The following is a 110,851-nucleotide window of genomic DNA, read 5'->3' as shown; positions in this document are numbered from 1 at the left end:
AGAGCGACTTCAAGTCGCCGAGCGCCTTGAGCGTCTGACAGAGCAGAAGTTCAAGGCAGGTCAAGCTACGGGCTTTGACATTGAACGCACGCGTTCCGAGGTCATCGCCCTCCGGGTGGAGCAAGAGCAGTTGCGACGCGTACGCGGCGAAGCAACGCATGCCTTGGATGTGCTCGTTGGCCGGATTCCGGGGGCGCTTGGCAGCGGTCCTGCGCTTGCCTCTCTCACCATGCCCGATTGGACTCCCAGAAGCGTGCCAGGCGAATTGCTGCAGCAGCGCCCCGACGTCAGAGCCGCGCAGGCGCGTCTTGCAGCGGCGACGGCGCGATGGAACGCAGCAGAAGGCGAGCGGCTCCCCAAACTTGTGCTCGATTTGAGTGGTGGGCGCCAACGCTTCGAGAACAACGGAACACGTGTGGCAGGGAACATTTTCTCTCTGGGCTTGGGTGTGACGCTTCCGATCTTTGACGGTGGAGCAATACAAGCGGGAATCGACGAGGGCTCAGCACGCAGTCGCGGCGCACAGGCTGACCTGGAACGCACGGTTTTGCTTGCGCTTCAGGATGTGGAGAACGCTTATCTGGGCTGGCAGACCCAGCGGACTTCTCTGCAGCATCAGGTCGATGGTCTTGTCGTCGCTGATCGACTCCTTGACCGCAGTCGACGCCTCTTTGAGGCGGGACAGGTGGATGCGACCGTTGTTGCAGAAGCGGAGCGTGGCACCTTGTCCCAGCGAGCGGCTCTGGTCCGTGCTCGCGCCGACGCAGCCGTGCAATGGGGTGTTCTCGCTAAAGCGCTTTCTGGTTCGCCAGAGCATGTGAATCTGCAATCTTCACCCTGAGTCCTTGAGTTGGAAGAACGCAGCATGGCAGCGAGTTTTAAATACTGAATAGATCGACGATTAGTAGGGGACGCATGGAAATTCGACATCTACGTTGTTTTATGGCGCTCGCCGAGGAACTTCACTTCGCTCGCGCCGCTGCGAAACTGCATATTGAGCAGTCCCCACTGTCTCGCACGATCAAAGAACTCGAAGAGGAGTTAGGAGCACAGCTCTTTATTCGGAACACGAGAAGCACGCGTTTGACACGAGCTGGGTTGATGCTCATGGAGCACGCACCTCGGGTGTTCGCATCCTTGCAACAGGCGCGGGACTGCGTGAAGGCAGCAAAAAATGGCTTTCATGGACAACTCCGCGTCGCCTTGTCAGACGGCGCAACACTACTGTGCTTACCAGCCCTATTGGCGTTGTGTCGCGAGGAGGAGCCCGAGGTTGAGATTCGCTTTTTTGAGGTGCCACTATCCCAACAAATCAAAGGATTGCACGACGACCTGTATGACGTCGGCTTTGCACAGTCCGACGACGTAGGTGATGGAATCGTCGCACTTCCCGCGTGGACTGACACGCTTATGGTGGCGCTGCCAGCTCGGCATCCGTTGCTGGCTCTTAAGCGAATTCCATTGGATGAACTGCTGCGCTACCCGCTAGTGCTATCTGATCCTCAAGTGTGCGAGGGCCACGCCAAGCACATTGAGCGAGTACTTAGCCGGGCTGAAATGCAGCCTCTAGTTGCCGAGCGGGTTACCACTTTCGACCTGATGATGGCGTTGGTATCTGCCGGTTTTGCACTCGGACTTACAGGGGCTGCACACATTGCAGCCTCCCGAGAGCCAGGAGTCGTGGCGAGGCCGCTTTCGACACGCGTACCACCTTTGACGACCTATCTACTCAGACTTGAAGGCGATCCGTTTGACGAGCTTGCGCGCTTCATTCAGCGAGTACAGGCCATCGAATTGCCAGAGTTTCTCAGGTCAACAAAAAGCCGAAATCCCGATCTTCCGGAGGAATTGATGCCATGAGACTCGCCATCACGCTCGTCGCTGCAATGCTAGTCGCATGCGGTCAATCTGATAAACCGCACAAAGCCACTAGTGCAGAAAAGAAAACCCCGACAGTAGAAGAGCTGGTGGCAGACCCGGAACAGCTCAAGAAGTTGCGCCAGCAATGCAAGACGGATCGGCCTACTTTGGGCGAACTGCTTTGCAACCGGGTAGCGGAGGCAACACGTAAGCGGTTCTACGGTGACGGAAAAACGCCATACACACCGCCCAAAGAATCCCCCAAATTCTGAAATTCAGCAATTCAGCAATTCAGCAATTCAGCAATTCAGCAATTCAGCAATTCAGCAATTCGCTAGTCTGCCTGAATCTTCTGTTCGGCACGCTGATATTCGCCGGCGCTTACGGAGTCACTCCCTGGCTAGACACAGCGCGAATTCATTCTTTCTTATCGACCTTTCTGCCCCAAACGGTCTTTGACCGGCACTAAGCCAGCACCGATCCTGACGCCTGCGGCACATTTCTAAGCCGCGTTTCCCAAGGGAATCAGCGTAGGAGAGATTGGAGGCGGGGCTATGCAAGGTACGAATGTGCTGTTCGGTCAGATAGCCGTGGTATTCGGCATCGTGATCGCGGGTGTGTGGGGCGCCACACAATGGACGGCAGCAGCCCTTGGCTATCAGGTACGCCTTGGCTCCCCCTGGTTTGATTTCCTCGGCACACCGATCTACCTCCCGTGGAAGCTGTTTGAGTGGTGGTTCTTCTTCGATGCCTACGCGCCACGCGTTTTCGACACGGGCGGTGCCATAGCGGGTGGCAGTGGCTTGCTGGCGGTGGTGGTCGCAGTCTGCATGTCGATCTGGCGCTCTCGTCAATCACGCCTAGTCACGACCTATGGCTCGGCACGCTGGGCAAGTACGGAGGACATTCGCAAAGCCGGCCTTACGCAGCCGATCGGCGTGTTCCTCGGTCAGCACGATGGCAAGTACCTTCGGCATGAAGGCCCGGAACACATCCTCACTTTCGCGCCCACGCGCTCAGGCAAAGGCGTCGGCCTTGTGGTGCCGACGCTGCTTTCTTGGCCTGCATCCGCCGTAGTCCACGACATCAAGGGCGAGAATTGGCAGATCACCGCAGGTTGGCGCTCACGCTACTCACACTGCCTGCTGTTCAATCCGACCGATGCGAAGTCGGCGGCCTACAACCCGCTGCTAGAAGTTCGGCGCGGCGCACATGAAGTGCGTGACGTACAGAACATAGCCGACATTCTGGTCGATCCAGAAGGCGCGCTTGAGAAGCGCAACCATTGGGAGAAGACTTCGCACGCGCTGCTGGTCGGGGCCATCCTGCATGTGCTCTACGCGGGCGAGGACAAGACGCTGCGCGGCGTCGCCAATTTCCTCTCCGATCCGGCCAGCCCCTTCGAGCTGACCTTGCACCGGATGATGACCACACAGCACCTCGTGAACGTGGAAGGTGGTGGCCCGCATCCAGTCGTCGCTTCGGCGGCGCGCGAAGTGCTCAACAAGTCGGACAACGAGCGTTCCGGCGTGTTGAGCACCGCCATGTCGTTCCTGGGCCTCTACCGCGACCCCACGGTGGCCGAAGTCACCTCGCGCTGCGACTGGCGTATCGCCGACCTGATCGCGTCCGAGCATCCGGTGTCGCTTTATCTGGTAGTGCCACCTTCGGATATTTCGCGGACGAAACCGCTCATTCGCCTGATCCTCAACCAGATCGGCCGACGGCTCACCGAATCGCTCGACGGCAGCGACGGCATCGAACGCCGCCACAAGCTGCTGCTGATGCTCGATGAGTTCCCGGCGCTGGGCCGCCTGGACTTCTTCGAGACGGCGCTTGCCTTCATGGCGGGCTACGGAATCCGCAGTTTTCTTATCGCCCAATCGCTCAACCAGATCGACAAAGCCTACGGCCAGAACCATTCGATTCTGGATAACTGCCATGTCCGCGTGACGTTCGCCACCAACGATGAACGCACTGCGAAACGGATCTCCGAAACGCTTGGCACCGCTACCGAACTGCGCGCGCAGCGCAACTATGCCGGGCACAGATTGGCACCGTGGCTGGGGCACCTCATGGTGTCGCGGCAGGAGACGGCCCGCCCGCTACTGACGCCCGGTGAAGTGATGCAGCTTCCGACTGAGGAAGCTGTGGTGATGGTGTCCAGCGTGGCACCGATCAAGGCCAAGAAGCTGCGCTACTACGCCGACGCGAATTTCAAGAACCGCGTTTTACCGCCGCCTGTGCTCGCGGCCGGGCAATACGCGGACGCGCCACCGGCCCGGCCCGACGACTGGAGCGGCCTATCGATCCCAGCCGTGTCAACGGTCCGGGCTGCGGGCCTGTCCGGCGATGGCACAGGCACCGCCGATGACGGCGGCCCACGCCGACAGCCGGAGCTATCCGAAGTCAGCGAATACAGCCCCGAACCGCTGCTCGCCGGCCATGACCTGACTCTGCTCGATGACGACGACGACCTGCCGCTGCCGCTTCCCGGCCAGCTCGACCCGGCCATGCAGCGCACGGCCCGGCTGGCTTCCCTCGACCCCAACGACGGAATCGACTTATGAGCCAATACCGCCTCAATCTGTTCATTCAGCCCGAGCACGCCAAGCGTCTCGAAGAACTGGCCGCCAAGAAAGGCGTGTCCAAGTCGTCCATTGTCGCGGCGGCGCTCGCGTCGTGGCTATCGCCCGATGCTGGCGACCAGCGCGAGGCGGCCATCGCCAAGCGGCTCGATCGCCTGTCGCGGCAGGCCGAGCGCATGGAGCGCGACCAGAACATCCAGATCGAAACACTGGCGCTGTTCATCCGCTACTTCCTGACCGTCAGCACCCCGATTCCCGAAGCCCATCAGGACGCAGCTCGCGCCCAAGGCAAAGCGCGTTTCGAGCAATTCGTGGAGCGGCTCGGCCGCCACCTGCTGCGTGGCCGCAGCCTGGTGCGCGACGTTGTGGAAGAACTGCACCCAGACCCGGCGCGAATGGATGACGCGGAGGCACTGGCTGAAGCGCAGGAGCGTGCCTCATGAGCGCCATTCCGCAAACCCCGCCCGAACTCTCATCCGCCGCAACCTCTCTGGATCGCCGTATCCAGATGCTGCGCACGGCAATGGGGCCAGTCATCGCCGCTGCGCTGGCCGACCCCGACGTGGTGGAAATCATGCTCAACCCCGACCGCACCCTATGGGTGGATCGGTTGTCATCGGGCCGCATGCCGCTGGGCGTGGAGCTGTCCCAAGACGATGGCGAACGCATCATCCGGCTGGTGGCTGCGCACGTCGGCGCAGAGGTGCATCGCGGGCGGCCGCTGCTGACCGCCGAGCTGCCCGAAACCGGCGAGCGGTTCGAGGGCATCTTGCCGCCCGCAGCGCCCGGCCCAGCCTTCGCGCTGCGCAAGCGCGCCGTGAGCATCATCGGGCTGGATCGCTATGTGGCCGACGGCATCTTGACCACAGGCCAGGCCGAGTTCCTGCGCCGCGCCGTGCGTGAGCGCCAGAACATCCTGATCGCCGGGGCGACGAGCAGCGGCAAAACCACACTCGCCAATGCCTTGCTTGCGGAGATCGCCGCCACGGGCGACCGCGTGCTTGTGCTCGAAGACACCATCGAGCTGCAATGCGCAGCCCGCGACCATGTGCCGCTGCGCACCCGCGCTGGCGTCGTGTCTATGACCGAGCTGGTGCGGGCCACGATGCGCCTGCGCCCCGACCGCGTGATCGTCGGCGAGGTACGCGGCGGCGAAGCCCTGGACTTGGTTAAGGTGTGGGGCACCGGCCACCCCGGCGGCATCGCCACCATCCACGCCGGTTCCGCGCTGGGCGCGCTGCTGCGCCTCGAACAGTTGATTCTTGAAGTGGCGGTGAACCCACCGCGTGCGCTGATCGCCGAGGCGGTCAACGTCGTGATCCACATCGCCGGGCGTGGCCGCAAGCGCCGCGTCGAAAGCATCGCCCGTGTCGTCGGTTTCGACGGCACCGGCTATCGCCTGGCGGACGCGCTGGAAACACCGTTTCCCGAGCTGATGCCGGTTCCTCTCGCAGCCGATGCCGCTGCGCCTTCCTCGTCCCTTGACCTACCTGGAGAACTGCCATGACGCAGATGCACGTTCACGCTTTCCGTAATTCCGTAAATCCGGTTTCAACCATCGCACGCCTGCGGCGGCTGGCCGGCCCCGCGCACCACGGCCTGCTGCTGGCCGCAGTCATGCTGATGACGGCGGGCACGGCGAAGGCATCCGGCTCCTCGATGCCGTGGGAAGGCCCGCTGCAATCCATTCTGGAGTCGATTCAGGGGCCGGTGGCACGCATCGTCGCGGTCATCATCATCATCGCCACGGGCCTCGCGCTCGCCTTCGGCGACACGTCGGGCGGCTTTCGCAAGCTGATCCAGATCGTGTTCGGTTTGAGCATCGCGTTCGCCGCGTCCTCGTTCTTCCTGTCGTTCTTCAGCTTCTCCGGCGGGGCTGTCGTATGAGTGGCCCGGATAGCTTCGCGGCCGGCTTCGAGGTGCCGCTACATCGCTCGCTGACCGAGCCGCTCTTGATGGGCGGCGCACCGCGCACGGTGGCGATTGCCAACGGCACGCTAGCCGCTGCCGTCGGGCTGGGCCTGCAACTCTGGATTCCTGGCGTAGTGCTCTGGATCGTCGGTCACTCGCTGGCCGTGTGGGGCGCGAGGGTCGATCCGCAGTTCATGCAGGTCTTCGCCCGGCACATCAAGCACAAGCCGCTGCTGGACGTGTAGGAGACGCCGCCATGCTTAACCTTGCCGAATACCGCCAGCGGCCCGCCTTGCTGGCCGACTGGCTTCCCTGGGCTGGGCTGATCGCGCCGGGCGTGGTGCTGAACAAGGATGGCTCGTTTCAGCGCACGGCGCGCTTTCGCGGGCCTGATCTGGACAGCGCCACGCAGGGCGAATTGATCGCCACGACGGCACGGCTAAACAACGCGTTGCGCCGGCTGGGTTCGGGCTGGGCGCTGTTCGTGGAAGCCGAGCGCCAGTCGGCCGCGGACTATCCGCATTCCGACTTTCCCGAACCGCTGTCCTGGCTGGTGGACGAAGAACGCCGCGCTGCCTTTGAGGAATCGGGGAACCACTACGAAAGCAGCTATCACCTGACGCTAGCCTATCTGCCGCCGGAGGAATCCCGCGCTCGTGCAGCCAAGCTGCTCTACGAGCACGCGCCGGGCGATGGTGTGGACTGGCGCGGTCGGCTTGACGCCTTCCTGGCAGAAACGGATCGGGTTTTCGACCTGCTCGATGGCGTGATGCCAGAAATCGTCTGGTTGGACGATGCCGCGACGCTGACTTATCTTCACGCCACGGTGTCCACGCGGCGCTACCGGCTGGCCGTGCCCGAGGTGCCTTTCCACCTCGACGCACTGCTGGCCGATTCCGCCCTAGTCGGCGGCCTTGCGCCCATGCTGGGTGACCAGCATCTGCGCGTGGTGTCGGTGCGGGGCTTTCCGACCTCGACCTGGCCGGGCCTGCTGGACGACCTCAATCGCCTGGGCTTTGCCTATCGCTGGAGTACCCGGTTTCTCTGCCTCGATAAAGCCGAGGCGGAAAAGGAGCTGGGCCGCCTGCGTCGCCAGTGGTTTGCGAAACGGAAGAATGTCATTGCGCTACTGCGCGAAACCATCTTCCAGCAGGAATCGCCGCTGGTGGACACGGATGCCAGCAACAAGGCGGCCGACGCGGATGCCGCCTTGCAAGAGCTTGGCAGCGATCAAGTCGCCTTCGGCTACCTCACCGCCACGGTGACGGTGTTCGATGACGACCCTGCCGTAGCCGACGAAAAGCTGCGCATGGTGGAACGTGTCATCCAAGGACGTGGCTTCGTCACCATCCCCGAAACCTTAAATGCAGTCGATGCGTGGCTGTCGTCCATACCAGGCAATGCCTATGCCAACGTGCGCCAGCCCATCGTCTCGACGCTGAATCTGGCGCACATGATGCCGGTGTCCGCCGTGTGGGCTGGGCCGGAGAAAAACGCCCATCTCGACGGCCCGCCGCTGATCGTCACGCGCACGGATGGCGCGACGCCGTTCCGGCTGGTGACGCACATCGGCGACGTGGGGCATACGCTGGTCGCGGGGCCGACGGGCATGGGAAAATCTGTCCTGCTGGCGATGCTCGCCTTGCAGTTCCGCCGCTATGGCGGCTCGCGCATCTTCGCCTTCGACATGGGGCGATCCATGCGGGCGACGGTGCTGGGCCTGGGCGGCGAACACTACGACCTCGGCGCGGACGGCGCCATTGCCTTTCAGCCCTTGGCCCGTATCGACAGCGAAGGCTATCGCACCTGGGCCGCCGAGTGGATCGAAGGCCGCCTGCTGCATGAAGGCGTGACCGTCGGCCCCGACGAGAAAGCCGCCATTTGGTCGGCGCTCGGCAGCCTCGCTGGTGCGCCGGTGGAGCAGCGCACGATGACCGGGCTTTCGGTGCTGCTGCAATCGAACGCGCTGCGGCAGGCATTGTCGCCGTATGTGCTGGGCGGCGCGCACGGCAAGCTACTGGATGCCGACCGCGACCGGCTCGGCAGCGGCGACGTGCAGGGCTTTGAGATGGAAGAGCTAATGCACAGCCCCGCCGCCGTGCAAGCGGTGCTGCGCTACTTGTTCGCCCGCTTCGATGCACGTTTCGACGGTGCTCCCACGCTGCTGATTCTCGATGAAGCCTGGCTATTCCTTGATGAACCGTCCTTCGCGGCACGCATCCGGCAATGGTTGAAAACTCTGCGCAAGAAAAACGTGTCGGTGATCTTCGCCACGCAGTCGCTTGCCGACATCAAGGATTCGACCATCGCGCCCGCGATCATCGAAAGCTGCGCGAGCCGGATTTTCTTGCCCAACCCGCAGGCGACCGAGCCGCAGATTCGCACGGTCTACGAGGGCTTTGGCCTCAACAGTCGGCAAATCGAAATCGTCGCCACCGCGCAGCCCAAGCGCGACTACTACTACCAATCGCGCCTGGGCAATCGTCTGTTCGACCTCGACCTGGGGCCAGCCGCGCTCGCCTTCTCGGGCGCATCCACACCGCAAGACCAACGCGACATTGACCGAGTGCTGACGCAGGCCGGCGCTCCCGGCTTCGCCGGTGCGTGGCTACGCCATCGCGGCCTCGATTGGGCCGCCGACCTGCTGCCGTCCTCGCCGTCGGCGGCTTCTTTCCTCGCTACTCAACCCCTGGAGATTTCGCCATGAAGACCCGTGTACTTTCCGTTTCGCTCGCCGCCGCGCTGGCCGGCTCGCTGATGCTCGCTCAGCCAGCGGCGGCGCTCACTTTCGTTGATCCCGTCAACTTGGTGCAGAACACGCTGACTGCCATCCGCACGCTGGAGCAGATCAACAACCAGATCAACCAGCTCCAGAACGAAGCGCAGATGTTGATGAACCAGGCGCGCAACCTGGCGAATCTCGACTTCAACATCGTCAACCGGCTGCGCTCGACGCTCGCCACGACTGAACGCCTGATTGCCGAGGCGCAAGGGCTGGCCTACGACGTGCAGAGCATGGATGCCACGTTCTCGCGCCTGTACCCGGAGCAGTACGCCGCCACCATCAGCGGCGACCGCATGGCACAGGACGCACGCGAACGCTGGAAGAACACGCTCGACGGCCTGCACACCGCGATGCGGATGCAGGCGCAGGTGTCGCAGAACCTGACGCAAGACGAAAGCGCGCTGGCCGACCTCGTGAGCCAAAGCCAATCGGCCACGGGTGCGCTGCAAGCGATGCAGGCAACGAACCAGCTTCTCGCCTTGCAGGCCAAGCAGTCCATCCAGGCCCAGCAGCTCCAGATCACACAAGACAGGGCGGCCTCGCTGGAGCTGGCGCGGCAGGCAGCGGCCACCGAGCGCGCCCGCGAAGTGCGGCGGCGCTTCCTGGGCACCGGCACGCCGTACACACCGCAGTCCGTCAACTTCTACAACAACTGACGGGAGGCGGCCATGCGATGCGTTCCTGTCCTGCTGGCCGTGCTGCTGACCGCATGCGGCCAGCAGCCGGCTGAAGACCTGACCGCCACCTTGGCCGCCGATCCCGTGCGGCTCAAGGCGCTGCGCGCCCAATGCGCAGCCGACCGGCAAACCGCAGGCGAAGACACCTGTCGCGCCGCTGCCGAAGCCTTCCGGCGGCGCTTCTTCACCGGCCAGACTGGGCCGGACGAATACCGGACGCTGGCAGAACTGCCGCCGATTCCGGCGAGTTTCGACACGCCAACCGACGACGCGCCGGAAGGTGATGCGTCGCTCGCCGCTGCGGAGGACACGCCATGAACGACGTAACGATCATCGACAGATTCCTCGATACCTTCTCGCGCTACATCGACTCCGGTTTCGGTCTGCTGCAAGGCGAAGTCGCGTTCCTGACGGCCACTCTCATTGTCATCGACATGACCATTGCCGGTCTGTATTGGGCCATGAGCCATGCGACCGGCCAGGGCGAGGACGTGATCGCCAAGCTGCTGCGCAAGGTGCTTTACGTCGGTGCCTTCGCCTACATCATCGGTAACTTCAATTGGCTGTCGAGCATCGTGTTCCGCTCGTTCGCCGGGCTAGGCATCACCGCCACTGGCTCGGCCATAACGATGGAGAACTTCTTGCAGCCGGGTCGGCTTGCCAAGACCGGCATCGACGCCGCTGCGCCGATCCTCGACCAGATCGGTGACATGGCCGGCTTCCCCGAAGTGTTCGTGAACCTCGACCCCATCGTGGTGCTGTTCATCGCTTGGCTGGTGGTGATCCTCTGTTTCTTCGTGCTCGCGGTTCAGCTTTTCATCACGTTGATCGAGTTCAAGCTGACCACGCTTGCCGGCTTCGTCTTGATCCCGTTTGCGCTCTGGAACAAAACCTCGTTCCTCGCGGAAAAGGTGCTCGGCAATGTGGTTTCGTCAGGCATCAAGGTCTTGGTGCTGGCGGTAATCGTCGGCATCGGCTCGGGCCTGTTCGCGGAGTTCCAGGTTCATCCCGACGAGCCTTCCATCGACCATGCGCTTGTCGTGATGCTGGCTTCGCTTGCCTTGCTGGCGCTGGGCATCTTCGGCCCCGGCATCGCCACGGGCCTTGTGTCCGGTGCGCCGCAGCTCGGCGCGGGTGCGATGGCGGGCGCTGCCGTCGGCGCGGTAGGCACGGGTGTTGCCATCGGTGCCGCCGCGACCGGCGTGGGCGGTGCCGTCATGGCGGGCGCACGCATGGCCCCGGCCGCCGCAAAGCTGGCCGGGAGCGGCGCACGCGCCGCCACGTCGGCGGCCAGCAGCGCCAAGTCCGCATTCCAGGCCGGTTCCGCCGCTGCGGGCGGCGGGGCTAAAGGCGCGGCTGCGGGCCTCGGCAATGTCGCCAAGACCGGCGCGCAAGCGGCAGGCCGCCGAGCTGCATCGGGCGCTTCCGCTGCCGGTCAGAAGGTGGCCGACTCCTTCCGGGCAGGATGGAACGGTGCGGATGTCGGCGCTGCCGGTTCCGGCCAGGCCGCCGCAGGCGAAGGCGCAGCCAGCGCGCCGAAGCAAGAGCAACCCGCCTGGGCAAAGCGGATGCACCGCCGCCAGCAGATCACCCATGCCGCAACCACCGCAGCCCACACGCTGCGCAGTGGCGACGGCGGCGGCTCAGGGCAAGGCCCAAGCCTGCGCCCCGATGCGTGACCCGATACCTGACCACCAAGGAGAACCCTATGCGATTCAAACGCCCGCAGGTGCGCTATGCCGACACGCCGCAGCCTGCCACCCCGTACCAATCCGCCGCGCAGGTGTGGGACGAGCGCATCGGCTCGGCCCGCGTCCAGGCCAAGAACTGGCGTTTTATGGCCTTCGGCTGCCTCACGCTTGCGCTGCTGATGGCCGGTGGCCTGGTGTGGCGCTCGGCGCAGTCCATCGTCACCCCTTACGTCATCGAGGTCGATCAGTCGGGGCAGGTGCGCGCCGTCGGCGAAGCCGCCACGCCGTACCGGCCCGCCGATGCGCAGATCGCGCACCACCTGGCGCGCTTCGTGACGCTGGTGCGCTCGCTGTCTATCGATCCCATCGTGGTGCGGCAAAACTGGCTGGACGCCTACGACTACACCACCGACAAAGGCGCGGCGGTGCTCAACGACTACGCCAGCAAGAACGATCCTTTCGCCCGTGTTGGCCGCGAGTCGGTGACGGTGCAGATCACCAGCGTGGTACGCGCCAGCGATGCCTCGTTCAACGTCCGTTGGACGGAGCAACGGTTCATCAACGGTGCCCCCGCCGGGACCGAGCGATGGAACGCGGTGCTTTCCACCGTCCTGCAAACCCCGCGCACCGAACAGCGCCTGCGCAAGAACCCGCTGGGTATCTACGTCAACGGCCTGTCGTGGAGCCGCGAACTGGATTCTTCTGAAGGAGCCAAGCCATGAACCTGTCTTTCCGCTTATACGCTTTCGCGCTGACCGTGGTGGCCCTGTCGGGCTGCGCTTCGCAGGGCAAGCCGCCTCCGTCCATTTCGCTCGATGAGCCGGTGCAGGCACAGCCGCTGCCGGAGCCGCCTGCTCCAGTGGAAGTCGTCGCCATGCCCGAGCCGCTGGCGCTGCCAGCGCAGTTGAAGCCGCTGCACGAGTTGGACGCGGCCCCGGCTAAGCCGGAGCCGGCCGATGAGAAGGTGCGCGTTTCCCGTGCCAATGCCGAGGCGCGCATCGCGCCCACGCGCGAGGGCTACGTCAATGCGATTCAGGTGTGGCCCTTCACCGATGGTGCGCTCTACCAAGTCTATGCCGCGCCGGGACGCGTGACCGTGGTTTCCTTGCAGCCGGGCGAGGAACTAGTGACGGTCGCAGCCGGCGATACCGTGCGCTGGATCGTCGGTGACACGTCCAGCGGCAGCGGCGACGCGATGCGTATCAATGTGCTGGTCAAGCCCATCCGCTCAGGCCTCAAGACGAATTTGGTCATCACCACCAGTCGCAGAACATACCTGCTGGAACTGACCTCGACGGAAAAGGCATGGATGGCGTCGGTGTCCTGGGACTACCCAAAAGACCGGATGTTGGCCTTGCAGCGCCAGTCGCAGGCGGCTAGCGCCGCCGCACCGGTCGATACCGGACTGTCGCTGGAGAAGATCCGCTTCCGATATTCCGTCTCAGGCAGCAATCCGCCGTGGAAGCCGCTGCGCGCCTTCGACGATGGCGAGAAGGTCTATATCCAGTTCCCGCCGGGAATCGCCCAAGGCGAGCTGCCACCGCTGTTCGTCATCGGCGCGCAGGGCGACGGACAACTGGTGAATTACCGTTTTCGCTCGCCTTACTACATCGTGGATCGGCTGTTCGGCGCGGCCGAACTGCGCCTGGGCGGCGACAAGGGTGACGTGGTGCGTATCGAACGCACGGATGGCTTGGCGCGGAGGAACTGACCATGAGCCAGGACGACACTCCCGACCTCGCCACGCCGCATGCGGGCAAGGTGGCACCCGAGGCAGTTGCGCTGCGCGCCCAACCGCGCCCGGTCACGCGCCTGAACCGGCGCACGCTGGCCATCCTCGTCGGCGGTCTCTCGGTCGCTGTGCTCGGCGCGCTGATGTGGTCGCTGCAACCGCAGCGGCGCGGTGCAGGCGAGCAGACCGAGCTTTACAACGTCGATCGCGTCTCGAAGTCCGAAGGGTTGGACGCGCTGCCGGCGGACTACTCGAAGCTGCCGCCCCCCTTGGCGGCATCCGTGCCGGAGTTGGGGCCGCCGCTGCCAGGCGATCTTGGCCCGGCCATTGTGAAGTCGCAGCAGCCGGTGACGGCCGCCTACGCGGCCCCCGGCAACGACCCCAACGACGCGTTGCGCAAGGAAGCCGAAGCAGCAGCGGCATCGGCGGTGTTCTTCCGCTCTGGTTCGCAGAAGGCCGCGCCGGTGGCGCAGACACAGGTAGCCGCTGCGCCGGGCTTCACCGCCAATGCGGCCTTCGACCCGCTGGCGGCCGGGCCTGCGTCGACGGCGGCCCAGCCCGCCGACCCGACCGCCGTGCAGAACCGGCAAGACCAGAAAGAGGCATTCCAGAAAGCCGGAACCACGGAAGCCCGTGATTCCGGCAACCTGACGCTGCCGGCGTCGCCGTATCAGGTCATGGCCGGAACGGTGGTCGCCGGGGCGCTGGTGACGGGCATCAAGTCGGACTTGCCGGGCGATGTGATCGCCACAGTGACGGAGCCGGTCTATGACACGGCTACCGGCAAGTTCCTGCTGATCCCGCAGGGGTCACGCATCCTGGGCAAATACAACAGCCAGGTCAGCTACGGGCAGAGCCGCGTGCAAGTGGTGTGGAACCGGATCATCCTGCCCGACACGTCTTCGCTCAAGCTCGACAACTTGGCCGGCACCGATCCGGCCGGCTACGCCGGCTTGGAAGATGATGTGGATTGGCATTGGGATCGCGTCTTTGCCGGTGCGGCACTGACGACGCTACTGGGCATCGGTGCCGAACTGGCTGCGCCGGAGAACCGGCAGGACGGTGATCGCGTCATCATCGCCGGCCGCGATAGCGCCCAGGACAGCATCAATCAGGTCGGTCAGGAGATGACCCGGCGCAACCTCAACATCCAGCCCACCTTGACGGAGCGCCCCGGCTTGCCGGTTCGCATCATCGTCAACCGCGATCTGGTGCTGCGGCCGTACCAGCCACTTTTCTTCAACAGGGGGACTTCGCGATGACGACGCGCAAGCTACGGCTCGGGCCGCTGCCGAAAACGGAATCCACGAAGCTGACTTTTGCTTGCCCGGCCAGCCTGAAAGCCGACCTCGACCGCTACGCTACGCTGCACGCGCAGACCTACGGCGAGGCGGTCGATGCCACGGTGCTAATTCCGCACATGCTAGAAGCCTTCATGGTCGGAGATCGGGGATTCAGGAAGGGAGGCGCGGGCAAGGCCGCGCCGCCGAAGCCAAGCTGATGATGCCGGTTTCCGCTGGCGGCCATCCCTCAAACGCGCAGCCCAAGGCTGCGCGTTCTTCATTCTGGAGGACGGCGACCGATTGGGCTATGAAGACCAAACGCGGCTACCGCCTGCAGGCAACCGCCCCCGATGCAGCACGCTCGGGCTTTCTACCGCGAAGCTCCTATGTGGCTCCCAGCCCACAACGCCACAGCCCCGCAAGGCGGCCCGAAGTAGAGCCAAACCCGCACCCCATATAGACTTCCGGCCATCAGGCTGATTTCAACAATCGCTTGACTGCGGACATTTTTTATTGCTGCGCTGCGCTCCAGGCGTCCAGTTCTTCCTTCGTTTCGAACGACACAACTACTACAGCATCATGATCAGGGCGTTGCGGCTGTCGCACCATCTGAAAAGGCGGCTCAAAGGTCATATAGTAAATAGGCTGTTCCCGGCGTGCCACCCACTCAGCTTGTTTCCGTTCTGCCAGTTCACAGGCCTCATCATACGTGTCAGCCTGAGCCAGCCATGTCGGCCTATCCCACGCCCCGCCGTTCAGACAGTACACGTGAAATTTCTCGTTATGGGTGACGCAGTAAGGATGATCCCACCAGGCATCGAGCTGGGCCTTGCTGCGCTTCTCGTTAGGCGTAATGTCGAAATTCTTCGGAAGTGTAGGGTTGTTCGGGATCTGGTTAGGCATCATGCGCCTCCTGTTCATACACGCCACGGGGAAGCGCCCGCATGTCATCAGTAATGACAAAAAGCGATTCTGAAATCGTGTTGCCTGTTGGGCGCCCGTCCCCGCAAATTACCACGGCATCATTGCCTGGGTAGCGAGCCGACTCAATGACGGCGAATTCTATGCCATCTGCACGGCGAAACCAGTACAGGCTTTCACCTTCCGGTGATGTTTCAATAGTCTTGCGGAAAAACGTTCCTTCCAGTGTTTCGGGGATGTAAGGCATAAACACTCCTTGTGTACGAAAAAGACCACAAGTTGTTACCCCTGCGGCCTGATCGGGCGAATGCTGCCATTAAGACGGTTAATCGCCCTTGTAAGGTGAGGCAACAAAATGGATTCTAACGCTGTAGCTAACATTCCAGTAGGAATAATTATCCCCGCGAACGCGGATCTAAAACTGATCATCTTTGACTTTCCCAGCATCCGTCCGCTGGGCCAGCAGCAGCAAACACGGGTTCAGCAAGGCGATACACTGTACCGGGTACTGTAAACCCCTGTCCTGCCTATGTCGGTCAGCAGGACTGGAGGCGTGAAGTTCACGTGCTGTGGCCATATACAGACTGGTCTTCCCATGACTCACTGTCATGTTCAAGGGGGCCGGTGATCCATTGTGCGGTGCGTGAAGCTCGGGAGCGAAAAGCCCATGTTTCGTCAGGGCCGATAGTGACGTTTTCCTCCGTCAATGAGGCGTTTTCTGGCATTACAGGTAACTTGCGGGTATCACGATCACCGCTTCCCAGCCAGTGTTCTACTTGCGCCTGGGTCTGAAACAAAAAAGCATGCATATGGCAGGCTGTACCGTCATTGATACCGTACATCCGAAGTCCATCATCAAACTCAGCTATAAAAATATTGTGTGACATACATTAACCTCATGGAATTCGCTTTTTCAGGGGCGAATCCTGGTGCCTTAATTAAAGGGTAAAAAGGTAAACGCTCACCAATGGTACAATATAAAAAACCAATAACGTCATCCACGAACCTTTTTTGAGGCCGTAGATGATTTTAAACGTAGTATCTCTAAACTCGTACAAAATGGAGCATCAAAATAATGAAAATAAACATGGGTAGTCTGAAAAGCGCTGCACCGCTCTTTGTTCTTATTGGCTTGATGATCGCGTTTTCGGCCTATGTGAAATCATGGGCATTGTTATACACGTTGCTGGCGTCATCAGTCATGCTCACAGTCATGATATCGTTGCCATTTCTTGTCTCGCCTTTACAGCATTCAAAATTCATAGTCCTGCGAATTTTACGTTTACTGGTTATTACGCTCTGGGCGGTTGGCCTTGTCGGCGTACTCTTTTCAGTTGTGGAACGCCTTGTATGGGTTAATGCTGACAGCTATCCGTCATGGCTGGCGAAGGAACTGGATTCCCCGACCATCACGGATGGTGAAACTTTTATTAAAGCTACAGAGTCTTTTGAGAAGACCTGCGGTAAAAATAAAGGTTCTCTCAGCGTTGTCGCAAGGCATAACGGCATGTTTATGCGCTGCGATGATAGCGTCTCTTTCGACACCTGGTGGAAGGGGGTTTACCAACTTAAAACACCTGAGACTCGATGATGCATTTCTTTAGTGCAGCAACAGAATGGCCGTATTGTGGTTAAGACATTTTCGACGATATCAGCTACTCCACTGTGGCGGGAAAAGATTCCCCTCTCAGCCACCGGGTACGCAATCTTAGTGGCTCCACTATACCGGGTACAGTTTCCACTTCAGCCTCATCGTGCTATCAGGGCCGTTCACCCTTCACGAACCACTTTATCGGGTATATCTTCCTTCCCGTGACATCACGCCATCCGGGGCGGAGGCAGTAACGGGCTCCACTATACCGGGTAAAACTTGCCAACCAGTGCCGCCACATTTCCGGTGCCTGGTTCGCAAGGGGCCTTATCCACTATACCGGGTATGGATCACATTTTCGTGGCTCCACTGTACCGGGTATAGTTCACATTTTGGTTGAAAAACACACAGAATCGTCAGGGTAAGGCTGAAGAGAAAGGGCTGCATCGGAGTTTTAGGGCTGACATTACCCGGTGTAGTGGAGATCCACTGTACCGGGTAAAAACAGAGCGGAAAGGAGAAGAATATCCACTATTCCGGGTAATGCAGCCACCCACGCGGCAGGCAGCTGCATTATCCGGCATCTATCATGGCTTCATGTTTCTTTTCAGAATATTCAGTACATAATCGCCGTTTTCTTTGTCTATGGAGTATTCCAGAAAACCGATCTCTTTAAGCTGGCCCAGCGCCTTTTTAACTGTGGCATTCTGGTTGCCAAGATGTGAGGACAGTTGCAGGCGTTCACGCAGCCGGTCAAATCCGATACGGTAAAAGGTGCTCGGTAACTCAGCCAGATACAGATACAGGGCCTGTGCGGACTCCTTACGGGCCAGTTTCTGCAACGTCTTCAGGTAGAGTCGGGTTTTACCGTCGACGCGATACAGCGTATTGAGCTTCGAATTTGGCTTGATGACGATTTTCCCGGTGGAACTGTCGTAGTACGTGGATTCCACGAGGTGCATGTTTATCGTTATCTGATCGTCTGTACCGGGTATTTTCTTAATGAACGAGATACTGGTTCGGGCAATACGCGTCAATGAAGCATCAAAACGCTCTTTCAATTGCCTATCAATGCGCTTAGTGTCAAAACCGCAGAACTTAGCAAACTCCGGGAAATTCAGCTCCAGCTGACCTTCCGAGTCGAGCGGACGGTTAGACAATGCATAAACGATCCCACACCATGATTTGAAGTCAGAGTCCATGTCGAGGCGCGGGCCATAAATTTGGATCTGGCTGTAGCCTTCACCCTCGACAATGGATAGTCTCGAAAGGGGTTCGGTGGCATCGATGCGGTGACTCTTCCGGCCACCCTTATCCGTGGATTTCAGTGTTGGCACAAACACACCCAGACGGAGTAAAACTTTCGGCTGAATGGTCTGTCTTAGCGTGGGAAGCAGTTGGATAACTTCCCCGGAATCTTTTAGGGACTCTTCAATGACAAGAGATAACTTGTTGTTATTACTAGACATATAGAAAGATCCGTTTTGTGCATAAGATCTACATCCTACCCGGTATAGTGTATCGAATCCACCCGGTATAGTGGATTATGCACCCTGTATAGTGGATGGATTACCCGACATAGTGTATTTCGCCCCCTGTACAGTGGATGGCGATCCGCTGAGAGCCCCGATATTACTGGCCTGCGAGGATCGTTATTCCTTTTTGATCTGCTATTGATCCTATATTGATCTTTATTATTATTCTATCCTGTTGATAACTATGCACAGAGACGTCATGAAGCATTACGATCGAAATGTGAGTAAATTCCGATCCGTTCTAAGAACCGCACTAGCACACTTCTTCCCTTGTAGAAAAAGTTACTTTTTTGACGCAAGCGGCTACAGAGTTATGAGGAGAGAGAGCGGAGAAAATGCAGGAAATGGCGTCACGAAAAAAAGCCGCCAGAGTGACTGACGGCTTTTTATGGTTACTTCAGCTCATCAATTTGGATCATAAACTCAGCGGCTCCGGTCTTGCCGTTCTCTGATGGATAAACCGGCATGAGAAGATTATCACCCATACCCATGTCGATATTAACATTTACAGACTCCCCAGGAGCTGCCTCCGCTCCATTAAACACTATCCCGAAGTTGGCATCCTTACGTACTGAGAGGGTCGCGTTCTGTAAGCCTTTGGCTATTTCACCGTTAGTCTTGCGGAGCATGTTTGTAGACAGATAGGCAAGTGGCACGTTATCAGAGGTTTTGAGCGCCGACTTTACTGCAAGGGTTCGAAGGTTATGCAGCTGTACCAAGTTATTCGGGAGATAACTGAACTTCTGTGTGTAAGTTTTTGTGTTGGACTGGCTGTCCGACACTGTCACACTGAGAGCATAGTTTTCAGAGGGCTCGAAATTCGGGAATATGCGCGGATATTCCGGCGAGTATATGTCTTTACCAGCAGGTGACCAACTGAGTTCAACATTGTCTGATGTCGGTCCGCCAGTTAGCTGGAGACGAGTAATGCGAGGTGTGGTCAGGTTATCGCTCAGTGCAATGCGCAGATTTTCCAGACCATAGACGACGGTGTCATCCTTTACCGGCTTCCCTTCGAAGGTAATAGCAACCGTTGGGGGTGTGGCATCGAGAGCTATCACGCCATAGGTTTTGTTTGTCTGGTTACCGAAACGATCCTGAATATTCACTTCAACGTTGTATTGCCCTTCAGACTGCCGGGAAAGGTCATACTCAATCGTGTAGTTACCCGCGTTTCTGGACTTTTCGACTCCCACAGGCGTCATGCGCTGTTTGGAGTTCTTATCGGTAAGATAGAATCCGAGGAGTCTGAATCCGTCGAACCAATCATTATCTCTGTTGAGATGAGCTTCAACAGTCAGTATCTTAGATGTCGGGCTGTAGGTGATCTCACCAATTTCTGGGACGATTTGATTGTTCCAGCGTGTCATAACCCACTGCTCGGAACGAAGAATAGGGTTCGCGACACTGCGTACATAATAAAGTGTACGGTTATAACCCTGAGTCCCTACCGCCATATCAAAATTCTCAGGAGCTTCGCAACTTGTCTGGCCAACCGGAATGCGGCAGGTTAGGCGTCCCCCAACTTCCTGCTCAAACGGTCTGGCTTCTACATTAAATCTTGCCCGGACGATTTTAATCGGCAATCTGGAAGACAGAACTGTCTCGAAGTCCTTCGACTTATACCAGGTGCCATTGCTATCCTGAAAATCCTCCCAGGTGCCAGTAAAAGCAGGCGTCTTGTTTGCGTTCGGGTTGAGCGTCATCGTGTAGGTCGGGAAGTATCCTGCCCACTGTCCAAAGTTGGCCATACGAGCCATATCCCCATTGAAGGCACCAAATGGCAGCGTCATTTCGACATAGCTGTAGGTGGCATCAGAAGCGATTTCTTTTGCAGCCGAATAAAGGTTAATAAATTCCAGTCCACCCTCTGCATATGCCCGGTAGTTAGATCTCGGGATTTTATACACCAGCCTGATAGGGTTTTCGTTAACCACCATACCGGCTTTATAGGCCGGGTAGTTTTTCACGCCGGGAACGACGCTGGTTGCATCATTTGGATCATGAACAGCGAAAAGGGATATCTCACCAATTGTATTATCAAACCGAAATTTTTGGGTCGGTAACGTGCGGATATTCCCGGCGGTGTCGTAAATTTTGGCTTTTGCCTGAAATTCTTCGTCAAGGTTGCTATCAGGGATGCCCGGTTGCTTCACACTTGCGAAGGTGTAGGGCAGGTACATCGTCTTGTCACCGACGTTGTATTTCATTGGCGTTGAGCTGAAAAGGGTTCCATTAGCGCGATAGATTTCAAATATGCCTTTATCTATTCCAACCGCATCAGCGATGCCCGTTGATAAAAAGCTGTATTGCGCCACAGCTTCAAGACCTAATTTAAATACCGCTCCAGTTCCAGTGCCCAGTGATGTGGTTGCTGTAAGGGCATTTGCAGCCGGAGGTGTGGTGTCTATTGTCCAGTTGTAGTTATACGTAGCTACCACTGACTGATTCAGATCCAAAATGTTGACCTGGACGATCAGTTTTCCTTCCCCGAGAGCGGGTAAAGTTACTTTCTTCCCGTAAAATTCACTGCCGTCGGCTGCTTTTAGCCGATCAGCCACACCGGTACGGGTAGTGGTGGTATTGTACAACTGCGCCCCGGTTTCCCGGGTCACTTTAACGTTTACAAAGCGATCCAATCCAGAAATAAGCGTCAGCGTTACGGTAGAAGCCGGATTGAGTAGCATCCGGGTTGAAGGCGCGTGTACTTCAATGCCATTGGTATCTGTAAAGCTGGATTCATAAATCTGAGCTGTTACCGGAACTGAGACGCCGAGCAAAACCATAGCCAAAGTTATAGTCTGATATTTCATTCAGTATTCCCCTATTGTTTTGTCGTTATTTTAAACGATTCACCTCCGGCACTTTTTCGTTAAGCAGAGTATTTCTGGGCCGTTAATCAGCGGATATTGTCACTTTCGCTGGCCTGGCAAAAGGCGCACAAACGGGCGTTGTTTTACTGAATAATTACACCTCTTATCACCCGGGTGATGAAAACGTTTCGGGTAAAATTTCCTGGCCAACCAGGAGAACATAAATGAAATTTTACAGAGGTCCGTTGATCGCCGCCGTCTATGCGGCACTGCTGTTCCCACTTTGCGGCCAGGCTCAGCTGTACAACTATTCGTACACCGACACACGTGGTACGAAAGTGAATGCTGAACCCTCCAGAGCGTATCTCAACCCAGGTAGCGCAATTACGCTGAACTTGATATCTGGTCTCGACCGCTACGAGCGCGTTACCGTGACACGATCATCAGATAATGTGCAGATGTTCCAGAGTGTCACCGGCCTGGTGACAGTGGCCGACAGGATCACTGCCGCTGATGGTAGTGAGTACTACGGCAAATCCATGGCACTGCCGGTACTGGGCGAGGGGACTTTTGCCCTTAAATCCGAAACCCTCGACAATAAGTCGAATGTCGTGGCCACAACCAGCTACTCCTTCAGCATTGATACCCGCGTATCTTCCCCGCAACAGATGATGCAGATTCCTACGTGCTGACTGCCATAGCAATGGATGAAGCCGGAAACAGCACCACAAAGAGCAGCCGGTTCCGCTACGTACCGAACAACCTGATTGAATTTAATACCATCAAGACGCTGGCTGTGGGCATGGGGCTGAAGACATCAGATAACCAGCCACTGGCGTATCTGCGGACCAACAGCATCCGGAAGAAAGATGGTTCGCTGATCACAGGAGTGCAGACCGGCACGCTGACGGTCCGTAAAGATGCGGCCTTTGCGGTCAGTATGAATGGGGCGACTGTCATTCCCGGAGATTCGAAAGACATCACAATAGACTTCGGTCAAGGGGATGGCATCCTGATCCCGATCTTCCCGGCCACCAGCGGCAAAGTTGGCGAATCCCGCTTCATGATCGAGCTGCCGCAAATCCAATAAACACCACAGAACCGGCCCCGTCATACGGGGCCTTTTCATGGTGTCTTAACGTAGCCAGAAAGAAACGGAACAGGCTGATTTAGTCGAATGTCAGAGATTGCTGAGAAAACGTTTATCACGCATTTCGCTCCACTGGAGAGAATTTGCTATCGCGCTCCCCGGGTGCAGGGTCTCACGCCCGATCGCCATCAAATTCAAATGCAGCTCCAATTTTTGCGTCTTGGCGTCACCTGGTTACCACCCGCACTCGCCATGGCAGAACTGGAACACCTTCTTAAGGGGTATGACGCCGACCACTGTCGGCTACTGGAAAACGTCCTGGATACAGCCCACCGGCATTACCTGGAGTCCTGTGGACCGCTAAAGAGAGAAGGGGGCCGCGTCGGGAACCGCATATCAGGCACCCGCCACGACGAAGCACATTTGTGTGTACGGTTTATGTCAACACGCTATGAATTGGCCACTGAGCTTTGTGCCGCTTATGTGTGCAGCAGGTATGCTTATGGGTGATCGTACCGGTTACTTCTTGTCTTCCAACGAGGCCAAGCGGCTAATTTCTTTCATACCGAGACGAGCGGCCACGCCCATGGCGGAGGCTTCGAGTTCGGCCTTGCCGTGTGAGACGATTTTGTCCATGGATTCCTGCATCAACTGGGTGCTGAAGGCCAGATTAACCGGCAGGTTGGCGATTGCGCCGGACAGAGACTGATATACTTCTTCAAGCTCGCGCTTTCCTGCCTTGCCTTTTGCCACCAGCAAAGCCAGTGCTTTCAGCTTTTCATTCACTTTCGCCATCTCGCGCTCAGAGGCTTCCCGGATCTGACGCTCATAACGTTCGCGTGTCGACTCAATATAGCCAATCTCCGGCTGGCGCTCATAGTCGCCGCGAATCAAACTGTTAATGGTACACGGCACGCCGTCACTCATTCCGAACGATGTGATCATTGAGGCCCACTGAGCCGGAGACAGACTGACTTTCAGAAGTGGGGAACGGCGTCTGCCTTCCGCCAGCCGATGACGGATCACTCCATCGCGCTCAACCTGCTCTGATTCACTGAAGGTCAGCGTAATCACCTCTTTATGAATGAGGTCGGAGGCATACAAGCGCTGCCCCGTCGTTGTCGTGCGGCTTACCGATACCTGCCCGTATGCCGTGTGACGGGTGATCACCTCTTCCATCTCGTTTTCTGTTACCGTCGGTATTACTGTGTTTTCCATTGTCATGCCCTGAATCGAATTAATGTTGACAGCGTCTGGCGTAATACCGATGTGAGACCGGACTGCCTGGGAACTTTACCCGTATCACTCGCTAAATTGGACGCCCGCTGACCGGAGTAACTCTCTGACATCGTCTGCCAGGAAATACGTTTCTGTTGTGTTGCCCGGGCCATCAAAGAAACAGGTCTCGGGCAACTGAATTGCCTGCGACTGCTGCTGTATCTGTTCCCGGGACTCGTTACTTTCGACGATAGCATCGGCAATGACTTCTGTTGCCCAATCGCGATCAAAGCCAGGCATCGTATGGAGTGATGCCACCATGTCGCTGGGTAAGGCATCGATATAGTCCAGAGCCGCCTGAGCTACCGAAATCAGTTCTTTCATGGTTGTCACCTTACTGTTGTGCTCATTCACCGCGCTTAACTCGCGTGAGCCGATTCTTTACGTTTATTGATAAGAAACTCTTCACCGCACGTTCCGCATTTCAAAATGTATTCTGCGTGCCTGAGTTGCTTTAAGGACATTGCTTTGCAAACGGGGCAGGCAAGGTGTTCTGAAAGCCGACGCATCAGTTGATTAATTTCAGAGCATTGTTCTGGCGTTAACTTGTGGCGGGTTTCCCACTTATAGGTCGCTTCCCGCACGACACGAGCCACGATATTTTTACCCTTCATCACTCTTGTCCTCCGGTGCAGCCAGCCATCTTACTCACTTCCGTGCGCATGTCAGCGAATAATGACCAGGTCAGGACCAAAACTGAATCCATCGCCCATCCGGTCGGAATGCTTCGATACATACGATTTCCCGTACTTCTCCAGGTCTTGCAGGCTTGATTTTGCCAGATTCCATGAATACTCATGCCCCCAGATTTCCCCATCCCGATCAGCAAATCTTGCGGGTTTATAGTTGTCCTTGAGCAGAGCATAGACACGTTCGAGAGTTGGTAATTCTGGACTGGTCTTAACGTTAGATGCGTCAGCGTTCGTCATTATTATGTACTCATTCGAGTTGATGGATAGGGAAGGTTGCACGCGAACTGTGGCGCTCCCCGTTTTACTGATAACCTGTCGGTGCTCATGCACTACGAAATTAGAATGATTGAAGGCACGTCACGCTTCCCGAAAACCTTTTCCCGTTCCGGCGTTTAGGAAGCGAGTATTCGCCGTCAAACCGGTAGATGCCGACCTTAGAGCAGGGTCCTCCGTCTTTAACCAATTCCCAGATGAAATCGGCACGGTCACTGAAATAGCCAGGACCTTCGTCAAAGGATGAAAATTCACTATGCACAACACACAGATCGCCGTGCTGACCGTTGATAAAAACGAAGTGACCTTTATGCTTTTCGCCTGGCTTCGCATCGAGGTGTCCAAACGTTTGATACATTACGGAGGCTTGATGTTCTGCCCCTGTCTTTCCAAGTAATTCACGCATCTCACTCCCCCTTTGCAGTTGCGACCATTGCACGGTAAACATCTGCAAGACGCTGGCTCATTAATCGAGACATTTTTCCAGTGGCCGAAGTTATCTGCTTCCGGCCTGCAATTAGCTGTTCCATCGTGGGAACTACCGGGACGCGGGTCATACCTTCCACTTCTCCTGCGCCAGTAGTGGTAACTTGATCAACATACTGCTCAACCTGATGCTGCTCTTCGTCGGTCCTCCATTATGATTTCTTCAATCAGACGTCTTACAACCCAGTTACTTAGGTTGCTTTGTGACGGAAGGCGCTTATACCTTCCGCCTCGGCCATTTCGTTGCCCGCGCTGAGCATTCCAGCGTCGAAGTACGCCATCGTTAATTTTCGGTGGTAGTGTGGCAACATCGCCCATCTGCCTGACTCCTGTCCTGAATTATTTCACTCGGGGCCAAAATACCGCTGTGTTGTTTGCCAGGTTACACCCCTGGCACCAACAGGGACGGGCTGTTATAAGAAAAGCGGTCTACTGGAGCATCTTCAAATCCGTGGTTCGGCGCATCTGGTGTCAGAACAAGGCCGTCATGTGCCGCGTGAATATGCAGCAGTGAATCACTGCCCGTGTCGATGTGCAGCGTCGGTACACCCCGATCGATCTCAAAAATGAGGCCGAAACAAGTCGTGCCGGATTCATTCACCACTTCACACTGAATGTTTTTCTCTTCTAACAACACCTTCACCTGATAGGACTGACAGTCTTCTTCTGGCAGCTGGGTTTCACCCAGTTGCCAGTCCTGTAACGTCCGGATAATCTCTGAAGGCGTTGCCTGCGATTCCGGCGTCAGAAGCGCATACACCTGCTGGCGGAACTGCTGGCTCAACTCCTCCATCAGGGGATTGTCCTCGCCATCGAAATGTTCTTCCCAGCCATCAGGATCAGCGTGCATCCAAACGTTATGCGTCAGAGACGGTAGTGAGTCGTCAGGGTGTACGATGAGATATGGGGAGCTTTCTTTTGTTTCCAGATAGCGGACAGGCTGGCCATCCAGCAAAGCTTCATCAACTGCCGTACCATCGGTTTCCGGCAATGCGATTTCCGTGACATTGCCGCCGCAATGCTCTGCCACAACACGCCCCAGATCCTCCATCAGTGCGCGATGTTTTTCTGGAGAATCCAGCTCGCCCAATAATTCCGGTTTTACCAGTAATGCAGTAATAATTGTTGCCAGTTCACGAGTTGAAATTAATTTAGCCATGATAGTCATCCTTTCATCTGATGTGTTAATTCTAACAGTTTCGGTTTGCTGGCTAATAACCCGGCGTGAAGTTTTTTAAAAATATATTCGCCCTTTAAACAAAGAGCGAACAATGGAATTAAAAAAGGACAAATTTGTAATTAATGAATCAGGAGGCTGCTTTAACTAATAAGCCAGGGCGACCGTTGGTATACCTGTCAGGCGGCGAAATACCGAATTCATGATTCAGGGAGTCAGTTGAAAGGACCATGCCGCCGTGAGCAGCCTGGACGTGCAGAACTGAAGGATCAGTGTCACCCGCGTTTACATGGACCGAGGGAACACCATTTTCAATTAACAACGTCAGGGCCATTACCAGGCGTGATTCCACATCCTGTACTGCCAGCTGGGCATGACCGCCGAGCGCCATAGTAACGATAAACTCTGCTGAAGACCCGGGCTGTTCGTCGTCGAGGTTGCAGTAATCACGCATTCGTACCACCTGCGAGGGAAGATTAGCATGGTTGGTTTGTGTCTGAAGGAGCATCCGCTGGAGGGCGTAGCGGCGAACTGAGCACTCTTTATGCGTCGGCAATTCATCAGGGCTTTCTTCGTCGCTGCCTTTGATATGGTCAAGCCAGCCATCTCGGGCATGGTGACGCCAGACATTATCGGTGAGGGAGTGCATGTCCGCGCCGGGAGATACGACGAGATAAGGGGTTACATCCGGAGAGGTCAGATAATCGGCCTGGCTTGATTCATCGCGATCCACCGGCATGATCACACCGTCAATCTCTCCTCCGCAATGTTTCGCCACCAGCTCAGCGATATCCTGCATAAATGCTTTATGCGACTCCGGTGTTTTTAATTCATTCATTAATGTGGGTTGCACCAGTAATCCACAGACAATTTCCGCAAGCTCGGCAGGTAATAGACATTTTGGCATGGTTGGTTCTCCTCTTTTTTGAATGAGAACACTCTAACATTCCGGCTTATTTTCCAAATAAGTTGAAGGCATTTATTTTTTTAAAAATTCATATCCAAACTATAATTAAAATAGTCCATTTTAATCTCAGAAAAGTAACTTTTCTAAAGGCTTATCGGGAGGGCATTAACGAGTGTTTCGTAATCACATTTGTGCCAGTTGAAAGCCGGTGTGCATGACCATTGTTTCGTGACCTTAAACCCAGGAATCGTCGAGCGTCTGGGAGAAAGGCTGCGACACCTTCGGTTAAGATGGGTCTTGTGAGTGGGGAAGGGACGCTACAGCCGGAAGACAAACTGAATCTGCCATTTCAGCCCGCGAGTATCCCGACCCTGTGCCACCGTTTTATAGCTAACATTTCTCCTTTACTGTAGCATTCTGCCGTTTCGCCATCCTCTCGGAACTTCGGTATACCGCGAGCGGAATATTTGCCAGTCATATGGCCCTTACTGGTAACCGGAAAAAAGCTTCATGAAGGCGGATAGGAAGTTCCTTAGACGCATATGGTGTTTTTAAATTAACACATAAGCATTGCTACTCATAAGGATGTAAAATAACCATGCCCATTAAGGATGTAATTAAGACCTCATTGGTTTTTTTTTGGTATTTGTAAACAGACAATTCCGAAAATATTTCTCAGTAAAATTGAATCCTGCATATATAAACTGCCTTTAGCAGTGCTGCAAAATTATTTTTAAAAATCTTTCATTCAGGTTATTAGCCAGCGAGACCAATCTGTCATGATTACTTCAGACCAAACCTGAGGAATCAAAAATGGATAAATACTTTGACCAGAGCGGAATTGAAATCGACAACGCTAAGATTCAGTGTATTGATTCAGTAAAAGGCACCGGGGAATATATTTATCGGGTCACTTGCAATAAATGCAAAGGCCGTGGTGAGCGTAAACACTTTTATAGGAGCCGCTGCATGGCATGTAATGGTACGGGCTATAGCCTGGTCACAACCCGTACATGTTACACCCTTTCCGCGTTATATCGCACATACCCGGAAGCGGCACGCAAGATTTCAGCAGCTCAGGCAGTAGTGCGTCAGCGTGCTGTACAATCAAAGACTTCCGCGTTCAATCTGTGGTGTAAGAGCAATCAGGAACTGGTTGACGCCATCACACAGCAAGACGGGGAGAACAGCTTTCTGAACAGTCTGAAATCGACGTTATCACGGAAATATCCATTAAGTGATAAACAACTAACGGTCGCAGCCAGAATTCTCGGGATTTAATAAATCAGCTTCAGGCTTTTATAATTCTTATTTAATTTTACTCATTCCATTACGGAGGAAGATATGATCCATTCATTTAAAGACAGACGGCTGGAAAGCTTTTTCCGTAATGGAAAGTCCACAGCAGGTATTCCTGCTGATCTGTTAAATGCGATTTCATGCAGACTGAAAACGTTAAATAATGTAAAAAACGAACGCGAATTGTTATCAAGTAGTTTGCGTTACGAACGCTTAAGGATGACCGCAAACCGGTACTCTTCCATTCGAGTTAATTCAAAATATCGGTTATTCTTTGTGTGGAATGATGGCGTACATAACGTTCACCTGTCGGCGCATGATTATAAATCGCTAATCCATTAAGGTAAAAAATGAAACTTTTCGGTATTTTATCCAGGGATGCAGGCACGGATGCGATGTTTTATATTCAGACCAGCACTAAACAACAGGCAAGCTTCATATTTGATGCCCTTGTCCCCCGGCTGAATGCGCATTGCCAACTGATCGACCCACTGAATGAAACAATTATACCTTCACTAAGCCGGACGACACTTTCTTTACAGCCCTGGTCCCAGAATACCCAGACACGGACGAGTGAGCTGAAGATGACGACGCACGGTCTGACTCTCTCCGGGGCAGTGATGGTGGAACACTCCCGGCAGATCGTCGACTTCTGCGATAACCTGGGCCTGCGCCTCGATGCACCCACCGGGAAACCCAGCTGGACAGAACTGATCAATGCTGACCTTGAGCAGCTTAATTCCCCGCGTTTGTTCCCCGTCCTTACCCAATCTGGCACGGAAGGACAGTTTCAGATCTATGTCCCGGCACCGGCTGTCATTGACGCCGACGTAGTCATTGCAAGCGTGATCGGCGAGTGTTTTAGCGGCGTTACCCCGTACTGCGTGAACGGCACTCCATATCCGCTGACTGAAAAGCCGCTGATCCGGATGGAGGCACACGTTAGTGACATGCATACACGGGTTTTTGAGCTGACATTCGTCAGTTATAACCTGGCCCTTACTGCGACGGTATATGACAACAATCTGCGCCAGGTTCTGATGCTGTGTGAAGATTTTGGTGTCACCCTTCAGGGGCGAGCGGGTGCATCCTGTCATGCCTACATGCGTAACGAATACCGGCGGCTTGCACATGTAGGTGTTTGCTCACGCTCCGGGGCTGAAGACGATGTCCGCGCTTACAGCTCATATAAAGAGGAAACCCTGATCCGGCAGCTGCTGAATCAGGCGACGGCGGACAGCACATTGATCCCGGCGCGACACGGCCAGCAATTTAACGGTGTGCTGATGAATGCCACCCCGTCATCAGCAACCACCGGATTTATCTACCTGTCACAGGAATTCCCGCAAGGCCAGTTTATGATGACGGCGGAAGTGGTGAATGCCAGCAGCACGCCACGGGGGATCAGTTACATCGAAACGGTGGACGGTTACCGTTTTATTGTGACTGCATACGACACGAGAGCGATGAATTCCCTGACCGAATTTCTTGAAGTTAACGAGACCTATTTTACCCCATACCGCTGGGCGTAGCGCCAGCGCACCGGACAGCCAGGGAGGGCATCCGGAAAAGGTGATTTCACGCCATCAACAGAGCGCGAAACTCGCAGAAAAACAGACTGGCCCTATTTTAATACCCGATCACCGAAGCCAATTGCCTTCCGGGCAGAATGCCTGAGTATACCGGGTCTTAGCGACGTGGGATCAGGGCAGCCGGGAAAAGTAACTTTTGAAAAATTAGACGTGGTCAGTCGGCATGGTGTATTAAATTTCAAATCCTCTGGTTATATTCCTTCTTATAAACAATCCTCCTAATTTTTAAAGCTATCAATCACATCATCAACTATTCGGAAAAATTTTGCCGCAGGTTATTAGCCGTCGAGCGCGTCCTGGTATAATTGCCACATACCAACAGGAGACATCATGAATAAATTAGATATCATTTCCAGTCAGCTTAATTTCATTTCCCTTCTTAATGCTGTCGGTTATTCCGTATCTGATGTTGTATTTAAACGTCACGGTGCATCAACCGACTTTAATGCAGGTTTCTGGACGTTTGTCGCGGAGCAGAAAGATCGCTATATCGAAGTGTCGTGCAGCCTGTCACATCCTACCGCAGAAGGCACGCAGCATATCGATGTGCGCATTGATATGTTTGAAGACCCGATTGATGATGAGATCTCCCGGACTTTAGACACCAACACCTATGCCACGAATTATAAATATATTGAGCGAGTGCCGTTTACTGAATCCGTCAAAAGAGAATTTACCACCAGCCTTGGTGATATTATTTCAGAATAGTGCCAGCTTAATTCACGGCATGGATGCCTGAGATTTTCTTCAAAATATTCTCTTCCGGGTTATTAGGTTTTGAACCCAACCTGGTATTATATATCTACAGGCAATGCCAACAAATAATGAAGCGTCGGAGGCGATATGAGCATTCAGGAATTCGATTTTACCACCTGTGATTTATTTTCCATTCTGGACTCTCTGAATTATTCCCGCGAGGATATTAATGGTCTTACTCCGGCTATTTTCCGGGACGGCGAATTATCGAGAGTCTCTCTCTCTGTCGTCCAGTCTACCCGCTCGGCGGAAATCACGATCAGCCAGCGCGTGAGCACCGCCACAGGTCTCCGCTGCTATGTGCTGTTGATTGCGCAGCATGAAGACCGCATCCACAGTGAAGCCCTCAGCCAAGATGCTGAGGCGCAGTATCAGGTGAATCGCTTTATCCGCAAGATGGCTGAAGTCACGGATGCCAGCACCAAATCGATCAAGAAATGCTCTCAGATGATGAAAAAAATCATAAAGGAGCACCAGTTTAAAGCCAATCCTTCTTTCGGCCAGAGTTTCATCAAGGGTTGATTGAGTCTTGCCCCGGACGCCGGGGCAACGCTGAATAAACCCCTAACCAGCCGGGAGGCGCAGATGCCTGAAAAAAACTTCATTGTCAAAATTGTATGCCGGAATGGCGAGTATGAGCATTCCAGCGTGAAGCTTGTCGCCAGCGATACTGAGGCAAACGCCAGCCAGACGGCATTACTGAATGAGTGTCGCGACGAGGTCGAAGCACTGAGTTTTGAAGACGGCGGAGTGTATGATCTTGGCGGGGAATTCTTCTATCAAGTGAAGAGCTGCCAACAGCTGCCACCGGAGGATGCGGAGATCCTACTTCGTTACCTGTGAACCCGTGGACGGTTGCGTCAGCCGCCGTCCGTTGTAACGCGATCTTGCCTGCCCAGCCCGAGGGTTATGTGGTAATTTCCCGGCAACAGAATGATTCGAAATTAAGGTTATCAGTATGAAAAGTAAATTTGCTGAGCTGCCGGTGAAAAACGGGAAATCCGGTAACTGGACGCTGGACTCCTTTGTGATTACGCCAGAAAAAGCGCAGACCCTGAAGCTTCGCGCCGAATATACAAAGGATCAGGATGAATATATCCCGGCAGGCGTCTACCGGCGTTTGTCCTGTGATAACGAAGTGGTGATGTCCAATACGCCGATGGAGATCCGTACCTGTGAAGCTTTCATTGAGCGAGCAACTGGACGCATCCTGATTAACGGACTGGGGCTGGGAATGGTGCTGCACGCCATTCTTCAGAAGCCTGACGTGACCCACGTGACCGTCATTGAGAAGTCTCAGGATGTGATGAACCTGGTTTCCAAAGCATTTGCTCACGATCCCCGCGTTGAAATTATCCTTGCGGATGCTCTGAAATACTGCCCACCGGCAGGCGTTACCTTCAATGTGTGCTGGCATGATATCTGGCCAGATTTTTCGAGATCAAATCTTGATGAAATGGAAGCGCTCGAACGCAAATATCTCCACCTGTGCGACTGGCAGGACTCGTGGGGTAAAGAGCAGTGTGAAGCTGCCCTGATTCGTTTCGCGGCGCTGGAATCGTCACTGGAGTCCCTGATGCAGAAAGGGAAGTGACCTGCTTCACCGTCTTCCTGCGCCCACTTACGTTGAACTGAATCCATTTTAAGGATGACTGATGAAGAGTTGCTTTTCTAATTTACCTGTTAAAGATGGAACATCCGGTGCCTGGACACTGGACAGCTTCGAAATCTCCAAAGATAAGGCGGTTAGCCTTTTCCTCCGTGCCGCTACGGAGGATATCGACGCGGTTTTACAGCCCGGTAACTATCGCCGCCTTTCAAATGGCAGAAATGTGGTGATGACCAATTTGCCATACGAAATCCAACTCTGTCAGGAGTTCATAAAGCGAGCGACAGGGCACGTCCTGATCAACGGACTGGGGCTGGGGATGGTGCTGCACGCCATTCTTCAGAAGCCGGAAGTTAACAACGTGACTGTCATTGAGAAGTCGCAGGATGTGATTAACCTAGTTGCCGAGGCCTTTGCCCACGATCCCCGTGTTGAAATCATCCATGCGGATGCTCTGGAATACTGCCCACCGGCAGGCGTTACTTACGATGTGTGCTGGCACGACGTCTGGGCGGGATTATCGAGTTCAAATCTCGATGAAATGGAAGCACTCGAACGCAAATATCTCCACCTGTGCGACTGGCAGGACTCGTGGGGTAAAGAGCAGTGTGAAGCCGCCCTGGTCCGTTTTTCAAGGATGGCTGATGAGCAACCTTAACAGCGATTTGATTGCGCGGATCTATGCCGCGTCAGACACCCCGTTAACGAACGAAGAGCTGTATCGCGAGGTACAACGCGAAACGGGGATGTCGGATGCAGAACTACAGAAAATGAAGGCGTTCGGCTCGGACAAAATGCGAACCAGCGGCGTCAAGCATCAGGTTCGCTGGTATCAGCAGACGCTGCGGCAGGCCGGGGTGATCGAGCGTGTCCCGGAAAAGCGGGGCGTCTGGCGCTATGCCTTCAAAAATGACAAGAAGCTGCATGAGTCCTGGGACAAACTGTGCGTCGTTGGCTTCTCAACTTCGCTCGGGGCATCGGTCTTCGGGAATGCGTACGCGTTCTTCAGCAACATCAATGAGCAAATCCATCTCTGCCTTACGTCGCCCCCGTTCCTGCTGCGTAATGCCCGAAATTACGGGCACGGCGGCGGACGCGGTGAGCAGGCGTATATTGACTGGCTGCTGCGGATTCTTGAGCCTATCGTGAAGCAGCTCGTGCCGGGGGGCAGCGTGGCGCTCAATGTGACGCAGGACAGCTTTAATCCAGGCAGGCCATCGCGCTCTCTGTATCTGGAAAGACTGACACTGGCGCTGTGCGATAAGCTGGGTCTTGAGCTGATGGACAGACTGAACTGGGTGAACCGAGCGAAACCCCCGTCGCCGACTCACTGGGCGTGTAAACAGCGTGTTCAGCTCTGTTCGTCTTACGAGCCGGTGCTGTGGTTTACTAATGACGCGCAAAAGGTTCGTTCGAACAACATGCGCGTTCTCCAGCCTCATTCAGAGCAGCATCAGAAATTGCAGGCGTCCGGCGGCGAAAACCGCACTACATTTTACGGGGATGGCGCTTACCAGCTTAAAAATGGCGCCTTCGGCAATAAGACAGAAGGGACTATCTCCAAAAATACGCTTATGTTTGGCAATGCCTGCCCGGATACGCGGCTCTGCCATCGCATCGCCCGCGAACTGGGGTTTCCGCTGCACGGTGCAACGTCACCCACTCGACTCGCCGCATTCCTGATCGAGTTCCTCACCAGGCCTGGTGATCTGGTAGTTGAGCCATTTGCCGGTCTGCACAAAGTACCGGTTGCCGCTGAGCGGCTCGGCAGACGTTGGTATGCAACGGACAAAATAATGGAATGGCTCGGGATCTCGCGCAGCCTGTTTACAGAAATGCCGGGATACCAGAGCAGCCCGATACTCGATGACCTGGTTGCCCTTTACCGTGATGAACTGCGGGAAGGGGGATGAGCTGGGCGGTTTAGCCTGGCCAGCAGCCGGAAGTGACGCCAGCGGGGATGTCCTGCGGCGACGGCGCTGACAGAAAATGATTCAGCAACATACCGGCGTAATGGCCACCAGGATTCTTCTCCCGGATGCCTTAAAAACGACGGCGACAATTTTAATCACTGAAGGGAGTGTGAGCATGAAGAATTTGACTGAACAGGTTTCCCCCATTGAACTGCAAAAGGGCGACCGTGTTGAAGCGTACGGCGCATTAATGGAAGTGATGCACATCGTTGAATCCGGCTGTGATGTCCCCGGCGGCGTCCGCGTTGCCGCCTGCGTCTCGCGGGTTATCGGTGACACCACCGGTACTATTCCGCGTGGATGGCTGGAAACGCCCGAACAAATGTCGGAACGGGGGGCAACCTGGGCCGCAGAGCTTCCGGCTGGGCTGTACTGGAACATTCAGGGCAATGCCCATGCCAGAGTCAGCCGGGTGACGAACTGACGTTATGAGAAAGGTGAAAATATTGCCAGTAGTCACCCATATGGTATAATTGACATACCAAATGGGAGGGTCGGTTATGACTATGAAAGTTTTTTCTCCAGATTTATCCAAAATGAACCCGCACGGCTTATGGCAGGTGGTGGGTCTGGATAATGACGGCATTGCGCTGATGGACAAAATTAGCCACGGACTGGAAGGTAAAGTCGCTCATTCCATTTCTGAATGGGCGAACATCACGCCGTCGGAACTGCGCAAAATGTCCGGCATTCCGAACACCACCTTCAATCGCAGCGTAAAAGCCCGTTTCACTGCGGATCAGAGCGAACGTCTGGTGCGTATTATTCGCGTCATTGAACGGGCTGTAGAGCTGTTCGAAGGCGACAAAGAGGCAGCACAGAAATGGATGAACGAGCCAAACCGTGGCTTGAGCTGGAAGACTCCGGCAGATGTTGTCTCTTCGGAAACCGGCGCACTCGAAGTGATGCGCCTGATCACCCGTATTGAACACGGAGTCTATTCGTGATCCTGTATCGGATGACCAAGACCCGCTATATTACGACTGCATGGTCGGGATTAGGTGCGAAAGAAGCGGGAGGCCGCTGGAACAGTGTCGGCACAGCACTTGTCTATCTGTCCGAGACGGCCTCTCTGACCATGCTGGAGACGCTGGTGCATATCAATGCCCCGCAGCTTCTGGACGCTTACACGCTGCTGAGCATTGATGTCCCGGATGACCAGATCCAGGCCTTTGACTTGAACCTGCTGCCGCCGGGCTGGGCAAGTGAAGATGCGCCCGCAGAACTTGCCCTGTATGGCGATAACTGGGCTGAAAGTGGCTCTTCTGTTGCCCTGCGTATTCCCAGTGCATTATCTCCGGTGGAGTTTAACTACCTTTTAAATCCGGCTCATCCGGCGATTTTTGATCTGATGAAAACCGTCCAGAAAATTCCTTACCAGTACGACACACGGCTGAAATAGTTTCAGGTTTATATAACCTCCTGGATTGAGATGATAAATGATGACAAGCGAAAAAATCTTTAAAATCAGTGTATCGCTCGTTGTGTTATTTTCTTTCGTTTACTGGGGGCTTGATCCCGAATTTATCTGTAAATTTGCCAGTGACCCATCCAGTACCTGTGATTATTCTGAGCGTATTCCATTGCTTAACTTTATTTCTTCAGTATGGGCATTGATGCTGACTGTGACTCTGGCTGGCATTCTCGTTAAGTGGGTCAGAAAAAATTAGCCGCAGCTTTTGAACCGGGACAGGCTCTTCATAACGTCTTGTGTTCCGTCTGGTATTGCAACCGGGGCAGAGAGTATTTTACTTCAGATAATAACCTGAATATTTGAAATATACTTTTATACCAGACGATGCAGGTTCGTTGCGTACTTAATTCCGAATATGTCAAATGTGAAATGAATTGCAATCGGATAATGTGATTTTGCTGTTTCCAGATTTGTTCTCTTCCTGTTTTATTCCTCTATTTTTAAAAATTTCGCTTTGTACTTATTAGCCAGTGAACCGACTTTGCTAAAATATCCCTACAGCAACCCAACTGACGGTCGAGGTTAATAGTATGGAATCCGAACAGCTCATCACTAAAATTACTCAGACACTGAAACGCCCCGACGGCTCTGAAGTGCGTATTGTGGTGCAGCAGTCATTTGGCTTAGGCCTCACGCCTTCGCTGGGTGTGTATGTCCTGCGTCGCCCGACCACTGTCGACAACTGGCAGTTGTGCAAAAACACACCGCACAAGGACTGGCGCACCATGTCGGTGGATGAATACCAGAAACACGGGCGTTCTGAAATGCTGCGGTACGTCTCCATCGGCGAAATCCTTCGCCTAAGCGCCGCGATTGGCAAACCGATGAGCTACGTTGATACCTGTCCGGGTTTACAGGGCTGATGGTGTATTTTACCCGTAGCAGAACTGACAAATTTAAAAATTGCAGACGGAGAAAAATGATGATTAACAAACAGGGCAACGCTGTAAATCTCCCGGACTTAAGCCGACTGTATATTATCTCAGGCCGCATGATGTTTGATGATGAGGAAGAAGTGATGCTGGTTGAAGCCGACTCCTCCGGTGAAGCAGAAGCGGCATTCCGGCGACATATCGCCGACAGAGAGGCACACATTGAAAAGGCACTTGTCATTTCGTCGGCGTCCCTTCAATCACTGTTACCAGACCGGATCATTGTTTCCGCCCTGACACATACCTTATAACTGAATCTTTCCCATTTAATAAATGCCGCCCTTGTGGCGGTTTTTTATTTTTTCCGCATAATTACTTAATGCCGTCCTCTAAATAATGGCTGGATTAATAAATATGGCGCCTGTCTTCTCTATAAAAACTTCGAAAATATTTCATTTCGGGTTATTAGGTGCGGGTATCTGTTTTGATATTATCTATTCACAGACAGCAATCACACTTAATTAAATAAGGAGTTATGCAATGGCAAATAATTACACTCAGGCATCCTTCACAATTCTCTGTTCACAGGAACAGGCTCAGATGGCTCTGGACGCGATTGCGTATGTTACGGACACGGATGTGTCGGAAGGTGATCACCTGCTGTCTAAACCTGCTTCAGAGTGTTCCCTCACTGAACTGCTGGTCCTGGGTATTATTCAGAACCACCCGGAGTGCGATCCGTTTGAGCCGACTTTTGGTCAGCCGGAGTCACCAGAAGACAATTACGAGCTGGAACTCAAAGCGGAAATCACCGGTAGCGGTCTGGCAATCAGCCATGATGAAAGCATTAACCTCGACCACGCAATCGCGGTAACAACTGCCGTGTTGTCGGTGTTTAACCTGCCTGAAATGGTCACAATCAATGCCGCTTTCGTCTGCGACCGACCACGCGAAAACGAGTTCGGCGGTGCGACAATCGTGGTGACTAAAGATACACACCACTATGAGGAAGGCTTTAATTTTTCCCGCCTGATGAACGAAGCCCATGATGCCGGTGTTCAGTATGCGTTGGTGAAAGTGAACCAGTATAACCACGAAAACACATACACAGAATGCTATCTGATGAGCTGCAAAGCGTCTGAATCGCCTTATGACGTTGCACGCCACCGCCTGGCCTCGGACGAGAGTACTTCTGACGATCCTGATGAGGATGGAGTCATCATTCTCAGCGAAGAAGACAACACCAGCATGGCGCTTCACAGCGTCACCGAACTGACGCCCGTCGTGTACGACAGCCTGAGCAAATTGCTGCCTTCGCTGGACGTATTGTGCCCCGTGACTGCCTGATAACCCTAGATTGCCACCGGGACAGCCGGTGGCATGGAGAGCTGAAATGTTCAATAAACTTTTGATTGCGTCCGCTAGCTGCATCAATGAATTTGCGAGTGAAGTCCCGCAAAGCGTCTTCTTTTCCATTGATACATCGCTGGCTCAGCGTATCCGTGAACTGGCGGCATACGTGAAAGAGAATGATTTGTACGTTGCAGAGTTTTTCTTCTATGACTGCCTCTGGTCCGAAACATCGGAAGAGGACATTGAGGAACTCATGGCGAAGGCTGCATTTATTGAAAGTGACAGTAACGGGCAGGAAACCATGCTCCGGGACGTCATGCCGTCCTCTCGCACGGAAACAACTTCCATCCGGGTCATGAAAGAATCATTTCAACTGACGGCTGTACCCCGCCATTGCGGTGATGACATGATGCTCAATACCCCCAGAATTCCGTTGGCAGAGCTGGAATCAAATACGACGGTTTTAATTACCCAGCAGTATTCGTGAGAGCGTGGTAAAGATAATATATTTATTGCCGCGTAATTCTATTTATTCAGTGCTATTTAGTTAAATTGGCATAATTCCAATTTAACTAAATTTATCTTCACATATTGCACTGAAGATATTAGATGGGTTTAATAAATAACGCGATAATGCAGCGAAAGCCAAAATTCAGGAAATAATATGTATATCGAAATAAAAGAAACATTCCTTGAATTACCCTCAGAAATTCAATTTTCTGAGGCGGCTAACGCTGCCATTCTGACGCAGGATAAATGGGGCGATGTCTGGCAAACACTGAAGACCGATGCGGATCTGAATTATACCGATGCCGGTGAGCCGGTCAGTCTCGCATCGCGCGTGACGACGGCAACCAGTGCCATTTATCATGCGATTACCGAAGGCTGGACCATGTGCGTCGGCTACAGCGGCGGGAAAGACTCCCACTCGCTACTGCACCTGTTCCTCATGGCCCTGATCCGTGCCGTACGGAACGGGTCGAACGTCAGCCAGCACCACTTCATTCAGATCTCCAACACCCTGATTGAAAACCCTGAGATGCATCATCAGTCCACGCAGGTTCTCAGCCAGCTCCGAGCCTTTATTGCCGAACAGCAACTGCCCGTGACCGTCCTGGTGGCCCACCCGTCCATGACCCAGAGCTGGGTCGGACGCATTCTGACCGGGCGCGGACTTCCGACCTGGACAAATTCCAATACGCGTCAATGCTCTACAGATCTCAAACGCTCTCCACTGCGCCAGGCCAAAGCCCGTTATTTAAAAAATGCACCAGCTTCCGTCCGCAACAAAGTGTGCCTGATGCTGGGTTCCCGCGATGATGAGAGCGCCCGTCGGGCAGGCAACATCCTCAGAATGGGCGGGCAGTCGGACAGCGTCTCGCTCACGGAGCTCGGCGGCGAACTGTACCCGGTGAAAGAGTGGCGGACACAGGATATCTGGTCATTTCTGATGGCCTGTGGTTCGCTGGCGCGATTTCCGCTGCCAAGCTTTTTGCCGGACAACTTCAGCCTCGCCACGCTTTACAAAGACGCGACCGGGGAATGTATCTGGACGCCGGAGAAATACACGGCCCGGTCTTCTGCCTGCGGCGCTCGCTATGGATGCTCGCTATGCTGCGCCGTCGGCATTGACCACTCGATGGAAACCTTACTCCGCACTGATCCTGAGAAGTACGGCTACCAGGCTGGTCTAAACCGCCTTCAGCGTTTCCTGACCAAAATCCAGTACGACTGGAGCCTTCGGGATTATATCGGCCGCAAAGTGTTTGAGGGCGGGTATGTGCGTCTTCAGCCCAATGTTTTCTCGTCGTCCCTGACCGAACGACTGTTCCATATCTGTTGCAGCCTCGATTACGTGGAGGCCCAGCGGGCCGCAGCGGTGCGGGAAAAGTTACTTTCTGGCGAGGTCGAAGATACGGCGCATAACCGCCGCATGGCGGAGCCGCAGTTTCGACTGGTGCAGGAAGCCAACGTGCTGCATATCGACTTTCTCTGGTCACTGCATTGCTTTAACCCGCGACCATTTCGCGCCATCGAACTTTACCGCCAGGTGTGGGAAGGGGGGGCACTGGATCTGCTCGACGATGAGCCAGCTATGCAACCCGTACCCCGCACGCCGATGCCAGCACCACGCTGGATGAAGTTGCCGGAAGGCCGTATCGGGACGTCATTTGACGGGCTGTCTGATCCGTCTGCCGAAATGGCCTATTTTGACGGTCGGGAGGATGACCGTGCTTCCCGCAGCCTGCTGAGCAGCGGGGAAAGCCTGAACATCGTTGCATTCGAAGAAGAGGATGAGCTGACGGTCGATGAAGACACTGCGTCCTGGATTATCTGGCATGAATATGACGGATTACGCCAGCGTGTGTCTGACGGTGAGTTTACCCCCGTGGCGGCGGCACAGTACCTGCTTAGATACGGCGCCGTCCGAATTTCCCGGGGGAAAGGTGCGGTGTACCACCGCCTCGCTCAACGCGGGCAGGCCTTTTCACGTCTTGGCATTAACGACCAGACGCCGCTGCCGTCCCTGCTCGTCAGCCACCGTTTCAAGATCCTGACCGACTGCGATTACCGCCTGCTCGTTGCCCGTAAACTGCGGGGGCAGCGGCAGAAACTGCGCTTCTGGTGCTGTGTTGCGGCCTGTGTGGCGCTGCACACCCACAACCGAACGCCTCTTGGGGCATGGATCACGACGCAACTGGAGAACGAACGCCAGCAACATCTGGCCCGGACGGGTGACGAACTGAAAGCCGGTCTGCTCGACGCTGTACTGACTCTCTGTAACCTGCGGATTAAGCCTCAATCAATGCAACCGGAGGAACGGTTGTATTACCGGGCTGTCAGAAAACGCTTTCTGACGACGTTAGCCAGGTGTATTTCCCAGGAGTACGACGAAACCTTACGGGAGGTTATTTGGGCGCTGAGGATGCTGTCCGGTCCCCAGTCTTCGAAAAAGACGGGATTCCGGCATGTGGATGATTGCCGGGAGAGTACTGCGGCACTGTTAAGGCCTCTGCTGAATCGTCTGGTCCGCCTGCTGGCGTGAGGCAATTAGCACAATCAGACAGACCTAAAAAAGCGTGAAAATAGCCCCGTTAACGGAAAAATAGATGAAATGTGTGTGGTGTAATGCTCGCAGGGGTGAAGTCCGTTACGGTGCGGGTTTGAAAAGTAACTTTTTTCATCAGACTAACAACATCCATTTTAAAACTATTAGGGACTGATATATGACCGATAAAGAGGATAAAAAAAGGAACTTAAGGAAGATAAGGGGCATTTCAATCAACTGGGAATTTAATAAGCCCACTGGTAAGGAACACCTGCTATTAATTATTGCCATAGTGGCATGTATTTTCCCTAGTCAGATTTTTTTCAATTCCTCTCTATGGAGCGGCTTCCTGTATTTAATTTGTGTTGCGGGTAGTTATGCATACCTGGCTATACCTCATTTTAAACATCGTAAGGAAATCTGGAAGGGATGGCTTGACCAGTCGCTGAAAGAGTACCAGCCGCTTGATCTGCAAGCTTGGGAGGTTTTTAAGGCCCGCGTTAGTGAGGAAGGCATGACTTATGTTGCTTTTGAATCATGGATGAATACTGAGGCTAGTGCTTTATATAAAGAACCCAAACAAGAATGGTCATTTGTCGACAAAACACCGGTCGGAGAAAATGATCAGTCAGAACCTGTTCAACAGATTTCAGTAAGTAATAAAAAAGAATAGATAATTTTAATCGAAAACCGTCCTGAAAACAGGGCTAATTATCCAGAGGATTGCACTATGACTATTCAAGAAAAAAATACCGTTTTCATTTTTAATGCCTGCCACGCTGACAAGGCCACTGCCTCCAGCGCCAATGCACTTTACAGCCTGGAAGTTGAATATCCGATGACCCTGAATGATTTGTCATTGCTGTGTGAGTCTGTCGCGAAAGCGTTGGATGCACCTGGTTGCGTGAAATATGAAATTACGACCGAGCCGGTAGTGGAAGCGGATGAAGATTAATTCGGGGTGTGTACACCACGTTTTCAGGAAGGGATGTAGAGTCCCGCGACCGTGTAACGACTGTCGTTTCCAGGGATGGGCGAATAAAGATGGATAGGCTTCTCAATGTGTGAACCATGTGTGAAAGGAGAAACCACAGTGAAGACACGTGGAATGCTTTTTAAAGATGAAATGGTCAGGGCAATTCTGGCAAACCAGAAAACACAGACGCGGCGGATTATAGAGCCTCAGTACAGTTCACCTGAATGGTCGGTAAGGCCTGCGCAAACACCGCGACATCGTGGGCATACGCATGACTGGTGGCTTCCAACAGGAACTCAGCCAAATTCGGCGCTTCGCGCCTGTCCGTACGGTGTAGTTGGCGACCGTATTACTGTACGTGAAGCGTTTTCCTTGCTCGGGAATGAAGATGCGTGCGCGGTGGACTGGAATGACAACATTGTGATGGACAGATCTGAAGCAGCCCGCATTTACCGTGCGAGCTGTGAACAGCGTTCGGGGGATTATGGGCTGTGGTCGATCCCTGATGAGGCCGACTGGAAGCCCCGTACAGAAAATATGAAGTTCGAAGGTGCGTGGACACCTTCTATCCATATGCCTCGCTGGGCCAGCCGTATAGTACTGGAAATCACCGATTTGCGAGTAGAGCGGTTAAACAGCATCAGCGAAGAGGATGCGAAAGCTGAAGGAGCCCCAACCGAATGTTGTGTTATTGGCGATAAGCATTTTCTTGGCTTCCGCAGCCTTTGGAAAGACACCTATGGAGAAGACAGTTGGCAGGCCAACCCGTGGGTGTGGGTAATCAATTTTGAGCGCATTGCTGGGGAAGTCGCATGAATAATGAGGTGAGTTCGCTGGGTACGGAAAAACCCGAAGGTCCTTTTGTTCTTCTGACGTTAGTCGGTGATGGTTTTATCTTCGATGAGCGGCACGAGATTATCAGGATAAATGGAAGACCAAAGCAGGTCGGAGTAAAGCGAAATTATTTTGAATCTGATCTGGGGGAAGGGAAGGCGAAATACTGGACAGTGGATATTAATGAGGCCCATGTATTCCCCACTCTGGATGCCGCGACCGAACAGCTATGTAAATTAAGCCGACCACACCTGATTAAAATCCGAAAACTAATTCAGGAAATTTAATAAAAAACCGTCTTAATATGGTTGGGAGGTCCGGTGAAAGTTCTAAATAACAAAGGCTCAGTAATCGAATTACCCAATTTTTCAGAACTCCTCCCGAAGGTTAAATCTGATGATGGGCGATTTTCAAAGCCCAAAAATAAAATATCCAAAGAGCAACGAGCCGAACTGCGTTTGAAATTTGGTGGTCGGTGTGCCTATTGCGGCTGTACTCTGCCGGAAAAAGGCTGGCATGCCGATCATGTTGAACCGGTGAGGCGGGATTTTGAAATGGTCAGAGCCCCCGCTGGAAGTCGAGTGACACACCAGGCTCGAAGTACCGGTAAGGTCATGCATCCTGAACTGCATGCAATCGAAAATCTTTTTCCGGCTTGCGCCCCCTGCAATCTCTTTAAAGGTGCATTGAGTGTTGAAGGAATGCGGAAAGAAATAAGCCGCCAGGTAGAACGCGCCAGGGCATACAGCGTCAACTTCAGGACCGCAGAGCGATTTGGATTAATTGAAGTCACGGAGAAGCCGATTGTCTTCTGGTTCGAAATGTATCAAGCGACACCGAAATAATTGAAACCATAATAAACGAGGATAATGACGATGTTTTTACACCTGGTACCTAAAATCCTGCATCCGATGGGAAATCTCTGCACGCTGGATTCCGTGAGCGTCACGGAACTGTCGCTTCACCTGACAGGAAATGACCTGGTTGCGATGCGCCCTTATCCGAACAAGCAATACCTGGTGGGTATGCTGAAGGGTCGCAAGGCATTGAATGGATTTCTGGTCAAAATTCCCCGAGCGTTAGAAGAGTTTACGATGGTCTCCGTCTGGAATATTGAAGGATACGGCAAAATAACGCACACCCTGAAGACCTTTGTCGAAGATACGGAATATGACCTGGTTTCCCATGACGTGCTGCTGGCGCAAGGGAGCTACCGGGCACAGGCGTCTGAAGAGTATCGTGTTCACCCTGTCTATAAAAACATTGCGCCGGTACACATCGAACCGAAGATGGAGTCCCTGCTGTCGACCGAACCCAATTTAGAGAACGATGTCTGTGAAACCTATTCGTGGGGGATGCTGGTGCGTACGCGGGAAGAGGGGTTTAAGGCAATGACGATGCCATCAGCCCGTCTCAGGGAGTCTGAGGCACTGCGGGGGGATCGCCAGCCACAACCGGAGCAGGCCATTGTTATTAGCGGGTGAGTGGCGATCAGCCTGATGTCGTTGCACAGGCTGACAGACTCTCAATGGATATACCGGGGAAGTTGATTTTCCAACCTGTAGGTTATTCGGTTCGTACCCCGATTCGGTATAATTAGTTAAATCATAGTTAGTTTATTATGTGTAAGGACATAAACATGGATGAATATCTGGCGCTGGACAAGGCACTCATCGAAGTTCTAACCCCGGTTCCTAAGCCGTTCGCGACATTATTTGCCGGAGAAATCAAAGCAGAGTGTCACAGGATTGCCGCTAGGGAAAGCAATCCGCAACCATTGCGGATTCTTGACCGCCGTTTGCAATCGCTAATTAAGGACGGTCGCATTTCTTATACAACCGGAAAAGGTTGGCTTAAATGTGGTGGCACCGTATAACGGTATTTTCAATACAAAAAATTGGAAAGAATCATGACCAGCAATCGCTCCCGTGAAATAAAAACACCGCCTGTGCATATTATTGCGGATTACGTTCTTCGCTTCATGAAGAACAATAAAGAAGCAAAATTGTACGAAGCAATGAGCCGTCTTGAAAGTAAAATCAAACTCTTTGTTGCTGACGGCCATGATGAGCAGCATATCCGGACACAGTTAAATCAGGCCACACAATGTCATACCAAAGAAACACTGAAACGGGCCTGTGAACGGATTTGTATTTAACCTCATGTTATACATTCTGCGAGTGGTAGGCTGGCCTTTGACATCGTAGCCAGATTCTACCACTGAAAGAGGGACGCAATTTTAATGAAATTTATCCTGTTGTTTTTCATTTTAGTCATTCTGATCTGGGGGTTTACAGGTCTGGCTTTTAAAGAAGCCATTATATTTACGTCCGTCGGACTGAGCATTTCGGTTGTGGCTTTGTCTGCTCTCCTTGTGGTAGTTCTGACATTTGTAATGGCTGCAATGTATGCAACTCAGGAACTGGGTGCGCTGGGAAAAATGATTATCGCTCAGGTTGTACTGACCGGATTATGGAACCTGGCTTTTTCTATTATCCCGGACGGAAAGTTACTTTCTTTTTTCGGCGTAAATATCTGGCAATCCGGCTCATACCTGGTTTACTTCATGGCAGTGTTGATAGCTGTTTTCGCGACGTTCGTCGCGTTCCAGAAGCAGCAGTATTTTTTACCTGATGCACCATAAGCCTTCCGATATGGAAGGTTTTTTCCTTCAGTGCTGAGTTTATTTATAGCGGGTCTGTCTTTACACCTTTTTAAACTAAATTCTGTCCTATCTAATTTATCTATTTTTTTTTTTTGCTCTTTGGGTTATTAGCCGGGAGAGTCGGTTTGTTATATTGGGTTTACACCAACCGAGGGCAAAAAAATGCAGATTAATAAAGTCATGTCTTTTCTTGATATTCTTTCTAGCTGGCTTGAAGACAATATTAATATGGAGTCTGAGCTGGTCTTCGATAATGATGTAGACAATACCACCTCAGAAGCCCTGTATCCCGCAGTGGAAAAAGCTAACGCGGTATTGAGCAAACTTGCATCTCTGTCGTCTGATACGATTCAGGCGACGCGTCAGCGTTTACAGGACGCTGTCGAAGGCAATGGGGAGGTTTCTCCTGCTGACGTCAAAGAGCTGCTCTTGGCAACCAAGCATTTGATGCTAGCGCCGGATTGCGGAGAATAATCAGATGAGCAGATTAACATTCGAGATTTCAGGGGTAAAAAAACTGCTTAAAGAAATCCAGTCAGCGGATCAATTCCTTGCAACCGTTGATCAGCTTTTTGAGCCAACAAATTATCCGGGGGGGGTGCCTCTTAACGAAGCTGGTAAGACGGAAAAAGAAGCTTGCCTGGCAGGGGAAGTTTTCTGGCCATCGCCAAAGCATATGGTTCAGACCCGTCTGACCCCTCAGATTACTCTGGTAAAAGGCCATGGCGTCTGTCTGATTACCAATGCTTCTCTGGATGGAAGTCCTGTCTCCCGAGATACAGCTATCTATGCCCGTGGAATGAATCCGTCGCTTGATGAAGATTGGAATTATGAGTCTGATCAGATTATGGGAGGAGATGATAGTACAGTTACAGTACCGCTTGAGTGGTTTGAACTCGCAATCGAAAAGAAACTTAAGGCTTTTAGTCTCAAAGTATCCCCTACAAAAATAACGCTGGTGAATGGATAAACGAGTCACAGGCTGTATCGGTCTAACATGGTCTGTCCCTGATCTTTCAGCCAGCCGAACAGACCCACCTTAAAAGGAGTATTATGGCTGACACAAAGCGACCTATTTCCCCGCTTACACAGGCCCAAATCTATGTGTTGCATCGTCTGGCAAGCGGAACGCAGTATGAGATCTGCGGTGAATTTCGTCGGGCCCGGGAATGCCGGATGTATAGGGGGGCATCGGATGATGTGCGATGCCGTAGCACCCCGGTCCTCTTTCGGCTTGGGTTGGTTGAGCTGGCCAATCCGTCCCAGCGGCCTTTACCGGGAAGTTATTATCAGGTCAAGCTGAGCGCCACTGGGAGTGATCTCCTGAGGTCCATCGAACGCGACTAAATTTTTCAATTGGAACCGTTTTTCTCTCTGATATCAGGACGGGATGACCACAGGTACCTCGAAAAGAACCTCGCCATTGCCAACCCTGAGGCGCTATTTTTTTCTGGTCAAAATAGGCCCGTTAGCGAAAAAAAAACGGTATCTGATGTGGTGTAATGCTGTTGTCATTTCACCCCAGAAGGATAGCTACTGATGAAATTGTTTTATAGCAAACCAGTTCGCTTTATCGTCATTATCTGTGTATTTCTCCTCGGCGTTGATAACTTGAGCGATATGTTCGCCGATGTTTCCCGATCTGTATTCTACGGCGGTCTCGCTGCTCTCCTTGCAATTGCCGTCGTCATTGCCCGAGTTGGTTACACCAAAAATGCGGACAAGGCCAGCCAGGCGCAGTAACTTTTACTCAGCCACCTTTCGGTGGCTTTTTTTTCATAAGGACTGACTCATGCACAACATTGAAATTTCTACCGTCGCCATTTTCAGCGCCCAGTTTAAAAACATCGAAGACGCCGAGAATGCCGGGGCCCTATATTCAGTCGACATCGAATATCCGATGACGCTGAATGACCTGTCGCTGCTGTGTGAATCCGTAGCAAAAGCCGTTGGTGTCCCTAATGGAGTAAAGTACCAGTTTGTCACTCAGCCGCAACCGGAAGAAAGTGATTATTAACGCTTATGGCGACTGGCTGAACAGGAGAAGAACATTGCCCCATGTTGATCACACCCGGACGCTCCGGGTCCAGCTGTACGATGCCAGCCGCTTTCATGATGGCGCGACGGCGGAACAAGCTGGCGAACTGCATACTGTCGCATTCAGTAAACCCGCGATTACCGATGATATTCAGAAAATTGTGGATACCACTGCCGAGGTGCTCGGTAGACGCTACAGCGTTAACGTATTCTCAAACTGAGCGCCGGAGAAGGAGGTGTCCAGGTGACCTCCTTCTACCTTTTTTTAAATCAAAGACCGTCAAATTTAATTCCCCTGTCAGACGTCATCGGCACACTTAAAATAAAACCCGTCCTTTTCCCGGTTGCCATTTTCACTTTTCAGATATTCGTCAAAATATTTCACCACGGGTTATTTGGGCCAGAGGCCGTATTGATATAATGAGTTCACATTTCTGAAAGGAGTTTTAGATGAATAAGTCTCTGGTCAGCTTTGCGGAATTATCCGGCGATGCTATTAATCTTGCGCGACAGTCGGTTATCGAGATGGAAATGACCGCTGCCCGGGAAAAGATTGGAAAGGCTCGTTCGTTATTCCGCTCAGGTATTCATCGTGCTGTTAATGGCTATCCGCTGATTCAGTCGGCGGCTAACCAGATGAGCGTCATTAAACGACTCCAGAGCGACACAGAATATCTCGATGCCTGTATTACTGAGAATCTTTGTATGTTCTCGACAGAGGGTTATCTGTACCTGTTTATGCAACGCCGCTTCATTAATGAACCCGTGTCTGAAGGCCGGGAACTGAACAATATTTCCATTTAAAGGTGACATTATGAAACCATTTGGACTTGCCGGAAAACCGCAGCCTGAGCCCTGTGGCTGCTGCTGGTACTACCCGGAGGATTGCCGTTATGCTGCTGCGAAACCGCTTTACCGCCGCAGCCAGCGTAAGGCTGAGCGTCAGCGTCAGCGTGCGACTATTACCCGCACACTGGCCGAATCACGATAGCCGTAAGGACTGCTCATGCCTGGGCTGACAGTACCCTGTTACCTGGCGGCATTATCCGCTGTGAGTGATTATGATTAAATACGTCACCACGTCGACTTCCCCGATATCACCGGAGCAAAGATGAAACTCAGTCAGTTGGAGGCGGGGATGACCGTTTGGTCACTCTTCCGAACCAAAATGGGCAATACCACCATTAAGACAGTAACTCTTCATTCTGTCGTTATTCAGGAGGTTTACGATAACCACGTTATCGCCAGCTGGAACCGCAATGCGCCGCGTCGGTTCGGGGAAACGGCGATAAGTAGCTGGAAAAAAGATAAGCCGCTACTCATCCGCGACCGTTCCGGAAGTGCCCGTTTGGCGACGCGGGAAGAAAAATCCCGAATATTGGAATCAAAATAGCGCCCGTCCATCTTATCGGTTTGGCCCGTTCCGTTCTCAGCGTATTCCGGTGATGGCAGTTTCCCCCCCCCACTTAACTGTAGGGAAACAAAACAGCTCATTGCATCCCACCTTCCTGCTGTCATTTCCCTCTTTAATCCCGTTTTTTTCGAGCCCTTAACCCGCAAACTAGCTCCCGTTCACCGGGTATGATCAGCGTGTCTGTGACCATTAATTTTCAGAGTGAGGAGAGGGTACATGAACCAAACTGAATCGGACCCGTCCGGATATACCGCAACAACGGTCGATGAAGAACGCATGGCCATCAGGGAACTGATCGGCGAAGTGGTCGGCCGCTACCGTAGACAGGTACCGCCTGATCGCGTCCAGAAAGCTACTTTTGAGGTGAATGGCGGGCTGCTCATGGGGCTTTTGCTTGCTCTGCTGATGCTGGTATGTATTATCCAGCGTGTGGCAACTGGCGACCGACTGATGAGCTTTACCGGAGAGCCTGACGTCCGGGATATTCAGTTTACCCTGATGCTGGTCATGGAGCTCGCACTTGGCATTGTTGTCTGGTTCCTGATTGCGACGGGGGACTATTCGCGTCCCTGGCTCTATCGTCTTACTCCGGCAAAACCCGTCTGGCTTTTTGATGAAGTGGAGGACTCCGATTTGGTGCTGCTTTCCAGCAATCCCTTTATCAAACGCTGGCTTCACGAGGAACTAACGAAAATCAGGCGACTGACGTATACCCGCCTCGATGAGAAACTGGAGAAAATCGCCCATTACCCGGATAGCCTAATGCACAGTTGTGTTCGTGCTCACCGTTTGTCACTGATCGCGGGTTCGAAGACTGACTGATTACAGCCGGAAAGAAGCGGGGGACCGGACGGGCTGGCGGCGTTGAGTGTAGAGATTTGCATCCGTCTGTTTCGTCAGCGATTACGTCAGCCGTCCGCTGTTACGGCCTGCGAGGCAGCAAAACCTGAAATACTTACTTATTAAATATTTAGGCGGTCGACCTGTTCGTTTGAAGGGGGCTGGGTGGTATAATGGCTTCGGTGCTGGAGGCTTTTGCCCCAGCCAGCAGAATCACTGTTTGACTGTGGTAAAAAGCAGAAAGCCCCGAGTAATTTTTTCAAATTAACCCGAGGCCCCTGATGCTAGTCACATTAAAGGTTAGCCTCTTACCTGCAAAAATGCAAGGAGAAGAAGCCATGTGTTAACACCAAGCTGTAATGTCCCCTTTGAACCATTCTAAAATGTCCCCAGACAATTCTCTGGGGGATTTTTCATGATCAAAGAGACTGTTACGATGAGTCATAAGGAACTCGACCGACTTCACATTATTCAGGAGTCACTTAATCGCCATATTACTCAGGAACAAGCTGCGGCACGCATTGGCATTTCTATTCGGCAGGTTAAACGTCTGGTGCAACGGTATAGAAATGAAGGGCCTTCTGGTCTAGTTTCCCGCCGACGTGGAAAGCGTCCCAATAATTCCTTTTCTACCGAATTCAGAGCAACAGTAATTTCACTCCTCAAAGGCCGCTACGCTGATTTTGGACCTACGCTTGCGTGCGAAAAATTGCGCGAGATACACGGCTTGTGTTTATCCATTGAAACTCTCAGGAAGTGGATGGTAGAGGAGGGCATATGGCGCGAACGTCGTCGTAAGTTTGCCCGAATTTATCAGCGCCGGATGCGGCGCCCATCCTACGGTGAACTCATCCAGATTGATGGCTCGCCTCATGACTGGTTTGAAGGTCGGGGCCCCAAATGCACACTGATAGTCTTTATCGATGATGCTACCAGCGCTCTGATGGCGCTACGATTCGCTCCTGCAGAAACAACCCGGGCTTACATGGAAACCCTCCGGGGTTACCTTAATGATCATGGCGTACCACTGGCTCTCTATTCTGACAGACACAGTATATTCAGAGTAAATAACCCGGAGCGGGAAGGAGAGTTGACTCAGTTCACACGTGCGATAAAGACACTGGGCATCGAGCCAATCCATGCCAACAGCCCGCAGGCAAAAGGGCGGGTAGAGCGTGCCAATCAGACACTGCAGGACAGGCTGGTCAAAGAAATGCGGCTTCAGGGTATCAGTGATATTGAAACAGCAAACGCATGGTTGCCGACCTTTATTGAAGCCTATAACAACCGGTTTGCTACGCCGCCTCGTATTGCTGATAACGCCCATCTTGATGTACACCATTCTGAAGAGGAACTGGGTTATATCTTCAGCCTCCAGGCGAAGCGCGTTCTCTCCAAAAATCTCACTTTCCAGTACAAAAGCAGTGCGTTTCAGATTCGCAGTGAAGGCCGGGGATATCGACTTCGGCATTCGGTTGTCACGGTATGCGAAAGCTTTAACGGTGAAATTAAGGTTCTGTATGATGGGAAAGCGTTGGGATGGGAAAAATATGTTGATGGCCCGGAGCCTATACCACTGGATGATGAAAAAAGTGTCCATGAACGTGTGGATAATGCCCGTTTTGATTTACGCTCAAAATTCTACGTAAAACCTAAAGCTGACCATCCTTGGCTCACGCGCCGCACGCAAAGTAATCAGCAAGTGAAGCCCCCTAAATTACCCAGAAAGAAGGCTGATCCCGATAAAATGGACTGAAACCAGGCGTTATTCAGTTGAGTGCATATCCAGTCATAGGATAGATTCTTACGTAGCGTTTCTGGCGTGCATTTTCGGGTGGTTTGTTACTGTTTTTAACGGGGACACGTCAGAAACGCGCTCAGGCCGTCTGAGCGGTACGCGTAATGCGGCGTTATGGTAAATAGCCTATGCTAATGTCCGCTAAGAGCGAGATATAGTCATTCGCACCCTGAGAATTACACTTTAAGTGATTCAGGGTATGCGCTTACTGGTTACGAATATTGAGCGAGAATCACGTGATGATCGCCGCTTTTCTTTCGAGCCAGTGGGTGCTCCACGTTCGCTAACGAATACTCAGGGCATGCAGATAAACTGCTGGCTATATTTCTTTCGAAGAGCGTGGAATGCATACCAATCCCCGATAAAAAGGAGTTGGTGATGACTGCGACTAATCAATTTGCTGCGCACGTTGGTCTGGACTGGGCAGATAAAAAGCACGATGTCTGTGTTCAGTTTAAAAACGGTGAACGCACATTCCATGTGATTGAACATACGCCGGAAGCACTTGATGTCTGGCTTACCGAGTTACACCAGAAGGTAAAAGGCAGGATCGCTATCGCCGTTGAGCTGAAGAAAGGTCCCGTGGTGTATGCTCTTCAGAAATATCCATTTATCACCGTTTTCCCCGTCCACGCTTTGTCCCTGGCTCGTTACCGGCAGGCCTTCTCGCCCAGCGGCGCTAAAGATGACCCGCAGGATGCCGAGCTGGCATTAGAGTTAATGCTGCGTTATCCCCAAAAGATAAAAGCCATTGAACCCGACAATGCGGATATCCGGTTACTCCAGCAACTGGTTGAGCAGCGCCGTCAGCTGGTTGAAGATAAACGCCGTTTTGTGAACCGGATAATCAACACACTTAAACAGTATTATCCTCAGCCACTGGAGTGGTTCTCACATCGGGGTAGCTTACTATTGTGTGAGCTGATTATCCGGTGGCCCAGTCTGCAACAACTGAAACGAGCGAGGCGCGACACGATCCGCAACTTTCTGAATGCCAAAGGTGGCCGCGCAATGGCTCTTACCGAGCAACGTGTTGCGAGTATTGATAACGCGATCCCATTGACTACAGACCCGAGCGTTATAGAGGCTAATGCTTTGATGGCAACAGCACTGGCGACACAAATTAAAGTCGTGAGTGAAATCATCAAAACCTATGACGAACGAATCGAAGCGTTGTTTGACACATTGCCAGATGCGGAGCTGTTCAAATCACTTCCGGGCATGGGGCCGTGTATGGGCCCACGAATGCTTGCTGCACTTGGTGATAACCGTGACCGGTTTAACAGCGCTGAAGAAATTCAAAACTACGCAGGTATTGCACCGGTGACAGAACGAAGTGGCCAGAAATCCTGGGTTCACTGGCGATGGCAGTGTGCCAAGTTCGTCAGGCAAACCTTTGTTGAATGGGCTGCCAAGACGGTTAATTCATCATACTGGGCCAGACTGTATTATCAGGGCCTCAGAGAGAAGGGCAAATCTCATCAGTCTGCGATCCGGGCACTGGCGTTCAAATGGATAAGGATCATTTACCGCTGCTGGAAGGCCAGAACCCAGTACGATGAAGCAAAATATTTGCTGGCTCTCGAAGCGCGCCACTCGCCCTTACTGAAGCCATAAAAAGCTTGTCGAATGTCTCAGGGCGTGAAGCGGACATTGCAGACTGCCCAGTAGAAAAAGTGCTATCAGAATTATCTAAAGGAAGATCGTATTTACCATGTCTCATTCTAACTGTTTAATAAATTACAAAAATTAAAATTTCCATTTAATATCATCGCGTTAAGCAAGAGAATTAAACCTCTCATTTAATTTATGATTCTTATTTAATTCATGAGTTGGTGTAAAAATAGGTTGCCGCACTATAGAAAGACACATATTTAAACCCAGCAGGAAATCATATTTGAAAGTAATGTGTTTAAGGGGCTGCGTAACAAGAACAGCAAGTAAACACATAGTAATAACAGTTACCATTCCCATTTCGCAAGTGGCCATATCAGAGGTGAACTAATGCCTGCTGCAATTTTAAGAATTAAGGTTATCCTAATAATTCTTTTGTATGATTAAGATCATCGATAAATTTACTAAGGACTCATTAATGAAATTGCGACTCTGGAATCTATTACCCCATGATTACGCTCCTTTTTTTCGTATTCTTCACATCATTGTGGCATTTCTAATATTATCACAAATTATTAACTCTAATCTGACAGAGACCGAAGCAATTGGTGAACATAGTCTTGAAGGAGTTATAACCTGGATGCACATTATTTCAGGGTTAGGACTGATTATTTGTGGTTTTATTATGTTAAGTTGGATGCTTACTCAAAGAGGTTTTACTTATTATTTTTCATGGGTAGGGCTTGACTTTAGTGGTATTAAGCAAGATATAAAAACGTTGACTAGTTTCCGACTGCCCGATGCACATTCGGGAGGTATTGCCAGTACAATCCAAGGATTTGGAGTTCTAGCATTGCTAATTGTAGCACTTTCAGGTGGCCTATGGTTCTTGTTGAATACCATGCAGTCAAATCTGGCTGAAACAGTAATCCACTGGCATAAGTTCTTTACTACTTTCATTGAGGTCTATTTTTATGCACATGGTGCAATGGGAGTTTTGCATATTTTAATTGAAAAATATAAAAGCCGCTCAGTTAACCTAAGTGACTAATCTGTTGTGAGATAATATTACTTCAAGTTGAAGAAAACCCTAAAAATAAAATTTAGTTTACTAGAAGATGAAACAGCACTTGCAGAGACTTTTTAATTAAATTTAATAAAAACGAAAAAATATTCATGGCGAAATGATTGTTTAATTATCTATCATGGATAGAAATGTGAGTTAGTCGTCCTATTTTAGGAAGTTAATAATGACTAAAACAAAAGGGTTACCTCGTCCGCTGACGCACTACGCTTGGCTTTCCATTGCCACGGCTATTGCCACTATCGGACTCAAAGGTGTGGCGTGGAAAATGACCGGTTCGGTCGGTCTGCTATCTGATGCCATCGAATCCGTAGTTAACCTCGCAGGAGCCCTAATGGCGCTCTGGATGCTGACCTTGGCTGCGCTTCCGGTCGATGAGAACCATGCATATGGGCACGGCAAAGCCGAATATTTCTCGAGTGCTTTCGAAGGATTTCTGATCCTATTGGCGGCAGCCAGTATCGCCTATACCGCAGTTGAGCGGATGTTAACTCCACAGCCGCTTGAGGAGATTGGTCTCGGATTACTGGTTTCAACAGTCGCATCAATCCTTAATTTTGTGACGGCTCGCATTTTGTTAAGGGCTGGCAGGCAGCACAACTCTATCACTCTTGAGGCAGATGCTCATCACCTGCTGACCGATGTCTGGACGTCGGTCGGTGTCATTTTTGGTGTCGGACTGGTTTATCTGACCGGCTGGTTTTGGGTCGATCCGATCGTTGCATTGCTGGTCGCAGCCAACATCGTTTGGACTGGTTATCAGCTTATGAGTCGTTCAGCTGCAGGTCTGATGGACGTATCGCTACCCACGGAAGAACTCAAAAAAATCGAGTCACTGCTGGCAGGATATCGTGAACAGGGGCTTGATTTCCATGCACTACGTACACGCCAGGCTGGCGGGCGGGCGTTTATGACAATGCACATCCTAGTTCCTGGGCGATGGACTGTTCAATATGGGCACGACTGGGCCGAGCGTATAGAGAATGATATCCGCACCGCACTGCCTTTTATCCATATCACCACTCATGTGGAACCGTTGGAAGATCCCGCGTCAATGAACGACCAAACGCTCGACATTTCTGATCACTAAACTAACCACATGTCGCTGGTCGGGCAGGGTAACAAACCTCGCTCTACAAAAATTTCAGGTATTCTCTATAATTCTGAGGGTACTTGATGTGACCTGCGCCCAATTGTTGGGCACGCAATATTTTTAAAAAGTCCGCTTCTGGCACAAAGCGGACAGTGATCACCGTTCTTACGACTACTTTCTGACTTACTTCGTGACTTGCCCTAAGCATGTTGTAGTGCGATACTTGTAATGACATTTGTAATTACAAGGGGTGTAAGACATGGGTAGCATTAACCTACGTATTGACGATGAACTTAAAGCGCGTTCTTACGCCGCGCTTGAAAAAATGGGCGTAACTCCTTCTGAAGCGCTTCGTCTCATGCTCGAGTATATCGCTGACAATGAACGCTTGCCGTTCAAACAGACACTCCTGAGTGATGAAGATGCTGAACTTGTGGAGATAGTGAAAGAACGACTTCGTAATCCTAAGCCAGTACGTGTGACGCTGGATGAACTCTGATGGCGTATTTTCTGGATTTTGACGAGCGGGCACTAAAGGAATGGCGAAAGCTGGGCTCGACGGTACGTGAACAGTTGAAAAAGAAGCTGGTTGAAGTACTTGAGTCACCCCGGATTGAAGCAAACAAGCTCCGTGGTATGCCTGATTGTTACAAGATTAAGCTCCGGTCTTCAGGCTATCGCCTTGTATACCAGGTTATAGACGAGAAAGTTGTCGTTTTCGTGATTTCTGTTGGGAAAAGAGAACGCTCGGAAGTATATAGCGAGGCGGTCAAACGCATTCTCTGAACCAAAGCATGACATCTCTGTTTCGCACCGATGGTGACACTTCTGCTTTGCGTTGACAGGAGAAGAAGCCATGAAACTGCCGAACCAACCCGTTGTTTTGTGCGTATTGATAGTATGTCTTACGCTGTTGATATTCACCTGGCTTACGCGCAATTCGCTCTGCGAACTGCGGCTGAAAGACTGTACGCGGGAAGTGTCGGCTGTGATGGACTACGAATCCGGTAAGTAGCTGAAAGAGGGGGGGTAACCCCCCTCGATTCAGATGTGGCCAGCAAGCCAATAGCACCTTTAGAAAAGGGTTTCTCCGGTCGGGGAAACCCTTTTTTCCTTCCGTTCGGTGGCAGACCGCCACTCAATTACCCAAGGCATTCAACAGTCTCAGTGGAATACCGTCGGATTAAAATTCTCCCCAGAACGGCTGCGGCTCGCACTGGGTACCTCCTCCTGCGTCCTGTTTAATTCTCAACGCCTCAATTTTTCGAGGACCCGCCGCAATTTCCGAACCTGGCTGGTCGTGGAGAGAGTACTGGTTTGTGGATGACATGCACTGGTCTTCTCATTGGGCTGTAGCTCATAGGACATAGCCAGTGCGGTCAGTGCTTCTTCAGCATCCAGCAGAGCTTTAATGGCCGTCTGGCGCATCTCTGCACGGCGTTCAATTATGGTCATGTTTGTCCTTGCTGCATCCGGTAAAATGACGCCGGGTATTCAGTCTTTCACGTTTTTCAGAATGGCCTGGCGGCAGGCATTCCAGATCGTCTGGGCATTCGCATCGCAGTCCACGAACCCGCCGCATTCCTGATAGATGACCTGGTAGACGCTGTCTGGGATCTTCTCCGGTACAACCGGGGAAAAGATGCTGACGGATGCCTTTCCTTCGGCGGCGTCACAGACGGCGTCCAGATGATTCGCCATCCATTCGGTTAAATTCAGATCCTCCTGAATTGCCTGCGCCTTATAGCGTTCTTTTCTTGTTACAGTGGCACGCATCTGAATTTGTACGCTCGCAGGCTCTTCGCCCTTCATCGCATTCTGAAGTGCAGATTTGGGCTGTTTCATCTTCGTTTTCATTTTCAATCGCACTATTTGGAAAGCGGCTTGTCTTCAGTGGGCTGAACCGGGGCTGTCTCCCCCGGCGTAACCAGCACACCAGCTTCACTCAGCACATGTCTCCACTGCTCATCCCGGTAGGCCGTTGCGGCGTCGGCAGAATCAAAGCATTGGTCGCAGGGCGGACAATTTACGGTAACCAGGCTCACTACCGGCTTAACGTAGTACGCTCTTCCCCGTGGATAATCTTTTCCACAAGGGGCATAGAGCTCCTCGTCCCCACCAACACGGCGGAGGTGGAATTCTGGTTGCTGGCTGGCCTGCTCGGACAGCTTCACGGATGCCGTCTGCCAAGCTGCGATAGCCCGGGTCATGTCGCTTTCATGCCTGGCAAGATCTGCATCCCGGCGAGCCAGTAGGTGCGCGATAATATTGGCTTCATCGTAATTGATGACCGCCATTAGTTGACGGGTCGCTTCATCCCAGTCCTGTACTGCGGAGCCATCCAGTGGATTAGCGAGGTGCGCCTGGTATGTCGTACGGTAATTTGCGGCAGCACCTTCCAGCTGGTGCAGTTTTTCATCCGATAGTTGTTCGGTCATTGCACAGTTCCTTTTAGATGCAGGCTCAACGCTTGCATTAAAATTCATGCCGTCTGTTTGGCTGCGGCTTTACGCTGGGCGGCGATATGGGCGGCAATCTGCTTTTTGAGGCGCTTATAGTCAGCCCTGAAGCGTGCCACGTCATCGATCTCAATCATGTACCCGCAGCTGTAACCGGCATGCCCAAACGCATCGTCATCTTCGTAGTTTGGACAGTGATCGCTTTCCCAACCCGCTGCATCCAGCAATTCATCAATAGCGACGAGGTGTGCCCTGGGCGCATTCTCAATGATGAAGTAGAGCGAGCGACCCCAGAAGTGGCTGCGGGTACCTTCGATAACAGCAGTGTCGTTCGTGGTCTGGCGGGAAAGTTTCATTGGATACTCCTTTGCCCGGAGCCGCCGGGGCGGGGGTGTGATGTTCACACCTTGTGTTTGCAGTATGCGGTCCTTTTCAGGCAACCGGGAAAGTAACTTTTCGCTGCTGCTGGTGGACTGTCGCCTATTGCTCGCCAGCCTTTTTCTTTAGATAGTTTACGTCTGACTCATCACATACCTGATCCATATGACGCTGAATCCATGCCGAGATAGTCAGGCCATTACGCTTCGCCTCACGGACATAGCGTGATTTTTTCTCCGGGGTCATACGCATCTGGACCAGTGCCGTTGCTTTGTCGGCCTCATCTTTTTTCGCGTTATCGTTGCCCTTCATATGGATCGCGTTAACGTGCTTTTCATTGTTATCGGTCATAGTGTTCTCGGTCAAACAGAGCCGCGTAGTGCGGCTCCCAGGGGGAGAGTGCAGCCGTGTCATGTCGCTGTTGAAACCGTCGGGTCAGGGGCCAGTCCTGTGGCGAGGTTTACGGAAACGTTCTGCACGTTAGAATGAATTGTCTGGTCAGGCTGTTGGTCTGTATTATGGACGACGGTGTCTGATGGATTGTCAGCCATTCGAACAAGATCACCGGCCATAACTTCGTGCCGATGATCAAGCATGACTACGCCAGTCCGTGCCTGGGCACGGGGTGTGCCGTTAGCGCTGCGGATGAATGCACTTCGAAATCCCGTCACGGTACGAACAGTACCCTTGTCCAGGACCCGCTGGCCCGACTCCAGAGTCTCAGCTGCGGCCGCATGAAATTCCGCCACGGCAGCAGCAAACCACTTTTCGAAACGGGGAGCAATGGTCTTCACGGCAAGCGAGGTACAGGAATAGACCTGTTCAACCTGCTTAGAACCGTTTTTATCGGTAAAGGCGATAATGCCGATTCGGCCACAGTTAACGGTGTAGAAGGTTGGTCTGAAGCCGTTGGTGAGGAGTGATTTAACAGCTGAGAAGAAAGCGGATTTAAGCATCGGTTTCATGGGGTTATCCTGTATGCCCGGAAACGCCGGGGCGTGCGGCCAGAGTGCCGCTGTGTGATTAAATATACAGAATCAGAGTTGTTTTGTCAATACAAAACAACGGGTGCTTTTTCCACCTGATAGCTGTATTTATTTTTTAAATCAGACTGTTAAAGTTGTAATGCGCAGTGCAGCAGCGGGCTGAGTCAGCCCACCGAGATCACCGCCGTTGTGGCTAACTCCTGCCCACGCCCGGTCAGCCGTACGCGATAGAAACAGCTCTGTTCTAACCCACTTTTCAGAGTGAACTCAATCAGGCCCAGCCGGAAGAGGGGCGGCAGACTGGGGGCATTAACCGGAAAATATCCCAGCGTACTGAGGCAATCTGGACGCTGCTCCATCCCTTTCTTTCCGTTGCCCTGCATCAGGTAGCGGGTTCCGGTATTCAGCCGACGCAGAGTATAAATTTGGGCGTTAGTCAGCGTCATGATCATCGCCCTCTTCAGTGGAAGAGCTGACCGGCTGTTTCCAGCCGCAGTGACAGTCCTGTAGCGTTCCATCCCCCCCTTCAAGGTACGCCAGGCACTCGGGGCAATACAGCTTCATTACCACGGGACCACCTCGACATGTTCACCCAGCCAGGCCAGCTTCTCGCGAAGCAGTTCGGCGGCATTCATCTGGTCTTCGGCCCAGAATGGAGCGAGTCCCATAAATTCGCACCAGTACGCCAGACCGGATTTTCCGTCGTCCCGGTAAGTCCAGACCGCCTGGCCGTGACCCACGCCGGAGTCGACGGTTACATACAGCCCGGGCATGCATTCACAGGGCTCCTCGCAGTCGCAGGTGCCACTCTGGACCACGCGTACTCGTCTCAGCTTCACTGCGGTACGCAGGCGCAGGAGCTCCTCCAGCGCATCAGCGTCGAATTTCGTCGTGCTGACAAGGGTGTTTGCACTGGTTTTACGCAGCGCCTGAATACGGGTGCGAAGCGCATCGTTGCTGATAGTAGCCTTAATCATCATTATTCCCCCATCTCACCCAGCTGCTTGCGGATTGAAACGCTTTCCGCACGGAGTTCATCTTGTTTTGCCAGCAGGAAACGTTTTACAAGCGCCATCGCGTCCAGAAATTCAGTGGGCTCACATTCAACCCGTTCGCACACGCTCTGAACGGCTTCCGTCACCAGCGGCATTACGTCCAGCGCTGTCTGCATTTCCGAAATCACAGAGGAGTTGCCTGCGTAACGGGTTGCCAGTGACAGAGTCTCTTTGCTCATGGATCGCTCCTTATGCCGAGACCGGACGGACAAACAAGTCATGCGCCCCATCTGCCAGCGGCTCGCAGTAATCACCGAAACCGTCTGGCACAATGCTGCCATCGGCCACGATGCAGGAAGCCACCGGTTTCTGTGCCCGGTACGCTGCCAGTTCGGCTGCGTCGACTTTCGCGCCATCGGTCAGGTCAAAATGCAGATCGTCATACGCAGAGCCGTTCAGCTCTTCTTCCAGACTGATAGCCGCATTCAAGGTAGCCAGCGCATCAGCGACGTCACGTGAGTTGATTTTTGCGTCGCGCAGCTCTAGCTCAAAGGCCAGTTGCAGGCGGCGTACAGCGACGATGTGGGACTTATGCTGGGACAGACGAATGAGGGTGTCGATATCGTGGGTCATGATGCTTACCTTATGCCCGGAAACGCCGGGGCGTTGGTGCGGATGCCGCGCCATGGGATTACTATGATCTTCTGAACTTCTATTGTCAATACAATAGAAAACAACGTTTTGAGGATTTTTTATACAGGACGGATGCTGCGGTAAATTCAGTTGCACACAGTCATTAGCCCCTGCATTTACAGAAGATGGAGGCGGTTTAATCCAGGAGCTGACATCTTGATATGGACGCCAGCCGTCACAGCATGATTCTGCCCGGGGACACCGCGCCGAGTGTGACCTCCCGCAGACGGAAGAAGAGCGGGGGAGAATGTGCCCCTTCTCCCTGCGGTGGTCGCTGGGTTCAATATAGGATTGAAATTCCCCGCTTATCGACCAGATGTGGCATGCGAACAGGGTAGAATACTATTCCGGATTCACGAATTATCAGCGCCAGCCGGTGACCCGCTGACGTACCCGCTGCAACCTGTGCCGAAGGTGTCGACATGATTAAAAAGGAATGTATGAAAGAACGTACACAATCCCCGGGTGAGTCGTTTGCTCACGCTGAGTTTATGGAGAAAGTCTTTACCAACTTACGGATGTTTTGTGACGCCGAATACCGACGGTTAGCCACAGGTGAGAAAGAAACCCAACAGTCGCAACCGGAAAAGACCATACATTCGCATTATCTCGTGTAAGACCCATGCCGCCGTATCCTTTCCCGATGGCCGGGCAGATTTAGCCTGGCCCGATTTTAATTCCCTCATTCTACCTGCCCCGCGTTGAGATGTTCGACAGTGATCCCGGTTATTCTTTTATAGCGATAGATAGATTGCCATTCCATATTTTGGAAAAGTAACTTTAGATGCCTTGTGACGCCGCAGTTCCCCTCTTACTCATCTTCCCTTCAGCGCATGTAACACCTTTCATGCTGACGGTTCTGCATTATTGTGGGTTCTTGCAGACGGAAAAGTAACTTTTTCGATAAATTCCGGCTTTTTGGTACCCGATTTCACACTAAAGTTAAATTTGGCCTCCTTAGCGAAAAATTAAAACGGACGGATCACGTACTATTACCACGGGAAAAAAAGTTACTTTTTTTTTCGCCTCAGGTTATTAGGAAATGAATCGAACCTGGTATTGTTGTGTTGTAGCGAACAACCACCCTAAACGAAAATTTAAAAGGAAGGCCACAATGTCCACTATCGAAAATGATGTAAAAACCGCTAACAACGATATCAGCCTGCGCACTTACCTGGAGCGTTCCGGTAACGGCGCACGCAAAAGCAATGGTCTGGTCATCAACCCGGCAGTGGTCGAAGAGGAAGAAGGTTTTAACACCCGTACCGCTGGCATGGGAGAAAGCTACTACTCCTTACCCCACGTGGTAGCCCACCTGAACAGTCTTAAAGAGTCCTATAAGTCTGAGCCTTTAAGCGTACCAGCTATCGTCGTGCAGGTTCTGAATGGTCGTCCTGTTCTGCGTCAGGGGGCATGTCGTATCCGCGCCGCCGCTATGGCAAACATCGAGCTGGCAGAGGAAGGGCGTGAACTGATTTCGTTAATTCGCTGCGAGGAGTTTCGCGGTAGCCGCGCCAGTGCCGAACAGTTTACGCTGGACGGTAACTCTAATCTGGCTCTGTCTGTCGTGGCTGAGGCGCTCTCCATCAAACGGATGGTCGAAGATGCTGAAGAACCTAAAACGTTCGCAGAACTGGCCAAGCGTCGCGGTAAAACAGAACAGCACCTGCGTCAGATGGTTCGCGTCCTGGACCTGCCTGAAGCCCTCCAGGTTATGCTGGTGACAGGGGAAGTGAGCATGTATGTCGCGCTGGATGAATATCTCTACAGCGGCGATAAGGCCGTGAATAATATCACCAAAGCCATCGACGTCTATGGCAAGGCTACGGCCAAAACCCTTAAATTCGTCAAAGCTGGCAACATTGATGCAGCCATGCAGCCGAAAGCGCCGGTCGTGCAGGAAACGAACGCAAACACCCCTGAAACCACCGTGACGGAACAAACATCCGTCGAAGGTACTACGGATGAGACCACCCCGCCGCAGCTGGTGGACGGGAATGTTGGGACCAACCCGGAGCCAACTCCGGAAAACACCCCGGAGCCGAAGGCGAAAGATCCGATCAAAACGCCAGAGCCTAAAACTGTATCGGTCTCCAGCGTACTCAACAAAAAGACCGTGACGACGATTGCGGACACGGCAATCCCGCTTTTTTCGCGTATTGCGGAAGAAGCAGAACAACGTGCCGCTAAGAACCTCAGCGACGATACGTACACCTTAGTGCTGACCAATGATGAGATGAATGCCATCTGTGAAGCCCACGGCAATCTCACGCAGTACCTGCGTAAGCATGCCGAAAAGCAGCAACAGGGCCAGGCATGATTTTCTGACCGACCCTCCACCCGGTAGGGTCGGTTACCACCACAGGTCAAGGAGAAACAGGGTAATGAAGAATATCGCGATCAACGTCAGCACGAAGGCACCATTGCAGACAGTTAAGGACCCTGTGACCCGGGTCAGCATTCAGTGTACGGCGAAGGATGAGAAGGGCGAAGACGTGGAAGTGAATATTCTCGATCTGGAGCAGCACCACACCACCAACGAAATTAAAGTGACTTTTGGCGGCTCCCCCTCCCAGGCGCTGACCATGCTCAGCCGGGTGATGGACGTGCTGCAACAGCAGGCGGACGCAGAGCTGCAACTGAATTCTTACGCTCGTTTGCAGTAAACGTAAAAGGTGAATGATCCGTTTTAATAAGTACCTGCAAACCCCATGGATACCGATTTGACGAATGGCACACCCATTTATAAATCTTAACCGCCACTGAACAGGCAATAAACAGAGTTATTGTGAACTTACATCCGAGGGAAAATAGGTGGCTACCAGCTTTTAGGATGGTGATATTCAAATAACTGCAAAATTACGAATTAGCAAGCGTATTGTAGGGAATACATAATGGTAGAATAAGATATGGTTTTAATAATTTACAACGCTTAAATCCACATTCGTCCATATTTAATATTTATGGGAATTTAAAAATATATTCAGTGTAGGTTATTAGCTAGCAGGTCGAATTTTATATAATACCAAAAAACAGGAGGTATTATGAAAACCAGTCTGGCTTACGCATCTAATTGTTCCGACGCTCTCTATTCCTTTATTTACAAGGCACTGCAACAACGCTCAGGTGCCGAAAATGAAAGTCTCTATCAGCAGGCTATTTCAGCGTGCCGTACTCCGAAGCAAAAAAAGAAAATGGCCGGTTACTACGCCGGTCCGTGGCAGATGCTGTTTAACGCCTGGTGTTACAACCGCCTACCCAACATTGCCGTACTGCCCGTGTTGGCACAGCAGTGCTTATCCTTTTTGCAGTGCGAAGAACTGATCGCCGACTGGCACTAATCACATTATGTCCTGCTGGTGGATGCTGGCAGGTCTGGAGTACCTTTAAATGTACAGATATGACAGGAACCGGCAGTCGTTCAACCTGGTCAATGCGCTTCAGCCGGTCTATCGCAACAACGGTGGCGGTTTGTTTGAGTTCGACCGCAGGAAGCAACATGAAACGGCTGATCTCATCTTCGAGGCACTGACGTTTTCCCAGGCGCCCGAACTGGAGCTGGCGAAATTTGTCCGTCTTAAATCTGTGCGCCGAATTGCACAGTTTGACGACGGTGAAGTGCGCTATGGCGTTCACGTTGAACTGGCCGACGCTGTTGATAATAATTCCTTCAGAATTTTCAAAGATGATAATACAGGTGGATTTGATTTTTATTTATTTTCTACTTCAAATAATGAAGCAGAGCTTGTCCGCTTTAATCTGGATGTCTGTGGTATTCATTTACAGGACATTTTTGAACGGTCAACCGGCTTGTGTCTGTCGTACTGAATTATTTATTAAATATTTCACTTCAGGTTATTAGCCACGAAACCGGTTGTGGAATAATAATAAAAAACGACGAGGTGAAATATGAAAAATCTTAATATTCAGATTAACGACATCGCAGCAATTAACACACTTGGTGGATCAATGCTGGCGGATATCATCGCCACCCAATATAAAGTAATTGGTGATAACAAAGACACTGCGGAAATGCCTATGCCGTGTATTGCTTACGGGCAGACCCCTGCAAATATCGACCCAGGCGTCTTCATCAACCGTGTGTACTGCTTGGACAGTCAATCGCTAAGTGCCAGCCTGCGTTACGAGCTGTTTAACGGACTTGCGAACCAGGCGTTTACCTTCTTCTGCCAGTCGGGCTGGTACGGTGCATTCCGGGTGGTGTCTTTCCGTGATAACGGACCTGCCGGACTCCTTAATATCGGCATTGTCCATGAGAAGGTGTTAAACGAATTTTGCGCCGATTTTCCCCGGGCTAATGTCAGCGAAACCGGCTTTAACTGCGGCATGACATTTGACCAGATCCGGATGTTTATTTCAGACCGGGCCTATCAGATGCCGCTCTACAACAACCAAGATCACTTCGTTAAACTCGCGAAACGCCTTGTGGCCTGACACCCAGTGCCAGGCTCAGGCCTGGCCATTATGAAGGAAATGCCCATGAGCGGATTTTTCAGCAACGAATCACCGTTATCACTGGCTCAAGCCCGCGCCGTTGCCGCCGGTTACCAGAACGTCTTTATCGAAAACCTCCAGCCAGCAGGCCATTTCCAGATTGCCATCCGTAATCATCGCGACCACGATCGCCAGCTGATCTGGCGTAACTGGAATTATGAACCCGATGCCTATGATGCGCTCAATAGCCACCTGCAAAGCCACGGACTGAAGGCCAGCTGATCAGCACAAGAACCCGGTAACTCCGGGTTTCTTTTTATGGACTCAGCTGTCAGTGCTGGCAAACGGGGAAGGGAGTCTGGGTCTGCCCGGGGCCCACAGCTGGTGGTATAAGTCTGACCCGCATGCAGATGGTTTCGCCCGGTGCCGAGATGGCGCCGGGGAACTGAAAAGGTATCTTGCATCCGGAAAGAAATCGTCGTGACCTCCCGACCTGCGTGTAGATATGCCTGGCGGATGCCTGCGGTGTGTCGTCTGTAACTGAACTGAGCCATCTTAATTCGCGATCGAGAGAAAAGGGACGTGCTAGCAAAAATTAAGCGCGAGGGACTTTGATATAAATACTCAGACAATTAACGATGACTCACAGGATTTCACTGGTGCTTATGATTCTCCATATTGTTTTAACCCTCTATGTGGTTGTATGTCTTTTCTGCTGTCTATTTTTGAGAGCCCGTAATAAAAAGGCACTTTGCCATTCCCAGACCGAAGGGCGTCGGTATACGCAGGATAGTAAGAGAGGGGGGATTGCCGACGGAAATGGTTCCTTCTTTACCCCCGATACCTCAGGCGGTGATGGTGGATGTGGGGGTGGTGGTGACGCTGGTGGCGGATGTGGGGGTGGTGGTGATTGATGCTGTTCGCAGGCGTCCGCTGGTGGGGAGCTATCGACATTGGTAATTTTGACGGTTTTTTTCGTAAAGGTTGCGGCCGTGGGCTCTGGCTGGTGGGGCGTGAAGTCAGAGAATCTAAATTAAATCCGTCGTGCAGAAAAGTACCTTTTCTGAATCTGTCAGACGCATCCGGAAAGAAAATATCTCTCGGGGCAGCAAAGGCACGCCGGAGGTGATTTGCAGATTCAAGCGGGAAAGTCTATTTTTCATGCACCGAACCTATTTGGGCTGGGACGGAACCTGGTATAATGGACACATACAAAGGAGGGCATTATGAATACTTTTCTTTACGTACTGGTAGGCTGGATTGTCGTGCTGTATCTGGTTAATAAAGTGCGCGAAAAACGCAGCAAAGCGAAAGCGGTTAAAATCCTGGTGAAACGCAATGGCGTTTATCAAGAAGTGGATGCCGTAATGTTGCCCAAATACCAAGGCAGCGATGTGAGTACAGTTAAGACAGGCAATGAATCAGCCTCGCAATGGTTGAATAAAGAGGATGATATTACTGAACCGGAGTACTACAGTGGCGCTTCATTATTGAAGGCAACGAGAGATTTTGAAGCTCAACAAATGGAACAAAAATTCTAGCTACACTAGCCAGTTTTCACGACTAGGAACTGTTAGTTGAACCCTATTCATTCAGATTTAATAGGGTTGGACGGGAGGAGTTTAATAATGACAACGGCCAACGTAACCACCACTACTATCTACCGCTCCGATGATATTGTGCCTTTTCGTCGGCCACAGGGCGTTCTGGATAATCGTTATATGCCGCAGGCTTATGCTCTGGTACGGAACTGGGCCAGCAAACCAGCGGAGTACGGTTCTGGTGTTCTGGCAACCTACAGACAGGCGGTAGTTAATCTTGCGTATCAGGTTAAAGGGACTCGTGTGATTTTAATTCTGGTTCCCATTGAATGTGAGCCGGTTGGCGTAATCATGACTGACACAGTCTTATGGCCGTCGCTACCCATTGGGGAGGTCATGCAAATTATGCAGGAAGCATGGCAAAATATTCCGGTGTTGAATCCATAAAAAAGCCCCGCATAAATTAGCAGGGCTTTTTTTTACTTTGTCGAACCGAATATTTTACCCGGTAGATTCCGAAGAAAGCGCAAAAGGTTATAGGTAATACGCTGCTCCAATCGCATAGTTGTTTTGTATCTGGTGGTAACGTTGTGGATATGGTCCAGATCAGTATAAAGGCCAGGAGGCTTTCTCTTTAACTTCAGCTCCCCACGGATATAACTTACTGCCTCAGGCTTGAATACAGTTAACTGGCGCCGCTCAGTGACTTTCCGAACAAAATCACCCATACCCATGCAAAGCCAGTCTGGCTTCTCACCTTCAAACTTGCAGGGCCCGTTAATGATGACAACATTGATACACTCCAGTTCGCTGGCGCGTAATGTAGACTGAATGGCCTTGATGTGACCGTAGTTTTGCCTGAACGGGTTTTGTAACTTTAGTGTCCCTGACGATTTCCATTTTCGCCAGTGGCTTTCATCCAGCTTCCCATAGAGCTTTCCAGCATAGTTCTTCTGCTCGATGACGTAGAGCCCATGAGAGGCGATAAGGACGTGATCAATCTGCGTGGTGCCAGTGGCACTAACCGGCAGAGTTAAATCGCTCAGAAGGCCTTCTGCATCATCAGGAAGGTACGCTTCAATTTGCTTGGCCGTCCTGCGTTCAGCAATGGCTGACGATACGAATCCCATCAAGCAATAAAGCACAATGAGTACCAGGGCAATAATACTTATTGCTATCACCCGCCACGCCATCAGGATCACGTCCATCTTATTTCACCGTCGGATAGCTGGTGGCCTGAACAGAATCAAGTAACCGGGAGGTTGTGCCCGCCAGCGTTTCGATGTTGGTTGACAGGCTCATTAACATACCGAGCGCGGAGCGAAGCGATCGTTGCGGCTCGTTGTACGTTTTGAATGTAGTGGTCGAATACATTTGAGACAGACGCGAACGGACCTCGACTGGTGTCAGGTCACCGTCGATGAGACCGTACTGGATTGCTTGCTGCGTTGTCCATACCCGGCCGGAATACAGAGCGACAGCATTTGCCTCCGGGCGGCTAATTAGTTTGTTACCCCGGCCTTGCTCAACGTCCGAAATAAATTTTTCATGCATGGAATCCAGGATTTGCTTCTGCATAAAATCCCGGGTGGCCTCGGAAAGCGGATGATAAGGGTCGAGTGCAGCTTTAAATTCCCCTGCTGTGAGCGGCTCATTTTTAACACCGACCGTATCCATGACGCGGGACAGGTTCCAGTGATCCATTCGTATGCCGATCGAGCCGGTCAGAGCGCTGCTATCTGCATAAATGGCGTCAGCAGGGGACACGGCGTAGTAGCACGCTGAAGCACAAATGCCTTTGACGCTAACGATAATAGGCTTATAGCTGGTTTCCATATCGGCAATGAAACGGCCACTCCCGGCGGAGAGGACCTCCAGGGTATTGCGTTTCGATTGTTCGGCATTGATATCGTCCTGCGAGCGTGAAGCACTGGTATCACCCGTATTACGGGTCTTGCTTGCGGATTCCGCATGTGAAATACGTTCAATCTTCTGCTGGTGGCTTCGAAGTGCATTAATCTGGCGATAAATAATAATCGCGTCTGAAGGTCCGCCACCACCTGACTCCGCCTCGATAATGACAGCTTTGGCATGCGGGTTGTTGTACGCTTTTGCCAGTGCTGCGGCTATCACAGAACCGTCACCGGCCTCTGACCCGGTGCCCATTTCTCCCGATATGCGCACGACGGCAATATGATCCATTCGTCCTTCTGATTCCTGATACTTATCGTAAATATTAAAGGCCGAAACCCCTGCTGCTGCTAATGCCAGAAGGGAAATAACCACTTTTGAGGTGGTATGGATTCGGAACATCTTATAAAAACGGTCAGCGTTCTCATCAAGCGATTCTTTGATATTGGCAGGTGACTTCTTATTTTTACGGTTAAACATCTGACCACCTTATTACATAAGTTTTTGAAAGTTAGACCACAAGCGGTTGAGTGCAATTCCCAATATCAGCAATGCGACAGGGGGGAACAGTTGAGCGATATTGTTAAAAAGAGACATATTAGGCATTGAGAGGTAAACAAAGGTTAATGCACCAATTATCCAGAAGGCTCTGAACCAGATCCTGTAAAACTGAACGGTTACATTACCGAAAACGTAACGTTTTAATTTCCATTGATACATGCCGTCAGCGAGCATAGCAATTAAGTAAGGTGAAAACACAATCAGCCAGCCGAGTATCAGATTCCAGCGGAAAATGGACTGATAAATGAGCAAGGGGAGATTCTTTGCCACAGTGTAGTTTACCGATGACATCTTCTCTGCAACGTAATTCAGCCCACGCGCAGGTTTCGTCGTTTCCGGGATCAGTATCGTATTCAGATATTCGATCAGCTTATAGTCATTAATCAGAGTCGACAAAGTAGCTTCACTATTTGCAATAACCGACAACCACCGGTCATTAGAAATGAGGCTACGACTGGCGTTCACCTCCTGAGTGATTTGTTGCTTTAGATCGTCAGTATTCTGGAAGCCCAGACTATAAATAAGATAAAGCATCATCCCTAAAAAAAGCAGTCCTCTGATGAATACTGCCCGTGCAGAATTATCCGCAGCCATTTGCGTCCCTCCACTCCCTGAATAAGTCTAATCGGTCGCCATGGTCACGGTAGTGGCTTCGCCAGATTGTTGGCACACCCAGCAACCAGTGGTATTGCTGCGGGATTATGTGGTTGATCAGGCTGAACTCAGCCAGTTCCTTATGCTCCGGACTTTTCCAATGAATTTGACCGGGTTCAGGAACATAGACACAGGCTTTTTCCTTTGCAGCCTGACGGCTAAACTCAACAAAATTAATCCCCCAGGGCGTCCAGTGTCGGTATCTCCCGGTGATCCCTGTATTAAATACCGGGAGCGTTAGCATGGTGTCTGCGTAGGTTGAGATGACCTTTTTGCACACACAAGGGCTATCAATTTGCTCCCGGTCGAGGTGTGTTAATAGTGCCCGGTCCATAATGTGGTTGAACATATTGGCATACAGCCCGGTCGGGTCGGGCAGGCGGTCAATCGCCGAGATTAGTTTAAATTTGATACGAGAGAGAAACGCCGAGTCTTCTATGGTAAGAATGTGACTTAATGTGGTTTCAGGGTGAATGAGTGGCTTATTGCGTTGTACTTGTTTAAACGTGACGCTGTCAGGCAGCGTAATAAACGCCGATGCAGCACTCGTAAAATTGACAAAATAGGGAAGTAAATAACTCCCCAGCATTTTTGAATTTTTATCAACAAGGCGGCGGCGCTCTTCAGAATTGTCGAATGTAATGCGAAAACCAATAAATTTTCGCTGTCCGTCTTCGCTCGTAAGAAGAGACTGAACCCATTCATCACAAGGTCCCTGAGCTACGGACCAGTAACTTGTTTCATGGTCACCGTATTCATTGCTGGTGGACAGTTCCCCTTGGAGCAGAAAAAGCTCGGAAAGGATAATAGCCAGCGCTGATAAAGACTCAGCATCGTTGTCATGGCAAAATTGCCCCACAGATTTCAAAGCACCTTTTTCAATCCCTGCCAGACGGTCACGAACATCCTGCGAATCGGCAAACTTCAGGCCTAATGACTGCATACGCCGTTTAACAAGCGAACGGCTTTTACTGACTTTCAGAGATGAACTGAAAATTTGATTTTGTGTCAGAGTAATTTGCTCGTCCATCAATGCAATTTCCTTAGATGTTTATTTAAATAGTCTAAACCCACATTCTGACGCAAAGTTACTTTTCCGGCTGGTTTCAGGAACATCTCCAATAATGTTGTATTGGGTCTCATCGAGTTTTCACTTACGGCAATCGGGATCTGCCCGACGACTTTACGACCATCCTGAAGTCTGGCCACAATATGAAATTTTGGAACCTGGCCTAAAAGCTCTTTCGGAATACTTTCTTCCAGCGTTGTTTGCTTTCTTTCTGATATCGAACCAGAGAAGTTATTATGCGGCAAAGTGGTTTCTGATCCTGTCGTATACGTGACCATATTTGTACTAATTGGACTTTTACCAAAGTTTTCTACAACCAGCGTTTGCGTTGGGGTGTCGTTTACCCGCAGGCTAATGTAATTGTTACACAGACCCGTAATACGATTTGCAGTCTCAACGTTTGCTGCTGCAATAAAATCGGAAATGGTTTGCGTGCAAATAAACAATGCAATTTGTGCGGCACGACCCTGAGCGAGTAAGTTTATCATTGAATTGTTGATTGCGGAGTGTGCTTCGTCGACGAAAATACTGATCCTTGAATGTGAGGACATATCACCATCATCAGAGTTATAGCGACTACCCGCGCAGGACGTCAGGTCTGACATTATCAACTGCGAAATAGCCCGGGCGGATTCCGGGTTGGAAAGACCATCGAGCGAGATATAGAGAACACCTCCGGTACTGAATATTCCATCTGAAGTGACTATTTCACGCGAAGTGAGTGAATTAGGTGACGGCGAAAGCAATTCATTCAGTGGTTGTTCGGTCAGACGACTGAACAGCGGCATAATACCCGCTGTCATTTTTGACATGTGCTCAGGATCAGACAAAGAATAATCTACTAACCGGCCGACGGTATCAATCCAATCAATGGGCTCGGCACCTTCATAATTCAAGAAGTGGGCAGAAAACCATTCAACAAGGCGCTTAAAGCGGACTTGTAGAGTATCATTCGAAGAATATTTCACCTTTTCCATCCATACATCGGGCCCGTAGTGCCGTGCATAACAGCATTCCAGAACTTTTACGGTGAGGTTCAGGATTGCCATGTGGCTTTTCATGTTTTTATGAATGAGATATATCGACGGTTTTTTATCCGTGTAAGACAGACCGGTGATCACAGTTGAAACGAGAGCCTCGGCATATTGTACGAATGGGTTAACTTCCCCGGGAACCGAAACCAGACTAAGAAGGCGTGAGGTGAGGTCCGAAACATTGGTATAAGCGTTGCAGACATCAATACACACTGAAGAAGAAGGCTGGGCAGGGTGAAACTTATAAAATGGCAACCCAAGTTCCGCCGCTTCATCCATAAGTGACTGCCGCCAATCTGCGTCGTTCTTTGGATCAATAACCACAATGACGTGGCCTAAATGCAGCATACTGATGCTCAATAACCGCTGAAGGACTGTTTTACCGGTACCGACGTTTCCGGTAATGAGGGTATGGCCGAACCAGTTATCTTCGGTAACAAAAATTGGCGCCCGTTTATCAACAGCAAAAATGGCGTTACTGCCACCCATGGATCTGGCCATCGCCTCAAAATGCCGCGCTATGGGGTTTAGGGCAAATGGCAGGGCTATCTCTCTTTTATCGCTTGAGAGATTGGCAATTTGATACGCGCGATCTGCATGCTCGGGACCCCATTCAAAGCCGTTACAGAAGTAGGTTTTTCTGTCCGGTACCTGACGGTTGGATTTTTTATACTCTTGTACCAGCTGGCGGTACTTTCGCTCGTTAGAGAAAAAGTTACTTTTGTTGATCGACCTGAGCGATTTAAGGCTAATAAACATAATCTGGCGCTGAAACACGCGCCAGTGCGCCATCAAATAAGGGTATGCCGTTTTACAGCGGTACAAACAAACCAAAAGCATGAAGGCAGCGGTATACAAAATGATGGGGGCAATATTCAACCCATCTGATCGAAACCCCATAAACAGCATTATTATGGCGCAAATTAAAAGTACTGAGGCACTTCTGTACTCCAATATCGGCCTGTAAAAGTTTTCCTGGGCGTGCAGGTTGGTCCTTTTTGATTTTGCCATTATAGATTCCCTACATCTTTAAGTGTGTTAATGATTAACTCAATATCGACCTTTGCCCGGTCGGATGCGGCTACCAGAGTTGGCATGTTGAATGCGAAACATTTTGTATTGACTATGGCGCCGGAGGTGACCTGGTATTGAGGAAGCTGGTTAAAAAGCTCAGGCGCATTTAACTGCGTCCCGTATTTTTCAACACATGACTGGGTCAGAAAAAAGGTGTTCTGGGTCAAAACCATGAATCGGTTTTTCCGCTTTCTTTTAAACGACCCAGATAACTTAGTCAGAATGTGGTGAAGCATTGTGGCAATTTCGACGTATTCAAGTTCTGTAACTTCACCGCCACTTAGCAGGGTAAAATCTTCCAGTGTCTCCTTTTCTTCTGCACCAGGTTGGTCAACGGCAATAGGAGCCTGAACTGTGGCAGAGTTGGATCGATTAAAGGCTTCTTTCACTGGAGTCGTGACCGGCGGATTTTCATGCTTCTTCTCTGCTTGAGTGTTTACCGCAAACAGACGAGCCAGGGCCGGAGATAGATGGTTCGCTTTCTCCCCGGCGGGTTCCGATTTTATAGGGTCCTGTGATGACACAGGACTTGTTAAAATTACTTCTTTCCCGGTTGTATTGGGAGCTGGTGGCTCTCTGGTATCCTCAGGATCATTCAATTTACCGGGCGCAACGACCTGGTCTGTTTCATCATGGAATTCGGCGACATCGCTATTTTTCGCCTCAGGCTGGGGGGGTTCAACCACAGAGTTGTCGGCGACTATAAAGTCAGAATATGCCTCACTATCGCTATCTAGGGTTTCTTCCAGCAGGTGGCCATATTGCTCATACTCAGAAGCAGTGACGGTCTCCGGTTCGGAGTGGGCGTTAATCTGTTCAGCTACCGAATTGGCCTCTACAGCCTGGGGGGTATTCAGTCGCGCCGGAGGGAGATCAAGCGGTGTTTGTGGGGGCGAAACCGCTTCGTTTAATGATGGACTTTCAGGGATATCCAACGGCTGGTACATTGACGTATCAAAAAGCGACTTCAGCGTAGAAGTGGTTCGGGGTTCCGAGGTGCTCACCTGAATACCAGCACAGTTATCCCCCAGTTGTATCAGGCGTAGATTGTTTACGTCACGGACTATCCACATACCATCCAGTGATCCATCACGGTACGTCAGCTGGAAAAAGGGCCCATCACAAAATGCCGCCTCATCAATACCAGGGATTAACGCAATAGCAGCATCGAGATTAAGGTAAGGTACGGAATCAATATTAATGACTGCGTTGTGGGGCAGTGGGGCGCTCAGAAGCATTTCATGCAGCTGCTCGACCAGACGCATCTGACTCTGCTCTTCATGTTCCTCTACCCGTTCCTTTTCATCCAAGCCGCCTGTTCCGGCTGTATCTGTTGGCGTAGTAACCTGCGGATCAATAATATCGGTTGCTTTATCCGTGCCAGCCGCCTCCACACTTTCTGTGATGGCTTCAGTATTTTCACTGCTTTTACCGTTGACACTGTCGGCATCAGGGCCGTTCACGAGTTTGAGTCCGTATTGTGGAGTATCTTCAATGGCGTCGCTTACGGTGTCCGTTACTCTGGTAACAGACTCACGACCCGGGACCGGCCTTCTGTATTCTGTTACAGTTTTCTGTTCATCAATATAGATGAAATCTTTATTTGCATTAACGCTGAAGAGGCCCGGAACAGAATCCGGGATTTTATATGAGTCAAAAATTAACCCGATCCAGCGAAGTTTCAGGAGATTATAAAATTCCAGCTTACCGATACCGTTTCGGAAGATGCTGGCTATTTCATTTTCCGAGTATGTCCCGGGAATAAAATAATGAACCACACGCTCATCATCGTAAGGCTCAACATAACCCCGTTGAACCAGCGACTCTACTAGTACAGTTTTACCTGCATCCCCCTGTGGGAAGTTGAACTTGTGGGCCGCAAAATCACTAAGTACAAAGTCGAGGAAGGCGTTTTCATTGAGGTAAACTTCACCGTTTACAATAATGATGTGCATGGGTTTGGATTTATAGTTATTAATATTAATACTGGTGAAGTTATGCTTAATGGTACCTATTGCTCTTGCCGCAGCATCATTCGACCGCAGACCCATTATCGGGTCCCTCAATACATTAAGGTCAGTTCCCGTTGAATAATAATCTGAGGTTCTTACACATTTGGACAGAAAGTCATTGCCATCGTTATAGACATTCAGTGCCGTAACCATTTTTGCATAGACGCGCTCCTTTTTGACACGGTCGAGGAATGACATACAGACCGGATCTAATATTCTCTCAAGGAAAACGCTTGACCATATATTATGTTGGTTATGAATGCGTTTTCGCCAATGTATTTCATATTCGACAACATTGTTTTCACGTGCCCAGTCAAGCAGGCTTTGCGAGCTTGGCGCCCATGTTAAAGTTTCATTCAGATTCAGACTTACTATATCGAGGTCATATACCTTTCCGGCATCATGCACAAGGCCACAGATAAAAGCGGCATAGAGATATACTTTTCGGCGAATGACTTCTTCATCCTGATACCCAATTGGGCGCAATTCAGAATGATTGGCATTTTTTAAAGAAATCATTGCAACTTCCAGGCTATGTGACAACAATCCGCCAATACCATTATGGTGGTGGTTTTCTGAAGCAGGAAGTAAATGAATCCAACGGATGTATTCAATCAATGGTTTTAAAACCAGATTGGTGAAGGTAAAGGCATCCTCACGGATGTCTCCATCACTTATTGCCAGCATCATAGAGATTGAGTGCAGTTTATCTCTGTAAAGAGAAAGAATAGACTGCTCATTAAACGTTTGTATCCCAGCTGGCCGAGTTGGGTACTCAATGAATTTCAGGACTTCAAGATTCGGGTGATCCGGTACAGTGTATTTCTGATCCCCTATAATCTGAGCAAATGGTGAAAGACTCGAAACATCCTTCATCATTAACTCAGCCACATCATTCTCCCTACTGGAGAAGATGCCTAAAACTCTTTGTATACTTAGGAATAGCGCCCTGAAATTCATCAAATAATCCTTATTGGCGTTTACCAGATAGTTCCGCAGCAATATATGCCTGCACGCTTTTGTACTGTTTTACCTTTTCGATAAACTCATCAGGACTGTAAGAACCTTTTACACGGCGCGACACGTTAAGTGTTTTTTTGACCCGTTCGATATACATGTTGAGACTTCGGATAATATTGTGCGCCATTACGTTGTAATCGCTAACCGGCAGCTGACCCAGAGAGTTGAATTTATACATCTGGGTCAGAAGGTTGTTCATTTCAAAGATGTGCTTATAAAATCGCATCGTGTTCTGGTTGTTGAAGTTTAACTGGACAGATTCAAATCTGAACGGAGAAAACTCAGTTGATGAGAAGAATGGATCACTTTCATCAACCTTAATAGTGGCGATGTGGGCCTCCAGATTCTGCTTCATCAAATTGTTTTCGTCGTGCAATTCATTAAACCAGTCCTGAATTGCCTGCACCAATTCAGGGTGTTTTACCGCATTAACCGTCCTGAATAATGATGAAATAGCAATGCTAACATCATTAAAGCCTCTTATTACGGAACGATTCCGTGCCGTAAGAAATCGGTTAAAGTCTGGCGTGCCTGGAGTAATAGTTACTGTTGCCATGCCGTAATGTTCATTTTTACTTTGCGTGGCTCTTCGGCTATCTTCAGGAGTCTGAGAGGAGCGGGCATTTACATCAGGTGTCTTCTGCTTGCTTTCATTAATTGTTACGTCGGTCATTGTGCCACCTCTGATTTTGAGTATTTACGGATTTTGCGTCCCAGTTCGATATACGCAGTATGATAGAACTCAAGTAATTCTCTGTAGGGTTCTAGTACTCCCTCCGTTTTTTCGATCATTTCATATTCCCAGAAGGCATGATTAACAAAGCAGCTTTTCGAATATTTTCCGCTTTTCATCGCAGAAATCCGTTTCGACATATGACTGGGAGACCTGGTTTTAAACGGGCTGAACTTATGCCAGGTGATTGTAACTTTTTTGGCATTACCGATTAATTCAATTTTCGGCGCATACGAACCCAGATACTCACGCTTTAGCGTATTGTTAGGCCGGGGTAAATTAATCTCCAGATGATTCCGTTCTTTCCACTCGATCCAGTAATTTGTGCAAAGGTCTTCAGCTGCCTCCCGCAGAACCTCGATTTGTGAACGCATCAAACTGCGTGATAATTCTAGTGACTTTATTAGTTTCGAATTAGACATGTGACCTCCTGATGTGAAATCACTATACCGAAGTGGTTTTTATTTTTTTTTCACAAACAGGACTTTTTTCCGTGATTTTTATCGAGAATTTTGAGGTGGGGCTTCGGAGGCGTGAGGAATACAGATAGTGCGCAGCTCCAGATGAACACGGGAACGGCTGAGATGGGCGCATTTAAGCGCGGCAGAAAAGTAACTTTTTCTGCCATGGGTATTTTGAGACCGTGATCTGAAAAGTGCTGTTTTACTTACTAAGTTATACATATATCTAGTGCCACTTTTTAAACAAAAGTGACCCTATGTTTTTTGCGCATAGTGCCACTTTTAAAAAAAGTGACCCTATGTCTTGGCTACATAGGGTCACTTTTCACAAAGAAGTGACCCTATGTCGAGGCTTCATAGGACCACTTTTCGGCAAGAAGTGACCCTATGTAGTAGTCATGTTAATCAATCGGAAAAATATTCATCCTGAATCGCTTTTTTCGCTAATGTTATTGCCGCTTAATGCCGATAACGATTCGGGCTTTGCTATTTTTTTAAGCGATTAAAATTTCGTTAGCAAGCGCAGGGTTTTTTGATAAAATTCTGGTTAGTTTGGTCAAAAAGTGTTACAAGTAAGGCCAATGGATGAATGGTTAGTTTTAAGACTCAAATAGGCAGTATTAAAATTCCAAAAGTTACTTTTCATCATTCAAAAACCAAACTTTAATTTCATGTAGAAGATTAGTACAATTGTATTGACGCAAGGACAATCCGCACATGTCAGAATCAGATAACATAACGCGTAACCTACTCGGTAAACTATTACGTACCGAGATTTCGATTATTCGTAGTTACCGTGCATTCCTAATGTTATTGCCTATTCACGGATCTTCTATGTATCAAACAGGGTCTCCACTCCTGCAACGCCGTCTATTTGGAACCGGGTTTGGGGCAATGGCTGATAATGCATTCGAAGTTGAAACACGTCCCGGAAGTTTCCTCGTTCCACGTTCTTTAGGTAAAGAGATCTCGTGGGATAAATTTTTTATGGCCGTTGTTGATGGTGACACTAACGTTATCCGTGAATATGACAGTGACGATACTGACTTCGGCATTTACAATGCAGGGGAAAAAGTTACTTTGTTGAATGGGCAGGAAGATTGTTATAATCCGAGCAAAATTCAGCAGTTACGCTCCAAGTGTGTAGACATACAAAATGATTATTTTATGCAGATCTTCTTTATGTCAATGCTTGCACCTGAGTTTGTCAGTATATTTTTTGGATTAAAGCCTGCTACCGTAGATGCAATAAAAGATGTTGGTGTGTCATCACTCAAAGCAATTAACGATGTCGTTCTATTCCCACGAATAATTGCCTTTACACCGGGGTTGGGGGATGATAGTGCAACATTAAAATCTAAGGTGTTTGCCTGGGCATACGAATTATCTGCCGACATTCGTTTGGGTAAAGTTAGTGACGACTTAATGGAACTATTGCGTTACGACACTATGTTTACATGCCACCGTCAGGATGTGTTCAACTCTTTGGCAAATAAAGTGCTCTTGAAGGATTAATAAAAATGGCTAAAGTCGATCAAACTAAAGCTAACATGTTGTTGAGCGCTACAAAAACGATGTCACTTGGTGCGAATAAAAACTCAATAAGAATTCTTTATGGAAGCCATGTTGCAGAAAATATTGATTTCAGATCGGAACCTCAACAAAACGTTAAAAAAGGTATTCGAGGGTGGAGTCGTCGTTCGGATAACCGCAGAGCATTTTCTGCGGTTATTGATGTCGCGGTAAATTACTTCGGTTTTGATCCTATTCATCCGGAATCCAGCTTCCGCAATATTGACTTCAACCGAATCATGAGCGTGCTGCATAACCTTGGGTATTTCGTCTGCGCCCCTGAGGTCAATAAAATCATTGAGATCCTCACGTCAATGAAAGAAATAGAGGAACTCGAAACTTGTGCGAAATGCAAGCGGCCTTACATTGTCCCGTATACCAATGATACTCATTGCCCTCGGTGCAGATTGTCGTCAACGGTCTCTGCAATAGCGAGATATTCTCAGGAGGAGTTAGATTAGCTATTACTTTATGTGAGTGGTTTTAAGCTGAGACCAAAAATCTAAAGACTGCGTCGTCTTTATCTATTAAATCTTTGGCTTGCATACCGTTACACATGGTTCCTCATGTTGCTGTTTATTTTCAGACGGCTTCCGTTCTGACGTATCTAAAACATACTGTGTTAAATATTACTACCATCCGTATTTTTTTGTCTGCTCTATCCTTCCAACGTTCATTTTCTGTAAGTATAACTAACATGAATTGCCATTCTTTGATTCATTACGGTCTTTGAAAAGTCCAGATTTTATGATGCGCCTGCCAATTTCGTTTCTTATAGGTATTCAATTAAGTATAAATTCCCTTATGCGTTAACCAGCAAAGTACGGGGATCGTTCATAATCTGGATAGTGTTGTCTGAATGACAACGCGAATTTGCATTACTGTACCGTCATATAATTAATCCATTTCTCTCTTACAGACCATGTCTTTACCGGGACACTGTGTTGAACTGTCGTTTTTGGGGCTTTGTCGGCGTCACATTTCTGGTTTTTTAACGCATGAAATCTACTCCGTTATCGAACTCCCGGTGATTTTTTTTATGCCATCATACCTCTATTCCATGAGGAGATCGGTGAATGACTCGATTAACGTTACTGCCTTCAAAGATGTTAGTGCTGATGTCTTTGTTTATAACTGGCGTCCATGCAAATGAAGACCAGACCCTTATCAAAGACACCCCATTTGTGTCAGGACAAGCCTTTAAGAAAGGTTTTTTCTGGTATGACGACCCAGCCCGGAAAACTGAGGAAGAAATTAATGAGACTACGCCTCCTGTTGCATCTTCGTCCCAGCCAGTACAAGAAGAAAAGATTGATCTTAATTCAAAGTGGCTAAAGGACAATATGCCCCGGCTTTTGACTCAGGCAATGGATAATCCGACCCCTGAAAACTTATCGAGGTTTTATACAGCGCAACGTTTAATGTTGGATATCGGTACGCGATTTTCGGATAAGTCGAAAGATTATTTTCTTAAAAATCCAATGATGTCTGAAAAACGAAGACAGCCGGTTGAGAAGGTTGCCTTGGATGCACATCGTACGGTTGTGGAAAAAAACCAGCAGACGGTAATGAAAGATATTTTCACAAGATCCGGGCTCTTTTTCTTTTTCCAGAGTACCTGTGAGTTCTGCCACGAAGAAAGTCAAATCCTCCAGTTTATGCAGAATTACTATTCGGTCGACATTCTCCCTGTCAGCATGGATGGCAGACCATTACAAAATGGGTTGTTCCAGGATTTCTCTGTCCCTAATGCGCAGATTATTGATCAATTCAAAATCCGCGAAGTGCCAACTATTTTCCTTGTGTCGAAAGACGGGTCATCAGCGCAACGAATTAGCGAAGGTATGATCACTGCTGAGGAGCTCAAGAATACTATTATTCTGGCTGCAAAGGGCATGAACCTGATTGATGATGCCTCATTCCAATCCACGTTAGATATTAAGCGCCAATATACCATTGGTGAGGATGGCGTAATTACAGTGAATAAATCAGAAATGGAATCTGACCCGTTCTTATTGCAACGAATAATGGACCAGAAGTTGGAAGGGTACGATATGCCTACAGCGGACCCTGTGAACTACTTGAATGTTGGTGGCAGTTTAGGAGGCCCATATGCGCGCTAACCTCCATGTTTGTGCAAAAAAGTTACTTTTGTCGTTAGCCGTTTGCACGGCGATGATTGCACCAAATGCCGGTGCCGATAACGCCATGCGTAATATTTTTAATGGAATGATGACGACAACCAGCCCGGCCAGTTTTGAAACGGCCACCCGTACCGGTGTGGTTGGCGGCTCTTTTTCCTACCGCACAACAAACGTGAATACCAATTTAGTTTCAATGTCTTTCCCCAAAGCTTCCGTCGGCTGTAACGGCATCGATGTTTTCCTCGGTTCATTCAGTATGATTAACGGAGATCAGTTGGTGCAGGTTGCTCGCGGTATCGCGCAGGGGGCCGCGATTTATGCATTTAATGTCGCGGTATCGGCAATCTGTGCTGACTGTGCTGCGACTATTAATGATATCCAGAACAAATTGCAGGCGTTGAACAAATTTGCCAAAGATTCCTGCAACGCTACTTACTCGTTTCTTTCTGAAAATGTTGGACCACCCAGCCAGTATGCGAATGCGGTCAGTTCCGGCCCAGCTTCAATGCTTGGTACTCTTAATGGATTGTTGCCTGATTTCGGTTCATCAATGACCAAGTCGCCAGAAACTGTGACCTCCCAGGTAAAAGCAAAAGACCCTGAAGAGTTTGCTGAAAAATTCAGTGGAAACCTTTTCTATATGTCATTTATGGACATCGATAAAGGTTCTATGAATATCGGTGGCGTGACTGAATTATCTGGCTACAAACTCGCAGAGCAGCTGATGTCGCTTGTCGGCACTGTGATTATCAACTGGGATGCTAAAGGTGAAAAAGCGGGGATGGAAGTTCGTCCATCGACGATGACGGTATCGGATTTCATCATGGGTCCTCCGGCTGGTGGCTCCATAAAAATGCTCAAATGTTCGCCTGTACCCGATCCTGCTTCAGCGAGAAAGTCGCAATGCCTGGTTATGTCTGAAGTGATGGATGGTGGTTTCAAAGGACTGAAGGATACGATTTCAGACCTCCTAATTCAGGTTCAAACAAAGGCAATCAGCGATGTCAGGATCTCTGATGATGAATTACGCATTATTTCTTATATCGGCATCCCAACAATTCTTGATTCTCTTCAGACTTTTGATGTCCCTGAAGGCTATGCCTATATCCAGGATATCAGTGCAATAGCGGCCACCAGCCTTGTCATTAACATGCTTCGGCAAGTTGAAGCAAAGATCAGCGCTATGAATATCCCCAGTGAATCACTTTCCGGACGGCGGCAGGACCTGACTCGGTTATCTGAAAACCTTAGCAATCAGGTAAAAGCAGCTTACGAGCTCACCCGTAGCCAGGTAGGTAACAGCTCTGATGTCATTTCAGCATGGGATGATCGCCGATTAAAGAGGAAGGCGTTCATGGAAAGTCTTCGTGGCACAGGTAACTGAGGTCTGATATGGATTACAACATCTATACAGTAGGTGATATCGAGTTCGTGTGGTCCGCCCTTAACGGGATTGCCCTGATTTTCTCACAATATACCGGTGTAAAAGCATTTCTCACCACGGCAGCGGTGCTGGCTGGAGCCAGCCTGTTTTATAAAACATGGCTTTGGCTGTTGAACCCGACAAAAGCAGAGGTGCCGATATTTTCATGGATTCTTGGGCTGATTCTTTTTTCGATGGCAATAGTACGCGTGGATGTGACTATTGAATCGGTTAAGTCTGGTGAAGTGAGAAATGTCGATGGTATTCCTGTTTTTATCGCGGCGATGGGAACTGTAACCACTAACCTTAGCCAGGGCCTACTCAAAGACTATAAAACGGCGTTTGATCCGCTGGCGCCGATCGACTTTGCCGCAACCACGCTTGATGATGACATTACTCTTGGCCCGATGATTCGCTTCGTTAAATTCTTACAATGGGGCGGGGACAGCCAGGGGTATTGTTCAGCGTTCCCCGAACCAGTTAGCGGATTAGGTGCGATGAACGTGTGTGCGACAGTGCAATCACTGGCCTATAACTGCCTCAAGGGAACACAAAACTCAAGCGCGAAAATCGCTGGGAAAGAAACCATTTTTAACGATATTTTCTCTTCAAATGTCGCGGAAAGCATGGAACGCATTAATCAGGCGATGAAAGGTTCGCTGAAGAACGCATCTGCTAACATCGTGGGTGTGAATAGTTCAAAGTCAGCGACTTGTGAAGAGGTCTGGTCGACCGTTAAACAGGTAACGAGCACCCCGGAGGCTCGACAGACGATTGCTTTGATTGGGCAAACAAACGGTATTCTTACCCCAGAAGAGGCGGGCGGTGCCGCATCCGGATCGAGCTTCACGGATGTAATGGCGTCGGCGAACGGCATGTATGGCAAGGCGATTGGCGCTTATGACGCGACGCTTTCTTTGTTCATCATGAATGAGCTACGTAATGGTGCCAGTAAATACAAAACCCCACTTGGTCTGGCCTCGGATATGCAACTGTTTGAGGCATCATTAAAACGTACGAATACCATGGCATCTCAGGGGCAGCTCTGGCTGCAATTATCTGGTGCGGCAATTGCGTTTCTTGAAATGTTTGCGTACATGGTTGCTCCGTTTGCATTGCTCATGCTGCTTGCACTCGGCGGAAACGGTGTTGCCGCAGCGGCAAAATATCTTCAGTTGATTCTCTTCGTTAATATGTGGCCGATTACTGCGGTGATGGTCAATGCCTACGTGAAGAAGGTGGCAACAGCGGATCTTGATACATGGAGCACACTGAATAGTCAGAGTAACGCGGTGACTTGGATGGGCTTACCAGGGCTTGCCGAAACATATAGTTCTTACTTATCAGTTGCATCAGCGCTCTATGCTCTTATCCCAGTCCTGACGCTGTTCCTGATGACGCAATCCATTCATCCAATGATGAATGCGATGAAAGGAGTTACGCCACCCGCACCTGTGGACTCCAGCCACCTCACGCCGAAAGTGTGGGATGCGCCAAATAGCGGAAAATCATCATTTGGGGATGTTAATCGTACAGCACTGACAAGCACCGGGCAGGGGTTCAGCGGTGGCGGGGCCATGGACTCCAGTAACTTCCGACTCGGTACGTGGAATGCAGGTTCAAGTATCGCGTCAAGCCAGGGACAAGGGGCGGCAATGACCTCATCAGTCATGAGTGCAGCAAGTAATTCATTCCAGCAGGCCTACAATCAGATGAGTGAAGTTGGTCGTTCGGGGCAATCGGGCCAGCAATTTTCCTCGAATCTGCAAAACTTGAAATCATATACAGACCAGGCCGGTGCAAACGTCGCTAATAGCGTAGGGGCGAAGCACGGAATTAATTCGCAGCAATTAGCTGGTGTGGTGTCAAACCTTCTCCTCAATGGAAGTTTGGGACTTGGTGGCGAGGAAAAACTTGGAAAAGGGGGGGCTGGGGGCATAGGTCAGAAAGTGATGGATTCACTAGGTCTGAAAGCATCGGGTACCGTTGGTTCAGGGATCTCAAAATCGAATTCAGGCAGTGATAGCCTCTTAACTGATTTGAATAAAGCTATTACGACTCAATTGTCAGAAAACTCAGGACTTTCTGAACAAATGAGTAAAGCGGCTTCTCAGGTAAACAGTGATCAGTTTGCACAGACCAATGCATTCAAAGAAGCTGCATCAAAAATGAACCAGGCAACACAGACAATGGCCGAAAATCTGTCGACGTCACTTTCAACGAACGCCAGCGCTAATACCGGCATGACACTCGACTCAAGACAGTCTGTCAACCTAGACAGATTCTCCGATTCTATTCGTAATAAAAACTTCAGCGATGATGATGTGCGTAATTTTGCACGGAAAAATGGTCTTGATGAGAATGCGTTTATGGATAAATTCAATTCTTACAATGACACATTTAAGGCCAGCACTCAGTTGGGATCACAACTCCAGCGAACTGATGCGCTGGTGGCAACGACACGCGACTTTAGTGAGCAAAAAATTGCGATTGATACTGCCAGGGGTGAAACGGCTGAGAGCAATAAGCAGGATCTGCGTGAGACCTCCAGCCTGCTTAAAGGGCTGGTTGCTGACTTCGGCGGTAACGCTCAACAGATGCTGCCAATTACCAATCAACTTGACCGAATCACTGGTGATGCATCGGGTATTAATACCATTGCACAGGCGCAGGAGCGCACACCAGACCATGTAGATACCTCCGGCGTAATGAGTGCCGATCGTGTTGCTGACGTAGGGCAAGGTCTGGATGCTCAGGCGAAAGCTGGATTGGCACAGAACCAGCAGAATGCTAATCAACATATTGGCGGACAAACCGAATCAGGTGTTACGCCGTACAATGTGGGCTCGGTCAGTAAAGAAGATATTCAGGGCATTCATAAAGGTAATGTAGCTAACTCCTATAGCGAAGAAAACCAAAGTGTTCTCTCGTCGTTGGATAAGAATACCCCTGTAGTGACTAATGAGACCGTGGGAAGAATTCAGGGGGCTGGGCAGGACGTTAAGAACGCCAACCAAACTTTCGACCAGCTTCAAACTGGTATAGGCGGCAAGCATGCTACTTCAGGCATGGGTAATACCAGCGAAAAACTGAATTCTATGTACGGAGATAGCCAGATACGCGGGATATCAAACAACCTCCCGAATTATTTTGACAGGGTTGCAAATGACCCAACCAAAAAGCCGGATGACAAACGGGCGGAGCTGGCCGCACAAGCCGTGTTTACCTATGGGGCCAGTACAATGGCAACCGGCGCTGAGAAAGAACAACTGAAAGCGGATACTCAAAGCCTCCTCACCGAGCTGGGTCACTACAACGTTAGCTGGGGGATGAATGATCTCCAGAGTATCCATGAAGGTTTCAACATGCACAACAAGGCTTCAGGCTCTCTTGATTCAGCAATAAGGGCGAATCTTGGTGAAGGCGGCTCTGGCGGCGGGATCGTTGGCCAACGAACCCAAACCACGATTGATACCCTTGCTGGTAATAAAATTGAGTCCAATACAGAACGTAGTGTGATTGGCAGTACGCTTTTATCGGGCCAGGAGAGTGTTGCCAGAGGGCTTGACGTTATCGGAGCAAAACCCGTAAACGACATGCTCTCAGGTATTGGGGTCCTGACTACGCCCGCATCTTTGGCAAACGATGCAACGAATCCGGTAAATATGCCGAGTTCGTTATTGGGCAAGGTTGGCAACCACCTGCAAATGTCAGATGGTCTGAGCGCGGTGACCAGCCGTTATAAGGATATGGGAAGTGATGGGATCAAGACGTATGAGAGTGCATCACAAAACTCAGAGCGTGCGATTCGTCAGCAACTGACCGATGATCCACGCTTCGGGTCGGATAAAGCAGATGCGTTCGTTAACTTTATGAAGTCAGACCTTAACAATACAAACGAACCGTATCAGTCGAGAATAGAGAGAGCTGAAAACTGGCTGAATGATAATAAGAAGTAGGAGTGAATACTGACTGATAAAAGCCGTGCTCTTTTTGGGCACGGCTTTTTTATGCCTGCATCCGGGGAAAATAACTATTCACGGCAGTGCTATTCAAGGTAAACCACGAATCTGAGAAAAGTACACCGGCTAACTGAGCATTGGATAAGGTTTGTTCAGTTTTAAAACAATGGTCAAACAGGATACTATCTTAATCACGATTCAAATTCTCTTTCCAAATCCAGTTCACTCGCCACCCTAAGAAACGTGAATGCTTACTGGCCTAAATTAAAGTTGAGGAAAAAGTTACTTTTCTGATCGACTGATGCAGTGTTTTTGGTAGATGGCGAATCATGGTTTTTTTTGACGGAGTGTGTGGAAAAGTTACTTTTTTAATAAAAACGGGCCATCAGTAGGTTATATCTGGCTATCAGATCCGTTATGTCCTTTTCTTTAACCCCCGTGTAATAATCCGTACGGATCAGGTGCGGATATTCTGGCGGAAACAGGGTCGTATCGTCATCAAGGCAGATAAAGGCTTTTACCTGGTGCCTGGCCACGAATTCTTCACATTCAGCTGCACGTACCCCTATTCCCCCCGAGGGTAGACACAGGGATGGGGTTGCGCCAATTACCCGGTCTCTGTACGGCGAGCGGAAAAGTGACTTTAGGTAGGTAATACTCCCGCATTCTCTCCATGAACTTGATATAACGATGAACATTGAAGGACTTGCATCAAGTAACTTCTCAATCAAATACATCCGTTCGAAAGATTCATTCTGACATTTGTGGATTACACCATCAAAATCCAGGAAAAGAACAATATGGATTAATGGCAGAGGTCCCCATAAGCCAGCTGTTGATTCATCCTGAGGCAAGATCCCGTCCAAGTCTTTATTTCTAAGCTTCTGTGGAGAACAGCGTATCTTGCACAGGAATTCGTATATTGATTGGAGCATACCTAACCTCTTTCACGGGACAGTTTCACTCGCTCAGTGATGAATTGTTCACAGCCACGTAAAACAACTAAACAATAAATTGGAGAGTAGGGGGGTAATTTACTCCGGAACATTTTTTACAATATGTCCGTTGTACTGGGTCTTTGGTTGCGTCCACTGATATAACTCGTCCATGCCATTCCGGCCCTGAATCCGGCGATTGTATTTGACCATGAAGTTAAAGATATACCTCGCCCGGACCTTAGGGGTTTTGCTGTTGTAATCGGCAATCCCTTCAAATACATTACCATTTCGGTCTACAATTTTCCGGTAAAGCCACCAGGTACCTACCCAGAAACTGGCACAGGCGTCATAGGCCAATACCCGCCAGGTAACAGACGGAAAGTGGCCACGTATTTCCGGCAGATTGGACGAATTGATCTGCATAGGTCCAATATCATAAGTGCCATTTTTATTCCGGCTGAACGTTCCCACTTTTCCGCCTTCATTATCAAAAAGCGTAAAGACCAATTCTGCATCAATCCCGAAAAAGCGGGAGGCATCGGTAATGCACTGTGTGTAGACTTCAACAGGAACGGGAATAGGTTTCACATCATCTGCTGGTGGTATAAACACGAGATAATCTCCACTGGAATTACATACTGGATATTCTCCCACATCGCGGGCTAAAAATTTTTACTATAGGGAGGGAATTTTGTCCCTTAAGCGAATTTGGAGGATTTTTTCGCATGATAGTATTAATGCTCCATTAAAGGAGCTGAAATGAATAAGACTATCAAGGCATCATTCTTATTACTGGCATCTTGTACGGCCTTTAGCATGAATGCCCAGACAGTGAAAACTGACGTGCTTCCTGATGCAGCACTGAAGAAATTAAAAGAAGTTGGGCTGTCCATCGAGCATATTGAACCATCCCCAGTAAAAGATATTTATACCGTGATTTCAAGAGAAGGCGTGAGTTACGTCAGCAAAGATGGTGATTACATTTTTACCGGGAGCTTGTTTCATGTTAACGGCAAAGATGTGGAGAATACAACGGAACAGGCGATACTGAAAGGCGTCAGGGAGTTTGCTGCTAAAACAAAATCCATAGAATATAAGTCGGCGAATGAAAAATATCGCCTGGCGGTGTTTACTGATATAACCTGCGGGTATTGCCAGAAACTACATCATGATCTTCAATCCTATCTCGATGCCGGGATCTCAATAAAATTCCTCACTTTTCCGCGTGCAGGCCTGAACTCCGTGGTCGCGGGGAATATGGCAAAAATCTGGTGTGCGGCCAAACCTAATGATGCGCTGGATGCTGCAATGAGCTCGATATCAATCATTCCGGAAGGACGGCCTGACGCGGCCTGCCTCGATATTATCAAATCGCATTTCCAGGTTGCTTCAACTATTCCGCTTCAGGGTACGCCAACCATGGTAACGCTGTCGGGTAAACCTCAGTTGTTCACCGGCTGGTTGAGCCCGGAAAATCTGGTGACCCGCATGGGCACCGCACAAAAGTGACTTTTCACGACTGCAAGAGGTGATTATGAAATCTGTAATACTGACAACGTTAATGCTCGTGGCGGTTGGCACTCAACCCGTCTTTGCGGCCCAATGCCAGTTCGGGTCCTGCAACGCAGACATTGAGGCCAGCAGTGAACTGCTGGTCTCTGCGGCTCAGACGGATAAAGACGCGGTTTTAAAAAAACTTAATGACGCATCATCCCCCAGCGACGCCATGTCTAAGCGGGTTGAATCGTATCTGAATAATGACAGGCTAAAGGTGAACACCGACAGTACCCGGAAAGGTCCGGGCAATGGAATCGTGAAGCCGACGGATGAGCTAGCGCCGGTAAGGCAGCTGAAAGCCATTCGCCCCGAGCTTGTACAAAACCCCATCACCCAGCCATTGGTTGCCTTTTATGAACGTATGGCCTGAGAGCGCCGTATATCCGCGATTTGGGGGTTAGAAAATGTCGCTCTGGCTCAGCATTGTCACCCGGGCAACGGGATTACCGGATAAGCGGTATTTAAATGATCCGGTGATCTTCCGTTATTACCAACAAAAGATCCAAAAGGCTCCTTTTGCCCTGGTCGGATGGACTCTCTGTTTCCTGGCAACCATCGGTGTGTCGCTGGGACTGGAGCTCTCCAACCAAATATTACTTCTCGTTCTGCTGATTCTGTTTTTACTAATGGTGGTTCTCCAGAGTCGGTACCAGTTCATGCATCCGGAGAGATGCATCAGTGCTCGATTTTACCAGGAGGTGCTGGACGATGCGTCAGTGTCAGATATTCAGAAAGCGCAGTTTGAGTATTTGTTCGTGTCCAAAGTGGATGCAATGACGATCGGTGATCTTTACCGGCTCTATGATTTCAACAGAGGAGGCCGGTAAAGGTGCGGCATGCAGGTGAGAAAAGTCACTTTGCGGTTGGGCGTTGCGGTGCTGGTCATTAGTTCCAGGGAACCGATGCGACATAGTTTCCGGAGCGTAGCGGGGCATCCAGTTTCCCGGCCAGAGCGTCGATCATTGCGGAATACGCAATGCTGTCCGATGGGATTGGCGCATTGCTCTGCATACTGACTTTAAGAACCTGTTGTGCCCCTTTCCCCGCAGGGTAGACTTCCACATCAAGGCGGCGCCAGAAATGCCTCTGTGATATCGTCTCTGACCCCACGATCCCGCTGACGGGTTTATAGTCATAGTCCGTCTGAGTCTGCCCGTGTTTATCTTTTTTCGTTGTCTTCTTCTCGACGACATATCCGGTTATGCCCGTCACCAGCTGTTCACTGTATTGCATATTTTCCTGGGTCTTACTGTAACTGAATCTGAGAATATAGTCGGGCAGATGGTTGGAAATATTAAACCCTATCCCCGTTAATCCACTCGCAAACCGGGCTGCAAACATGCGCGATTGTATACTGTCATCAGGCGCTACAATTTCAAATTTCTTGTTGCCTACCGGGCGTGACATTAAATCGTAAGCATCAACATCATTCCCGAAATGATAGCTGCACCCACATAAGAACGTTGTGGCGGTCAGTAAGAATAAATGCCGTAACATTCTAATTCCTCCAAAAAGGGTTCTTTAACGAATAATTCCGATGTGCTGTGACAGTATAATCGAACACAGGTTGATAACTAACAAGTTGAATTCGTAAAGGTGGCTATGACTAAATTAAATTATTTAAAACCCGTAGCGTCTGTTTTAATTTCTGTGTTGATTGCGACGGCTGGCTCTGTGTATATCACGTCGAAATATTTTAAAACTGAGCTCCCCAGTAACGATGAAGTAGGAAAGGTAGCGGCTACCTATCTGGTAAAAAATCCTCAGTATCTGCTTGAAGCGGGTAAGGCTCTTGAAAACCAAAATACCAACGCCTCCCTTGAGCGGATCATCCCTTACGCACCGGCTCTCTTCGAGACCAAAGAGACTCCCAACATTGGACCGGATAATGCGGCCGTCGCCGTCATCGAGTTTTTCGACTACCAGTGCCATTTCTGTATGAAGGTAGCGCCGGTCGTTGAATCCGTGTTGAGCCAGAGCAGCGATGTTAAATTCTTCTTTAAAGAATTTCCAATCTTCGCTGGTTCGAAACCCGTTTCTGCGATGGGGGCGGCGACAGGCCTGCATGTGTACCAGGCATTTGGCGCTGAAGCGTATCGTAAGTACCACAACAACCTGATGACCAGCGCGTATGTATTCTTCAACAACCAGCGAGGGTTTACGCTCAGTGATTTAGACATGGTGGTGAATAAATCCGGGTTCAACAGCTCATTCAGCGATCGAGAAAAAAGTCGCTATGAGAATGTCATTTCCGGAAATATGCAACTGGGGGAAGCTCTCGGGATCAGCGGAACGCCAGGGTTCATTATCATGAACATGCAAAAACCCGATGCTGCAACGACATCATTCATCCCGGGGGCTGTCGACGAAGCTACCCTGAAATACGCAATCCAGAAGGCCCGTGGTGGTTAAAGTAGCTTTTCATGCCAGAACTGACCATGCCGGGTAACACTGGCATGGATGTCAGGCTTTTACGACAAGTAGCTCATTCCAGCGAGTGGTATACCGTGGCGACATTGACAGTATGGTCTGCTACCCCCTGAAATCCTGCTGAATCCCTTCCCCAAGCAGGAACAGAGAGCTACGCAGCTCTTTGTTAAACCGATCCATCGCCTTCATAAGCGCTTCACAGCCTCGTTTGGCGGGCCGCTCATCGAATTAGTCGCGATGAGTGGCTCAATGCCGTAACAGCTAAAATCTGGTAAGAGATATTTGTTAGTTTTCTACTAATTGAACGACTACCAGCCTGCCACCTTCCTCTTTTGACAAAACAAATTGAGCGTTATTCTTCAGTTCTATTTTTTCCCCAACCATAATCTGCCGCTTATCCGGTAATGACATTAGTCCTGATATGCCTTCATTTACCAACCACCATTGATCGTTATGGTAAACAAAATAACCAACCCGTTTCCTTTGTGCATCCGTTGTACGTTCATTTGGCGCGATAAGACGATTCACATGCCACGCATAGATAGACTGCCCGCTCCAGACCATCAACCGGTGATCGTCAGGACGATAGCTGCCTTCTTTACGAGAAGAATAAAAATTAAGCACTGGCAACTTACCTTTATACGGCGTACCGCAGTAAGGACAGACCGGCTTTGTCTTACCCGAGAAAACGTACCACTTCTGTTCACATTTCGTGTTTTGGCAGGGCTGTATCAGGTCAACGGTCTTAACCAAGGCACTTTCCCACTCATCGGCGGTAGGGCGTTTTGTGGCATCATGTAAGCCATCGATGAAGGCTCGATCAAACAATGACGTCAGGTAGGGACCCATGATGGTGTAAGGAATTTTACCCGGGTCAGCCCAGGGAAGTGAAAAGGAGGATAACTGACTGATTTTGACTGCATTACTTTTGTCTGTCGGATGTTCAATGAAGAGCGCTTTCTCACCCATTGATAAGGTTTCATCACGCACTTCATCCGACATGTCATGTATTTTTCCGCCACGTAGCGGATGACGGAAAAACAGGTACATGTAGATAAGCACCGACAGTGCATGGCGGTCAGTAGTAATGCTTGGCAGTACGCGGTTCGGATCTTCTTTGGAAAGATGGCTGGTTTTCACCACCTCCGGAGCGATAAAATCCGGAGTGCCCACCACATCGGGAGGATACTTTCCAGGAACGACTAGGCCGTCTACGTCAATGATGCAGGCATGGCCCATTTCTGGATCAATCAGCACGTTTTTATAGCTGAGATCGCTGTGACAGAGGCCAGCTGCATGCATCCTTCTGACGGCTCTTGTCAGCAGCAGACAGACTTTGAGATAGGTAAGCGTATTGCCTCGTTCACGCGGATCGAGGAATTTATTCTGGTTGCTGGCGCTGGCAAACCATTTGCCTTCTTTCTCCCGGCCTTTAATATCCAGAAAATCATCGTTTTTGGAACCATATTTAAAGAAAAAATGGTTCTGGTAGGTTGGAACCACGATACCGATTTTATTCCCATGCTCAACAACGTGGGTCGGCCAACAAAACAGATCCTTCCAGTATTCGCCACCGGATTGTCCAAAAATGTTTTGCCTGTAGCGGCCGGTGATCATATCAATACGATCCCGGGCCTGCTCATTCTGCGGTTTTTGATAAAAAGCGACGACGTAAGATTTATCAGGCGAAAAGTAAACATCCTTCATCGAGCCTGAACCAATCACCTCGTCAACATACTGGACTGTTTCGCCGTTCTTTGTTTTACACGTAACGATATTTGCCATATTGATCACCGAAAAAGCGTATCCCTTACCACAACACCGCAATAGTGCGGTCATCATGGTTCCCAGTGGAGAAAAAGTTTAACCAGTCGCCTAACCCCTCAGACGCAATACTGGCGTCTGCGAGGATAGGGGAGATCTCATTAATGAGACGGGTCCATTTTTCGTCACTGCGAAGCCCGTTATCAGTCTCAAACAGAGGGTCTGATACGCCGTCGGTCATAAGGATCAAGTGAGATACGTCATTCCATTTGCCCACGCTGATGCGACCAGTAAATGATGGGTCTGCGATAATGCTCTGGTCAAGGAAGCGGGTTTGTCCTGCGTATTCTCCGCTATCGGGATTTCCAAGTATCCTGACTTTACCTGAAGGACTGTATGCACCTATCGCACCATCGCCAAGCCAGAAAGCAGCTGCAAACAGCTCGTTTTCAGTTCGCAGTGCTACAGTTGCAAGAAGGGTTGTTGAATAGGATTTCACAGGTTGTTCTGCACAAATGGCTTCGTTCTGGATGCTGTTGACCGCGAGCGTAGCTGCCTGTTTAAAATGATGAAGCATGGCGTTTATGGTTGCCTGCTGATCGCTCCCTTCCCAAGTCGTGATATGCTCTTTTAAACGGACGCCTTTCACTCCACTGAGCTGATTGAAAAGGTAATCGCCAGCCGTCATGACTGCAATTCGCGATCCCTCTCTGGAATTTACTGCACTACCGGCCCCGTCTGCGACCAGCATGACAGACCATCCTGTTTCCTGGCAGTGGTTGATATAGAAGTCATCATCTCTGAAGCTCCCGGCATGCTCATGAGAGCGGCCCCGGCGACTGGCGGCAGCAATACATATGTTATCTCTGACCAGGCCAGCAGAGTCCAGATGGGCCTTAGGGTAGGGAGCGTCTGCTGGTGGTTCTATTACCTTCCACAGGCTTCTCGGATCCGGGTTTACTACAAAAAGTAACTTTGTTTCGCATTCGTCGTGCGAAGTGTATGACCACAGTACTGAAAGCTCAATATCGCCAATTTCAGTGGGTATGCCAGTGAGCAACCCTTGTTCTTTTTTATACGACAAGCCAATGTCCCGGGGAAAGACAACGTCTCTTATCGTCGCCCGTCCACCCTCATCCAGTATGATGGCAACCGGCGAAGAGAAACGTTCGCCTGCGCGGGCGTTGGGTATGGTTATTCTCGCTGTCGGGGGCATTACACATTGCACTGCTGACCCGGTCCGATGCTGGCTTTCCGGTACCTGCCCAGGTTTTAGTATCGGAGACGGCTGGTTTTCAGTTTCATTTTTTCCTGGTTTCTGAAGTTCGTAAAAAGGCATCAATTTCCACAATGTAGGGCTGGTTTCGTTGACTGTGGCTGTTTGCGTCTCTTTTTTGTCAATAGCGTGGTTTCCCTGCATATCCTCATCAGTCCCGACCGGCTGTTGCTTTTCGGCAAGGCCTGGAGCAGGCGGGAGGGCAGTCACTGATTCGTTCTCACCTTCGTTAACCAGTGCAGAGGTACCTTTTGCAAGGTTCTCAATCCGCTTTATAAGCTGCATAACCTCGGCAGACAGGGCAGGATCCTGGGATGGAAGGGAAAGCCGCTCACCTTCTGCGGTGTGGCTGAGCTCAGACAGAACTAAGCGGATAATCTTTTCTTCAAGTGACGTATTTTGCGACATCAACCTCTCCCTCTGTTTACGTCGAAGTTAGTGTTTCCGCCATCATTGCTGAATGAAAGACCTTTTTCACACCATGGGCAGATCACGTCATCGGGGCCATCAATGCAGAGCAACTTCCCGCATGAGCACATGGCAAACGCACTGGCATTACCACAGTGGGGGCAACCCGGTACACCATGCAGTTCGCTTGTGTTTACCTGCAAATCGGTAGCGGTGGCATCTGACCACGCAAAATAGTCCTCATCAATGGGATAGCATCCGGCAATATTAAAGTTGTTCAGGTTCAGGTTGAAATCGAGCCCGGAAACCCTTGCTGGTGGCCGTTCATATTTCATCAGGTACGGTCGACGAGTCTTGCTGCAACGCCCGGTGAGCGTAACGCAGTTTTCGTCGTACGCTTTTACATACTCGTCTTTGGACAGGCGAACTATGTATTCAGTCTGGCTGAGCTCCGGTTGTTTTTCGTCCCCGACACTGCGGCTGTGAGCAGTAACCGAGGCCGTGATCCATTTGATGAAGCGGGTAAAGTCGCCTTCCTGTGACTCTGTGAATAGCATGACATTTTCTGTCAGCTGCCGCAGGATATTCAGGTCCGCTGACGGTCCCAGGCCAACGGCAATGAGATTCACCTTACTCGCGTAGTTATTTTTCCAGCGTTTCACTTCTAAGGTTGTGTCGTCAGTCGGACGTCCGTCGGTAAGGAGATACACTACGGGTTTCCAGTCGCCTTTAGTCTCATGAGTGGTTTTTCTTACCTGAGTATCAATTTGCACGGTCAACTCACGCAATGCAGCCCCAAGGCTCGTGCCGCCGCCAACGGGAAGGCGGGGAGGGTAGAACGAGGCAATTTCGTGCAGAGGTACAATCGTGCGGGCTATTCCGGCAAATGCGATTACCGAGACCCAGGCCGTTTCCAGTGCGTGTGGATCTTTTCTTAAATCTCCGACGATCATTTGCAGACCATCAGTCATTTTTTTCAGGTTTTCACCGATCATGGACTCTGAACAGTCCAGAACAAAAAAAACGGGAAGGCGTCTCATAATATCCCTCGTACGGCTGGTAACAGTCAGCAGAAAACGGTTCTGTAAAGGAAGGCGTTTGCCGGGTAAAGCAGCACCTTCCTGTCTGTCAGAGCACCAGCTGTATTTCTGGTGGAGGAGGTGGGAGGGTATCTGTTCCGGCATTGATCCCCGCGCTTGTGCTACCGGAAGAAACGCTGGCCGAAACCCATTTAAAGAAACCTGCAAAAGCGGTTGAGTCGAGAGTCTCCAGAGACACAACCTTATCAGTGAGCTGTTTTAAATGCTCGTGGCCTGCTTTAGGACCTACCGCACAGGCAATGATGGAGCCAAATCCCCGGCCACGAATAGCTTTTACCGCTTCACCGTACGCCATGGCATCAGAAGGCGTACCATCAGTCATCAGGAATACCAGGGGACGCCAGTCTCCTTTTGTATCACCATCTGAGCGACGCACATCCCGGTCTACACACTGCATCAGACATTCAAGGGCAGCGCCGGTGAACGTCCCGCCAGCGCTTGGCACAACGATGTCAGAAAACTGGAAGTCTTCCAGCGGCGTGAGAGGAATAAACTCACGCGCCTCATTGTCATAGGTGATAATGGAGACATGGACACTTTCGAGGGCGTATGGATCCTGGCGGAGTGCGTTTAGCATCGCCTGAATTCCAACGTTAACGGAATGGATGGACTCACCGCGCATTGAACCGGAGGTGTCGATAACAAGGTAAACAGGCAGGCGACGCATCAGATGTAATTCCTCAGGTGTGAGACAAACGAATCTGATTCTGAAGGCTCACCAATTGCCTTGAGTTTCCAGCCTGTAGGTTCGCGTATCAGCTCGGCAAAGACCATGGAGCGCTGGCTGGCAAAGGCGGGTCCGCCAGAAAGATCGAATCGTGCCATTTCAATATTACGGGCATCTACTGCCCGGATGAAGGCATTCTGAACTTTACCAAAGTGCTGCTGGAGCTTTTCACCATTGTAGATCTGAACGATGAACACAATTTTCTCGTACTGAGCGTCAAGGGAATTCAGGCGCACAATAATTTGCTCATCGTCACCGTCACCGGCTCCGGTTCGGTTATCGCCTGTCAGCCAGATATTGCCTGACTTATGGCGAAGGCTGTTGAAAAAGATGATATCGCCATTCACAAGCGTTGGTTTACCATTTTCCACATTGCCGAGATCGGTCACCTTTCCGGCTGAATTACACAGGAAAGCGATCACATCAAGGTCGTATTCTTCTTCTTTTTTACCAAAGATCCCGCCGAGGAAACCTTTCTTTTCCTCATTAATATCCCAACCCAGGCCGATAGTAACGGACGAGAGATCGTATTCATTTTTTTTCAGGCTTACGCCCTGGCCTTTGCTCAGACTGACAGACATGACATCCCCTTAATTAATAAAATTATAAGACCACATTTACTTCTGGCGGCGGCGGTGGCAGGTCTTCAAGACCGATCACTTCTTTTTTGCTGGACTCCACTTTCTGACTGCCTACCGAAATGCTCGCACTGACCCATTTAAAGAAAGCTTTAATCGTCGAACTGTCAGCTGTATCGAGCTGAACCACGATTTCAGTGATTTCTTTGAGGACGCTGGTATCGGCATCATGCCCGGCTGCACATGCCACAACAACGCCGGTTCTGGCGGCTTTAAAGTCATTCAGGCCTTTACGCCAGTCATCATTCGGACTTCCATCCGTCATCAGGAATACTAGGGGACGCCAGTCACCTTTAGTGTCAGCCGTCGTTTTCTGTACTTCTTTGGCAATGGAGCTGGCCGTCAGGGTAAGCGCTTCGCCAAGAGACGTGGTGCCGCTGGCTGTTAGTGCTGGCATCTGGAAACTCAGGAGGTCTGTCAGGGGGACTGCCTGTCGGGCTGAAGAATCAAAGGTGATCACTGACACGTAAGCCGTTTCGAGTGCATACGGATCCTGTTTCAGCGTGGTAAGCAGCGTCTGAACGCCATTCTTAACCGCTTCGATAGGCTCTCCGTGCATAGAGCCGGACGTGTCGAGTAGCAGATATACGGGTAAGCGTCTCAAATGTAATTCCTTCTTAAGAGATCGGAAGAGGAGAGTAGTTTCAGGAAGAGGCCAGAGTTTGTAGATTTGATAAAACGGCACGACATCTGTCGGGTGGAGATTAAATACTCAGAAGCGGCATTAAAGAAATAAGTTAACCACCATTGAATTACCGACATGTGAATGGCCTCTTATCAGAGAAAAAAATTCAGACCGTACTGGAATATAAGATTTCTGAAAAAAACTCCGGCAAAAATAAACTTTCTTATGTATGAAAATCATCATACATCACAGATCTGCATGAATGGAGTGTAAATCGCCCAAAGATTGATGTGTAGCACAAGAGGATGTCAAGACACCAGGTTTTGTAGGCAGAAAGGCGCTGCTGACATTGCGGGAGGAGAATAGATCAAAACTCCGTCACGCAGATACAGAGGTGAAATATGACAAAACCGGGGTTTTCACCCCGGTCTGAGATTTAGCGTCAGGACTTTTTAGCGCTGTATTCTTTTATCAGTTCATCAACGGAGTGCAGAGCCAGCTTCTCTACCGCTTCACTTCGGGTCGAGCCACTCAGCGCAGCCAGACGGTCAATTTTTCTTAAAATCCGCATGCGTAGCGATAATGACACGGCTGTTTTTTTATCCTTATCGAGTACGACCTTCCCTGTGGACTCACCGGTTTTCAGTTCAGCATTCTGTGCGAGCGCTTCATTCATCCGGCGAAGGGTCTTTTTATCCAGCTGGCCCGGATTAACGAGATGGTATGAATGACCTGCCTTGCTGTATTTGATCTCCGCAGAATATGACTCGCGTAGCTCTTTGAGTGCCCGGGTTAATGTCGGCTCTGAGCATTCCAGACTGGTTATAATGTCGGCAGCGGAAACGGGCTTGCCGGTGCCCAGTAAGTTGGCAAGCTTAAAAATCCGGGCCTGTCTGGTATTTAATTGCATCGTAAGATTTAGCCTGCTTAAAGGGTTAGTGGTTCAATAGGCTGAAAAATGAAGGTACTGCTCATCTTTCGAATAACCGGTTGATCGCCTAACGCTTCAACCGGATCAATGTGTTCTAAGCCTGCAAAATTTACTGACGACATCTGGCTGCGACTGCATTTGCAGGACAGGATATACTCATCCTCCAGATAGCCGGTCCGCTTACTGACCCGTTGCGTAAAGCCTGACACAATCACGTTGTCGAACGGTAGCGTATGTAAAACGATACCGACCAGGCGGAACAAGCAGCCATGGACGTGGCGGGCATAGTTTTCGCGTACGGCTTTTTGCGTCATGGCTTTTTCCGTCAGCTCCGTGCCCCGGGCATTAACGCCGTAAATCTTATCAGGGAAATCTTCAATCTCAGCTAAATCAACATCCAGCAGGACTGCTGATAGCTCCGGCTTTACTTCAAATGCAACAAGCGTTTCACGCGGCCATTCAGTTTCTGCCAGCACACCCGCCAGGTATGATTCGAAAAACGCGGCGTCTGTCCGGAACTGCTGCCGGGCATCTGCCTGAGCCGTGGCGAGCCGTTTTTCATGTTCTTCAGCCTCAAACTTCCAGTTTGCATACTGTTCGGCCCAGGCCGTCCGTTGTTGCTGGTACCGGTGCTGTCGAAGGGTATTCTCACGCTCCACATCAATCAGCTCCTGCTGCCACCGGCGAAGATTTTCGGCGTGGCGCTCAGCTTTAGCTGATTCCGATTCAAACCATTTACCCAGAAAACTAATGCCTTCGCTCTCGGCAGGCTTTTCCGGCAATGCAAGATAGTCTGGCTTTTCTGGACGCACCGGTGCCGGAACCTGAAAAGGCGACGTTCTGTTATGCAGGTATACTGCTTCCAGCTCTGCCCAGCTGATGCCTGTTTTAGGATCCGGCGTCAGCTCGTGAATATTACGGATTGCGGTCACCGCTGACATGAGATCAGCGGCTTCCTGCTCAAGCGCCTGTCTGAGCCCCGGGTCGGTAGCCGTCCGGTTCCCACCTCCGGAACGCGCGGCCCGGTCAAGCCGGGTACGGTAACTCAGCCCGGTACCGGGCAAGCCCAGATTGGCATAGGTCCCCCGGCTTCCAAAAGAAACGGAAGCACCTCTCGGCCCGACACTCAGGCTCGGTGCACCGTTACTCAGGTTGAGGCGAACACCAGGAATAATGTTGATCGACTTTCTGAACCTGAACCCCATTATGATTTCCTTAATGATGCTGGGTCACGGTAAGTAATCTGATTCCATCAGCGCTTTGCTCGTTCTGTAACCCATAAAAACGAGCTCTGTCCAGAATGCCAGCCGCCCAGCGGCGATGTGTGGCGGGTTCACACATTGCTCCCTGCGACTTAAACACGGCCTGGGTAGAGTTCAGGATCCGCAGAGCGTCAGAATGCTCACCCTGAGTGACCATCAGCGCGTTTTGAATGACCTCTATCTGACCCGGGTGAATGGCCGTTTTCCCAACAAGCCCATGTGCCATATCAAGAGCCAGCTCTCTGGCCATTACGGCATGATCGTCAATATGCTCACATACGGGCGCGGTCAGGGCAAAATCACGCGGGCCGAAGACCGAAACGAGCATTTTGATGACGTAGCCCATCGGGCTGTCATACAGCGTCAGGTCCCGGGGACGGCGAAGCGACACAACGTTCATAAGATCGTTGCCGCCGATTCGAAGCGCAATAATGCGGTCGTGGCAGGGATGTTCCACCAGACGGGTGGCCAGCTCCCGCATCTGAGCCACGTCAAAGACGTCTTCTGTTTCCAGCGTTGGCATCATGCACAGGTGAGTCCCGCCCATGATATCCCACCATTCAGCTAACGAACTGAGGGTAAATTTCGGCAACACAAACCCGTCGACAGCGGAAAGATCATAATGCGCTTTTAACCATCTGCCCATGTCGGCATGCCGGGGGCGAATGAACACCAGAGGCCAGTCATTTTTACCCAGGCTACGCATGCTGTTACTGAGCTCGTGCAGCAGGTGCTCCAGATTTATGAGGGCGATGGGGATGTCTGCTTCACTGACAGCATCCTCAAGGCAAATTACCAGAGAGCGCAAACCCGGGATTTTCCCATGCAGGACGGCATCAGCAATATCTTCCCGTGTTGCAGGCATGTATAGCGTGGCTCCCAGATTCCAGGGAGAAAGACGATTTTTCATCAGAGTACCTTCTTGATAATGGTTACAGCCCGATACTGGCCGAGGGTTCCCCCCATTTCTGTAACAACTATTCCCTTTTCACGAGCAAGCCCTACAAGCAAGGCAACGTCCGGGTCGTCAATAGAACGCACAAATATATGGTCCGGTACCCGACGCAATACAGCCCGGGTTGCTTCAGCAATACCGGGTTTAATACGATTGACGCTGTCCACTTTAAATTCATCGGCCAGGAACGCGATAACGTCGCGACTTGTCTGCCATAAGATCCGGGCTGACTCCGTATTCCAGCTCAGGGGAGCGAGGGATGTCGGTGTTAACTTCTTACGGAAATGAGCGACGGTATCGACAAGCATCCGGCTGCATTCGAATTCACTGAGATGCTCGCAAACCATGCACCCATGTAATCCTTCAGAGGACCATACTGACCGGGAGATCAGGCCTGATACCGGCGCACCCATGATGCCAAAAGGAATGAGCCAGTCATCATCACTGGCAGCAAGCCAGGAGCAGCCACAGGGATCCGCCAGGACAACCAGTCGCGGCTGCTCAGGATAGCCCGGGCGATCTTTCAGTGCGCGTACAAGCTCTCCGGTAATTGCACCTTTACCTGTCCATCCGTCAACAAACACAATACCGCTGGTACCGTGTCGCTCTTCAATGACGTCAAGTGCTGTACTGTCAATTCCGCGATCCCGGATGATACTGATGCCGTAATGCCATGAGGTTTTCCCCATATCACGCAGGGTCTGGTGCAGCATAACGCCGAGGGGCACACCTGCCCTGACAAGACTGGCCAGAACGATGGGCTCATCACCGAAGCGTTCGACCAGAGCAATAGCGAGCTGCGTGACTTCTTTTGCAAGCCGGTCTGCCCCCCGATCCAGCGCCCGGTGAAACAAATCAAGATGCCATTGTGTGGGTGCTGGCTCCTGGCTGAGCATGTCCGAATAATGTTTCTTTCCGGACTGAATCAGCTCTTCTTTTTGCTCAACCGGCGTCATCTCAATGACTACCGGCTTTAGCAGAAACTCCACGTCACCGGGCTGGTATGAGCCAGCGAATGTTTCATGTGGCTGCATTTTATTCTTCTCCAAAAATTCGCTGTGAAATGGCCTCTGCAAACTGACTCTGTCGCGGAATGCCAAACCAGCTGCACAGTTTCATAAAACGGTGATCGCTCAGGCTGTCACCCAGACCTATTACGGGGAAAACCCCGCGCTCAGCGCGAAGCTTTTCGAGCAGCCAACTGACAGCTCGCCCCTTCTCAACCGGCGTGGGGAGCCAGGCTACGTTATTACTGTTTCGATGGATGTAGAAACCTTCCGTTGAGAACACCTTTTCAATTTCATCAGCAATAGCAGTGAGCTCATCGAGGCGTGTGCTGTCCCGGTGTTTCATCACCATATAAACCGGAGTTTCATCATATTCATAGTTAAGCCTTGCCCAGGCCTTGATCCCCTTTGCGTCCATCATTTCAGTGATCAGACGTTGCATAGACTCTAACCTTTCCTGGTAGGGCGCTAACTGGTCGAGCATAAGGGCCTTCCATTCCTCGTCGGGCGTTCCCTCTGGCGTTAGAATGACGGCCCCATGCGTGGTGATTGCCCAGGAGCGGAAAGGGATCCTGACGCGGCTGATTTCTTCAGTTCCCCGAGCGGTAACAGGAATGAGTTCAGCCTGCTCAAGGAGCCAGTCCACCAGCATGGACTGTTCTTCTGTCATAAAACTTCGTGGATTCAGGGTGCGATCAACGGCACCGGTACGAAATGGCTCCAGGGCCAGCTCGTCTACCATTTTACGACGGGTCTGAAAGAGCGTGTCGTCAAGGTCGCTCAGAACAACGGGTTTATTCATAGGTAACAATCTCCACGACGGGCGCAACCTCAGCCAGCGCCTTAAGAAGCTGCGCGTCAATACTTTCTGCGGGTGTCTCAGTACACACAAGAATGCGGTCAAACTGCTGGTGGGCGACGTTATAGACAAAATTGGGGATGCCCAGCCCGTAGTTATCCGTAAAGGAAATGGCGGACTCAATGGCATAACCAACGGCGATAGGGGAGCGGGTGGTCGAACCGTAAAATGCCTTTGCCCCGGCAGCTTCGAGCCGTTCTGCAAGCAGGAACGGCTCCCAGACGAATTCCCCTGTCCCGAGAACCAGAACACGCTCCCCTTTGCGGACGGAAACCTCATGGCCGAGATCGGCCGCAGGTGCGAGCATCCCCAGTCGACCCCATGACTGTTTCCCCTGGATGTCCCATTCTCCGCGTGAAGTTACGTTGACTTTCGGCATGTCCGGGACCGGTGCATCTGGTAATGTGGTCCATCCCCACTGACCGCTTACAAGAGAAACAGAAGTGACGGGTAAGGTGCTGCGCTCGGACAAGGCTTTGCCACTCCAGTCGGTAAGCGTAACGGCGATAACCTGTTCAATATGTTGAAGCTTGCCGGTATTACGCAGGGCAGAAAGCAGGTTAATAAAGGTATTACCGGTGGTTGCCTCGTCATCAATCAAAACCAGCGTTCGCGCGTTGGTAACACGACGTCTTTTCTCTTCATCATCTGGCAGATAGATCAGATGATCAGTGGCGTGGCTGTGTTCTTCCTTGAACTCGCAAAGCAACGTGCCATCAACCGGGTGACGGGTAGAGGTCAGATATACAGATTCACGATGCTGGTGGCGCACTTCATCAAACACACCGGCCCCAAGCCCAACGGCGGTTTCAGCCATACCGATAAAGAGTACGGGCCCTGTCAGCGTTGCGGGGAACTGGCTGGCAAGCTGTCTATAGGCCTGCCGCATGACTGAGGGTGGCACGGGAATGTGTCTGCCGAGTACTTTGCTGACAAACAGAAAGGCGCGTTTCGGGTTACGTCTTTCAGCGATATCAAACAGGTCATCGAGCGAAACTTCACCCTGGTCGCGGGTTACCTGAATCGTACCGCATGAGAGGGTACGGCGATAAATCATATCTTCGAGGATGTCAGACATAAATACGCCTTAATTCAGAAGGTTAGAGAGTGATTCCGGGTATGCAATTACATCCGTAATGGATCTCACCGCAACCGGAGAAAAGGTGTTTTTAGCGCTCTGGCGCACCATATCTTCAGACATCAGACCGAGCTTAAAGGCAGCAAATAACCCAGGAAGGTTCACCCCGCTGTGAAGGGTATAACCCACCCCCCCTGACGGACGCATGTTGGTTTCAAGCAGCACCGGGTTGCCATTCACATCGTTTCGCGTCTGAACATTCACCAGCCCGTCGGCCTTCATAACACGGGCGCAGTCACACGCCAGTTCCCAGGCGCTTCCTTCGTTTACCAGATACTGGATAGCCCCTTCCTTACGGCGTCCCACGGCTGCGAGTATTTCGCCCTTATCCGCGAGGATATCGACGGAAAATTCCGGGCCTGGCAGGTACGGCATCAAAACAAGGGGTTTAAACGACTCAGCAGCTGATGCTGCTGCAATATACTGTTGCGGACTGACCAGACGATGTTCGGGATGATTAAAGACGGCCATAGGCGAAGCACTGTCATCAAAGCGCCAGAATCCCATGCCATAGATACCCGTCACCGGCTTCACGCATACCGGGCTGTCAGTGAACGGCGGGGCCGCGAGGTGTGTCTTTAATTCTGCCAGCGTATTCACCCGCCAGGATGGTACGACCGGGAGACCCTTTTGCTCCATAAACTGAGCAAAAGTAACTTTTTCGTCAGCCAGAGTTAACCAGTCGACGCCCGTTGCACCGGTAGTAAGGGTGGCACCGGTCGATTCAATGGCTGAACGGTGTTCTTCAAACCACTGGCTGTTACGGCCAGTATGAATATGGTGGATGCCGTAGGTCTGAATGGTTTCCTGAATAAACTGGAGACGTTTTTGAGGATCTTCAGGTTCAGTCAAAGAATAATCGGCAACGGAAAGGATTTCATTTCTTTCGTTACGGTGGGAGGCAAAAACGGTAATGGCAAAATTATTTTTTTGTGCAAATGATTTTACCCCCTGAATAATATCTCGCTGGGAGGACAAACCTTCCATAAACCAAATTTTTTTGTTCATTTTTTTTAATTATCCGGAACGCCATGCAAATTTATGATTGAGAAGTGAGTCTATGAGTGTCTACGCAACATGTCAATCATAATATGATTAATAACTCCTGAGGTTATGGAGTGTGCCAGTGTTTTTGTGTTCCCTGTTAAAGTATTGATATTTAATACAAGTCTAGAGATAAGGACATCCTAAAAAGGATTTCATTTTGTGTTTTTACAGAAAACTACCAAAATTTCCCTTGTCAGAGAACTTCATCATGATATGATTTTCTTCGTCAGTTAATAAACAACCCTTTGATTGTCTCGGTCATTACCATTTTAAGGAATAAAACATGGTTTCATTAAGTAAGAACCAGACGGTATCACTCAGCAAAGAATCTTCAGCATTAAGCCAGCTTCAATTCGGCCTCGGTTGGGATCCGATTAAGAAAAAAGGTTTTCTTGGCGGACTGTTAGGTGGCAACGACTCAATCGATCTCGATGCTGGCTGCGTATTAATGGACAGCACTGGTAAAACAATTGACACCATCTGGTTCCGCAAACTGGAATCCACCTGCAAAGCTGTTGTGCACAGTGGCGATAACCTGACCGGTGAGGGTGACGGCGACGATGAAGTGATTAAGGTCAACCTCTCCCGTCTGCCTGCAAACGTTGAATACCTGGCGTTTACGGTTAACAGCTTCCGTGGTCAGTCGTTCAATGACGTCGAAAACGCATTCTGCCGCGTGGTCGATCAAACCGGCAAAGAGCTGGCTCGCTACAAGCTGACTGAGCAGGGCTCACATACCGGGATCGTTATTTCTTCGCTGCGTCGTAATAACGGCAACTGGGACTTTACCGCCCTTGGCCATGCCTGTCGCGGCCGCACAATTGACGATATGCACTCCGATATCGTTTCAGCGGTTATTCGCTAATGAACCTGACGCCGGGGGGCAATGCCCCCGTTCCAGCCCAGGAGTTGCGGGTCCGGATCACCTCGGGCGGTCAGGTGGATGCTTCGGCGTTTCGCCTGTATGCCGACGGGAAGGTGCAGGGTGATGCGGACATGGTGTTCTATGGTCAGCCACGCAACGATGATGGTACCGTCAGCCTGGTCAGTGAAGGCCAGTACTCAACTTTTACTGTCGCGCTCAACCGGCTGAAATCTGATGTCCAGAAAATTGCGTTCACAGTGACCTGTGACGGTGGGCAGACGGTGTCCGGTCTTCGTAATCTTTCCATCGACGTGGAGCAGGGGGCTACCGGCCTGGTTAGCGGCATTGTCGAACTGAGCGGCCGTCAGGAAGCAGCCTTAATTCTGGGTGAGTTTTACCGTCGTAATAATGACTGGAAATTCCGCTTCGTTGCACAGGGGTTCAACGGTGGTCTTAAACCGCTGGCAGAGCATTTCGGCGTAAATATTGCCGACGAACCTGCTCCCGCCGCCCCGACCCCTCCGGTTGCAACCCCTCCGCCAGCTGAGACAAAAATCAGCCTGAGTAAGGTATCTCTGACAAAAGAGAAGCCAGCAATCAGCCTGACCAAACGGGATAACTTCGGTGAAATCCGGATCAACCTGAACTGGCACCGGGGCAGCGGCAAATCGGGTTTCGCAGGCATGTTCGGCTCCAAAGGAATCGACCTGGATCTTGGGGCATTTGTTGAGCTTCAGGACGGGTATAAATCGGTCATTCAGGCGCTGGGTAATGCATTCGGTAATTATCGCGATGAGCCTTATGTTCAGCTCAAGGGCGATGACCGGACGGGTGATGTATCAGACGGCGAGTGGCTGCATATCAATGGCCGGGAATGGAAGCATATCCGTGAAGTGCTGATTTACGCCTTTATTTATGAAGGTATTCCCAGCTGGGACAAGACTGATGGTGTGGTCACCATTCATGTGCCGGATCAGCCTCCCATTGAGACCCGCCTCACCGAAGGTGAAAACCGTCGCACATTGTGCGCCATTGCCAGACTCGTAAATGAAAACGGCGCGATTAAAGTCGAGCGTATCAACCAGTACTTCAAAGGCCAGGACGAAATGGACCGGGCATTTGGCTGGGGATTTCGCTGGAGCGCCGGTTCTAAATAACACAGCAACAAAGGAAACAGGTATGAGCTTTTTCGACAAGGTAAAAGGTGCCATAAACTCTGGCCGGGACGAACTGACCCGCCAGGTTGGTCGTTTCAAAAACAAAAAATTTATGCACGGCACCGTTGCTGTATGTGCCCGTATTGCCGTATCGAGTGACGGCGTGAGTTCGGAAGAAAAGCAGAAAATGATGGGCTTTCTTCGGTCTTCAGAAGAGCTGAAGGTCTTCGATACCAATGAGGTGATCGAGTTCTTCAATAAACTGGTTTCAAGCTTCGATTTCGATGTTGAAATCGGCAAGGGCGAAACCATGAAATACATCCTGGCGCTGAAAGATCAGCCTGAGGCCGCTCAGCTGGCCTTACGTGTTGGTATTGCCGTTGCGAAAAGTGACGGTAACTTCGATCAGGACGAGAAACTGGCCTCCCGCGAGATCGCTATCGCGTTGGGCTTCGACCCGGCTGAATTTGGCCTCTGATCCACATCCCTAAGGGTAAAATATGGTTTCCACACACATCGGCTTCCCGACTGAAACGGTCATTGTTTTCATTGCGCTTTCAGTCGGTGCCATCTTTATTGACCTGTTTATGCACCGTGATGACAAGCCCATTTCCCTGAAGAGTGCGGCGCTCTGGTCCGTATTCTGGGTTGTGGTTGCGATGGCATTTGCCGGTTTCCTCTACATCCACCACGGTGCTGAGGTTGCCAGCCTGTTTGTAACGGGTTATGCGCTGGAGAAAGTGCTGTCGGTCGACAACCTGTTTGTCATGATGGCCATCTTCTCCTGGTTCGCCGTTCCTGATCGTTACCGCCACCGTGTTCTCTACTGGGGGATCATTGGTGCCATCGTCTTCAGGGGCATCTTTGTCGCCATCGGTACGAGCCTGCTGAGTCTGGGGCCGTATGTTGAAGTTGTCTTCGCTATCATCGTCGCCTGGACGGCGGTCATGATGCTTAAAAGCGGTGATGACGATGATGAAATTGAGGATTATTCCCAGCATCTGGCTTACCGCATGGTTAAACGCTTCTTCCCTATCTGGCCGAAGCTCAGAGGTCATGCTTTCCTGCTTAACCAGAAGGAAGTGGATGCCGAACTGGCGAAACCAGAAAACAGCGATGTCACCATTGGCCGTGGTAAAAAGGCGGCGCTGTATGCGACCCCTCTGTTCCTGTGTGTGGCCGTGGTTGAACTATCGGATGTTATGTTTGCGTTTGACTCGGTACCGGCAATCATTGCCGTCAGTCGTGAACCGCTTATCGTCTATAGTGCCATGATGTTTGCTATCCTGGGCCTGCGTACTCTGTACTTTGTCCTTGAAGCACTGAAACAGTACCTGGTTCATCTGGAGAAGGCCGTTATCGTGCTGCTGTTCTTCATCGCGGCAAAACTGGGCCTGAATGCGACCGATCACATTTGGCATCATGGTTACAGCATCGCGGCCACAACCAGCCTGTATGTTGTACTGGGTGTTCTGGCGCTGGGCATTCTCGCAAGCGTCATGTTCCCGGGCAAACCTGAATCTGAGGAAAAGGGGAGCTGATCCCCTGAAGTGTTAACCTGAACAATTACTAATCGAAGAGGTTATTTTATGAGTGTTTCTCTTTCCAAAGGCGGGAACGTCTCCCTGAGTAAAGCAGCTCCGTCAATGAAAAACGTCCTGGTGGGCCTTGGCTGGGATGCGCGTTCAACAGACGGTCAGGACTTTGACCTGGATGCTTCAGCTTTCCTGCTGGCCGCAAATGGCAAAGTGCGCGGCGATTCAGATTTCATCTTCTATAACAACCTGACGTCATCGGACGGTTCCGTAACGCACACCGGCGATAATCGCACCGGTGAGGGCGATGGTGATGATGAATCGCTGAAAATTAAACTGGACGCCGTCCCGTCTGAAGTTGACAAGATCATTTTCGTTGTGACTATCCACGATGCTCAGGCTCGTCGCCAGAGCTTTGGTCAGGTATCCGGTGCGTTTATTCGCCTGGTAAATGACGATAACCAGACTGAAGTTGCTCGCTACGATCTGACCGAAGATGCGTCCACTGAAACCGCCATGCTGTTTGGCGAGCTGTATCGTCACAATGGTGAGTGGAAATTCCGCGCAGTAGGCCAGGGTTATGCTGGTGGTCTGGCATCTGTATGTGCTCAGTACGGTATTAACGCGTCCTGATCGAAAAGTTACTTTTCTTATCCGGGGCTGTTTATTCAGCCCTAATTCAACTGTTTGCAGGAGCTTAAAATGGCAGTTTCTCTCGTAAAAGGCGGCAACGTATCTCTGACCAAAGAAGCACCAACCATGAATGTCGCTATGGTTGGCCTGGGCTGGGATGCCCGTGTAACCGACGGTCAGGGTTTTGACCTGGACGCTTCCGTATTTGCAGTAGGCGAAGACGGTAAAGTGCTGTCAGATGCCCATTTCATTTTCTTCAATAACAAAACCAGTCCTGATGGCGCGGTAGAGCACCAGGGTGACAACCGTACCGGTGAAGGCGACGGCGACGATGAGCAGGTCAAAATCGATCTGACCAAAGTCTCAGCAGACATCAAAAAACTGGTGTTTGCCGTTACCATCTATGATGCAGAAGCGCGTAAACAAAACTTCGGCATGGTGAGCAACAGCTTCATGCGCGTGTACAACAACGACAACGGCGCGGAAATTGCTCGTTTCGATCTGTCTGAAGACGCCTCAACCGAAACTGCAATGGTCTTTGGCGAACTGTACCGCCATGGCGCTGAATGGAAGTTTAAAGCTGTCGGCCAGGGCTTTGCTGGCGGGTTATCTGCACTGGCAACCCAGCACGGCGTGAATATTTAATAATAAAAATAAACTCAACCCCGGTGCTGTCACCGGGGTTTTTTATAGGTGTTAGCACATGGCAAAGAAAAAAGATGATGGTTCAGCAGTAATACTACTTTTTATTGTGGCTTTTTTTGTGTTCCTGCCGTTTCTGATATTCGGGATGTTTTTCTACCGAAAGCTAAAAAGAAAATATTCAGCTATCCCCAACATTCAACGTGTATATGATATTGGCGTCATTTTTAAAACGTTAAGTGCCTCTATCGCAGTTATTGTGGTTTCAGCAGTGCTCGTTCTGCAACTCAGTGCGCTTCCCGTCAAATTTGTATCGCCAGAAATATCACATTATATAGCAAGAGTTATGTTCGTTCTCTATCCACTTGTAATGATCTGGCCAATGAAAAAAATGGCGGAACGCATCGCCATAGAATATTTCGGTATAATTTTTAACGACAATGACAGAACGATAATTCTTCCAGCAGATTTAGGCAATATGGGATTGGGTGACTGGCTTCGTCTCAAGTTTCTGAGCAGGATGGGTGAGCAAGACAGCATTGAGATTCGAAAAATATCGAATATCACACGCGAGAAAGGTGTCAACTTCTATATCCAT

137 protein-coding genes and 1 pseudogene (2 of these 138 running past the window's edge) are annotated in these 110,851 nt (G+C 50.8%); 89 read left to right on the top strand and 49 right to left on the bottom strand.

Features of this window, described 5'->3' with window-relative positions; translation table 11 throughout:
* The 16 genes from SK33_RS25205 to SK33_RS25130 all read left to right on the top strand — a co-directional run.
* Positions 1-841, top strand: the 3' portion of a protein-coding gene (locus SK33_RS25205; protein ID WP_228745491.1) for an efflux transporter outer membrane subunit. Its footprint begins 428 nt before the window's first position; 841 of the gene's 1,269 nt are visible here — the last part of the coding sequence; its start codon lies beyond the left edge, outside the window; it ends in the stop codon at positions 839-841.
* A 74-nt stretch (positions 842-915) separates the two neighbouring features.
* The gene (locus SK33_RS25200; protein WP_004883081.1) at positions 916-1,860 is read left to right on the top strand and encodes a LysR family transcriptional regulator; all 945 of its coding nucleotides are present in this window, start codon (positions 916-918) and stop codon (positions 1,858-1,860) included.
* Entirely contained in the window at positions 1,857-2,132 is a 276-nt protein-coding gene (locus SK33_RS25195; RefSeq protein WP_004883082.1) for an EexN family lipoprotein, read from the top strand. The genes SK33_RS25200 and SK33_RS25195 overlap by 4 nt, the downstream gene beginning before the upstream one ends.
* Before the next feature lie 282 nt (positions 2,133-2,414).
* The gene (locus tag SK33_RS25190) at positions 2,415-4,430 is read left to right on the top strand and encodes a conjugal transfer protein TraG (RefSeq protein WP_004883083.1); all 2,016 of its coding nucleotides are present in this window, start codon (positions 2,415-2,417) and stop codon (positions 4,428-4,430) included.
* Positions 4,427-4,891 carry a ribbon-helix-helix protein, CopG family gene (locus SK33_RS25185; RefSeq protein ID WP_004883086.1) on the top strand — a complete coding sequence of 155 codons (465 nt, stop codon included), beginning with the start codon at positions 4,427-4,429 and terminating at the stop codon, positions 4,889-4,891. The genes SK33_RS25190 and SK33_RS25185 overlap by 4 nt, the downstream gene beginning before the upstream one ends.
* Positions 4,888-5,955 (top strand): P-type conjugative transfer ATPase TrbB, encoded by a 1,068-nt coding sequence (gene trbB / locus SK33_RS25180; RefSeq protein WP_004883088.1) that lies wholly within the window; start codon positions 4,888-4,890, stop codon positions 5,953-5,955. The genes SK33_RS25185 and trbB overlap by 4 nt, the downstream gene beginning before the upstream one ends.
* Positions 5,952-6,335: a TrbC/VirB2 family protein gene (locus SK33_RS25175; RefSeq protein WP_004883090.1), complete on the top strand. Its 384-nt coding sequence runs from the start codon at positions 5,952-5,954 to the stop codon at positions 6,333-6,335. The genes trbB and SK33_RS25175 overlap by 4 nt, the downstream gene beginning before the upstream one ends.
* Positions 6,332-6,604, top strand: coding sequence for a VirB3 family type IV secretion system protein (locus tag SK33_RS25170; protein ID WP_004883097.1), 273 nt, complete (start codon positions 6,332-6,334; stop codon positions 6,602-6,604). The genes SK33_RS25175 and SK33_RS25170 overlap by 4 nt, the downstream gene beginning before the upstream one ends.
* An 11-nt stretch (positions 6,605-6,615) precedes the next feature.
* Complete coding sequence (gene trbE / locus SK33_RS25165; protein ID WP_004883099.1) at positions 6,616-9,066, top strand: conjugal transfer protein TrbE; 2,451 nt, start codon at positions 6,616-6,618, stop codon at positions 9,064-9,066.
* A complete protein-coding gene (gene trbJ, locus SK33_RS25160; protein WP_004883101.1) occupies positions 9,063-9,800 on the top strand; it encodes a P-type conjugative transfer protein TrbJ in 738 nt (245 codons plus the stop codon). The genes trbE and trbJ overlap by 4 nt, the downstream gene beginning before the upstream one ends.
* Before the next feature lie 12 nt (positions 9,801-9,812).
* The gene (locus SK33_RS25155) at positions 9,813-10,139 is read left to right on the top strand and encodes a hypothetical protein (protein ID WP_004883103.1); all 327 of its coding nucleotides are present in this window, start codon (positions 9,813-9,815) and stop codon (positions 10,137-10,139) included.
* Positions 10,136-11,500 (top strand): P-type conjugative transfer protein TrbL, encoded by a 1,365-nt coding sequence (gene trbL / locus SK33_RS25150; protein ID WP_004883106.1) that lies wholly within the window; start codon positions 10,136-10,138, stop codon positions 11,498-11,500. The genes SK33_RS25155 and trbL overlap by 4 nt, the downstream gene beginning before the upstream one ends.
* A 29-nt stretch (positions 11,501-11,529) precedes the next feature.
* A complete protein-coding gene (trbF, locus tag SK33_RS25145; RefSeq protein ID WP_004883108.1) occupies positions 11,530-12,234 on the top strand; it encodes a conjugal transfer protein TrbF in 705 nt (234 codons plus the stop codon).
* Positions 12,231-13,223 carry a P-type conjugative transfer protein TrbG gene (gene trbG / locus SK33_RS25140; RefSeq protein WP_004883112.1) on the top strand — a complete coding sequence of 331 codons (993 nt, stop codon included), beginning with the start codon at positions 12,231-12,233 and terminating at the stop codon, positions 13,221-13,223. Before trbF ends, trbG begins: the two co-directional genes overlap by 4 nt.
* Before the next feature lie 2 nt (positions 13,224-13,225).
* Positions 13,226-14,506 (top strand): TrbI/VirB10 family protein, encoded by a 1,281-nt coding sequence (locus SK33_RS25135; RefSeq protein WP_004883119.1) that lies wholly within the window; start codon positions 13,226-13,228, stop codon positions 14,504-14,506.
* Positions 14,503-14,745: a DUF2274 domain-containing protein gene (locus SK33_RS25130; RefSeq protein WP_004883121.1), complete on the top strand. Its 243-nt coding sequence runs from the start codon at positions 14,503-14,505 to the stop codon at positions 14,743-14,745. The genes SK33_RS25135 and SK33_RS25130 overlap by 4 nt, the downstream gene beginning before the upstream one ends.
* A gap of 292 nt (positions 14,746-15,037) precedes the next feature.
* Here the strand turns inward: SK33_RS25130 and SK33_RS25125 are convergent, their stop codons facing one another.
* Entirely contained in the window at positions 15,038-15,433 is a 396-nt protein-coding gene (locus tag SK33_RS25125) for a DNA-binding protein (RefSeq protein WP_223203170.1), read from the bottom strand.
* On the bottom strand, positions 15,423-15,695 hold the full coding sequence (locus SK33_RS25120) for a hypothetical protein (protein WP_022652138.1): 273 nt from the start codon (positions 15,693-15,695) through the stop codon (positions 15,423-15,425). The genes SK33_RS25125 and SK33_RS25120 overlap by 11 nt, the downstream gene beginning before the upstream one ends.
* Positions 15,696-15,803: 108 nt before the next feature.
* On the opposite strand from SK33_RS25120, the gene SK33_RS25115 reads away from it, so the two are divergent.
* Positions 15,804-15,962, top strand: coding sequence for a hypothetical protein (locus SK33_RS25115; protein WP_022652137.1), 159 nt, complete (start codon positions 15,804-15,806; stop codon positions 15,960-15,962).
* A 46-nt stretch (positions 15,963-16,008) separates the two neighbouring features.
* Here the strand turns inward: SK33_RS25115 and SK33_RS25110 are convergent, their stop codons facing one another.
* Positions 16,009-16,335, bottom strand: a complete 327-nt coding sequence (locus tag SK33_RS25110; RefSeq protein WP_015063087.1) for a hypothetical protein — start codon at positions 16,333-16,335, stop codon at positions 16,009-16,011.
* 188 nt (positions 16,336-16,523) lie between these two features.
* On the opposite strand from SK33_RS25110, the gene SK33_RS25105 reads away from it, so the two are divergent.
* A complete protein-coding gene (locus SK33_RS25105) occupies positions 16,524-17,039 on the top strand; it encodes a hypothetical protein (protein WP_015063086.1) in 516 nt (171 codons plus the stop codon).
* 587 nt (positions 17,040-17,626) lie between these two features.
* On the opposite strand, the gene SK33_RS25100 is transcribed toward SK33_RS25105, so the two are convergent.
* Both SK33_RS25100 and SK33_RS25095 read right to left on the bottom strand, forming a co-directional pair.
* On the bottom strand, positions 17,627-18,508 hold the full coding sequence (locus tag SK33_RS25100; RefSeq protein ID WP_015063085.1) for a RepB family plasmid replication initiator protein: 882 nt from the start codon (positions 18,506-18,508) through the stop codon (positions 17,627-17,629).
* Positions 18,509-18,966: 458 nt separating this feature from the next.
* On the bottom strand, positions 18,967-21,387 hold the full coding sequence (locus tag SK33_RS25095) for an Ig-like domain-containing protein (RefSeq protein WP_015063084.1): 2,421 nt from the start codon (positions 21,385-21,387) through the stop codon (positions 18,967-18,969).
* Between the two features lie 224 nt (positions 21,388-21,611).
* Here SK33_RS25095 and SK33_RS26550 point away from each other — a divergent pair, with 224 nt between their 5' ends.
* Both SK33_RS26550 and SK33_RS26545 read left to right on the top strand, forming a co-directional pair.
* Positions 21,612-22,079, top strand: a complete 468-nt coding sequence (locus SK33_RS26550) for a DUF4165 domain-containing protein (RefSeq protein ID WP_015063083.1) — start codon at positions 21,612-21,614, stop codon at positions 22,077-22,079.
* Complete coding sequence (locus SK33_RS26545) at positions 22,073-22,477, top strand: Ig-like domain-containing protein (protein ID WP_071787996.1); 405 nt, start codon at positions 22,073-22,075, stop codon at positions 22,475-22,477. The genes SK33_RS26550 and SK33_RS26545 overlap by 7 nt, the downstream gene beginning before the upstream one ends.
* Before the next feature lie 519 nt (positions 22,478-22,996).
* Here the strand turns inward: SK33_RS26545 and SK33_RS25085 are convergent.
* The 7 genes from SK33_RS25085 to SK33_RS25055 form a co-directional block, all read right to left on the bottom strand.
* Positions 22,997-23,695, bottom strand: a complete 699-nt coding sequence (locus SK33_RS25085) for a hypothetical protein (protein ID WP_022652135.1) — start codon at positions 23,693-23,695, stop codon at positions 22,997-22,999.
* Positions 23,696-23,779: 84 nt separating this feature from the next.
* Positions 23,780-24,079, bottom strand: a complete 300-nt coding sequence (locus SK33_RS25080; RefSeq protein WP_032610385.1) for a hypothetical protein — start codon at positions 24,077-24,079, stop codon at positions 23,780-23,782.
* Positions 24,080-24,114: 35 nt separating this feature from the next.
* Positions 24,115-24,372 (bottom strand): hypothetical protein, encoded by a 258-nt coding sequence (locus SK33_RS25075; protein ID WP_125362998.1) that lies wholly within the window; start codon positions 24,370-24,372, stop codon positions 24,115-24,117.
* A gap of 48 nt (positions 24,373-24,420) precedes the next feature.
* On the bottom strand, positions 24,421-24,684 hold the full coding sequence (locus SK33_RS25070) for a hypothetical protein (protein ID WP_022652132.1): 264 nt from the start codon (positions 24,682-24,684) through the stop codon (positions 24,421-24,423).
* A gap of 100 nt (positions 24,685-24,784) precedes the next feature.
* The gene (locus SK33_RS25065) at positions 24,785-25,126 is read right to left on the bottom strand and encodes a hypothetical protein (RefSeq protein ID WP_032610383.1); all 342 of its coding nucleotides are present in this window, start codon (positions 25,124-25,126) and stop codon (positions 24,785-24,787) included.
* Between the two features lie 462 nt (positions 25,127-25,588).
* The gene (locus tag SK33_RS25060) at positions 25,589-26,365 is read right to left on the bottom strand and encodes a hypothetical protein (protein ID WP_022652130.1); all 777 of its coding nucleotides are present in this window, start codon (positions 26,363-26,365) and stop codon (positions 25,589-25,591) included.
* A gap of 148 nt (positions 26,366-26,513) precedes the next feature.
* Positions 26,514-27,290 carry a hypothetical protein gene (locus tag SK33_RS25055; protein WP_022652129.1) on the bottom strand — a complete coding sequence of 259 codons (777 nt, stop codon included), beginning with the start codon at positions 27,288-27,290 and terminating at the stop codon, positions 26,514-26,516.
* An 813-nt stretch (positions 27,291-28,103) separates the two neighbouring features.
* Between SK33_RS25055 and SK33_RS25050 the strand changes: the two genes are divergently transcribed.
* The 40 genes from SK33_RS25050 to SK33_RS24855 all read left to right on the top strand — a co-directional run bounded on the left by SK33_RS25050 (position 28,104) and on the right by SK33_RS24855 (position 55,619).
* Positions 28,104-28,571, top strand: a complete 468-nt coding sequence (locus SK33_RS25050) for a hypothetical protein (RefSeq protein ID WP_022652128.1) — start codon at positions 28,104-28,106, stop codon at positions 28,569-28,571.
* 63 nt (positions 28,572-28,634) lie between these two features.
* The gene (locus SK33_RS25045) at positions 28,635-28,931 is read left to right on the top strand and encodes a type II toxin-antitoxin system RelE/ParE family toxin (protein WP_015063076.1); all 297 of its coding nucleotides are present in this window, start codon (positions 28,635-28,637) and stop codon (positions 28,929-28,931) included.
* Between the two features lie 8 nt (positions 28,932-28,939).
* A complete protein-coding gene (locus SK33_RS25040) occupies positions 28,940-30,121 on the top strand; it encodes a hypothetical protein (RefSeq protein WP_022652127.1) in 1,182 nt (393 codons plus the stop codon).
* A 390-nt stretch (positions 30,122-30,511) separates the two neighbouring features.
* Positions 30,512-30,889, top strand: coding sequence for a hypothetical protein (locus SK33_RS25035; protein ID WP_015063074.1), 378 nt, complete (start codon positions 30,512-30,514; stop codon positions 30,887-30,889).
* 135 nt (positions 30,890-31,024) lie between these two features.
* Positions 31,025-31,459, top strand: coding sequence for a hypothetical protein (locus tag SK33_RS25030; RefSeq protein WP_015063073.1), 435 nt, complete (start codon positions 31,025-31,027; stop codon positions 31,457-31,459).
* 63 nt (positions 31,460-31,522) lie between these two features.
* Positions 31,523-31,780, top strand: coding sequence for a hypothetical protein (locus tag SK33_RS25025; protein WP_022652126.1), 258 nt, complete (start codon positions 31,523-31,525; stop codon positions 31,778-31,780).
* A 115-nt stretch (positions 31,781-31,895) separates the two neighbouring features.
* Positions 31,896-32,531 carry a hypothetical protein gene (locus tag SK33_RS25020; RefSeq protein WP_022652125.1) on the top strand — a complete coding sequence of 212 codons (636 nt, stop codon included), beginning with the start codon at positions 31,896-31,898 and terminating at the stop codon, positions 32,529-32,531.
* 61 nt (positions 32,532-32,592) lie between these two features.
* On the top strand, positions 32,593-33,204 hold the full coding sequence (locus SK33_RS25015; RefSeq protein ID WP_022652124.1) for a hypothetical protein: 612 nt from the start codon (positions 32,593-32,595) through the stop codon (positions 33,202-33,204).
* Complete coding sequence (locus SK33_RS25010; protein WP_022652123.1) at positions 33,191-34,459, top strand: DNA methyltransferase; 1,269 nt, start codon at positions 33,191-33,193, stop codon at positions 34,457-34,459. The genes SK33_RS25015 and SK33_RS25010 overlap by 14 nt, the downstream gene beginning before the upstream one ends.
* A gap of 175 nt (positions 34,460-34,634) precedes the next feature.
* The gene (locus SK33_RS25005) at positions 34,635-34,943 is read left to right on the top strand and encodes a hypothetical protein (protein WP_022652122.1); all 309 of its coding nucleotides are present in this window, start codon (positions 34,635-34,637) and stop codon (positions 34,941-34,943) included.
* A gap of 82 nt (positions 34,944-35,025) precedes the next feature.
* Positions 35,026-35,466: a type II RES/Xre toxin-antitoxin system antitoxin gene (parS, locus tag SK33_RS25000; RefSeq protein WP_032610495.1), complete on the top strand. Its 441-nt coding sequence runs from the start codon at positions 35,026-35,028 to the stop codon at positions 35,464-35,466.
* Complete coding sequence (locus SK33_RS24995) at positions 35,463-35,921, top strand: RES family NAD+ phosphorylase (RefSeq protein ID WP_022652120.1); 459 nt, start codon at positions 35,463-35,465, stop codon at positions 35,919-35,921. The genes parS and SK33_RS24995 overlap by 4 nt, the downstream gene beginning before the upstream one ends.
* Before the next feature lie 37 nt (positions 35,922-35,958).
* Positions 35,959-36,189: a hypothetical protein gene (locus tag SK33_RS24990; RefSeq protein ID WP_022652119.1), complete on the top strand. Its 231-nt coding sequence runs from the start codon at positions 35,959-35,961 to the stop codon at positions 36,187-36,189.
* 334 nt (positions 36,190-36,523) lie between these two features.
* Positions 36,524-36,856 carry a hypothetical protein gene (locus SK33_RS24985; RefSeq protein ID WP_022652118.1) on the top strand — a complete coding sequence of 111 codons (333 nt, stop codon included), beginning with the start codon at positions 36,524-36,526 and terminating at the stop codon, positions 36,854-36,856.
* Positions 36,857-36,912: 56 nt separating this feature from the next.
* Complete coding sequence (locus tag SK33_RS24980) at positions 36,913-37,176, top strand: hypothetical protein (RefSeq protein WP_032610382.1); 264 nt, start codon at positions 36,913-36,915, stop codon at positions 37,174-37,176.
* 229 nt (positions 37,177-37,405) lie between these two features.
* Entirely contained in the window at positions 37,406-38,212 is an 807-nt protein-coding gene (locus SK33_RS24975) for a hypothetical protein (RefSeq protein WP_015063028.1), read from the top strand.
* A 46-nt stretch (positions 38,213-38,258) separates the two neighbouring features.
* On the top strand, positions 38,259-38,705 hold the full coding sequence (locus SK33_RS24970; RefSeq protein ID WP_015063027.1) for a hypothetical protein: 447 nt from the start codon (positions 38,259-38,261) through the stop codon (positions 38,703-38,705).
* A gap of 177 nt (positions 38,706-38,882) precedes the next feature.
* Positions 38,883-41,264 (top strand): phosphoadenosine phosphosulfate reductase domain-containing protein, encoded by a 2,382-nt coding sequence (locus SK33_RS24965; RefSeq protein WP_044713534.1) that lies wholly within the window; start codon positions 38,883-38,885, stop codon positions 41,262-41,264.
* A 181-nt stretch (positions 41,265-41,445) separates the two neighbouring features.
* Positions 41,446-41,940 (top strand): hypothetical protein, encoded by a 495-nt coding sequence (locus SK33_RS24960; RefSeq protein WP_015063025.1) that lies wholly within the window; start codon positions 41,446-41,448, stop codon positions 41,938-41,940.
* Positions 41,941-41,997: 57 nt separating this feature from the next.
* On the top strand, positions 41,998-42,222 hold the full coding sequence (locus SK33_RS24955; protein ID WP_022652360.1) for a hypothetical protein: 225 nt from the start codon (positions 41,998-42,000) through the stop codon (positions 42,220-42,222).
* A gap of 138 nt (positions 42,223-42,360) precedes the next feature.
* Positions 42,361-43,059, top strand: a complete 699-nt coding sequence (locus SK33_RS24950) for a hypothetical protein (RefSeq protein ID WP_022652359.1) — start codon at positions 42,361-42,363, stop codon at positions 43,057-43,059.
* Positions 43,056-43,364 carry a hypothetical protein gene (locus SK33_RS24945; protein WP_022652358.1) on the top strand — a complete coding sequence of 103 codons (309 nt, stop codon included), beginning with the start codon at positions 43,056-43,058 and terminating at the stop codon, positions 43,362-43,364. The genes SK33_RS24950 and SK33_RS24945 overlap by 4 nt, the downstream gene beginning before the upstream one ends.
* A 33-nt stretch (positions 43,365-43,397) precedes the next feature.
* The gene (locus tag SK33_RS24940; protein WP_022652357.1) at positions 43,398-43,922 is read left to right on the top strand and encodes an HNH endonuclease; all 525 of its coding nucleotides are present in this window, start codon (positions 43,398-43,400) and stop codon (positions 43,920-43,922) included.
* Between the two features lie 30 nt (positions 43,923-43,952).
* Entirely contained in the window at positions 43,953-44,561 is a 609-nt protein-coding gene (locus SK33_RS24935; protein WP_022652356.1) for a DUF6012 family protein, read from the top strand.
* 155 nt (positions 44,562-44,716) lie between these two features.
* Entirely contained in the window at positions 44,717-44,953 is a 237-nt protein-coding gene (locus SK33_RS24930; protein WP_022652355.1) for a hypothetical protein, read from the top strand.
* A 33-nt stretch (positions 44,954-44,986) separates the two neighbouring features.
* Entirely contained in the window at positions 44,987-45,235 is a 249-nt protein-coding gene (locus tag SK33_RS24925; protein ID WP_022652354.1) for a hypothetical protein, read from the top strand.
* An 84-nt stretch (positions 45,236-45,319) separates the two neighbouring features.
* A complete protein-coding gene (locus SK33_RS24920; protein WP_022652353.1) occupies positions 45,320-45,721 on the top strand; it encodes a hypothetical protein in 402 nt (133 codons plus the stop codon).
* A 183-nt stretch (positions 45,722-45,904) separates the two neighbouring features.
* Complete coding sequence (locus SK33_RS24915) at positions 45,905-46,216, top strand: DUF957 domain-containing protein (protein WP_022652352.1); 312 nt, start codon at positions 45,905-45,907, stop codon at positions 46,214-46,216.
* Positions 46,217-46,220: 4 nt separating this feature from the next.
* Positions 46,221-46,712 carry a DUF3085 domain-containing protein gene (locus SK33_RS24910; RefSeq protein WP_015063020.1) on the top strand — a complete coding sequence of 164 codons (492 nt, stop codon included), beginning with the start codon at positions 46,221-46,223 and terminating at the stop codon, positions 46,710-46,712.
* A 569-nt stretch (positions 46,713-47,281) separates the two neighbouring features.
* Positions 47,282-47,485, top strand: coding sequence for a hypothetical protein (locus SK33_RS24905; RefSeq protein ID WP_022652350.1), 204 nt, complete (start codon positions 47,282-47,284; stop codon positions 47,483-47,485).
* Between the two features lie 49 nt (positions 47,486-47,534).
* Positions 47,535-47,759: a hypothetical protein gene (locus SK33_RS24900; protein ID WP_022652349.1), complete on the top strand. Its 225-nt coding sequence runs from the start codon at positions 47,535-47,537 to the stop codon at positions 47,757-47,759.
* Positions 47,749-48,000, top strand: coding sequence for a hypothetical protein (locus tag SK33_RS24895; protein ID WP_022652348.1), 252 nt, complete (start codon positions 47,749-47,751; stop codon positions 47,998-48,000). The genes SK33_RS24900 and SK33_RS24895 overlap by 11 nt, the downstream gene beginning before the upstream one ends.
* A 229-nt stretch (positions 48,001-48,229) precedes the next feature.
* Positions 48,230-48,583, top strand: coding sequence for a hypothetical protein (locus SK33_RS24890; protein WP_022652347.1), 354 nt, complete (start codon positions 48,230-48,232; stop codon positions 48,581-48,583).
* A 10-nt stretch (positions 48,584-48,593) separates the two neighbouring features.
* Positions 48,594-48,770: a hypothetical protein gene (locus SK33_RS24885; RefSeq protein ID WP_162859439.1), complete on the top strand. Its 177-nt coding sequence runs from the start codon at positions 48,594-48,596 to the stop codon at positions 48,768-48,770.
* Positions 48,771-48,890: 120 nt separating this feature from the next.
* Positions 48,891-49,172 (top strand): hypothetical protein, encoded by a 282-nt coding sequence (locus SK33_RS24880; RefSeq protein ID WP_022652345.1) that lies wholly within the window; start codon positions 48,891-48,893, stop codon positions 49,170-49,172.
* A gap of 237 nt (positions 49,173-49,409) precedes the next feature.
* Positions 49,410-50,015 carry a hypothetical protein gene (locus tag SK33_RS24875; protein ID WP_015063019.1) on the top strand — a complete coding sequence of 202 codons (606 nt, stop codon included), beginning with the start codon at positions 49,410-49,412 and terminating at the stop codon, positions 50,013-50,015.
* A 433-nt stretch (positions 50,016-50,448) separates the two neighbouring features.
* Positions 50,449-51,789, top strand: coding sequence for an ISNCY family transposase (locus SK33_RS24870; protein WP_000589001.1), 1,341 nt, complete (start codon positions 50,449-50,451; stop codon positions 51,787-51,789).
* Positions 51,790-52,209: 420 nt separating this feature from the next.
* The gene (locus SK33_RS24865) at positions 52,210-53,448 is read left to right on the top strand and encodes an IS110 family transposase (protein WP_003030308.1); all 1,239 of its coding nucleotides are present in this window, start codon (positions 52,210-52,212) and stop codon (positions 53,446-53,448) included.
* A 475-nt stretch (positions 53,449-53,923) separates the two neighbouring features.
* Entirely contained in the window at positions 53,924-54,496 is a 573-nt protein-coding gene (locus tag SK33_RS24860; protein WP_001515348.1) for a cytochrome b/b6 domain-containing protein, read from the top strand.
* 199 nt (positions 54,497-54,695) lie between these two features.
* Entirely contained in the window at positions 54,696-55,619 is a 924-nt protein-coding gene (locus SK33_RS24855) for a cation diffusion facilitator family transporter (RefSeq protein ID WP_032610488.1), read from the top strand.
* 121 nt (positions 55,620-55,740) lie between these two features.
* On the opposite strand, the pseudogene SK33_RS26540 reads toward SK33_RS24855, so the two are convergent.
* Positions 55,741-55,857 (bottom strand): annotated as a pseudogene (locus tag SK33_RS26540) (hypothetical protein); the annotation flags it as partial.
* 24 nt (positions 55,858-55,881) lie between these two features.
* Here SK33_RS26540 and relB point away from each other — a divergent pair.
* The 3 genes from relB (at position 55,882) to SK33_RS24840 (ending at position 56,637) form a co-directional block, all read left to right on the top strand.
* Positions 55,882-56,121 (top strand): type II toxin-antitoxin system antitoxin RelB, encoded by a 240-nt coding sequence (relB, locus tag SK33_RS24850; RefSeq protein WP_000534858.1) that lies wholly within the window; start codon positions 55,882-55,884, stop codon positions 56,119-56,121.
* Positions 56,121-56,408 carry a type II toxin-antitoxin system mRNA interferase RelE gene (gene relE / locus SK33_RS24845; protein WP_000323025.1) on the top strand — a complete coding sequence of 96 codons (288 nt, stop codon included), beginning with the start codon at positions 56,121-56,123 and terminating at the stop codon, positions 56,406-56,408. The genes relB and relE overlap by 1 nt, the downstream gene beginning before the upstream one ends.
* Before the next feature lie 70 nt (positions 56,409-56,478).
* Complete coding sequence (locus SK33_RS24840; protein ID WP_064758473.1) at positions 56,479-56,637, top strand: type I toxin-antitoxin system Hok family toxin; 159 nt, start codon at positions 56,479-56,481, stop codon at positions 56,635-56,637.
* Between the two features lie 233 nt (positions 56,638-56,870).
* On the opposite strand, the gene SK33_RS24835 is transcribed toward SK33_RS24840, so the two are convergent.
* The 11 genes from SK33_RS24835 to SK33_RS24785 all read right to left on the bottom strand — a co-directional run bounded on the left by SK33_RS24835 (position 56,871) and on the right by SK33_RS24785 (position 61,073).
* Positions 56,871-57,077, bottom strand: a complete 207-nt coding sequence (locus SK33_RS24835) for a hypothetical protein (RefSeq protein ID WP_044255297.1) — start codon at positions 57,075-57,077, stop codon at positions 56,871-56,873.
* 39 nt (positions 57,078-57,116) lie between these two features.
* Positions 57,117-57,467, bottom strand: coding sequence for a hypothetical protein (locus SK33_RS24830; RefSeq protein WP_032610485.1), 351 nt, complete (start codon positions 57,465-57,467; stop codon positions 57,117-57,119).
* Positions 57,468-57,490: 23 nt separating this feature from the next.
* A complete protein-coding gene (locus SK33_RS24825) occupies positions 57,491-58,060 on the bottom strand; it encodes a hypothetical protein (protein WP_032610483.1) in 570 nt (189 codons plus the stop codon).
* Positions 58,061-58,104: 44 nt separating this feature from the next.
* Positions 58,105-58,437 (bottom strand): DUF5417 domain-containing protein, encoded by a 333-nt coding sequence (locus tag SK33_RS24820; RefSeq protein ID WP_032610481.1) that lies wholly within the window; start codon positions 58,435-58,437, stop codon positions 58,105-58,107.
* Between the two features lie 124 nt (positions 58,438-58,561).
* The gene (locus tag SK33_RS24815; RefSeq protein ID WP_050596976.1) at positions 58,562-58,810 is read right to left on the bottom strand and encodes a hypothetical protein; all 249 of its coding nucleotides are present in this window, start codon (positions 58,808-58,810) and stop codon (positions 58,562-58,564) included.
* Positions 58,811-58,869: 59 nt separating this feature from the next.
* Positions 58,870-59,424 carry a hypothetical protein gene (locus SK33_RS24810; protein ID WP_015063016.1) on the bottom strand — a complete coding sequence of 185 codons (555 nt, stop codon included), beginning with the start codon at positions 59,422-59,424 and terminating at the stop codon, positions 58,870-58,872.
* Positions 59,425-59,609: 185 nt separating this feature from the next.
* Complete coding sequence (locus SK33_RS24805) at positions 59,610-59,891, bottom strand: hypothetical protein (protein ID WP_032610524.1); 282 nt, start codon at positions 59,889-59,891, stop codon at positions 59,610-59,612.
* Positions 59,878-60,015, bottom strand: a complete 138-nt coding sequence (locus SK33_RS24800) for a hypothetical protein (protein WP_163181309.1) — start codon at positions 60,013-60,015, stop codon at positions 59,878-59,880. Before SK33_RS24800 ends, SK33_RS24805 begins: the two co-directional genes overlap by 14 nt.
* Positions 60,009-60,425 (bottom strand): hypothetical protein, encoded by a 417-nt coding sequence (locus SK33_RS24795; protein WP_032610480.1) that lies wholly within the window; start codon positions 60,423-60,425, stop codon positions 60,009-60,011. Before SK33_RS24795 ends, SK33_RS24800 begins: the two co-directional genes overlap by 7 nt.
* A complete protein-coding gene (locus tag SK33_RS24790; protein WP_032610479.1) occupies positions 60,425-60,679 on the bottom strand; it encodes a hypothetical protein in 255 nt (84 codons plus the stop codon). Before SK33_RS24790 ends, SK33_RS24795 begins: the two co-directional genes overlap by 1 nt.
* Before the next feature lie 10 nt (positions 60,680-60,689).
* A complete protein-coding gene (locus tag SK33_RS24785; protein WP_050596975.1) occupies positions 60,690-61,073 on the bottom strand; it encodes a hypothetical protein in 384 nt (127 codons plus the stop codon).
* A 500-nt stretch (positions 61,074-61,573) separates the two neighbouring features.
* On the opposite strand from SK33_RS24785, the gene SK33_RS24780 reads away from it, so the two are divergent.
* The 10 genes from SK33_RS24780 (at position 61,574) to SK33_RS24735 (ending at position 67,576) form a co-directional block, all read left to right on the top strand.
* On the top strand, positions 61,574-61,750 hold the full coding sequence (locus SK33_RS24780) for a hypothetical protein (protein ID WP_155034045.1): 177 nt from the start codon (positions 61,574-61,576) through the stop codon (positions 61,748-61,750).
* A 497-nt stretch (positions 61,751-62,247) separates the two neighbouring features.
* A complete protein-coding gene (locus SK33_RS24775) occupies positions 62,248-63,453 on the top strand; it encodes a DNA-binding protein (RefSeq protein WP_032610476.1) in 1,206 nt (401 codons plus the stop codon).
* Between the two features lie 64 nt (positions 63,454-63,517).
* Positions 63,518-63,799 (top strand): hypothetical protein, encoded by a 282-nt coding sequence (locus SK33_RS24770; protein WP_032610475.1) that lies wholly within the window; start codon positions 63,518-63,520, stop codon positions 63,797-63,799.
* A gap of 378 nt (positions 63,800-64,177) precedes the next feature.
* Positions 64,178-64,474, top strand: a complete 297-nt coding sequence (locus SK33_RS24765) for a hypothetical protein (protein ID WP_032610474.1) — start codon at positions 64,178-64,180, stop codon at positions 64,472-64,474.
* A gap of 49 nt (positions 64,475-64,523) precedes the next feature.
* Positions 64,524-64,961 (top strand): hypothetical protein, encoded by a 438-nt coding sequence (locus SK33_RS24760; RefSeq protein ID WP_015063013.1) that lies wholly within the window; start codon positions 64,524-64,526, stop codon positions 64,959-64,961.
* 81 nt (positions 64,962-65,042) lie between these two features.
* A complete protein-coding gene (locus tag SK33_RS24755; RefSeq protein WP_032610473.1) occupies positions 65,043-65,588 on the top strand; it encodes a hypothetical protein in 546 nt (181 codons plus the stop codon).
* A 45-nt stretch (positions 65,589-65,633) separates the two neighbouring features.
* Positions 65,634-65,870, top strand: coding sequence for a DUF905 family protein (locus SK33_RS24750; protein ID WP_032610472.1), 237 nt, complete (start codon positions 65,634-65,636; stop codon positions 65,868-65,870).
* Positions 65,871-66,407: 537 nt separating this feature from the next.
* A complete protein-coding gene (locus SK33_RS24745) occupies positions 66,408-66,548 on the top strand; it encodes a hypothetical protein (RefSeq protein ID WP_154591402.1) in 141 nt (46 codons plus the stop codon).
* A gap of 266 nt (positions 66,549-66,814) precedes the next feature.
* Positions 66,815-67,129: a hypothetical protein gene (locus tag SK33_RS24740; protein ID WP_015063011.1), complete on the top strand. Its 315-nt coding sequence runs from the start codon at positions 66,815-66,817 to the stop codon at positions 67,127-67,129.
* An 87-nt stretch (positions 67,130-67,216) separates the two neighbouring features.
* A complete protein-coding gene (locus SK33_RS24735; protein ID WP_015063010.1) occupies positions 67,217-67,576 on the top strand; it encodes a hypothetical protein in 360 nt (119 codons plus the stop codon).
* 32 nt (positions 67,577-67,608) lie between these two features.
* Here the strand turns inward: SK33_RS24735 and SK33_RS24730 are convergent, their stop codons facing one another.
* From SK33_RS24730 to mobI, 8 genes are read right to left on the bottom strand one after another with little or no spacing between them, the layout of a single operon-like run.
* Positions 67,609-68,337: a nuclease-related domain-containing protein gene (locus SK33_RS24730; protein ID WP_015063009.1), complete on the bottom strand. Its 729-nt coding sequence runs from the start codon at positions 68,335-68,337 to the stop codon at positions 67,609-67,611.
* Position 68,338: 1 nt separating this feature from the next.
* A complete protein-coding gene (locus SK33_RS24725; RefSeq protein ID WP_032610470.1) occupies positions 68,339-69,520 on the bottom strand; it encodes a S49 family peptidase in 1,182 nt (393 codons plus the stop codon).
* 12 nt (positions 69,521-69,532) lie between these two features.
* The gene (locus SK33_RS24720) at positions 69,533-70,195 is read right to left on the bottom strand and encodes a DUF4400 domain-containing protein (protein WP_015063007.1); all 663 of its coding nucleotides are present in this window, start codon (positions 70,193-70,195) and stop codon (positions 69,533-69,535) included.
* Positions 70,182-71,285 (bottom strand): hypothetical protein, encoded by a 1,104-nt coding sequence (locus SK33_RS24715; protein WP_015063006.1) that lies wholly within the window; start codon positions 71,283-71,285, stop codon positions 70,182-70,184. The genes SK33_RS24720 and SK33_RS24715 overlap by 14 nt, the downstream gene beginning before the upstream one ends.
* A complete protein-coding gene (traD, locus tag SK33_RS24710) occupies positions 71,285-73,369 on the bottom strand; it encodes a conjugative transfer system coupling protein TraD (RefSeq protein WP_015063005.1) in 2,085 nt (694 codons plus the stop codon). The genes SK33_RS24715 and traD overlap by 1 nt, the downstream gene beginning before the upstream one ends.
* Positions 73,369-76,404 (bottom strand): MobH family relaxase, encoded by a 3,036-nt coding sequence (gene mobH / locus SK33_RS24705; protein WP_015063004.1) that lies wholly within the window; start codon positions 76,402-76,404, stop codon positions 73,369-73,371. The genes traD and mobH overlap by 1 nt, the downstream gene beginning before the upstream one ends.
* A gap of 10 nt (positions 76,405-76,414) precedes the next feature.
* A complete protein-coding gene (locus SK33_RS24700; RefSeq protein WP_015063003.1) occupies positions 76,415-77,137 on the bottom strand; it encodes a hypothetical protein in 723 nt (240 codons plus the stop codon).
* Positions 77,134-77,619: a conjugative transfer protein MobI(A/C) gene (mobI, locus tag SK33_RS24695; protein ID WP_015063002.1), complete on the bottom strand. Its 486-nt coding sequence runs from the start codon at positions 77,617-77,619 to the stop codon at positions 77,134-77,136. The genes SK33_RS24700 and mobI overlap by 4 nt, the downstream gene beginning before the upstream one ends.
* A gap of 756 nt (positions 77,620-78,375) precedes the next feature.
* On the opposite strand from mobI, the gene SK33_RS24690 reads away from it, so the two are divergent.
* From SK33_RS24690 to SK33_RS24670, 5 genes are all read left to right on the top strand, one after another.
* A complete protein-coding gene (locus SK33_RS24690; protein ID WP_015063001.1) occupies positions 78,376-79,173 on the top strand; it encodes a hypothetical protein in 798 nt (265 codons plus the stop codon).
* A 5-nt stretch (positions 79,174-79,178) separates the two neighbouring features.
* The gene (locus tag SK33_RS24685; RefSeq protein ID WP_015063000.1) at positions 79,179-79,691 is read left to right on the top strand and encodes a hypothetical protein; all 513 of its coding nucleotides are present in this window, start codon (positions 79,179-79,181) and stop codon (positions 79,689-79,691) included.
* A 615-nt stretch (positions 79,692-80,306) separates the two neighbouring features.
* Entirely contained in the window at positions 80,307-81,353 is a 1,047-nt protein-coding gene (locus tag SK33_RS24680; RefSeq protein WP_015062999.1) for a thioredoxin family protein, read from the top strand.
* Positions 81,343-82,758 (top strand): IncHI-type conjugal transfer protein TrhH, encoded by a 1,416-nt coding sequence (gene trhH / locus SK33_RS24675; protein WP_015062998.1) that lies wholly within the window; start codon positions 81,343-81,345, stop codon positions 82,756-82,758. The genes SK33_RS24680 and trhH overlap by 11 nt, the downstream gene beginning before the upstream one ends.
* Positions 82,759-82,766: 8 nt before the next feature.
* Positions 82,767-86,756, top strand: a complete 3,990-nt coding sequence (locus SK33_RS24670; protein WP_015062997.1) for a conjugal transfer protein TraG N-terminal domain-containing protein — start codon at positions 82,767-82,769, stop codon at positions 86,754-86,756.
* A 371-nt stretch (positions 86,757-87,127) separates the two neighbouring features.
* On the opposite strand, the gene SK33_RS24665 is transcribed toward SK33_RS24670, so the two are convergent.
* Both SK33_RS24665 and SK33_RS24660 read right to left on the bottom strand, forming a co-directional pair.
* Positions 87,128-87,694, bottom strand: coding sequence for an HAD domain-containing protein (locus SK33_RS24665; RefSeq protein WP_015062996.1), 567 nt, complete (start codon positions 87,692-87,694; stop codon positions 87,128-87,130).
* A gap of 99 nt (positions 87,695-87,793) precedes the next feature.
* Complete coding sequence (locus tag SK33_RS24660; protein WP_032610469.1) at positions 87,794-88,309, bottom strand: lytic transglycosylase domain-containing protein; 516 nt, start codon at positions 88,307-88,309, stop codon at positions 87,794-87,796.
* Between the two features lie 147 nt (positions 88,310-88,456).
* Between SK33_RS24660 and SK33_RS24655 the strand changes: the two genes are divergently transcribed.
* From SK33_RS24655 to SK33_RS24645, 3 genes are read left to right on the top strand one after another with little or no spacing between them, the layout of a single operon-like run.
* A complete protein-coding gene (locus SK33_RS24655) occupies positions 88,457-89,206 on the top strand; it encodes a thioredoxin fold domain-containing protein (RefSeq protein WP_032610468.1) in 750 nt (249 codons plus the stop codon).
* A 25-nt stretch (positions 89,207-89,231) separates the two neighbouring features.
* On the top strand, positions 89,232-89,624 hold the full coding sequence (locus tag SK33_RS24650; RefSeq protein ID WP_032610466.1) for a hypothetical protein: 393 nt from the start codon (positions 89,232-89,234) through the stop codon (positions 89,622-89,624).
* Positions 89,625-89,658: 34 nt separating this feature from the next.
* Positions 89,659-90,081: a hypothetical protein gene (locus SK33_RS24645; protein ID WP_015062992.1), complete on the top strand. Its 423-nt coding sequence runs from the start codon at positions 89,659-89,661 to the stop codon at positions 90,079-90,081.
* A gap of 58 nt (positions 90,082-90,139) precedes the next feature.
* On the opposite strand, the gene SK33_RS26535 is transcribed toward SK33_RS24645, so the two are convergent.
* Positions 90,140-90,487 (bottom strand): hypothetical protein, encoded by a 348-nt coding sequence (locus tag SK33_RS26535; protein ID WP_223203176.1) that lies wholly within the window; start codon positions 90,485-90,487, stop codon positions 90,140-90,142.
* Between the two features lie 369 nt (positions 90,488-90,856).
* On the opposite strand from SK33_RS26535, the gene SK33_RS24635 reads away from it, so the two are divergent.
* Complete coding sequence (locus SK33_RS24635) at positions 90,857-91,666, top strand: DsbA family protein (protein ID WP_015062990.1); 810 nt, start codon at positions 90,857-90,859, stop codon at positions 91,664-91,666.
* Positions 91,667-91,717: 51 nt separating this feature from the next.
* Here the strand turns inward: SK33_RS24635 and SK33_RS26530 are convergent, their stop codons facing one another.
* From SK33_RS26530 to SK33_RS24565, 14 genes are all read right to left on the bottom strand, one after another.
* On the bottom strand, positions 91,718-91,771 hold the full coding sequence (locus SK33_RS26530) for a DUF4113 domain-containing protein (RefSeq protein ID WP_223203177.1): 54 nt from the start codon (positions 91,769-91,771) through the stop codon (positions 91,718-91,720).
* 198 nt (positions 91,772-91,969) lie between these two features.
* The gene (locus tag SK33_RS24625; protein WP_032610464.1) at positions 91,970-93,469 is read right to left on the bottom strand and encodes a helix-hairpin-helix domain-containing protein; all 1,500 of its coding nucleotides are present in this window, start codon (positions 93,467-93,469) and stop codon (positions 91,970-91,972) included.
* A gap of 25 nt (positions 93,470-93,494) precedes the next feature.
* Complete coding sequence (locus tag SK33_RS24620; RefSeq protein WP_015062988.1) at positions 93,495-95,132, bottom strand: PP2C family serine/threonine-protein phosphatase; 1,638 nt, start codon at positions 95,130-95,132, stop codon at positions 93,495-93,497.
* A complete protein-coding gene (locus SK33_RS24615) occupies positions 95,132-96,172 on the bottom strand; it encodes a TerY-C metal binding domain-containing protein (RefSeq protein WP_015062987.1) in 1,041 nt (346 codons plus the stop codon). The genes SK33_RS24620 and SK33_RS24615 overlap by 1 nt, the downstream gene beginning before the upstream one ends.
* 88 nt (positions 96,173-96,260) lie before the next feature.
* Entirely contained in the window at positions 96,261-96,899 is a 639-nt protein-coding gene (locus tag SK33_RS24610) for a vWA domain-containing protein (RefSeq protein ID WP_015062986.1), read from the bottom strand.
* Positions 96,899-97,540 (bottom strand): TerD family protein, encoded by a 642-nt coding sequence (locus SK33_RS24605; protein ID WP_032610462.1) that lies wholly within the window; start codon positions 97,538-97,540, stop codon positions 96,899-96,901. The genes SK33_RS24610 and SK33_RS24605 overlap by 1 nt, the downstream gene beginning before the upstream one ends.
* Before the next feature lie 22 nt (positions 97,541-97,562).
* Positions 97,563-98,201, bottom strand: a complete 639-nt coding sequence (locus SK33_RS24600; protein ID WP_001388628.1) for a vWA domain-containing protein — start codon at positions 98,199-98,201, stop codon at positions 97,563-97,565.
* 463 nt (positions 98,202-98,664) lie between these two features.
* Positions 98,665-99,132 carry a tellurium resistance protein TerW gene (terW, locus tag SK33_RS24595; RefSeq protein ID WP_001176767.1) on the bottom strand — a complete coding sequence of 156 codons (468 nt, stop codon included), beginning with the start codon at positions 99,130-99,132 and terminating at the stop codon, positions 98,665-98,667.
* A 17-nt stretch (positions 99,133-99,149) separates the two neighbouring features.
* Entirely contained in the window at positions 99,150-100,358 is a 1,209-nt protein-coding gene (locus tag SK33_RS24590; protein ID WP_000506888.1) for a DUF4236 domain-containing protein, read from the bottom strand.
* Between the two features lie 10 nt (positions 100,359-100,368).
* Positions 100,369-101,325, bottom strand: coding sequence for an HpcH/HpaI aldolase/citrate lyase family protein (locus SK33_RS24585; RefSeq protein ID WP_032610458.1), 957 nt, complete (start codon positions 101,323-101,325; stop codon positions 100,369-100,371).
* Entirely contained in the window at positions 101,325-102,404 is a 1,080-nt protein-coding gene (locus tag SK33_RS24580) for a cysteine protease StiP family protein (protein WP_032610457.1), read from the bottom strand. Before SK33_RS24580 ends, SK33_RS24585 begins: the two co-directional genes overlap by 1 nt.
* Before the next feature lies 1 nt (position 102,405).
* The gene (locus tag SK33_RS24575) at positions 102,406-103,179 is read right to left on the bottom strand and encodes a hypothetical protein (protein WP_032610456.1); all 774 of its coding nucleotides are present in this window, start codon (positions 103,177-103,179) and stop codon (positions 102,406-102,408) included.
* Entirely contained in the window at positions 103,172-104,314 is a 1,143-nt protein-coding gene (locus SK33_RS24570) for a phosphoribosyltransferase domain-containing protein (RefSeq protein WP_032610455.1), read from the bottom strand. Before SK33_RS24570 ends, SK33_RS24575 begins: the two co-directional genes overlap by 8 nt.
* 9 nt (positions 104,315-104,323) lie before the next feature.
* Entirely contained in the window at positions 104,324-105,382 is a 1,059-nt protein-coding gene (locus tag SK33_RS24565; protein WP_015062980.1) for an ATP-grasp domain-containing protein, read from the bottom strand.
* 322 nt (positions 105,383-105,704) lie between these two features.
* On the opposite strand from SK33_RS24565, the gene SK33_RS24560 reads away from it, so the two are divergent.
* The 7 genes from SK33_RS24560 to SK33_RS24530 all read left to right on the top strand — a co-directional run.
* A complete protein-coding gene (locus SK33_RS24560; RefSeq protein ID WP_015062979.1) occupies positions 105,705-106,286 on the top strand; it encodes a TerD family protein in 582 nt (193 codons plus the stop codon).
* Positions 106,286-107,443, top strand: coding sequence for a TerD family protein (locus SK33_RS24555; protein ID WP_015062978.1), 1,158 nt, complete (start codon positions 106,286-106,288; stop codon positions 107,441-107,443). Before SK33_RS24560 ends, SK33_RS24555 begins: the two co-directional genes overlap by 1 nt.
* A 22-nt stretch (positions 107,444-107,465) precedes the next feature.
* Positions 107,466-107,921 (top strand): tellurite resistance TerB family protein, encoded by a 456-nt coding sequence (locus SK33_RS24550; protein ID WP_000007448.1) that lies wholly within the window; start codon positions 107,466-107,468, stop codon positions 107,919-107,921.
* A gap of 22 nt (positions 107,922-107,943) precedes the next feature.
* The gene (gene terC / locus SK33_RS24545) at positions 107,944-108,984 is read left to right on the top strand and encodes a tellurium resistance membrane protein TerC (RefSeq protein ID WP_000255079.1); all 1,041 of its coding nucleotides are present in this window, start codon (positions 107,944-107,946) and stop codon (positions 108,982-108,984) included.
* 48 nt (positions 108,985-109,032) lie between these two features.
* Complete coding sequence (terD, locus tag SK33_RS24540; RefSeq protein ID WP_015062976.1) at positions 109,033-109,611, top strand: tellurium resistance membrane protein TerD; 579 nt, start codon at positions 109,033-109,035, stop codon at positions 109,609-109,611.
* 69 nt (positions 109,612-109,680) lie between these two features.
* Complete coding sequence (locus tag SK33_RS24535) at positions 109,681-110,256, top strand: TerD family protein (RefSeq protein WP_015062975.1); 576 nt, start codon at positions 109,681-109,683, stop codon at positions 110,254-110,256.
* Between the two features lie 58 nt (positions 110,257-110,314).
* Positions 110,315-110,851: the 5' portion of a hypothetical protein gene (locus tag SK33_RS24530; protein ID WP_032610453.1), read on the top strand. It continues 114 nt past the right edge of the window; 537 of the gene's 651 nt are visible here — the first part of the coding sequence; it begins with the start codon at positions 110,315-110,317; its stop codon lies off the right edge, out of view.

The sequence above is a fragment of the Citrobacter sp. MGH103 genome, assembly GCF_001034475.2.
Taxonomy (GTDB): Bacteria; Pseudomonadota; Gammaproteobacteria; order Enterobacterales; family Enterobacteriaceae; genus Citrobacter; species Citrobacter freundii.
Note: the sequence above shows the minus strand (reverse complement) of the source record. Positions and strands in the feature narration are given on the sequence as shown.

Bases quoted from the DNA above. Each gene is read 5' to 3' on its own strand.
- SK33_RS24575 (WP_032610456.1), bottom strand. From the start codon at position 103,179: ATGAATAAACCCGTTGTTCTGAGCGACCTTGACGACACGCTCTTTCAG.
- SK33_RS24625 (WP_032610464.1), bottom strand. From the start codon at position 93,469: ATGGCAAATATCGTTACGTGTAAAACAAAGAACGGCGAAACAGTCCAG.
- SK33_RS24975 (WP_015063028.1), top strand. From the start codon at position 37,406: ATGGCAAATAATTACACTCAGGCATCCTTCACAATTCTCTGTTCACAG.
- SK33_RS24920 (WP_022652353.1), top strand. From the start codon at position 45,320: ATGAAATTTATCCTGTTGTTTTTCATTTTAGTCATTCTGATCTGGGGG.
- SK33_RS25175 (WP_004883090.1), top strand. From the start codon at position 5,952: ATGACGCAGATGCACGTTCACGCTTTCCGTAATTCCGTAAATCCGGTT.
- trbF (WP_004883108.1), top strand. From the start codon at position 11,530: ATGCGATTCAAACGCCCGCAGGTGCGCTATGCCGACACGCCGCAGCCT.
- SK33_RS24815 (WP_050596976.1), bottom strand. From the start codon at position 58,810: ATGACCGATAACAATGAAAAGCACGTTAACGCGATCCATATGAAGGGC.
- SK33_RS24585 (WP_032610458.1), bottom strand. From the start codon at position 101,325: ATGAAAAATCGTCTTTCTCCCTGGAATCTGGGAGCCACGCTATACATG.
- SK33_RS24735 (WP_015063010.1), top strand. From the start codon at position 67,217: ATGACAACGGCCAACGTAACCACCACTACTATCTACCGCTCCGATGAT.
- SK33_RS25125 (WP_223203170.1), bottom strand. From the start codon at position 15,433: ATGATGCCTAACCAGATCCCGAACAACCCTACACTTCCGAAGAATTTC.
- SK33_RS24550 (WP_000007448.1), top strand. From the start codon at position 107,466: ATGAGCTTTTTCGACAAGGTAAAAGGTGCCATAAACTCTGGCCGGGAC.
- SK33_RS25190 (WP_004883083.1), top strand. From the start codon at position 2,415: ATGCAAGGTACGAATGTGCTGTTCGGTCAGATAGCCGTGGTATTCGGC.
- trbB (WP_004883088.1), top strand. From the start codon at position 4,888: ATGAGCGCCATTCCGCAAACCCCGCCCGAACTCTCATCCGCCGCAACC.
- trbG (WP_004883112.1), top strand. From the start codon at position 12,231: ATGAACCTGTCTTTCCGCTTATACGCTTTCGCGCTGACCGTGGTGGCC.
- SK33_RS24805 (WP_032610524.1), bottom strand. From the start codon at position 59,891: ATGACGCTGACTAACGCCCAAATTTATACTCTGCGTCGGCTGAATACC.
- SK33_RS24680 (WP_015062999.1), top strand. From the start codon at position 80,307: ATGACTCGATTAACGTTACTGCCTTCAAAGATGTTAGTGCTGATGTCT.
- SK33_RS24745 (WP_154591402.1), top strand. From the start codon at position 66,408: ATGGTTCCTTCTTTACCCCCGATACCTCAGGCGGTGATGGTGGATGTG.
- SK33_RS24835 (WP_044255297.1), bottom strand. From the start codon at position 57,077: ATGACCATAATTGAACGCCGTGCAGAGATGCGCCAGACGGCCATTAAA.
- SK33_RS24930 (WP_022652355.1), top strand. From the start codon at position 44,717: ATGGATGAATATCTGGCGCTGGACAAGGCACTCATCGAAGTTCTAACC.
- SK33_RS24830 (WP_032610485.1), bottom strand. From the start codon at position 57,467: ATGAAACAGCCCAAATCTGCACTTCAGAATGCGATGAAGGGCGAAGAG.
- SK33_RS24905 (WP_022652350.1), top strand. From the start codon at position 47,282: ATGAAATTGTTTTATAGCAAACCAGTTCGCTTTATCGTCATTATCTGT.
- SK33_RS24875 (WP_015063019.1), top strand. From the start codon at position 49,410: ATGAACCAAACTGAATCGGACCCGTCCGGATATACCGCAACAACGGTC.
- trhH (WP_015062998.1), top strand. From the start codon at position 81,343: ATGCGCGCTAACCTCCATGTTTGTGCAAAAAAGTTACTTTTGTCGTTA.
- mobI (WP_015063002.1), bottom strand. From the start codon at position 77,619: ATGTCTAATTCGAAACTAATAAAGTCACTAGAATTATCACGCAGTTTG.
- relE (WP_000323025.1), top strand. From the start codon at position 56,121: ATGGCGTATTTTCTGGATTTTGACGAGCGGGCACTAAAGGAATGGCGA.
- SK33_RS24565 (WP_015062980.1), bottom strand. From the start codon at position 105,382: ATGAACAAAAAAATTTGGTTTATGGAAGGTTTGTCCTCCCAGCGAGAT.
- SK33_RS24935 (WP_022652356.1), top strand. From the start codon at position 43,953: ATGTTTTTACACCTGGTACCTAAAATCCTGCATCCGATGGGAAATCTC.
- SK33_RS24860 (WP_001515348.1), top strand. From the start codon at position 53,924: ATGAAATTGCGACTCTGGAATCTATTACCCCATGATTACGCTCCTTTT.
- terC (WP_000255079.1), top strand. From the start codon at position 107,944: ATGGTTTCCACACACATCGGCTTCCCGACTGAAACGGTCATTGTTTTC.
- SK33_RS25040 (WP_022652127.1), top strand. From the start codon at position 28,940: ATGAAACTTTTCGGTATTTTATCCAGGGATGCAGGCACGGATGCGATG.
- SK33_RS24945 (WP_022652358.1), top strand. From the start codon at position 43,056: ATGAATAATGAGGTGAGTTCGCTGGGTACGGAAAAACCCGAAGGTCCT.
- SK33_RS24740 (WP_015063011.1), top strand. From the start codon at position 66,815: ATGAATACTTTTCTTTACGTACTGGTAGGCTGGATTGTCGTGCTGTAT.
- SK33_RS25070 (WP_022652132.1), bottom strand. From the start codon at position 24,684: ATGACGAACGCTGACGCATCTAACGTTAAGACCAGTCCAGAATTACCA.
- SK33_RS24690 (WP_015063001.1), top strand. From the start codon at position 78,376: ATGTCAGAATCAGATAACATAACGCGTAACCTACTCGGTAAACTATTA.
- SK33_RS24580 (WP_032610457.1), bottom strand. From the start codon at position 102,404: ATGCAGCCACATGAAACATTCGCTGGCTCATACCAGCCCGGTGACGTG.
- SK33_RS24590 (WP_000506888.1), bottom strand. From the start codon at position 100,358: ATGGGGTTCAGGTTCAGAAAGTCGATCAACATTATTCCTGGTGTTCGC.
- SK33_RS25025 (WP_022652126.1), top strand. From the start codon at position 31,523: ATGCCTGAAAAAAACTTCATTGTCAAAATTGTATGCCGGAATGGCGAG.
- SK33_RS25115 (WP_022652137.1), top strand. From the start codon at position 15,804: ATGGATTCTAACGCTGTAGCTAACATTCCAGTAGGAATAATTATCCCC.
- SK33_RS25130 (WP_004883121.1), top strand. From the start codon at position 14,503: ATGACGACGCGCAAGCTACGGCTCGGGCCGCTGCCGAAAACGGAATCC.
- SK33_RS24990 (WP_022652119.1), top strand. From the start codon at position 35,959: ATGATGACAAGCGAAAAAATCTTTAAAATCAGTGTATCGCTCGTTGTG.
- SK33_RS24980 (WP_032610382.1), top strand. From the start codon at position 36,913: ATGATGATTAACAAACAGGGCAACGCTGTAAATCTCCCGGACTTAAGC.
- SK33_RS25065 (WP_032610383.1), bottom strand. From the start codon at position 25,126: ATGCGTGAATTACTTGGAAAGACAGGGGCAGAACATCAAGCCTCCGTA.
- SK33_RS24775 (WP_032610476.1), top strand. From the start codon at position 62,248: ATGTCCACTATCGAAAATGATGTAAAAACCGCTAACAACGATATCAGC.
- SK33_RS24730 (WP_015063009.1), bottom strand. From the start codon at position 68,337: ATGGACGTGATCCTGATGGCGTGGCGGGTGATAGCAATAAGTATTATT.
- SK33_RS24645 (WP_015062992.1), top strand. From the start codon at position 89,659: ATGTCGCTCTGGCTCAGCATTGTCACCCGGGCAACGGGATTACCGGAT.
- SK33_RS25195 (WP_004883082.1), top strand. From the start codon at position 1,857: ATGAGACTCGCCATCACGCTCGTCGCTGCAATGCTAGTCGCATGCGGT.
- SK33_RS24700 (WP_015063003.1), bottom strand. From the start codon at position 77,137: ATGACCGACGTAACAATTAATGAAAGCAAGCAGAAGACACCTGATGTA.
- SK33_RS24955 (WP_022652360.1), top strand. From the start codon at position 41,998: ATGACTATTCAAGAAAAAAATACCGTTTTCATTTTTAATGCCTGCCAC.
- relB (WP_000534858.1), top strand. From the start codon at position 55,882: ATGGGTAGCATTAACCTACGTATTGACGATGAACTTAAAGCGCGTTCT.
- SK33_RS24560 (WP_015062979.1), top strand. From the start codon at position 105,705: ATGGTTTCATTAAGTAAGAACCAGACGGTATCACTCAGCAAAGAATCT.
- SK33_RS24910 (WP_015063020.1), top strand. From the start codon at position 46,221: ATGAGCAGATTAACATTCGAGATTTCAGGGGTAAAAAAACTGCTTAAA.
- SK33_RS24890 (WP_022652347.1), top strand. From the start codon at position 48,230: ATGAATAAGTCTCTGGTCAGCTTTGCGGAATTATCCGGCGATGCTATT.
- SK33_RS24765 (WP_032610474.1), top strand. From the start codon at position 64,178: ATGAAAACCAGTCTGGCTTACGCATCTAATTGTTCCGACGCTCTCTAT.
- SK33_RS24755 (WP_032610473.1), top strand. From the start codon at position 65,043: ATGAAAAATCTTAATATTCAGATTAACGACATCGCAGCAATTAACACA.
- trbL (WP_004883106.1), top strand. From the start codon at position 10,136: ATGAACGACGTAACGATCATCGACAGATTCCTCGATACCTTCTCGCGC.
- SK33_RS25055 (WP_022652129.1), bottom strand. From the start codon at position 27,290: ATGCCAAAATGTCTATTACCTGCCGAGCTTGCGGAAATTGTCTGTGGA.
- SK33_RS26535 (WP_223203176.1), bottom strand. From the start codon at position 90,487: ATGCAATACAGTGAACAGCTGGTGACGGGCATAACCGGATATGTCGTC.
- terD (WP_015062976.1), top strand. From the start codon at position 109,033: ATGAGTGTTTCTCTTTCCAAAGGCGGGAACGTCTCCCTGAGTAAAGCA.
- SK33_RS25170 (WP_004883097.1), top strand. From the start codon at position 6,332: ATGAGTGGCCCGGATAGCTTCGCGGCCGGCTTCGAGGTGCCGCTACAT.
- parS (WP_032610495.1), top strand. From the start codon at position 35,026: ATGAAAGTTTTTTCTCCAGATTTATCCAAAATGAACCCGCACGGCTTA.
- SK33_RS24725 (WP_032610470.1), bottom strand. From the start codon at position 69,520: ATGTTTAACCGTAAAAATAAGAAGTCACCTGCCAATATCAAAGAATCG.
- SK33_RS25105 (WP_015063086.1), top strand. From the start codon at position 16,524: ATGAAAATAAACATGGGTAGTCTGAAAAGCGCTGCACCGCTCTTTGTT.
- SK33_RS24635 (WP_015062990.1), top strand. From the start codon at position 90,857: ATGACTAAATTAAATTATTTAAAACCCGTAGCGTCTGTTTTAATTTCT.
- SK33_RS25030 (WP_015063073.1), top strand. From the start codon at position 31,025: ATGAGCATTCAGGAATTCGATTTTACCACCTGTGATTTATTTTCCATT.
- mobH (WP_015063004.1), bottom strand. From the start codon at position 76,404: ATGAATTTCAGGGCGCTATTCCTAAGTATACAAAGAGTTTTAGGCATC.
- SK33_RS25100 (WP_015063085.1), bottom strand. From the start codon at position 18,508: ATGTCTAGTAATAACAACAAGTTATCTCTTGTCATTGAAGAGTCCCTA.
- SK33_RS24985 (WP_022652118.1), top strand. From the start codon at position 36,524: ATGGAATCCGAACAGCTCATCACTAAAATTACTCAGACACTGAAACGC.
- SK33_RS24900 (WP_022652349.1), top strand. From the start codon at position 47,535: ATGCACAACATTGAAATTTCTACCGTCGCCATTTTCAGCGCCCAGTTT.
- SK33_RS26550 (WP_015063083.1), top strand. From the start codon at position 21,612: ATGAAATTTTACAGAGGTCCGTTGATCGCCGCCGTCTATGCGGCACTG.
- SK33_RS24865 (WP_003030308.1), top strand. From the start codon at position 52,210: ATGACTGCGACTAATCAATTTGCTGCGCACGTTGGTCTGGACTGGGCA.
- SK33_RS25060 (WP_022652130.1), bottom strand. From the start codon at position 26,365: ATGGCTAAATTAATTTCAACTCGTGAACTGGCAACAATTATTACTGCA.
- SK33_RS24970 (WP_015063027.1), top strand. From the start codon at position 38,259: ATGTTCAATAAACTTTTGATTGCGTCCGCTAGCTGCATCAATGAATTT.
- SK33_RS24825 (WP_032610483.1), bottom strand. From the start codon at position 58,060: ATGACCGAACAACTATCGGATGAAAAACTGCACCAGCTGGAAGGTGCT.
- SK33_RS24535 (WP_015062975.1), top strand. From the start codon at position 109,681: ATGGCAGTTTCTCTCGTAAAAGGCGGCAACGTATCTCTGACCAAAGAA.
- SK33_RS24665 (WP_015062996.1), bottom strand. From the start codon at position 87,694: ATGCTCCAATCAATATACGAATTCCTGTGCAAGATACGCTGTTCTCCA.
- SK33_RS25135 (WP_004883119.1), top strand. From the start codon at position 13,226: ATGAGCCAGGACGACACTCCCGACCTCGCCACGCCGCATGCGGGCAAG.
- SK33_RS24885 (WP_162859439.1), top strand. From the start codon at position 48,594: ATGAAACCATTTGGACTTGCCGGAAAACCGCAGCCTGAGCCCTGTGGC.
- SK33_RS24810 (WP_015063016.1), bottom strand. From the start codon at position 59,424: ATGAAACCGATGCTTAAATCCGCTTTCTTCTCAGCTGTTAAATCACTC.
- traD (WP_015063005.1), bottom strand. From the start codon at position 73,369: ATGGCAAAATCAAAAAGGACCAACCTGCACGCCCAGGAAAACTTTTAC.
- SK33_RS24880 (WP_022652345.1), top strand. From the start codon at position 48,891: ATGAAACTCAGTCAGTTGGAGGCGGGGATGACCGTTTGGTCACTCTTC.
- SK33_RS25085 (WP_022652135.1), bottom strand. From the start codon at position 23,695: ATGGAAAACACAGTAATACCGACGGTAACAGAAAACGAGATGGAAGAG.
- SK33_RS25020 (WP_022652125.1), top strand. From the start codon at position 31,896: ATGAAAAGTAAATTTGCTGAGCTGCCGGTGAAAAACGGGAAATCCGGT.
- SK33_RS25005 (WP_022652122.1), top strand. From the start codon at position 34,635: ATGAAGAATTTGACTGAACAGGTTTCCCCCATTGAACTGCAAAAGGGC.
- trbJ (WP_004883101.1), top strand. From the start codon at position 9,063: ATGAAGACCCGTGTACTTTCCGTTTCGCTCGCCGCCGCGCTGGCCGGC.
- SK33_RS25010 (WP_022652123.1), top strand. From the start codon at position 33,191: ATGAGCAACCTTAACAGCGATTTGATTGCGCGGATCTATGCCGCGTCA.
- SK33_RS24965 (WP_044713534.1), top strand. From the start codon at position 38,883: ATGTATATCGAAATAAAAGAAACATTCCTTGAATTACCCTCAGAAATT.
- SK33_RS25185 (WP_004883086.1), top strand. From the start codon at position 4,427: ATGAGCCAATACCGCCTCAATCTGTTCATTCAGCCCGAGCACGCCAAG.
- SK33_RS24650 (WP_032610466.1), top strand. From the start codon at position 89,232: ATGAAATCTGTAATACTGACAACGTTAATGCTCGTGGCGGTTGGCACT.
- terW (WP_001176767.1), bottom strand. From the start codon at position 99,132: ATGCAATTAAATACCAGACAGGCCCGGATTTTTAAGCTTGCCAACTTA.
- SK33_RS24925 (WP_022652354.1), top strand. From the start codon at position 44,987: ATGACCAGCAATCGCTCCCGTGAAATAAAAACACCGCCTGTGCATATT.
- SK33_RS24780 (WP_155034045.1), top strand. From the start codon at position 61,574: ATGAAAGAACGTACACAATCCCCGGGTGAGTCGTTTGCTCACGCTGAG.
- SK33_RS24555 (WP_015062978.1), top strand. From the start codon at position 106,286: ATGAACCTGACGCCGGGGGGCAATGCCCCCGTTCCAGCCCAGGAGTTG.
- SK33_RS24960 (WP_015063025.1), top strand. From the start codon at position 41,446: ATGACCGATAAAGAGGATAAAAAAAGGAACTTAAGGAAGATAAGGGGC.
- SK33_RS25120 (WP_022652138.1), bottom strand. From the start codon at position 15,695: ATGCCTTACATCCCCGAAACACTGGAAGGAACGTTTTTCCGCAAGACT.
- SK33_RS24820 (WP_032610481.1), bottom strand. From the start codon at position 58,437: ATGAAACTTTCCCGCCAGACCACGAACGACACTGCTGTTATCGAAGGT.
- SK33_RS25050 (WP_022652128.1), top strand. From the start codon at position 28,104: ATGGATAAATACTTTGACCAGAGCGGAATTGAAATCGACAACGCTAAG.
- SK33_RS24760 (WP_015063013.1), top strand. From the start codon at position 64,524: ATGTACAGATATGACAGGAACCGGCAGTCGTTCAACCTGGTCAATGCG.
- SK33_RS24605 (WP_032610462.1), bottom strand. From the start codon at position 97,540: ATGTCTGTCAGTCTGAGCAAAGGCCAGGGCGTAAGCCTGAAAAAAAAT.
- SK33_RS24795 (WP_032610480.1), bottom strand. From the start codon at position 60,425: ATGATGATTAAGGCTACTATCAGCAACGATGCGCTTCGCACCCGTATT.
- SK33_RS24620 (WP_015062988.1), bottom strand. From the start codon at position 95,132: ATGTCGCAAAATACGTCACTTGAAGAAAAGATTATCCGCTTAGTTCTG.
- SK33_RS24770 (WP_032610475.1), top strand. From the start codon at position 63,518: ATGAAGAATATCGCGATCAACGTCAGCACGAAGGCACCATTGCAGACA.
- SK33_RS24750 (WP_032610472.1), top strand. From the start codon at position 65,634: ATGAGCGGATTTTTCAGCAACGAATCACCGTTATCACTGGCTCAAGCC.
- SK33_RS24915 (WP_022652352.1), top strand. From the start codon at position 45,905: ATGCAGATTAATAAAGTCATGTCTTTTCTTGATATTCTTTCTAGCTGG.
- SK33_RS24570 (WP_032610455.1), bottom strand. From the start codon at position 104,314: ATGTCTGACATCCTCGAAGATATGATTTATCGCCGTACCCTCTCATGC.
- SK33_RS25110 (WP_015063087.1), bottom strand. From the start codon at position 16,335: ATGTCACACAATATTTTTATAGCTGAGTTTGATGATGGACTTCGGATG.
- SK33_RS25080 (WP_032610385.1), bottom strand. From the start codon at position 24,079: ATGAAAGAACTGATTTCGGTAGCTCAGGCGGCTCTGGACTATATCGAT.
- SK33_RS25035 (WP_015063074.1), top strand. From the start codon at position 30,512: ATGAATAAATTAGATATCATTTCCAGTCAGCTTAATTTCATTTCCCTT.
- SK33_RS24785 (WP_050596975.1), bottom strand. From the start codon at position 61,073: ATGACCCACGATATCGACACCCTCATTCGTCTGTCCCAGCATAAGTCC.
- SK33_RS25155 (WP_004883103.1), top strand. From the start codon at position 9,813: ATGCGATGCGTTCCTGTCCTGCTGGCCGTGCTGCTGACCGCATGCGGC.
- SK33_RS25015 (WP_022652124.1), top strand. From the start codon at position 32,593: ATGAAGAGTTGCTTTTCTAATTTACCTGTTAAAGATGGAACATCCGGT.
- SK33_RS24870 (WP_000589001.1), top strand. From the start codon at position 50,449: ATGATCAAAGAGACTGTTACGATGAGTCATAAGGAACTCGACCGACTT.
- SK33_RS25045 (WP_015063076.1), top strand. From the start codon at position 28,635: ATGATCCATTCATTTAAAGACAGACGGCTGGAAAGCTTTTTCCGTAAT.
- SK33_RS24615 (WP_015062987.1), bottom strand. From the start codon at position 96,172: ATGAGACGCCTTCCCGTTTTTTTTGTTCTGGACTGTTCAGAGTCCATG.
- SK33_RS24790 (WP_032610479.1), bottom strand. From the start codon at position 60,679: ATGAGCAAAGAGACTCTGTCACTGGCAACCCGTTACGCAGGCAACTCC.
- SK33_RS24720 (WP_015063007.1), bottom strand. From the start codon at position 70,195: ATGGCTGCGGATAATTCTGCACGGGCAGTATTCATCAGAGGACTGCTT.
- SK33_RS24670 (WP_015062997.1), top strand. From the start codon at position 82,767: ATGGATTACAACATCTATACAGTAGGTGATATCGAGTTCGTGTGGTCC.
- SK33_RS24855 (WP_032610488.1), top strand. From the start codon at position 54,696: ATGACTAAAACAAAAGGGTTACCTCGTCCGCTGACGCACTACGCTTGG.
- trbE (WP_004883099.1), top strand. From the start codon at position 6,616: ATGCTTAACCTTGCCGAATACCGCCAGCGGCCCGCCTTGCTGGCCGAC.
- SK33_RS25200 (WP_004883081.1), top strand. From the start codon at position 916: ATGGAAATTCGACATCTACGTTGTTTTATGGCGCTCGCCGAGGAACTT.
- SK33_RS24685 (WP_015063000.1), top strand. From the start codon at position 79,179: ATGGCTAAAGTCGATCAAACTAAAGCTAACATGTTGTTGAGCGCTACA.
- SK33_RS24610 (WP_015062986.1), bottom strand. From the start codon at position 96,899: ATGCGTCGCCTGCCTGTTTACCTTGTTATCGACACCTCCGGTTCAATG.
- SK33_RS25095 (WP_015063084.1), bottom strand. From the start codon at position 21,387: ATGAAATATCAGACTATAACTTTGGCTATGGTTTTGCTCGGCGTCTCA.
- SK33_RS24655 (WP_032610468.1), top strand. From the start codon at position 88,457: ATGAATAAGACTATCAAGGCATCATTCTTATTACTGGCATCTTGTACG.
- SK33_RS24715 (WP_015063006.1), bottom strand. From the start codon at position 71,285: ATGGACGAGCAAATTACTCTGACACAAAATCAAATTTTCAGTTCATCT.
- SK33_RS24840 (WP_064758473.1), top strand. From the start codon at position 56,479: ATGAAACTGCCGAACCAACCCGTTGTTTTGTGCGTATTGATAGTATGT.